We start from the raw sequence: 110,590 nt of genomic DNA, 5'->3' as shown, positions 1-110,590 counted from the left end.
GCCCGGCCCGCCCCCATGCGCCAGCGCATGGAGGACGGGCCGGCCGCAGCAGCCTCGCGACATCGCCCCGCGCCGCGCAACCGCAACGAGCGCACCGCATCTCCCCGTGCCCTCCGGCGCCACCCGGGCCGGATGCGGAGCGCGTCTTTTTCTATTGCCCCGCCCCTGCTTTTTCCAGATGTGTATTAATATAAACATCAACAATAATTGGACTTTTTATTGACGCGCCCCTTGCCGACGGCTAGAGGGAAAATGAAATCCCCACCGCAAACCGCGCCAGGCCCGGCGTGCGCCCGGGCATGCGCCCGAAGGCGCACCGGCCCCGGCGCGAGGCCATCAACCACAAGGAGGCTGTCATGGGTGTAACTCGTCGAGGGTTCCTGAAACTGACCGGAGCGGGCGCCGCAGGGCTGGCGCTCGCGCGCTTCGGCATCGCCCCCGCCCCTGTCGCCGCCTACGCGGCGCAGCTCAAGATCGAGGGCGCCAAGGAGTTCATCTCCATCTGTCCCTTCTGCTCCTGCGGCTGCAACGTGCTGGTGCACGTCCGCGACGGCAAGATCATCAGCGTGGAGGGCGACCCGGACTTCCCCATCAGCGGAGGCGGCCTGTGCGCCAAGGGTGCGTCGCTGCTGTCGCTGCACACCAGCCCCCAGCGGCTGACCAAGCCGCTCTACCGCGCCCCCGGCGCCACCGACTGGGAAGAGAAGGACTGGGACTGGATGATGGAGCGCGTCGCGCGGCGCATCAAGGACCAGCGCGACAAGGACTTCAAGGCCACCAATGCTGAAGGCAAGGTGGTCAACCGCGTGGAAAGCATGTTCCACCTGGGCTCCTCGCAGGTGTCCAACGAAGAGGCCGCCGTGCTGCACCAGATGGTGCGCGCCTTCGGCATCGTTCACTTCGACCACCAGGCCCGCATCTGCCACAGCCCGTCGGTTCCGGCCCTGGCCGAGTGCTTCGGGCGCGGCGCCATGACCAACCACTACAACGACATCGGCAACGCCGACGCCATCCTGATCATGGGCAGCAACTGCGCCGAGCACCATCCCATGACCTTCAAATGGGTCATCAAGGCCAAGGAGAAGGGCGCGGTGGTCATGCACGTGGACCCGAAGTTCTCGCGCACCTCGGCCCGCAGCCACTTCCACGTGCCCATCCGCTCGGGCACGGACATCGCCTTCCTGGGCGGCATGATCAAGTACATCCTTGAGAACAAGAAATACTTCGCCGAATACATGCTGGAGTACACCAACGCCTCGTTCATCGTCGGCGAGAAGTACACCTTCAAGGACGGCATGTTCTCCGGGTTCGACCCCAAGAAGAAGAAGTACGACAAGAGCCAGTGGGCCTTCGAGAAGGACTCCAAGGGCAGGGTCAAGCGCGACCGCAACCTCCAGCACCCGCGCTGCGTCTTCAACCTGCTCAAGGAGCACTACGACCGCTACGACCTGGACCGCGTGTCCCAGGTGACGGGCGTGTCCAAGGAAAACCTGCTGCGCGTCTACGAGGCCTACTGCGCCACGGGCCGCCCCGACAAGGCCGGAACGATCATCTACGCCCTGGGCTGGACCCAGCACTCCGTGGGCGTGCAGAACATCCGCCTCTCGGGCTTGGTGCAACAGCTTCTGGGCAACATCGGCATCGCGGGCGGCGGCATCAACGCCCTGCGCGGCGAGCCCAACGTCCAGGGCACCACGGACCACGCCCTGCTCTACGGCTACCTGCCCGGCTACCACAGCACCCCCACGGCGAACTACCAGACCCTGGGCGACTACCTGAAGGCCTACACCCCCGTGACCAACGACCCCATGAGCATCAACTGGTGGGGCAACCGGCCGAAGTACGTGGTCAGCCTGCTCAAGTCCTGGTACGGCGACAACGCCACCAAGGAAAACGACTTCTGCTACTCCCTGGTGCCCAAGATGGACCCGGGCGTGGACTACTCGCACCTGTACATCTTCGACCGCATGTACAAGGGCGAGATCAAGGGCGGCCTGTGCTTCGGGCACAACCCCTGCCAGAGCATCCCGAACATCCACAAGGTCCGCAAGGCGTGGGACGATCTGGACTGGGTGGTCATGGGCGAGGTCTTCCACAACGAGACCACCGACAACTGGCGCCGCCCCGGCATCGACCCCAAAACCGTGAAGACCGAGGTCTTCCTGCTGCCCTCGGCCTACCGCGCCGAAAAGGACGGCACCATCTCCAACTCCGGGCGCTGGCACATGTGGCACTACAAGGCCGCCGAGCCCCTGGGCATGAGCCGCAACATGGGCGAGATGTTCGTGGAGATCATGAACCGCGTGAAGGCCCTGTACGCCAAGGAGGGCGGCGCGTTCCCCGAGCCCATCCTCAAGGCCGACTATCCCGAGGCCTTCGACGCCGAGGCCGTGGCCCGGCGCATCAACGGCGTGTTCACCACCGAGGTGACCGTCGGCAAGAAGACCTACAAGCGCGGCCAGCTCGTGCCCGGCTTCCCGCACCTCAAGGACGACGGCAGCACCACCAGCATGAACTGGCTCTACTGCGGCGGCTACACCGAGGAGGAAGGCAACCTGGCCAAGCGCCGCGACCTGACCCAGACCCCCATGCAGGCCAGGATCGGCCTCTACCCCGGGTTCGCCTGGGCCTGGCCGATGAACCGCCGCGTGCTCTACAACCGCGCCTCGGTGGACAAGAACGGCAAGCCCTTCAACCCCGACAAGACGGTCATCGCCTGGCAGGACGGCAAGTGGATCGGCGATGTGCCCGACGGCGGCTACCCGCCCATGGCCCAGGAAGGCGGCAAGTACCCCTTCATCATGACCACCGAGGGCCACTCCCAGCTCTTCGGCCCCGGCCGCGAGGACGGGCCCTTCCCCGAGCACTACGAGCCCGCCGAAACGCCGCTGACCAAGAACCCCTTCTCGGGCCAGATGCACAACCCGTGCATGAAGGTCATCGAGAGCGATGTGGACAAGCTGGCCGCCCACGGCGATCCGCGCTTCCCCATCGTGCTGACCACCTACAGCCTCACCGAGCACTGGTGCTCCGGGTCGGAAACGCGCAACGCCCCGCCCCTGCTCGAGGCCGAGCCCCAGCAGTATGTGGAGATGAGCCACGAGCTGGCCAAGGAAAAGGGCATCCAGAACGGCGATGTGGTCATCGTCGAGAGCCTGCGCGGCAAGACCGAGGCCGTGGCCATGGTCACCGTGCGCATCCGGCCCTTCAACGTCATGGGCAAGACCACGCACCTGGTGGGCATGCCGTTCTGCTTCGGCTGGTCCAAGCCCAAGTGCGGCGACTCCACCAACCGCGTCACGGTGTCCATCGGCGACCCCAACACCACCATCCCCGAGTACAAGGCCTGCCTGGTCAACCTGTACAAGGCCGAGAAGGTGACGGAACTGTAGTGCCAACCCGGGCGGCATGCCGCCCGTGAAGCAAGCCAAGGAGAAGAAGCATGTCCAAGGCGTTTCTCATCGACACCACCCGCTGCACGGCCTGCCGGGGTTGCCAGGTGGCCTGCAAGGAATGGAAGAACCTGCCTCCCAACGCGACCAAACAGACCGGCACGCACCAGAATCCGCCGGATCTGAACCCCTTCAACTTCAAACTGGTGCGTTTCAGCGAGCACCTCGAAAACGACGTGGTCCAGTGGTACTTCTTCCCCGACCAGTGCCGCCACTGCGTGGCCCCGCCCTGCATGGGCTCGGCCGCCGACCCCGACGCCATCATCCAGGACGAGGCCACCGGCGCCGTCATCTTCACCGAGAAGACCTCCGCCGAGGACTACGCGTTCATCCGCGAGTCGTGCCCCTACGATATCCCGCGCCAGAACCCGCAAACCAAGCAACTCGTGAAATGCGACATGTGCATCGACCGCGTGCGCGCCAACATGCTGCCCATGTGCGTGAAGAGCTGCGCCATGGGAGCCATGAACTTCGGCGAACGCGAGGAAATGCTCCAACTGGCCGCCACCCGGCTGGCCGAGGTCAAAAAGGAGTTCCCCAAGGCCCGGCTTCTGGACCCGGACGACGTTTCGGTCATCTTCCTGGTGGCCGACGACCCGGCCAAATACCATGAGCACGCCGTGGCCCAGGCCCCCGGTCCGCTCTCGCGCCAGCAGTTCCTGGCCAAGACCCTGGCCCCCATCGCGGGCCTGACGCGGACCCTGCGCAGCTAAGACTCCTCCCTCACCATAAACAGTGCGGGCGCCCCGTGGGCGGGGCGCCCGCGCCACACGAACCCAAAGCCCGGGAGACCGACCATGCCCGCTTCCTGCCAGACCGCCGACTCCGCCGCGCAGCACCTCCTGGCCGACGCCGCCCGGCTCGGCGACGAGATCCCGCCCCTGCGCGATTCCTTCTCCCGCTTCGCGGCCCTGCTGGCCGGGCGCGCCCGCGTGCGCGAGGCCGCCCCGGGCTGGACGGGCGCCTTGCCCGTGGTCGACGAGGAACGCTTCTGCCAGGGCGTGCCCCTGCTGGCCGAAAGCGGATTCCAGGACGTTGCCGCCCAGATTCCCGCGGCCGCCGCGCTGCTGCTGCCGGTGATGGAAGAGGCCTTCCCGCCCCTGGCGGACGAATTGGCCGCCCTGCGCAGGGCCCTGGAGGACGGCACCCTGGCGCCCGCCCAGGTGCTCACGGCTTGCACCGCCCCCGCAGGAGCCCCCACAGGCGTGGCGGACGAAACCTTCGCCTTCGCCGCCCGGCAACTGGTGGCGCCCTGCATCGAAGCCCAGGCCCGCAGCCTGGCCCCGCTGCTGCGCGACCTGCCCTGGCGACGGCCGCAGTGCCCCGTGTGCGGCGGCGCGCCGCATTTCTCGCGGCTCATGCGCGACAACGAGCGCATCGATTTCATGGGCAGCCAGGCGGGCATCCGCCACCTGCGCTGCGCCACCTGCGCCACCGAGTGGCGCTACAAGCGCGTGTCCTGCCCGGTCTGCGGCAACGAGGACCCCGCGCACCTGGGCCGTCTGGCCGATCCCGACCGGCCCACGGAACGGGCCGATGTCTGCGAGAAGTGCAAGACGTACTGCCTGTGCCAGGACGCCACCGACCTCGTGACCCTGCCCGACCCGGAGCTTGCGGCCCTGGCCATGCTGCCCCTGGAGCTGCGTGTGCGCGAGGCGGGCTACACGCCCATCGCGCCCCAGCCCTGGCTGGACCTCTAGCGCCGCGCGGCCAGCCCCGCGCGGCCACGACAAAAAGGGTTGCGGCTCCCGCCGCAACCCTTTTTGCCTGCCCGGCCCACGGGCTTCACCCCGCCCTGCGCCCCGCTGCGCGCGGGCGCGGAAACCGGCGCAGTGCTTCACGCCGTGCCTCGTCCGACGCAAAAGACAAATCCGTCATTTCCCGGGCACCCGCCGGGCCCGATGTTTCATTTTTGCAAACACCTCGCCGCGGCCCGCAGTGGTCTCGAAGCTCTATACTCTGATATAATAAGGCTTTTTCTCTGGAACATTTCCTGCTAAAAGCCGCGCAAACCCCACGAGGCCGCGCGCATGCACATCGTCTACACTCCCATCGGCTATTTCCGGACCCCGCACACGCACATCAAAGGCATGCCCATCCAGCCCTCCGGGGCCCACGGATTCAAGGGCACCATCCACGTCCTGCCGGAATTCCGCGAAGGCCTGAAGGACATCGAGGGCTTTTCGCACCTGATCATCCTCTACCACCTGCACGAAATCTGCGGCCAGGAGCTGACGGTGCTGCCCTTCCTGGACAAGACGCCCCACGGCATCTTCGCCACCCGCTCGCCCAAGCGCCCCAACCCCCTGGGCCTGTCGGTCATGACCCTGTGCGAGGTCACGCCCGAGGCGCTGGTGCTGGACAACGTGGACGTGCTCGACGGCACTCCGGTCATCGACATCAAGCCCTATGTGCCCGACTTCGACATCTGGCCCGCCGACCGCGTGGGCTGGTTCGAGGGCAAGTCGGGCAACGCCGCGACCCACCGCAGCGACGAACGCTTCGCCGCCTGCCCCGAAAAGGGAACCAAGAAAGACCGCTGACCTCCAAGGCCGCACCGTTCCGGGAAGTAAATCAGAGGCACCCTGGCAGCCTCCGAAAGCCGTTGCCGCCCCGTTGCCGTCCCAAAACGAAAAAGGGTTACAGCTTTCACCGTAACCCTTTGATTTTCTTTGGCGTCCCCAAGGGGGTTTGAACCCCTGTTACCGGCGTGAGAGGCCGATGTCCTAGGCCACTAGACGATGGGGACGCTGTGGCGGACGTTGCCGTCCGGAGGGGTCTTATTGACCAAAGGGGGGCTTCTTGTCAAGGGCCGGGAGGAATATTCCGCAGCCAGGAGATATCCTGCCGAACAAACTGAATATATTCCCCCAAGAAATCCGACCGGACGCACAAAAACACCCGCTACCCGGCGACAAAACGCCCCGGGTCTGGATGGACCCGGGGCACTGAAAGTCTGGTGGTGGGCCGTGCTGGGATCGAACCAGCGACTCTCTGCTTAAAAGGCAGATACTCTGCCACCTGAGTTAACGGCCCACAGAGGGAATGAGTACGTAGCGGCGCATGAGCCGTCTGTCAAGGCCCGGGGATGCCCGGGCAAGCCACGGGGAACACCGCGAGAGGCATCAGGCCCCGGCGGGCTCCGGGCCGATGACTGTCAGCCCGCCCATGTAGGGCACCAGCGCCTCGGGCACGGCCACGCTGCCGTCGGCCCGCTGATAATTTTCCAGCACGGCCACCAGGGTCCGGCCCACGGCCAGGCCCGAGCCGTTCAAGGTATGCACCAGCTCGCTCTTGCCGCCCTCCTTGCGCCGGAAGCGGATATTGCCGCGCCGGGCCTGGAAATCGCCGCAATTGGAGCACGAGGAAATTTCGCGGAATTTGCCCTGCCCCGGAAGCCAGACCTCCAGGTCATAGGTCTTGGTGGCCCCGAAGCCGATGTCGCCCGAGCACAGGGTCACCACCCGGTAGTGCAGGCCCAGGCGCTGGAGCACGGCCTCGGCGTGCCCGCGCATCTGCTCCAGGGCGGCGTAGGAATCCTCGGGCCGCTCGAAGCGCACCATCTCGACCTTCTGGAACTGGTGCATGCGGATCAGGCCCCTGGTGTCCTTGCCGTAGGAGCCCGCCTCGGAGCGGAAGCAGCCGGTCCAGGCGGTGTATTTCAAGGGCAGGTCGGCCTCGTCCAGGGTTTCGTCGCGGTGCAGGTTGGTCACCGGCACCTCGGCGGTGGGAATCAGAAAATACTCGGAATTCTCCAGCTTGAAGAGATCGTCGGCGAACTTGGGCAACTGGCCGGTGGCGGTCAGGGTTTCGCGGTTGACGATCATCGGCGGCATGACCTCGAAATAGCCGTGCTCGGTGGTCTGCATGTCGAGCATGAAGGCCGCCAGGGCGCGCTCCAGGCGCGCGGCCCAGCCGCGGTAGACCACGAAACGGCTGCCCGTGAGCTTGGCGGCGCGCTCGAAGTCCAGCCCGCCCAGGGCGGCGCCCAGCTCCCAATGCTCCTTGGGCTCGAAGTCGAACTGCGGCGCCGCGCCCCAGCGCAGCAGCTCGGGGTTGTCGTTCTCGTCCGCGCCGTCGGGCACGCTCCCGTGGAGCATGTTGGGCACCGAGAACAGCCAGTCCTGCACCTCGGCGTCCACCTCGCGCAGCTCGGCGTCCAGGGCCTTGATGCGCTCGCCCACGTCGCCCATGCGGACCATGAGGTCGGCGGCGTCCTGACCTTCGCGCTTGCGCTGGCCCACTTCCTTGGACACGGCGTTGCGCTCGGCCTTGAGGGCTTCGGTTTCCTGGATGAGCGCCCGGCGGGTTTCGTCCAGGGCCGAGAAGGCGTCCAGGTCCACCTTGGCCCGGCGCCGGGTCAGGTTTTCGCGAACCGCGTCCATATTGGCGCGAATGAATTTGAGGTCGAGCATGGCAGTCCTTCCGGCGGGCCGACCGCCGCATGGGTGCGGAAAAACGGCGCGCCGCCCGCGCCGAGGGCCCAATCTATACTGGAAGCGCGCCCGGCCCGCAACCCCGCGCCCGGGCCGGGCCGGGGCCGACCAGAAAAGAAAAGAACCGCCCGGGCGCGCTGTGGGGACAGGATGCGGCGCGGGCGGAGAACCGCCCGGCCCGGCTTCAGCGCGCCAGGGCGCGCACCTGGGTCAGCAGGCGCAGCACGGCGGGCTGGCCCTCGTGCTCCGGGCCGAAACGCCGCGCGGCGGCCTCCAGCAGGCCCAGAGCCTTGCGCGGCTCGCCCAGGGCCATGGCCGCGCCCGCCGCGTGCAGGGCGTCCGCAGGCGCGGCGCCGGGCAGGGCCAAGCATTTGCCGAAGGCCCGCAGGGCCGCCTCGTGCTCTCCGCCCGCGGCGGCCAGCCGCCCCAGCTTGCGCCAGGGCAGGACGTGCCCCGGCGCCGCGTCGCGCCCGCCCTCGTAATGCGCCCGGGCCACGGCCACGTCTCCGGCGGCCTCGGCGGCCTCGCCCAGGGCCACGGCCAGTTGCATGCGCCCCCGGGCCCGGGCCCCGGCCAGGGCCGCGTCCAGGCTGCCGTCCTGCGGCAGGGGCAGGGGTTTGTCCAGAATGCGCAGTCGGTTTCGCACGTAGCGCACGGGGTCGCGCCGGGCCAGCCCCGTCAGGTGCGCCCCGGCGGGCGCCGGGGCCGCGGCCCCGGTCTCTCCGGCCTCTTCGGCGCGCACGAAATATTCGGCGGTCACGCGGGGCACGTGCACAGGCGTGGTCAACGCCGCCATGCGCCGCCACAGGTCCCAGTCCAGGAGCACGTCCAGGGCCTCGTCCATGCCCCCGGCCTCTTCGAAAAGGGCCCGGTCGTGGAGCACGGAAATGCCCGTGACGCAGTTGTATTCCAGCAATGCTTCCAGACTGGCGGGAACGCGGTGGACCAGGGCCCGGCCCGTTTCGCGCCAGCCGCCCAGGCCGTCGGGGGCCAGGTCCACGCGCTCGGCGTCGGAGTGGGCCATACGCGCCCCGGGTGCCCCGGCCAGGGCGGCCAGCAGCACGGCCAGATGCTCCGGATGCCAGGCGTCGTCGTCGTCCAGGTGGGCGATGAAGGCGCCCCGGCTGCGGGCAAAGGCCTGGTTGACGGCGTGGCCCTTGCCGCGCCGCTCGCGCAACTCCACCAGCCGGATGCGCGCGTCGCCCAACCCGGCGACCACCCCCGCGGGCGACGGCCCGCCGTCGTTGACCAGCAGCAGCTCCCAGCGCGGCTCGCTCTGGGCGACCACCGAGGCCAGGGCTCCGGACAACAGGTCGAGCCTGTCGCGGGTGGCCATAAGCACCGAAACCAGAGGACTGTCCTGCCGTATATGCAACGCCGGGCCTCCGAACAGTTATGGGGGCTGCGGGGGCGCGGGGCGCAACGCCCCGGGCCTGCCCGGGTTGTACCCTCGGCCGGGACCGTTTGACAACTCCGGCGCCCCCGCTTGCCTCCCGGCGCCTCTCGCGTGGACAGGGCCCCGGCCCGCGCGTATGCTGGCCCGGCACGGCAACACCGCATTCCACGACCCGAAAGCCATGACCCGACCCGACCCCCAGCCCGATCCGCAGCCCGCGCTCCGCCCCGTCCTGGCGCTGATCCCCGCCCGGGGCGGCTCCAAAGGCATTCCGCGCAAGAACGTGGCGCCCCTGGCGGGCCTGCCGCTCATCGCCTATTCGATCCTCGTTGCCCGTGCGGCCACGCTGGTGGACCGCGTGATCGTCTCCACCGACGATCCGGACATCGCGGCCCGGGCCCGGGAGTTCGGCGCCGAAACGCCCTTCCTGCGTCCGGCGGAGCTTTCGGGCGACCGCGTGACCCCCGGCACCTGCGTGCCTCACGCCCTGGCCGAACTCGGCCGCGAAGGCTACCACCCCGCCGTGGTCGCCGTGCTCTACCCCACGCACCCCTTCCGCACCCCGGCCCTGGTGGACCGCCTCGCGGCCAAAAACCTGGAAGGCTTCGAGACCGTTTTCACCGCCCGGCGCTTCACGCCCCACGGCGGCGGCCCGGCGCGCTACCGCTCCCTGGGCACCTACGACGGCGCGGCCATGGCCCGCACCGGGCGCGGGAACTACTGCCACGTGCTGGACGACCCGGCCATGCTCATCGACATCGACACCCCCGACGACCTGACCCTGGCCGGGCAGGTCATCGCGCGCGGGCTGTTCGACTTCGGCTGCGAGGGCCTGTGCGCGCGGTAGTCTGCGCCCTGGCGCTGCCGGGCGAGGCCCTGGCGGAGCCGACCCGGGGCAGGGCACGGGTCCGGGCGATGCTGGCCGCCCTGCGCGGGGCGGACGTGTTTTCCCGCGTGCTGCTGGCCGCATCTCCGCTCCTGGAACCGCACCGGGGCCTGGACGCGGCGGCCACGGGCACGGACCGGGCCGCGAACGTCCTGCCGCCCCTGCCCGAGGACCATGAAGCCATCCACGCCCGCCCCGTGCCCGAAGGCGCCCGCCGGGCGGCCCTGGCCCTGCTGGAGGCCGGAGCCGATCCCCTTGCCGGGCATCTGTTCGTGAACTACCGCTGGCTGGCCCCCGGGCCGCCCCTGGCGCTGGGCGCGGCCCTGGCCGACTTCGCCGCGCGGGCCCGGGCCTCGGGCCGGGCCCTGGCCGCCTCGGCCGCCACGCCTGCGGACCATCCCTGCCAACTGCGGCGCCTGTTCACCATCCGCGAGACCCTGACCCTGGGGCCCCACGCGACGGGCGGGGCCGACGCCGCCCCGGGGCTGGCGGAATTGCTGGCCGGGGCTCCCGGGCTCGCCGGGCCGCCCAGTCATGTGGCCCTGGCCGAAGGCCGCGCCATGGCCGCGCTGGTACCCGGCGGAGCCAGGGGCGCCCGCCTGCTGGTGGACGCCCGGATGCGCCCGGATGCGCTGGAACTGGCCTGGAGCACGGGCCGCGCACGGCCCGAGCCCCAGGACGACCCGGCCCCGGCGGGTGAAACCGCCCCGGTGCTGCGCTTCCTCGTCGAGGGATTGGATGGGTTGGAGGGCTCGCAGGCCCTGGAACTGCTGGTTCTGGACGCCGTGGAGCACGGCGGACCCTTCGACCTGAGCCGCTTCGACGCGCCCCCCGGTGCGCCATGGCGCCCGGCGCCCGACGGACGGGGCATGGTCCGCACCGACACCGGCCGCCGCATCCGGGGTCGGCAGGACTTCCCGCGCGTGCTTGTGCCCGACGCCGGGCTGCTCTACGCCGCCGACCTGCTGACCCTGGCCGCCGACCCGGCCTCGCCCCCGGCGCTGCTCGAAATGCCCGGCACCATGGTGGTGCGCACGGAAATCGACCTGCTGCGCGCCGAGCTGGCCGGGCTGCCCCTGCCCTAGCAGGCCGCCCCGAAAGGGACGCGGGAAAACCCGAACCGCGTGTGCCCGCGGGGTCCTCCGCGCGTCCCGGATTCTTCCGCGCCCTGCCGCTGACCGTTCCTGCCCGGCCTGCGGATGGTGCTTTTTCCAACAGGCAGCTAACCGCGCCCCGCGAAGGACCGGAACAGGGCGTCGTACGCCTCGACCATGGCCTCGATGGAAAACGCCCCGGCCATGCGCCGGGCCGCCGCGCAGCCCAGGCGCGCGGCCAGGGCCCGGTCCTCCAGCACGCTTTCCAGGGCCCCGGCCAGGGCCGGGATGTCCCCCGGGGGGACCAGCAGGCCGCTTGCGCCGTGCTCGACCAGTTCGCAATTGCCGTCCACGGCGCTGGCCACCACGGGCAGCCCGGCGGCCATGGCCTCCATCAGGCTGTTGGACATGCCCTCGAAGGCCGACGGCTGGGCATAGGCGTCCAGCCCGGCCAGCAGCGCGGGCACGTCGGCCACGTGCCCGGGCAGATGCACCCGTTCCCCCAGGCCCAGGCGCGCGGCCCGCGCCTCCAGCTCCGCGCGCAGGGGCCCCGCCCCGGCCAGCACCAGATGGGCTCGCCCCAGGGCGCCCCGGCCCAGGGCCAGGGCTTCCAGCAGGGCCGCATGATTCTTCTGGGCATACAGCCGCCCCACGCTGCCCACGACGGGCGCATCCCCGGGCACGCCCAGCGCGGCCAGGGCCGAGCGGTCGCGCGGCAGCGGCGCTCCGGCGCAGCCGTTGGGGATGTACACCACCTGCTCGGGGCGCACGCCCTCGCGGGCCCGGGCAAAGGGCACCACCTCGCGGCTGTTGAAGACCACCCTGCGCGCCAGGGGCGCCGTCAGGCGGCACAGGGGGAACCACCACCAGGGCCGGTCCACATTGCGCGCGCGCACGGAGGAGAGCACCACCCCGGCTCCGGCCAACCACGCCGCCGGGCGCCCGAGCACGTCGGCCCAGGGCAGCAGGGTCAGGGCCACGTCGGGCCGCGCGCGGCGCAAAAGCCCCACCAGCCGGACCAGCCCCGCGCCGCGGGCCACGGCGCCCTTGCCCAGCGTGAACACCCGCGCCCCGGCGGCTTCCAGCGGCCCGCGCACCAGGGGCGAATCCTCGTCGCCCAGGCCGACGACGGTCTGCTCCCAGCCGCGCCCGGCCAGCCCGCGCACGAGGTGCGTCAGGGCCCGCTGGGTGCCCCCGGGGCCCAGGCTGTCCAGCACGTAGGCCGCGCGCAGCCGGGGGGCGCTCACAGGCCCTCCCCGGCGGCAGGCCCGGGCCCGGCCAGATGCACCTCGTGGAACCAGCGCACGTAGCAGACGAGCGGCCACAGGAAATACTGGTGGTCCACTCGCCCGGCGCGATGGGCGCGCACCACGCGCTCCACCCCCGCCGGGTCCAGCCCCGCGCGCAGCAGGTTCTCCCGGGCCAGGGTCTCGCGGGTGAACGCGCCCAGCTCGGCGAAGAGCCAGCGGTCCAGGGGCACGCCGAAGCCCATCTTGGGCCGCTCGGTGAGCGCCGGGGGCACATACCGCGCCAGCACGCGGCGCAGCAGGTGCTTGCCGCGTCTCCCCTGCCAGGACAGGCGCGTGGGCATGGCCAGCGACAGGCGTAGCACCGCCTCGTCCAGCAGGGGCACCCGCGCTTCCAGGGAACAGACCATGGTCGCCCGGTCGGTCTTGGTCAGGCAGTCGTCCACCAGATAGCCGCCCAGGTCCGTAAGCATCATCCCGCGCAGGAAGTCGCCCCCGGCCAGGGCCCGGCCGCGCTCCCCGGCCCCGGCCAGGCCCGAGGCCCACAGCGCCTCGCGCGGGCCCGCGCCGCACAGCTCGGCCAGGGCCGCGAAGTCGTCGAGCACGAAGTGCTCATAGCGCCGGGCGGCGTCGGGAAAGGCCAGCAGCGCGCTTGCGGCGTGGGCCGCCCGGGAGCGCGGCGCCCGGCGCGTCAGGGCCCGCACCCCGGCCCGCAGCCAGCCCGGTGCGCGCTCCGTCCAGGCCCGGGCCCGGGCCAGCAGATGGTAGCGCGCGTAGCCGAAGAACTGCTCGTCGCCGCCGTCGCCGGTGAGCGCCACGGTCACCCGCTGGCGGGCGAAGCGGCTGAGGAGATACAGCGGCACCGCCGAGGCGTCGCCGAAGGGCTCGTCGAAGGCCCCGGGCATGGCCGTCAGCGCCCGGAGAACCTCCTCCGGGGTCACGGTCAGTTCATGGTGGCGGGTGCCCAGGTGCGCGGCCACGCGCCGGGCGTGGGCGGACTCGTCGTAGCGCGCGTCGGCCCAGCCCACGCAAAAGGTGTCCACCGCGCCGCCCGCCCGGGCGGCCAGGGCCGCCACCAGACTGGAATCCACCCCGCCGGAGAGCAGCACGCCCACGGGCACGTCCGCCACGAGCTGGCGCGCCACAGCGCCGGACAAGGCGGCGTCCAGGGCGTCGGCCCAATGCCCTTCGGGGGCGTCCGGCGCCAGGGGCGCGGCCCGCGGCGCCAGCCAGACCCCCGGCGACCACCACGCGCGCCGCACCGGGGCCACCGTGCCCGCGCCGAGGTCCAGCTCCACACAGCCGCCCGGAGGCACCTTTTCGATACCCGCGTAGATGGTCCTCGGCCCGGCGACGTACTTGGAGGTCAGCATCTCGAAGCGGGCCACAGGGTCGATGGCGTCCGCGCGCCCGCCCAGGGCGCGCAGGGGCGCCAGGGTGGAGGCGAAGCCCGCCAGGGCCGGGCCGTGGGCGAAATACAGCGGCTTCACGCCGATCCGGTCGCGCGCGGCCAGCAGGCGCCCGGCCTGCAAGTCCACGTGCACGAAGGCGAACATGCCCTCCAGGTCGTCCAGCCCGGCGGGGCCGTGGCGCATGAGCCAGCGCAGCAGGACTTCGGTGTCCGAACGCGTGCGCAGGCGCTCGCCCCGGCCTTCCAGGCGACGGCGCAGGTCGGCGTGGTTGTAGATTTCGCCGTTGAAGACCAACCAGTGCCGCCCCTGGCCCGCGCTCATGGGCTGGTCCGCCGCGTGGGAGAGGTCCAGCACGGCCAGACGCGTGTGGCCCAGGCTGACGCGCCCGCCAGCCAGCACCGCCGTGCCCGAGCCATCGGGCCCGCGCAGGGCCTGGGTGGCGCAGGCGGCTTCCAGGCGCGGCCCCGAGGGCGCCCCGCCGCCCGGAGCGAAGAAGGCCACGATGCCGCACATCTCAGCGCCCCCCCGACAACGGACTCAGGGCGTCCAGGGTCCGGTCCACCATGGCGGCCAGGGTAAAATGGCTTTCGATGCGCGCCCGGGCAGCCAGGGAAAGCCGGGCCCGCTCCAGGTCCGGCGCCTTGAGCAGCGCGGCCAGGGCCCCGGCCAGGGCCCGGTGGTCGCGCGGGGGCACGGCGCGGCCCGCCGGGCCCGCGACCTCCGCCGCGTCGCCCACGGTGGTCACCGCGCAGGGCACCCCGCAGGCCATGGCCTCGCCGACCACGTTGGGAAAGCCCTCGCCGTAGGCCGAGGCCAGGGCCAGGGCGTCCAGGGCGGAGTACACGGCGGGCATGTCCTCCCGGGCTCCGGGCAGGACGGCGCAGTCCGCCAGGCCCCAGCCCGCCACGGCTCCGGCCAGGGCCTGGGCCGTGCCGGGGCCCACACAGGCCACCCGCAACCCGGGGACCTCGCGGCGCAACAGAGTGCAGGCGCGCAGGAAATTCGGCCAGTCCTTCATGGGGTCCATGCGTCCGACCTGGGCCACCAGCGGCGCGTCCGGCGCCACGCCCCAGGCGGCGCGCACCCGGGCCCGGGCCGCAGGGTCCGGAGCGAAGCGCGCGGTGTCGATACCGTTGGGCACGACCACGGCGGCCCGGGGCCGGTAGCCCGCCCGGCGGGCCACCGCGAGCCCGGCGGCGGAGTTGGCCACCAGCACGTCCACCGCGCGGGACAGGGCCGCACCCAGGCGGAAGGCCGCCGCCTGCCCCAGGCTGTAGCGCCCCCAGGCCACGTCGGAAAAACGCAGGCCCCAGGCCGTGCGCGCGCCGCAGGCCCGGGCGGCGGCCAGGGCCAGCTCGTTGACCACGGGCTGAAAACCGTAGACCACCCGGGGCCGCAGCCGCCGGGCCAGGGCCGCCAGCCGCGCGGCGGCGGCGGGCAGGTCGCGCCTGCGCCAGCGCGGCGCCGGGCAGAGCACGGCCAGCCCCGGGCCCAGGCGGCGGCGGGCCTCCTCCTCCAGCCCTCCCCCGGCGTGCAGGGCGGCCAGGGTCACCTCCAGCCCGCGCACGGCCAGCCCGGCGGCCAGCTCCAGGGCCTGACGCTGGGCTCCCCCGGTGTCCAGATCGGCCACCACGAGCAGCAGACGCGTCATGACCGGGCCTCCCCGGCAGGGCGCAGGGCCTCGGGCAGGTCCTCGCGGCGTACGTAGCCGAACACGTCCAGGGCTTCATACACGTCCATGCGCGCCCGCGGCCCGCCCGTCAGGGCGTCCAGTCCGGCGGCGGCTCCGGGGTGCCACCACATGAGCCGCAGGGCCTTTTCAAAGCACTTGCGGGCCAGGGCCGCGTCGGCCGGGTTCACGGCGGCCAGCCCCCGGCCCAAGGCCGCCAGCGCACCGGGGGACAGCGGATCGGCCTGGGCCGCCCGGTGCAGCAGGGTCAGAGCCTGACGGGCGTTCCCTTGACCCAGGCGCAGCAGGCCCAGGGCCGCCAGGGCCCGGTCATGCTCCGGCTCGCGGGCCGTGAGCCCTTCCAGCAGGGCCGCCTGGGCCTCGGCGCGGCCTGCGGCCTCGTGGGCCCGGGCCAGGGCCAGGGCGGCGGCCCGTCCGCGCGGGCCGTCCACGTCGGCCCGCAGGACGGGGGCGGCCACACGCCGGGCCGCGCGGGCCCAGGCGGCCAGGGGCGCCTCCGGCGCCGCCCCGGCCTCCCGGTCCATGGCATCCCGAACCACGGCGTCGAGGATCGCCAGCCCCAGGGAGGCCTCCTCGTCCCCGGGGCGGACCCCGTCCGCGGTTTCGTAGCAGCGGCGGGCTTCCGCCCATTGCCCCAGGGCCTCATGGGCGGCGGCCCGCTCGGCGAGAATCTTGACATAGTGCGCATCGTCGCGGCGATAGAGCGGAAAGCTGTCCACCCCGCCCTCGGTGTTGCGCACCGGGGCTCCGGACGCGTCCCGCGGGCTGAAGGTGCATTCCGGCACGTAGCGCACGCCCACGCGGTCCTGGATGTAGTCCATGTCCCGGCCGTCGCGGTACTTCCAGGTGAAGAACTGAAACCAGCGCGGCGGGGCCTCGCGCAGGCTCCACAGCACCCAAACCTCCTCGCTCACGTCGGCGTGGTGCGAATACAGGAACAGGTACTGCGGGTCGAAGGCCATGCATCCGGAATACAGGTAGATGGTCGGCTGGTCGCCCCAGACGCAGAGCCGGTCGCCCCGCCCGGCGCGGGCGCCGATGCAGCGGCCGATGTCGCGCGCCGTGGCGAAAAGCACGCCCACGTAAGGGTGGACGATGCCGAAGGACAGGGCCGCCGCCCGGGAAAAGGCCGGGGCCAGCCGCCGCCCGAGGCGCACGACCTCCCACAGGGCCGCCGCGCCGAGCAGCGCGCCTGCCACGGGCCACTCCCGGCCCAGCTCCGCCAGCCGCCAGCCGCCCAGGGCCGCCAGCACGGCCAGGGGGGCCCAGACGGCGTTGAAATGCGGGGTGTAGTAGTTCTTCTGAAGCTGCTGCGCGGCCAGGGCCAGGGCCGCGAGCCCCGCCAGCAGCCAGGCCTGGGCCCAGGCTCCGGGGCCCGCCAGGGCCAGCCCGGCCACGGCCAGGGCGGGCACCGCGCGCAGGTCGTCCAGCGCGGGCAGCATATTGGCGCGAAATTTCTGCCAGCCGCTCATGGCCGTGGCGGCGTGCAGGCGGCCGACGTAGCCCCCGGGGGCCAGCCGGGCCAGCCCCGGCAGCCGCCCCAGGCCCGTCAGCGCCGCCAGGGCCAGCAGCCCGTCGCGCAGGGGTTCGAGCAGGGTGGTCAGCAGGTAGGGCCGGGCGCCCAGGCCGGTGCGCGGGATGAGCGCCAGGGGCAGGGCCAGCATCCCGGCCAGCCCCGCCGCGTACCACCCCGCCCCGGCCCAGGGCGCGGGCCCGGCCAGGGTCAGGGCGCCCAGGGCTCCGGCCAGCAGCAGGCCCGTGGGCTTGAAATGCACGCACAACCCGGCCAGGGCCCCGGCCACGGCGGCCAGGGCCGGGTCCGCTCCGCGCAGCACGGCCGTCAGCGCCACCACGGCCCCGTTGGCGGGCAGCACCGCGAAATGCTCGGCGTAGGTGAGCATGAACATGGCCTTCGGCGCGGCCTGGACAACGGCGTAAAGCAGCCCGGCGGCCAGGGCGACCCAGGGCCGGCCGAACAACGCCAGCGCCAGCCAGGACACCGACGCCGCGCACAGGGCGTACCAGCCGATCTTGAAATACTGAAACACTTCCGGGGAGTGCGCAACGGCGAAACGCCCGGCAAGGCGCCCCGCCCAACGATAAAAAAACGCCGCCAGCAGGGGGATGTTGAAATAGCCCTGGCAGTGGTAGTTGCCGTGCATGCGCAGCCCGCGCCCGGCGAAAAAGGCGAAGTAGTACCAGCGGCCTTCGTCCTCGGCCAGGGGCTTGCGGGCCAGGGGCAGCCCCAGGGCAACCGCCACGGCGCAGACCGCCAGGGAACACAGCGCCGCCGTCAGCACCCTGCGTCTCCCCGGCTCCGCCGACCCGTCCCTGTGGTCATGCCCTGGCTCCTTTGCGGCCGTCCCGCCGCGTCATCCCGCCGTGTCGCGCGGTTAGGCGTTTTCTTTCCGCCGCCGATGCGCTAGCATCGTTGCGTGCAAGCTCCGGGCCGTTCCGGGGCGGCCACGGCGCGCCCGGCGCGCCCAACAGCGCCCCGCGCCCACCGGCAAGGACCGATGCACGCCCCAGCCCCGAAAAAACCACGCGTGGCCCTGACCCTGCTGGGCTGCGACGCCTCGGGCCAGATCGGCGGGGCCGAGCAGTTCTTCGCCCGGCTGGCCGACGCCTACGCCCGGCGCCCCGAGGCGGACTTCGAGGTCCACTTCGCCACCATGGCCGACGCCGCGCGCGTTCTGCGCCGCCGGGGGCTGCTGCTGGCCGCGCCGCAGCGCGTGCATGCCGCGCCCAACCTCCCGGCCTGGAAATTCAAGGCCTTCGCCGATTCGGCCCTGCTCTGCCGCCTGCTGCTGCGCGAAGGCTTCGACCTGGCGCACGTGGTCATGCCCTCGGCCTTCCACGCCCCGGCCCTGGCCCTGCTGGCGCGGCTGCCCCGGCGCCCGGCCCTGGTGCTGAACATCACCGACTGCACCGTGGCCCACCACTGGAACGACCCCACCCTCCGGAGCGACCCGCAGCGCAAGGCCTATCGCACAACCCTGGGGCTGGTGCCCTTCGACGGGCTCTACTCCTGGTACACCCTGTTTCGCGACGCCGTAGGGGCCGGGACTATTCGCCCTGCGGGCCAACCCCTGGTCCGCGCCGCGCGCGCGGTGTTTACCGACCTGTCGCGCTTCGCCCCCGCGCCCGTCAAGGAGCGGACCATCGTCTTCGCCGCGCGGCTGGTGCCCATGAAGCGCCCGGAGCTGTTCGTCCGGGCCGTGGCCCTGCTGCTGCGCGACCGGCCCGGGCTGGCCGCCGGGTGGCGCTTCACGCTCATGGGCGACGGCCCCATGCGCGAGGCCCTGCTGCGCCTGCGGGCCGACGCCGGGCTGGGGCAGCAGGAGCTCGAATTCGCGCAAAGCGACGATCTGGCCCCGGTCTTCGCCCGCTCCCGGGCCTTCGTCTCCTGCCAGGACCACGAGAACTTCACCTCGCTGGCCATGCTCGAAGCCATGGCCTGCGCCAACGCCGTCATCGCCCGCAACGTGGGCCAGACCGGCGAGTACGTACGCCCCGGCGAAAACGGCGTGCTCGCCCCGGGGCACGACGCCCCGGCCATGGCCCGGGCCCTGGAAACCTTCCTGGAGGCCCCGCAGCACCACGAGGCCTGGGGCCGCGAAAGCCGCCGCCTGGCCACCGAGGTGCACACCGAGGACGCCTTCGTCCGGGACGTGGAAGCCTTCTGGACCGACGTGCTGGCCCGGCGCACCCGCCCTGACCGCCCTATCGCCCAGGACTAGCCCAGGGAATCCAGGTACAGCCCGAGTCCTTCCTCGAACGCCACGCGCGGCGGCCCGAGCACCCGGGCCATGGCCCCGGTGTCGCCCACGATGTCGCCCGCGCGCCCGCTGTCGCGCCGCTCGAAGACCGGGGCCCGGCCCAGCCTGCGGCCCATGGCCTCGGCCATGTCGCGGATGTGCAGCGCCTGCGGCCCGGCGAGGTTGAGCTTGTGGCTGGCGTCGAGCTTCATGCAGCCCGCCAGAGCCCGGGCCGCGTCGGCCACGTAGAGCGGATTCAGGCGGATGCCGCGTTCGCCGTCCAGGGCCACGGGCTCCCCGTTGGCCACGCAATGCGCCAGCCGGGGCACCAGGGCCCCGGGCCGCTGCCCCGGGCCGTAGACGAAAAAGAACCGCGCCAGGATGACGTGGAACAGCCCGTGGTAGCTCTCGGCCAGGATTTCCGAACAGAACTTGGTGCCCAGGTAGAAGCCGAGCTCCCCGGCGGGGCGGATCACGTCGTCCTCGGTGAAGGCCCGGCCCCCGCTGCCGTAGATGCCGCCCGAGGAGGCGAGCACGAAACGGGCCGCCCCGGCGCGGCGCGCGTAGTCCAGCAGCCGCGCCGTGCTGTCCACGTTGGTGGCGAAAATGTCCCGCGCCCGGGCGGGGAACTCGCGGTAATGCTCGCTCTGGGCCAGATGGACCACCGTATCCACCCGGGCGGGCAGGATCGAGGGGTCCCATGACGTGGTAAAATCGAGGGGAACATGCGTCACCCGCGCCGGGTGGCGCGCGGCGGCGGGCGCCGTGCGCCCCGCGCAGACGACCTCGTCGCCCGGGGCGAACAGCGCAAGCAGGTGCGAACCGATGAAACCCGAGGCCCCGGTCAGCACATACCGGCTCATGGCGTCTCCCCGCGCACCGCGCGCACGGCGATCCCGGCCTCCTCCTCGTGCAGCCATTCCACCGCCAGCCCGGCGGCGGCGCACATGTCGCGGGCCTCCTGGGCCGTGTGGCGCCGGGCCAGGGCGGGCCGGAACCAGTCGAAGTTCACGTGGTTCATCTCCTCGAAGCTCCAGTCTGCGCGGTAGAAGCACTTGAGCACGTGCCAGTAGAACAGGCGCTGCACGTCGTAGGTGCCGCCGGGAATGTCCAGCAGGGGCACGTCGGGCACCGTGACCTGGCAGTGCAACTCGCCCAGGGCGCGGCCCAGCTCGGTCAGGGGCCGCAGGGCCTCCCAGGCCTGTTCGTCGGTCAGGCCCGCCAGCCGCTCGCGCACGAGATCGTCGGTAAACTCGCGCACCGGGCCCTTGCGGCGGTAGACGTAGAACAAAAGCCGCCCGCCCGGGCGCAGCATCCGGGCCAGGGCGCGCACTCCGGCGGCGGTGTCCAGGGTATGGTGCAGCACGCCTTCGCAGAACACGAGGTCGAAGCCGGCCTCGGCCAGGGGCATGTCCAGCAGGTCGCCCTGCAGGAACAGCCCGGGCACGCCCCGGCTGCGGAAGGCGTCGCGCGCCCCGGCCACGGCGCCGGTCAGGTCCAGGCCCACGTAGGTATTGCGGTGCAGATGCTCCCCGAAAAAACGCAGGGCCACCTCGCCCAGGCCACACCCGGCCTCCAGGATGCGCCGTCCGCCGTCGCCCAGCCAGGTGTCCAGCAAGCCCGGGTCGCCGCCGCAGTATTTGGAAAACATCCAGTCGGTAAGAAACCGGCACGCCGCCTCGGAGCCGAAGGACTCCCGGCGGCTCCATTTGTGGGCGAAGCAATCCCTGGTCTGGTTGCGGGCGGCAAGGGCCGTCTCCCGGCCTACGCCTCGTCCGTCGCTCATGCAGTGCTCCTCGTTCCCGTTGCCGCCCGGGCCAGCGCCGCCACCTGCGGCAGCGCCCCGTCCGCCACGGCCCGCCAGCCGTGGACCCGGCGAATCCATTCCAGGGCCTCGCGGCCCCGGGCGTCCAGATCGATGCGCCCGTCCAGCACGGCGGCCAGCGCGGCGACGATGTCCTCTTCCGTTTTCGCCTGGAGCACCGGCGGCAGAGCGAAACCCTTGGCCGCGAACGCCCCGGCCGCAAGGTGCATGAGCACCGGCGCGCCGCAGGCCATGGCTTCCAGGGCCGCCGCCCCGTAGCCGCCGACCACGAACTGGTCCGCCACCATATCCGCGCCGGACAGGAGCCCGTAGAGCAGCGGCTTGGAAAGCACGAAGGGCAGCACCGTGACGTGCTCCGCCCCGCAGGCTTCGCCCAGGGCCTGCCTGTCGCGCCCCCAGCCCAGGGCCAGCACGTGCAGCCGCCCGCTCCCCGCCACGCGCGCCACGGCGCGCAGCAGCCTGTCGCTGCCCTTGACCCGCGCATCCAGCCGCGAGGGCACCACGCAAATCACATCGGCCTCGGGGCAGGGCACGCCCAGAGCGCCCAGGGCCGCCGCCAGGGCCGTGCGCCGGGCCGCCCGGCCCAGGGGCGGGTCCACCTCGGGCATGGGCAGCGGGAAATACAGCAGCCGCCGGGCCCCCGAGGCCGCGAAGGCATCGCCCCGCTCGCCCCCGGCGACCCACGGGTCGTGGGAGCCCACGCCCAGGGCCCGGGGGTAGGCCCGGCGCATCAGCCGCCGCCAGAAGCGGTTCTCCACCCTGGCCCGCAGGCAACCGCCCCCGGGCGGGTCGAAACCCGCCACAAGGCGGATGTCCGTGCCGAAAGGCCACAGCAGCACGGGCCGCCCCGAAAGCAGGCCCAGGGTCGTTCCTTCCAGCCCGTTGCAAATCACCATATCGCATTCGCGCAGCAGGTCCAAGCCGGCCGCCAGATGCGGCCGCCTGAGGAATACCGCTTTCAGGAAGGCCGCGTCCAGCCCCCGGACACCCGCGAATCCTCCGGCGCCCGGGGCGGCGGCGGGAGCCGCTTCCAGAGGATCGACCACCCAGTCCGGAGCCCGCCAGCCCGCGCGGGCCTCCAGGGCGCGCACGCGGTCGCGGTCCCACGGGCGGCCGTCGTCCAGTTCCCCGGCGTCCAGGCGCAGGGGCGCGTCCTGCCATACGGGGTGCCCGAAGGGGTGGAACATGCCCCAGTCGCGCACGAGGAGCACGTCCTGCCCGGCCCGGGCCAGGGCCTTGGCGATGAGATAGGTGGCATTGGCCTCACCGCCGTAAAGCCCGATACGCATCAGGGCCGCGCCTCGCGGACGGCCAGGGCCTCGACGATGGCCGTCATGCCGTAGAACCGGCCTTTGTACGCGGGGGGCACGTCCCGCTCCCCGGCGCCGGGCGCGCGCAAAGAGCCCTCGGGGCCCAGGGCCTCCACACGAAAGCCCGCGCCTTCGAGCACCGCGCGCAGCCGCCGGGGCGGCACCACCACCTGGCTGCCCCGCCCCAAAAGCGTGCGCCCCAAAGCCCGCAGAGACATGCGCACCACGTGCAGGTTGCGCGCCGCCAGGCCCAGGTCCAGCAGCAGGTGCGCGTGCCAGCCCCAGGTGTTGGCGTTGACGTACAGCCGCCCGCCCGGACGCAGCACGCGGGCCAGCTCCGCCCCGGCCCGGGCCATGTCGGTGAACATGAACGCGCCGTAGCAGAAGGCCGCATCAAAGGAGGCGTCGGCATAGGGCAGCCGCTCCAGGGGCGCGTAGCGGAAGTCGGTGTTGCCCAGGCCGTGGGCTCCGGCCAGGGCCCGGGCCACGCCGATGAGCTGCGGGTCCAGGTCCACCCCCCAGGCCTCGGCGTTGAGCCCGGCCAGGGCCACGGTCCACTGGCCCATGCCGCAGGCCGCGTCGAGCACGCGCCCATGGCCACACAGGCCCAGCCCTTCCAGGCGGCTGCGGTAATAGCCCAGGGTGCGCGGGGCGGTGAACTCGCCGCGCATGAAGAGCCGGTTGTAGTCCGACAAGCTGTCCCAGGTCTCCACGGGGATGGTCCAGCCCGCCTGACGGGCCAGTTCCAGGGTATCGTCGCTCATGTCCAGATGTCCTCGAGTTTGCGCAGCGGCACGCTCACGCTGCGGCGGCCCTGGGCGTCGGGCCCGTTGCGCGTCACGGGCAGGTCGCGGCCCCGGAAACGCAAGGCCGTCGTCATGTCGGCAACAAAAACGGTCAGCCCCTGCAAGGCGTCCGCCGGGTCGTCCCTGCCCGGAGCGGCGCCGGGGTGCGTCCCGAAGACCGGGTCGGAAGAAAAATCCACCTCAAGAACCCCGGGCTCCGCGCGGCGGACGGCGACCCGGGCGATCATGTCGAGGTAGTGCAGCAACCGCGCCGTGCCCGCCACCCACAGCCGCCCGGCGTCGGCCTCGCGGGCCAGCTCGCGCAGCGGCTCCAGGGGCCGGGGGTCGCGCGCCAGGGCCGCCACCCCGGCGCCGTGGCAGCGCCCGGCCCGGCGCAGGGCCACGCCCAGGTGCTGGTAGAGCACGGCCACGCCCCAGCCGGAGTACAGCCGCCCCAAGCCCACGCGCGCGAACTGGCGGCCCATGTTGCCCAGATTGGGCGCGTTCTCCCCGGTGCCCGCCACGCGGATGAACCCGGTCATGGGTCCGCCGTCCTGAAGCACCAGGGGCCGCAGCACCTCACGGGGCGTGCGCCGCGCCGGGTCCACGAGGCCGAGTGCGTCGCCGGCCAGGGTCCGCAGCCTATTTTCCAGGCCCCGGGGCGGCGTGCGGTCCACCTTGAGGGAATCGGTCCAGACGAAACGGCAGCCCGCCTCGCGCAGCAGGTCGGCATGCCAGGCCGGATCGCCGGGCACGTCGCCCCGGTGGTAGGCCGCGTCGGCGCCGATGTTCTGGGCGTTGTGCTCGGTGCCGTGGTTGGTGAACACGGCCAGGGCGACGCCCCGGCGGGCCAGGGCGTCCAGGGCCCGGGCCGCGTGGGCCCGGGTGCAGCCGCCGGTGAAGTCGAAGTCGCCGTAGGCGTGGTTGGTGTCGATCCACCCGGCCCGCAGGTATTCGTCCAGCCGCGCGGCGTGGGGCGCGGGCGGGGCGTCGGCCGCCGCGCCCTGGAAGTAGGACAGCGTGTACGGGTGCGCGCTGTAAAAAAACATGCTCGACGCCACCTCCAGCCCCAGGCCGGGGCCCAGGGGCGTCGTGCCGCGCGAGTTCATGAAAGCCATCACGGCCTCGAACCATTCCAGCGAGGTGAACTCGATGTCGTTGGAAAGGGCCACGGCGCCCAGGAAGGGATACGGCAGGGGCCGCACCAGCGGATCGCGCGGACGGGCGAACTGGTGCAGCCGGGGCCGCAGCCAGGCGGGCGGCCAGCGGCGGGCCGTGGCGCGCGCGGGCGGGCGGCTCACACGCCCTCCGGCGCCGCGCCCGGGGTCGTGTCCGGCGCATCGTCCAGGGCCAGAATATCGGCGGGCACCTCGCGGCGGCGCAGGGCGCGCGCCGGATTACCCAGCACCAGCGTGCCCGGGGGCACGTCGGCGCCGACCACGGCGCCCAGGCCCACCTGGGCCCCGGCGCCGATGCGCACGCCCTCGGCCACCAGCGCCCCGGCGCCCAGGTGCGCATACGGCCCGACGCGCACCCCCGAGGTCAGGTTCACCGCCGAGGCCAGCAGCGCGCCCTGGCCCAGGCGGCACTGCCCGCCGACCACGCACTGCGGGCTGACGACCACGAAATCCCCGATCACCGCCTCGTGGAAGACCACCACGTACGGATGGACCACGCAGCCCGCGCCCAGGCGCGCCCCCGCGTACAGCCGCGCCGATGGGTGGACCAGGGACACGAAACGCTCCGGCGCCAGGCCCAGCCCGTCCAGGATGGCCTTGCGGCGCAGCAGCGTGCGGTGGGAGCCGATGCCGAAAACGAAGCGGCGGTCCGGCAGCTTCCGGGCCAGGGCCAGGGGCCCCAGCACGGGCACGCCATGCACCGCGCCCCCGGCCAGGGCCGGGTCGTCGTCCAGGGCTCCGGCCAGCTCCAGCCCGGCCCCGGCGGCGTTCATGTCCGCCACCAGGGTCAGGTACTCCGCCAGCCCTCCGGCGCCGATGACCACGATGCGTTCCACCCGTCCCCCTACGCCGCAGCGCCGCAGCGCCCGGCCACCACCGCCACGGCGGCGTCCAGGCTGGTCATGGCCACCACGTCCTCGTCGTCCAGCAGCACGCCGAGGTCCTCTTCCAGGGCCATGACCAGATTCATGTGCCGGAAGGAATCCCACGCCGGGACGCTGTCGGGGCTTTCGGCCCCGGTGAGGCCCCCCGGCTCCAGGCCCATGACCCGGGCAAACGTCGCAAACACCTTGTCGCGCATCAAACCTCCCGCGCGCCGCCCGGGCGCGCCTGATCGTTTTCATCGCCCAGGCCCAGGGGCTCCTCGGGGTAGAGGTCGGCCTCGCCGAAGGCCGCGGCAAAGCTCCTGGGCCCGGCGCCCGGCTCCTGGCGGGTCATGAAGCGGGCCATGAACTCGCGGTCCTCCCCGGCCAGACAGCGCGGGCTGTGGTCGCGGAAGGCGCGCACCCGCCAGCCCCGGCGCAGGATGCCCTCCAGGGGCTCGTGCAGCACGTTGCCCAGGCTGATGTGGATGAACGGACACGGCAGCACCTCGCCGTTCTCCGTCACGTACACCAGCCCGTTGACCGTGCGGCAGCCCCATTGCACGCCGAACAGCGGCCACAGGTCGCGGTACACCCCGGGGTGCCGCCCGCGCATGGCTTCCAGATACCGGGCGTCGCCCGCAGTGATGCACATGTCCGTGCGCCCGGCCCAGGCCCCGGCGGAGGTCGCCGCCACCAGCAGCACGGTGAAGCCGTTGTCCTCGGCGAAGCGGACCAGATATTCCAGGCCCGGGCCGCGCACGTTCTGGTGGGTGACCACCGTGTTCAGGTTGGCCTGCATCCCCGCGTCGCGCGCCAGGAACAGCGCCCGGCGCGCGCGCTCCCACGAGCCCGGGCGGCGCCGGAAGGCGTCGTGCTCCCCGGGGTCGGCGCTGTCGATACTCACCGAAATCTTGTCCACCCCCAACGCCGCCAGCTCCGCCGCGCGCTCCGGGGTCATGAGCCAGCCGTTGGTGGTGATCATGATGTGAAAACGCTGCGGGCCGATGGCCGCCAGCACCCGGTCCAGGTCCGGCCAGGTCAGGGGCTCGCCGCCCTGCAGATGCCACTGCCACACGCCCAGGGCGTGGGCCTGATCCGCCAGCCGGGCCACGTCGTCCAGGGTCAGCCGGGGCGCGTCCGTGGCCAGATAGCGCGAAAAACAATGCTGGCAGTGGAAATTGCAGCGGTTGTCGTAGTTCAGTTCCAGCAGTTGCAGGCCGTAGCGCCCGGCCTCCACCCGGCGGCGGAAGGCCAGCATCTTGCGCATCACGACGGGCTTGGCCATCAGGGTCTTTCTGCCTTGGGTACTCATGGCGTCACTCCCCCGCCCGGCGCAGGGCGTACACCACGTTGTCGGCGTCCACGCGCAGCAGGCGGTAATCGTGGGGCACCACCATGCGTGCCTCCACGGTCAACCCCAGGCCCCGGGCCCGGGCCTCGAAGGCGGCGGGGTCGGTAAAATTCCACAGATGGTCGAACTGGGGCACGTTGCGCGCCGTGGTGGCCACCAGCAGCCCCCCCGGGGCCAGGGCCCCGGCCAGGGCCGCCAGCACCGCGTCGGGCCGGGCGAAATGTTCGAGCACTTCCACGGCCAGCACGCAGCCGAAGCGCCCTTCCAGATCCGGCGCCCCGGGGGCTCCGGGAGCCAGAATATCGTCGTCGCGCAGGGCCGCCTGCGGGAAGCGCCCGCGCACGAAGGGCGCAAGCTCCCGGTCCCAGGCGGTGACGGGCGCGCCGTCCGGCACGGGCAGCAGCAGCTCCAGCCCCGAGCCCGCGCCGAAGACCAGCCGCGCGCCCCCGGCACCGGCGCACAGCCGGGCCACCTCGGCCATGAGCCGGAAGCGGTGGCCCGTGGCCAGCACGCTGGCCAGCAGAAACACGTCGTAGACCGCGCGGTCGAAATCCGGAGCCGGAGCCCCGGCCTCGGCGGGATAGCGCCCCGTGGCCGCAAAGCGCCGCAGGTCGTCCTGATAGCGCGCGGCAAAGGCCATGTAGCCGCGGGCGGCCTCCGCGGGGCCCAGGCCGTGGGCCGCGCAGTACTCGCCGAGGTAGGCGTCCACCATGCCGTACAGCGCCGCGTCCCCGGGCTCCGGGGCGTCGGCCAGGGCGCGGGTCAGGCGCGTGTGCCCGAAGCGCAGGGCGGGCTCGTGTCCGGCCATGGCCGCGATCATGCGCCCTCCCCGGCCCCGCCGGGCAAGGCAGACGCGGCCGCCGGGCCGTCCACGGCGGAAAAATGCCCGGGCACGGCGGGCAGGGGGCCGCCCAGGTCGAGGACGAAGCGCAGGGGCCCGCCCTGCGGCGCCGCCCCGTCGGGCGCAAAGCCGTGGGCAGGGTAGAAATCGCGCACCTGGGCGTTCTTGGCCGTGGGCACGAACAGCCCCGTGGCCCGCGCCACGCCCCGGGCGCGCAGGGCGGCCAGGACCACGGCCAGCAGGGCCGTCTCCACCCCGCGCCCCAGGGCCCGGCAGGAGAGCAAAAAGGTGTCCAGCTCCGCCCCGCCGCGCCCGTCCGGGCAGGCAATGGCCGCGCCCACGATGCCCATGGCCCCGAAGCGGTCCTCCAGGGCCACCCAGGCCACCAGATGCCCGGGCGAGGCCGCCAGGGCGCGCACGTCGTCCCCGGTGCGCCGCCGGGCGGTCAGGTTGAACTGGTTGGTCTTCTGCGTGAGCTGGGCCACACGGGCCAGGGCGGTCGCCTCGGCTTCGCCCGCGTCCGGGTTCGCGTCCGAGCCCGCATCCGGGCCCGCATCCGGGCCCACGACCACGCGCACGTCCAGGCGCATGTTCAGGGACCGCAAATAGGCGTCCAGGTCGGGCACTTCGGCGCGCAGGCGCCTGCGCCGGGCCTCGCCGCGATACATGGCCCCGCGCAGGCCGTCCTCGACGGAGCGCGCCAGGGTGTCGAACAGGCCGCACCCGGCCAGGGCGTCGGCATTGCCCGCCGCCCCCCCGGCGGGCAGGTGCAGCACGGTCACCTCAGGCAGCCGTGCGCGCACCAGACCGGCCTCGAAAGCCGAATCGTCCACGAAAACCATGGCGTCCAACCCCAGGTTCAGTTCCCGGGCCAGGGCTTCGACGTTGGCGGCCTTGTCGTTCCAGTCGATGCGCCAGGCCGCGATGTCTTCCTCGCGCAGGACCATGGCCGGGTGGTTACGGAAGACCTCCCACACGTCGGCTTCGTTGTTCTTGCTGCACAGGGCCAGCACCACCCCGCGCGCGGCCAGGGACTTCACGGCGCGCTGGAAGTCCACATACGCCGCGCCGGGGTGCCCGGGGCCGAGGTGGATGCCCTGCGGCCCGTCCTCGCCGACCACGCCGCCCCAGAGCACACCGTCGCAGTCGAGCACGAGGCACTTGCGGGCCCGGCCGCGCAGGGCGCGCGCCAGGGCAGCTACCTCGCGGGCCACGGCGGCCAGCCCCTCGCGGGCATAGGGCGCCCGGGCGCGATACCACCAGCGGCGGTCGAAGAACCGTTCGGCGCCCACCCGCGCCAGGCACAGGTCCATGTCCACGAAAAACGCATTGGGCACCCCGGCCAGCAGGGCGCGCAGCCCCGCGTTCAGCCCGCGCACGGCGCCCGACTGTCCCCCGGGCCCCTGGGCGTCGAGCACGCCCAGGGCCGGATGCACGGGCGTCTCGTAGCCGCACCACAGCACCGGGGCCTGGGTCCGCCCGCGCAGGGCCGCGAGCACGGCCCGGGCGTGGGCCAGCACCGCGTCGCACCGCGCCCGCACGGCGTCCGGCTCCAGGGCCGCGAACCCGCGCACAAGCTCCGGGTCCAGCAACTCCAGCGCCTCGGCCACCAGCACGCAGTCCGTGTCCGGCCCCACGGGGCCGCCCGGACCGAGGGCCTCCTGAAGCACCGTGTCGTACCGGCCGAACGCCAGCTCGGCGCGCAGGCCGTCCTGGCGCAGCAGGTAGCGCAGCAGGGGCTCCATGGGTTCCAGGACCACGTTGCGCAGCACGGCCATGCGCAGCGGCGCGCAGCCCGTCCAGTCCGTGGCGTCCAGGGCGGCGTGGATTTCCGAGTAGCTCCTGCCGTCGAACATCCCCGCCCCCTAGCCCAGGAACCGCCGCAGCCACCACTCGAAATTGAGCAGCGACCAGACCAGCAGCCGCCGGTTGCGCTTGCCTTCCAGATGCTCCATGAGCAGCCGGAAGACCGCCCGGCGGTCCAGATATTCGTAGATGCGCGCGTTGCCGGTGATGAGCTGGCGGCGCACGTAGGCCAGGCTCTCGCCCTTGAACCACGAGGCGTCGGGCGCGGAAAAGCCCTGCTTGGCCCCCGAGAGCACCTCGTCGGGCAGGATGCCCGCCAGGGCCCGGCGCAGGGCGAGCTTGCCGTCGCGGGTCTGCTGGAAATAGCGCTGGGTCTTGGGGCCGGGGTCGTTTTCGTTGATGCGCGCGGCTCCCGCTCCGGGCCCGGCCAGCTTCATGCCCACGGGCAGACGCATGGCGAAATCCACCAGATCGTTGTCCAGGAAAGGCACCCGCGTTTCCAGGCCATGGGCCATGGACAGCTTGTCCTCGACCACCAGAAGCCCGTGCAGGAACGTCTTGGCCTCGAAATACAGCGAGGCGTTCACGGCCTCGGCCTCGCCGCACACGTTGCGCCGCGCGCCCTGGGGGAACACGTCGCGGAAGATGTCGCGCGTCCAGACGTGGCCCACCCGGTCCCACACCGGGGCGAAGACGCTTTTGATCTCGCTGTTGGGGATCAGCCGCTGCCAGTAGGCGTAGTAGCTGTCGATGTAGTTCTCGAAGCCGTCGCAGCCCTGGGCGCGGTAGTAGCGCCAGGGGTAGCCGCCGAAGAGTTCGTCCCCGCCCGTGCCCGAAAGCACGACCTTCACGAACTTGGAGGCCAGTTGCGCGGTGTAGAAGTTGGGGTAGCTCTGGCCCACCCGGGGTTCCTCCAGGTGCCAGGCGAAGCGCGGCAGCACGCGCTCCATGTCTCCGGCCTTGAGGACCATCTCGTACTGCTCGGTGCGCAGCAGGTAGGACAGGTATTCCGCGCCGCTGCGTTCGTCGAAGCCCAGCTCCAGGCCCGAGGCCGAGTGCAGGTCGAAGCCGCAGGTGAAGGTCTTGATGAGCGGCAGTTCGGCGGCGGCCACGGCGGTCACGCCGCCGGAATCGATGCCCCCCGAGAGATAGGCGCCAAGCTCCACGTCGCTCACGAGCTGGCGCTGCACGGCCTGGCGGAACAGCCGGGCCAGCTCCTGCTCGCATTCGCGCGGGTCCACCGGTGCGTCGGGCTCGCGGAAGTCGAAGTCCCAGTACCGCTCCACGGGCGGCGTGGCGGGCACCCCGCCGCTCCAGGGGATCACCGCGCGGCACCCGGCGGGAAACATGCGCACACCCTCAAGCAGGGTCCGGTCGGTAAAAAAATTCTGGAAGGTGAAATATTCCAGCAGGCCTTCATGGTCCAGGCGGCGGACGAAGCCGGGATGTTCCAGCAGGGCCTTGGCCTCGGAGGCGAACAGCAGCGTCCGGCCGACCACGGCCCAATACAGCGGCTTGATGCCGTAGCGGTCGCGGGCCAGGAAAAGCGTGCGCGCCTTACGGTCCCACACGGCGAAGGCGAACATGCCGTTGAGCCGCTCCACGCAGCGCGGGCCCCACTGGCGCCAGGCCGCAAGGACGACCTCGGTGTCCGTGCGGGTGTGGAACAGGTGGCCCAGGCCCTGCAACTCGGCACGCAACTGCTGGAAGTTGTAGACCTCGCCGTTGTAGACCAGCACGTAGCGCCCCTCGGGGCACAGGAAGGGCTGGTTGCCCGCCGGGGTGGGGTCGAGGATGGCCAGACGGCGGTGGGCGAAGCCCGCGCCGGAGTCGGTGAACACGCCCTCGCCGTCGGGCCCGCGGTGGGCCATGGCCTGGGCCATGCGGCGCATGAGCACCGGGGAGACCGGCGCGCCGTCGTAGTTCACCACCCCCGCGATGCCGCACATGGCTAGGCCTCCCCCACCGCGTGCAGGCAGGCCGCCACGTAGTCCTGATCCTCGGCGCTCATGCGGTTGTGCAGGGGAATGGCCATGCTCGTGCGGTGGCATTCCAGGGCCCCGGGAAAGTCCCCCGGGGCGAAGCCGAAGCGCTCGCGGTAGCAGTCGAGCACATGCACGGCGTGGGTGCCCGGCCGGGTGGCCACGCCCATGGCCTGCAAACGCTCCATGAGCACGTCGCGCGGGGCCGGGGCGCGGTCCTCCAGCACGCGGCAGACGAAGGACTGCCAGCCATGGCCGGGCACGAGCGGCGGCAGGGCCAGCCAGTCCAGGTCGGCCAGGGCCGCGTGGTAGGCGCGGGCCATGGCCTCGCGCCCGGCGACCAGCCCGGGCAGCCTGGCCGCCTGCACCGCGCCCACGGCGCCTTGCAGGTCGGTCATGCGGTAGTTGAAACCCGGGGCGGTGAAGGCGGGCAGCAGGTACGGGCGCGGGCCCAGGTGGCGCTGCTCCTCGCTGACCCCGGCCCCGTGGTTCACCAGCATGCGCACCCGCGCGGCCAGGGCCGCGTCGTTGGTGGTCACCATGCCGCCCTCGCCGGTGGTGATGACCTTGCGCGGGTGGAAGGAAAAAGCCGCCGCAAGGCCCAAGGTTCCCGCCGGGGCCGGGCCGCCCAGGCCCGTGCCCGCCGCGCAGGCCGCGTCGCACAGCAGGGGCAGCCCGGGGGCTGCGCGGCCCAGGGCGTCCATGTCCGCCGCCAGGCCGAAGAGATGCACGGGCATCACCGCGCGGGTGCGCGGGCCCACGCAGGCCGCCAGCCGGTCGGGGTCGATGTTGAAGGTCGCGGGGTCCACGTCGCACAGCACCGGGGTCGCCCCGGTGTGCAACACGACGTTGGCCGTGGCCACCCAGGTGAATGCCGGGACCACGACCTCGTCGCCGGGGCCCACGCCCAGGGCCGCCAGGAGCACGGCCAGGGCCGTGGTGCAACTGGTGGTGGCGATGGCGTGCTCCACGCCGTGCAGGGCGGCGAAGGCGCGCTCGAACTCGGCCACGCGCGGCCCCTGGGTCACCCAGCCGGAGAGCACCGGCCCGCGCAGGGCCTGCCACTCCTCCTCGCCCAGAGACGGCAGGGCGATGGGCACCTCGCGGCGCTCCCGGCCTCGGGGCGCGTTGCCTTGGGTTTCCGGGGTTTCCGGAGCGCGATCAGTCTTCATCGGGCAGCCCGGCTTCCCTGCGCCGCTCGCGCACGAGGCGCATGTGCGCCTTGCGCCAGGCGATAAGCTCCGCCAGCCCCTCGCGCAGGCCCTTGTCCGCCGTGAAGCCGATCTCGCCCGTGGCCCGCCCGGGGTCGCCGATGCGGTTCTTGACGAAGGTCAGCCCGGCGGGTTCGTAGTGGATCCGCTGGTCCGAGCCCGTGAGTTCGAGCACCAGCTCCGCCAGCTCCTTGATGGTGGTCTTGACCCCGGTGCCCACGTTGTAGCAGGCGTCGGTGGCCTCGGCCTCCATGGCCCGCACGTTGGCCAGGGCGCAGTCGCCCACGTAGACGAAATCGTAGGCCTGGCTGCCGTCGCCGTAGACCACCGGCGGCAAGCCCCGGTCCAGGCGGTCGAGCATCTTCATGATCACGGCGATGTACGCACCCCGGTAGTCCTGGCGCGGACCGTAGACGTTCATGTAGCGCAGGCCGCAGTAGTCGAAGTGCTTGTCCGTGCCCTTGTAGCGATGGTGCAGGGCGCGGCACATATGCTCCCCGGCGATCTTGGTGGCGCCGTAGAAGTTGGTGTTGTTGTACGGATGGTCCTCGCCCATGGGCTCATGCACGGCGTCGCCGTACACCGAGGCCGAGGAGGAATAGACCAGCCGCCGCACCCCGGCGTCCAGCATGGCTTCGAGCACGTTGAACGTGCCGCCGATGTTCACCTCGAAGGCCGAGCGCGGGTAGTCCCAGCAGTGCAGCAGCCACAGGGCCGCCAGATGGAACACGCCGTCCACGCCCTGCATGGCCGCGCGCAGGATGTCGCGGTGCAGGATATCTCCGCCGTGGGGGAAAATGGTCACGCGCGGGTCGGCCAGGGAGTCGGCAAGATTCTCCTCGCGGCCCCGGCTGAAGTTGTCGAAGACGCGGATTTCGGCCACGTCCCTGCGGCACAGTTCGTCCACAAGATGCGAGCCGATGAAGCCCGCGCCGCCGATGACCAGAAAACGTTTGCCGTGCAAATCCATCTGCCCAGACCCTCCACAGGCTGTTGCCGTCCTTGGCTTTTTGCCCGGCGCGCGGGCGCGCCCGGACCACTCGGGGGTGTACCATCGCCGCGTCGGCTTATCAACGGCGCGGCAAGGCGACGGGCAAGTCCCGCGCCGTATTCCAAAAAAATTGCAAGTTACATTCCACCGTCAACGCCCCGACGCCGACGCCAGCAGGGTCGCATAGCGCCGGGCCGTGCGGGCCCAGGAGCCGTGGGCCTCCGCCAGTTCCCGGCCCCGGCGGCCCATGGCCGCCGCCTGCCCGGGCCGGGCCAGCAGCGCGCCCAGGGCCCCGGCCAGGGCCCCGGCGTCGCCGGGCGGCACCAGGGCCCCGCTCTCCCCGGGGCGCACCAGCTCGGCGCAGCCCGGAATATCCGAAGCCACCACGGCCAGCCCCGAGGCCATGGCCTCCAGCACGGTGTTGGACTGGCCCTCGAAATGCGACGGATGCACCAGCACATCGGCCCGGCGGTACACCCCGGGCATGGCCTCGCGGGGCACGAAGCCCAGAAACCGCGTGCGCTCCGCCAGCCCGGCGGCTTCCAGGGCCGCGCGCAGCCAGCCCATGCGCGGCCCGTCTCCGGCCACGGTGAGGGTCCAGCCCGGAGCCGGGCCCGCCGCCAGGGCCGCGAGAGCGGGCACCAGGGTTTCCAGGCCCTTGCCTTCGGCCAGCCGCCCGCACAGCAGCAGGCGCAAGGGGCCCGGCCCTTCTTCCGGCACCTCCCCCGGCCCCGGCGCGGGCCCGGGGGAAAAGCGTTCCAGGTCCACCCCGTTGGGCACCAGTTCCACGGCCAGCCCGGGCTCGAAGGCCCGGGCCCGGGCCACCAGCCCGGGGCCGTTGGCCGTCACGGCGTCGGCCGCGCGCCAGACCGCGCGCAGGGCCGGGGCCGCCAGCCGGTGCCATAGGGCCAGTTCGCCGGGCTGCTGCCCGGGCACGTCGCCCCCGCGCAGGGCCAGCACATAGGGCAGCCCGCAGCGGCGGCGCAGCCGCAGGGCCACGGCCCCGCCGGGCAACCCGAAAAAAGCGAGCACCGCCTGGGCCCCCCGGGCCCGGGCCAGGGCCGGGCCACGCAGGCCCGCACCCAGGGCAAAGGCCGCGAAATGGCCCAACCCGCCCCGGTCGGCCCGGCGGCGGGCGGCGGGCACGCGCAGCACCAGCGCCCCGTCCGTTTCCTGACGCGCGGGCTGCCCGGCCAGGGCCGAGGTCAACACCGTGACCTCGTGGCCCAGGGCGGCCAATTCACGGGCCAGGTTGGCCGCCGCCCCCGCGCCGCCCCCCGCCAGGGGCGGAAATTCGTGGCTGACCAGCAGCAGCCGCAGGCCCGTCACCGCAGGGCCCCCAACACCCGCGCCCGGCCCAGCAGGGCTTCGGCCATGCCCGGAGCCAGAGCCAGGGCCCGTTCGTACTGCTCCAAGGCCAGACGCGGGGCACCCGCGCGCTCCTGGGCCAGGGCCAGGGCCAAGTGCACCCAGGGCTGCCCGGGCATGCGACCGGGCAGGTCCGCCAGGGCTGCGGCGGCCTGGGCCGGGCCCTGGGCCGCCAGCAGGCACGAGGCCGCGTGCAGCTCCGCGCGCAGGGCCAGGCGCTCCAGCAGCGGCCCGGGGCTCAGGTAGCCGGGGATTTCCAGCCCGCCGGGGTTCCACAGCTCGGGGGCACCCTCGTAGAGCAGGTGCTCCCAGACGGTTCCGGCCAGGGCCTGGCGCACGGCGTCGAAATTGGCGATGCTGCGCCGCAGGTCCGAGGGGTTGGTCTTGACCAGATCGGTCCGGGGCGCGGTCGGGGGCGCGGGAACGCCGAGAAAGGCGCACAGCCAGCCCAGCACCCGCGCGTTGATGCCGTATTCCGAATCGCGCCCCGCCACGCAGTCCTCGTAGACCACTTCCATGGTCTCCAGCCCCGTGCGCAGCTCCTCGCGGTGCCGCTCGATGACGCGCACCCGCTCGGCCAGCGCCTCGGCCAGCCGCCCGGGGTCCAGGTCGATGGCCACGGCGGGCACCCGCTCCGTGCCGTGGGAGCGGCGGCCCAGCTCCTCCTGGCGGTCGTTCAGTTCGGTGGACACATGCGTCTTGAGCACGTTGCCCCGCAAGAGATGCAGCACGCGCACCTTTCGGCGGCGCAGGGCGGGCAGGAGATCGCGCTCCTCGGCCAACTGGTTGTATTTGATGTCGAAGCCCTGGGCAGCCAGCTCCGGCTGCGCGGCCCACACCGCGTCCAGGAAGCTTTCGACCATCTCCCGCCTGCGCGGCGGCAGGATGGCCCCGGGGTCTGCCGCCACGCGCTCGCGCCAGTGGCCGTAGAAGAACCCCGGCTTGAGGCCGCCCTCGCTGGCGATGAACAACTCGTCGGCGCAAAAAACGCCCGGCACCCGCGAAAGCACCGTCCCCAGATAGGTGCTCCCGGAACGCTGCACGGTGACCAGGACGAAAGGGGTCGGCACGGGAGGCTCGGCAGGGTCCATGAATTTCTCCAAGACGTTAGCCGAGCCCCTGCCCGGCGAGCCAGTGTTGCAGGCACAAAAGCGTCCACAGTTCCTTGCGGTTGTCGCGCTCGCCGCGCAGGTGCGCCGTGAGCAGCCCACGCACGGCCCGGGGCTCCAGCAGCCCGCCCCGGCGCAGGCGGTCCTCGGCCAGCAGTTCCTCGGCCATCCCGCGCAGCCCGCCCTTGAGCCATTTGGCCAGGGGGATGCCGAAGCCCTTCTTGCCCCGGGCCAGCACCGGCGCGGGCAGCCGCCCGCGCAGCATGCGCCGCGGCAGCCATTTGCGCGTGAGCCCGCGCAGCTTCATACGCGAGGGCAGCGAGCAGGCGAACTCGGCCAGGGCCGTGTCCAGAAACGGGGCGCGCACTTCCAGGGAGTGGGCCATGCCCGCCGCGTCCACCTTGGGCAGGATGTGCCCGGCCATGTAATAGCGCAGGTAGAAGGCGACGGTACGCTGCACGTCGTCGCCCTGCGGCCCCTGGGCCCCGGCTTCGGCCACCTCGTCCAGGGGATCGAAGCCGCCCAGGCGCGCCAGGACATCGGGATGCAGCACGGCGCGCTGCCCGGGCAGGTCGAAGGCGCCCAGCCAGAGCTGGTTGCGCTCCATGACCGGACGGCCCACCCCGCGCAGGAACTGGCGCACGCGAAAGCCGGGGCTCATGTTGCCCTCGCTGGCGCGGCCCAGAGCCGCCGCCCGCCCGGCCAGGGCCAGCAGCGGGCGCGGGGCCCACGCCGCCAGCCGCGCCGGGCCCAGGGCCAGGAAGGGATCGTAGCCCGCGAACAGTTCGTCCCCGCCGTCGCCGCCCAGGGCCACGGTGACCTCCTGGCGGGCGAAGCGCGCCAGGAGCCAGGTGGGCACGAGGCTCGAATCGGCCATGGGCTCGGGCAGGCAGCCCAGGGCCTGGGGCACCACGTCGATGAGGTCCGCCTCGCGCAGGGTCTGCTCGTGGTGCTCGGTGCCCAGGGCGCGGGCCACGGCCCGGGCGTGGGCCGACTCGTCGAACCCGGCCTCGGCGAAGCCGATGCAGAAAGTGCGGATGCTCCGCGCGGGAACGTGCCCGGCCATGAAGGCCGTCACGGCGCTGGAGTCCAGCCCGCCGGAGAGGAACACGCCCAGGGGCACGTCGCTGACCAGCCTGCGCCGCACCGCGCGGGAGAACAGGCGCTCCAGTTCGGCCTCGGCCTCGGCGTCCGAAATGCCCTCGTTGCCGCCGAAGGCCATGGTCCAATACGGGGCCACCCGCGCGGTGCCCGCCGCCCCGGAGGCTCCGGGGGTCCAGCTCAGGGCGTGCCCGGCGGGCAGCTTGCGCACGCCTTCCAACAGGCAGTGCGGCGCGGGCACGTACTCGTGCAGCAGGTAGCGCGACAGGCTTTGGGGGTCCACCGCGCGGGGCACGGCCGGGTGGCGCAGCAGGGCGGGCAGTTCCGAGGCGAAGGCCAGCAGCCCGCCCGCATGATGATAGAACAGGGGCTTCTTGCCGAAGCGGTCGCGGGCCAGAAGCAACCGCCCGGCCCGGGCGTCCCACGCGGCCAGGGCGAACATGCCGTCCAGCCGGGCCAGGGCCGCCTCGCCCCACCGGGCCAGGGCGTGGACGACGACCTCGGTGTCCGTGGCCGAGCGGAAGCGGTGGCCCAGGGCCTCCAGCTCGGCGCGCAGCTCCCGGAAATTGTAGATCTCGCCGTTGAAGACCACCCACAGGGCCCCGCCGCCGTCGTCCATGGGCTGGCGGCCCAGGGCCGACAGGTCGAGGATGGACAGCCGCCGGTGGCCAAGGCCCACCGAAGGCCCGGTCCCGCCCTCCAGCACCAGCACGCCCCGGTCGTCGGGCCCGCGGTGGCGCATGGCGTCGGTCATGGCCTCCAGGGCCTCGCGGTCCACAGGCCGCCCGTCGGCGTGGACGATTCCGGCGATGCCGCACATGGCCTACCCGCCCAGGACCCGTTTGACCACATAGTGGTCCTTGTCCTGGCCCTCGAAGTAGGAGCGGATGAGCAGTTCGCCAGTAAGGCCGAGGATGACGACCTGGAGCCCGGAGATGAGCACCAGCGCCAGCAGGATGAACAGCGTGTCGTAGGACACGGACAGACCGCCCAGGTCCTTGGCGGCCCACAGGGCCGCGATGCCCGCCAGCCCCAGGCCCGTGGCCTTGCGGGCGATCTTGCCGAAGAACTGGATGGGCCGGGTCATGTAGTCGGAGAAGAAGCGGACCACGATGAGGTCGAAGATGACCCGCCAGATGCGCGAGAGCCCGTACTTGGCCGAGCCGTGGACGCGGGGACGGTGGTTCACGGGGATCTCGGCCACGCGCACGCCCAGCCAGGCCGCGAACACGGGGATAAACCGGTGCATCTCGCCGTAGATATGGATATTCTTGACGATGCCGCGCTTGTAGGCCTTGAGGGTGCAGCCGAAGTCGCGCAGTTGCACGCCCGTGCCCTCGATGAGCTTGTTGATCAGCCGGTTGGCGGCCCAGGAGGGCAGCCGCCGCGACAGGGCCTTGTCCTTGCGGTCCTTGCGCCAGCCGTTGACCAGGTCGTAGCCCTCGGCCATTTTGTCCAGCAGGGCCGGGATGTCGCGGGGGTCGTTTTGCAGGTCGCCGTCCAGGGTGACCACGATTTCGCCCCGGGAGAACTTGAACCCGGCGGACAGGGCGGCGGTCTGCCCGTAGTTGCGGCGGAACTGGACCACCCGCAGCCGGGGCTCCCCGGCGGACAGGGCCTCCAGGGCCTCGCCCGTGCCGTCGGTGCTGCCGTCGTCGACCACGATGATCTCGGCGCGCACGTCCAGCCCGTCGAGCACCCCGGTCAGTTCGGCCAGGAGCACGGGCACGTTGCCGACCTCGTTGTACACCGGAACGACCACCGACAGGGACGGCGCCTCGCCGCCGGTGCCCTCGCCGAAATTCTTGACCATGCACATGGGGTCGATGCGCCCCAGGGCGCCGGAAAGGCCCAGGGCCGGACCGAGGGCCGGGCTCAGAGCCGGGGCCGGAGCCTCGGCGTGAAATGTGCCCGGAGCTCCCGGAGCCTCGGGCACGGGGGCTTCGCCCCGCAGGGCCCGGCCCAGGGCCACGACCCCGGGCGCGGCCGCCCCGGCGGGCCCGGCCAGGCGCAACGCCGCATCCAGGGCCGCGCCCGCGCCCGGCGCATCGCCGCGCGCCAGCAGCGCATAGCCCAGGTTGACCTGGGCCTGGACGCTCCGGGGCGCCGCCAGCACCGCCCGGTGCAACACGGCCTCGGCCTCGGCCAACTCGCCGGAAAAGAACAGCACCACGCCCAGGTCGTTCAGCGCCTCGGGGTCGCCGGGGCGCAGCTCCAGGGCCCGGCGCAGGAGCCGGACCGCGCCCTCGTGGTCGCCCGTGGCCGACAAATGCTGGCCGTACTGAACCACGGCGTCGAAATCGCCCGGGGCCAGTTCCAGGGCCCGGGCCAGGCTGGCCCCGCTCTCGTGCAGGCGGCCCATGGCGCGCAGCAGCACCCCCGCGAAGAGATGCACCTCCATGGCCTCGGGCCGCAGGGCCGTGGCCTCGCGCAGGCTCTCCAGGGCCCGGCCCGCCTCGCCGCGCTCGTGGTGCACCAGGGCCAGGGCCACGTGCAGGCCATAGGCGTCCGGGGCGGCCTTGAGCCGGGCCAGAAGGCCGTGCAGGGTATCGTTGGACTGGGCGGTCATGCCACGCTCCGGTGACGGGTTTCAGACGCTTCCTGCGTCGATTGGTCCTCGAAAAGAATTTTGTGCAATAACCGTACCCCGGAGTCTACTCCCGTGCGGACCCAGTGCCCTCGCCATCCGGCGCGCACAGGGCAACGATATCCGAGCCGTGGCCGATCGTGTCGAAAAATGCCGCCAGGGGCGCGAAATCCCTGACCCGGGACGGATTTTCCGGCGAAAGGAACGCTTCGGCCTGCCCGCGCACGGCCTGGGGAGCCCCGGCGAGCAGCCGCCGGGCGTGGCTCAGGAAATGGGCATAGACGTTGAACGGATGCGGCGTTTCCGTGCGCAGTTCCAACACCTCGAGGCCTGCCGCCGTCAGGAACCGCTCCAGGGTCAGCGGGGTGAAGGCGAACAGGTGGTAGGGCACGTCCTCGGCCCGGCGGAACGCCTGGCGGACCACCCCCGCATGGTTGGGCACGGCGATCACCAGCAGCCCGCCGGGCCGCAGCACCCGTCGGGCCTCGGCCAGAGCCCTTCCGGGGTCGTGCAGGTGCTCCAGGACGTGGTTGAAGCGCACCACGTCGAATCCGGCGTCGGGGAACCCGGCGTCCCAGAGCTGCCCGCAGGCCACGTCCAGCCCGAGCTCCCGGGCCCGGGCGCAGGCCTCGGCGCTGGGTTCCACCCCGCGGCACGCGAACCCCCAGCGGCGCATGGCCGCAAGCCACGCCCCGCGCCCGCAACCCACGTCCAGAATGGCCCCGATGCGCGTGATGCGCTCCATGCGGTGGGTGGCCAGAATGCGCCGCCACGTGCGCTCCCAGGGCCAGGCCAGGCGCCGCACCCACCTGCGCGCCGGGCCGCCGCCCTCGTAACGCAGGCGCAGCAGCGCCCGCAGCAGGGCATACACCGGCTGCCGCCAGGCCGGGTCGCGGTAGACGGAATGCCGGGCATTGTAGGCCAGATCGTACCACGCCGGCATGTCCGCCTCCCGGGGCCTGCGCGACAGGTAGGCCAGCCCGCAGGCCGCGCATTCCACCAGCGGGAAGGTCTCTCCGGCCACGACGTACTCCTCGAAAGGCGTCCGCTCCCGGCAGCCGCACAGGGCGCAGGCCGCGACCTCCTCCATGACCCCCGGGGGCCGGAGCGCCGCGCCGGGGCTCACCGTTTCCTCGCCAGCACGTGGTAGCCGTAGCACAGCAGCTCCTCCGAGCCCGCGTCGGCCCGCGACAGGCGCCCGAGCATGGCCAGCACTACGCGCACGGCGGCGGACTCCCACTTGCGCGGCCGGGCCGAGGCGTAGCGCGCGGCCACGCGGTGCACGCGGCGCAGTTCCTGGGCCAGGTACTCGAAAAAGTTGCCGTTGGCCGCCAGTTCCTCGATGTCCAGGCCCAGGGCGGGCAGGTGGTGCTCGTAGAAATAGCGGTTGAAGCCGCTGGCGTGATGGAAGGGCGCGTAGTGGGTCAGGCTGCAAAACGGCGCCGTGAGCACCAGGACCCCGCCCGGGCGCAGCAGGCGCGCCAGCTCGGCCAGGGCCGCCAGGGGGTCGGGCAGGTGCTCCAGCACCTCGGTGCACAGCACGGCGTCGAACCCGGCGTCCGGTTCGGGAATGGCCGTGATGTCGCAGACGAGGTGCAGGCCGCCGTGGTCGCGCGCGCCGGTGTGCAGGCCCCGGCCGTCGCCCGTGCCCTCGTAGCGCCCGAAATCCTGGGCCACGTAGTCGAAGCGCGCGCACAGCGGAGCGTAGCGCCCGCTGCCCGCGCCCGCGTCCAGCAGCCGGATGCCGTCGGGCAGAGCCGCCAGCACCCGGGTCACCCAGGCATGGCGCACGGCCTCGTTGGTGGTTCCCGCCGCGCTCATGGGCCGCCCTCCCCGCCCGGGTTCCCGGGCCCCTCGGGTTTCACGAAGCAGAAGCAGCCGCAGCCGTACTCCTGGGCGTCGGCCTGGGCAAAGGACGCGCCGGGCAGCAGGCCGCCGTCCTGCGGGTCGTCGGGCACCAGGGCGAACTCCGCCAGGGTCAGCCCCGGGAACAAGGCCAGCACCTGGGCGCAGGCGTAGACGCGGTGCAGGTTGAACTCCACCCGCGCCCGGCCCACGGGCACCGCCACCAGCAGCGTGCCTCCCGGAGCCAGCACCCGTGCAAGCTCCGCCGCCGCCCGGCGGTCGCCCCCGGGGTCCAGGGCGTCGCCGTAGCGCCCCAGGCCGACGTGCTCGATGACGTGCAGGCACGACAGGCTGGGCACGGACGCGTCGGGAAACGGCAGGGCCGCAAGGTCCGCCCGGGCGCAATCCAGGCCCGGCAGGGCCAGGTCCGGCGGGCGGTAGTCGTAGAACGCCACGGGCACGAAGGCCGACACCTGAGCCACGAAATACAGGGACGAGGCGATGTCCACATGGCGCGCGGGGGCCAGCCGGGCCACCTGACGCGCGGCCCAGGCCGTATGCAGCACGTAGTGGCGGTCGAAGCCCTGCTCGGTCTCCTCGGTGCGCACCCCGGCTCCGGCCCACTGCGGGGGCAGGCCCCGGCCCTCGTTGCCGGGCAGGGCGCAGAAGCGCGCGAACTGACGGGCCACGGCGGCCCGGGCCCGGCGCCGGGCCAGGGCCGCGCCCAGGCGGGCGCCGATGCGCGAGAGCATGCCGCTCATGGCACGGCTCGCGTTGTTTGCAGCAATTCCAGCAGCCGCCGGGCAAAGGCCTCGGCCCGGTGGGTCCAGGTATGCCGCGCGAAGACCTCGGCCTGGGCCGCCAGGGCCCGGCGGACGGCCTCTTCGGGGTCGGCCAGGGCCCGGCGGAAAACCTGTGCATACTCCTGCGGACTCCGGGCCGTGAACAGGCCGTCCAGGGGCAGGCGCAGGGGCAGGAGCCCCGGCAGGTCCACCACCTGGGGCACGCCGCAGGCCGCGAGCTGATAGGTGCGCTCGTTGAGGTCCGCCGTGCGCGCGGCCTGCACGTCCAGGTGCAGGTTGAGCCCCGTGCGCGCCCGGGCGTAGACGTAGCGCTGGGCCGCCCGGGGCGCGTCGCACAGCAGGCAGCGCCCCGCCCAGGGCCAGCCCGGCCCGTCGATGAACCCCGGGCCCGAGGCCGCCACGGGCCCCAGCCAGTCGCGGTAGCGGCCCCACTTGCTGCGGTTCACCGAGCCCAGGAACACGTGGTCCAGGTCGCGGGGCACGCCGGGCACGGGGTAATACTCCAGCACGTCGGCCCCGAACTCCAGGGAGACGATGGGCCCCCCGGCGGCGCGCAGGGCCGCGAACCCCGGGTCGTCGCGGTAATACTCCGGGCAGCCGAAGCCGTAGTGAAAGCCCGCGCCCAGGGCCCGGGCCCGACGGATGCGCCCGGGCAGGGGCGTATTGCCGTCGGCCTCGCCCGACGCCGTGAGCCCCAGCAGCAGCGGCCCGGCCTCGCGGCGCCAGGCGGCCACGGCCTGCCAGTCGATGCGCTCCAGGTAGGGGTCGTTGTCGCTGGTCAGGAGCACCGTGGGCCGGAAGGCGGCCAGCGCTTCGGCCACGGGCTCGTCCCAGCCCAGGGCCCGCGCGGCCACGCCGATGAAGTCCAGATTGCGCACCAGATTGGAAAAGAGGGAATACCCCCCGGGCGAAAGGCCCGCCGGCGGCACGTGTACCAGCACCCGCAGCCGTTCCTCGCGGCGCAGCAGGCCCCGGAAGCGACCCAGCACGTCGCCGCGCAGGGCGTGGCCCTGGCGCACCAGCGGATCAGGCGAGGCCGCGTAGGCCGCGTCGGTTTCCAGCTCCGCCGCGCGGTCGGCCATGGCCACGGCCCAGTCGAACACGGCGTCGTGCCCGGCGCGTGTGCCGGGATGAACCCGGGCCAGGAAGCGCCGGAAATCCCACCCCGGGTCGGGCCGCCCCAGGGCGCGCTTGGCCACGTGCCGGGCCAGGGCCAGCGGGGCGAAGCTCACCGGCCCGCCCCCCGGGCCAGCCCGCGCAGCCGCCCCCAGGCCCGCCCGGCGAAATAGCGGGCCAGCACCAGCGGCGGGAAGCGCAGGGCCGTGCGCGCGGGGTCGGCGTGTTCCAGATGCACGGCGCCGCCCCGGCCCGCATCCGCGCCCCAGCGCTCCAGGTAGGCCGCCCAATCGCCCTGCTGCACCGCCAGATTGCTGCTGCGCACCGCCGAGGCCACGTGCGGAAAATGCTCCACAAAGGCCCGGGGGCAGTCGGCCACCTCCCAGCCGCGCTCCCACATGCGCAGGCACAGGTCGCCGTCGGCGTGGTAGAACGCGTAGCGCCGCTCGTCGGCGAAGCCCACGTCCTCCAGGGCCGCGCGCAGGTAGAGCCCGTGGTTCACGAAAAGCCTGCCGCCCAGGGTCGTGCCCACCCAGTAGCGCTTGTGCAGAAAGGTATCGCGCCAGTAGAAGGCCATGGCCCCCACCCGGCGCCCGGCGGCCTCCAGGGCCGCGAAATGCTCCAGCGCGGCGGCCAGGGAACCGGGAACCAGCAGACAGTCGTCGGACACCATGCACACGAAGCGGCCCCGGGCGGCGCGAAAGCCCAAATTCATGAACGCGCCCCAACTGCGCCGCTCCAGCGGCCGCCCGCGCCAGGTGCCCCGGTTGTGCTGCACGATGGTCACGATGTCCTTCTGACGCACGAGCCAGCGCACGGCGCCGTCGGTGGACCCGCCGTCCACGACGATGATCTCGTGGTCCAGCTCGCGGCCCTCGGCGCGCAGGGAGGCGATGGTCGAGCGCAGCAGGGCCCGGCGGTTGTAGGAGCCGAGCACGAAGGACACCACGGGCGCGCTCATGGCAGCAGGCCCTCCAGGCGGTCGCAAAAGGCGGCCATGGGGCCGCGCGGGTCCAGCCGCTCGGCGTAGAAACGCCGGGCCCCGGCGGAGTAGGCCTCGCGGTCGGCGGCCATGCGTGCGAGCAGTCCCCCGGTCTGCTCCAGGCGGGTGTAGACCTCGCCGCAGCGGTAGGCGGCGAACTCGCGGCGGAAGACTTCGAGGTCCGAAGCCAGGATGGGCAGGCCGCACAGGGCGGCGTGGGCCACCTTGCCCGAAGACAGGCCCAGGTGCGCGATGTTGGCGCAGCTCGTCCAGTCGTCGGGCACGGGCATGTAAGGCGCCAGCAGAAAATCCGCCGAGGCGTACAGCGCGCCCAGTTCCCCGGCGGGCAGCGGGTCGGGCGAGATCTCCACCCGCCCCGTGGCGCGCAGGCCCTCCAGCCAGGAGCGCATCCTCGGGCCGCTGGCCGCGCGGCTGTGCAGCACGAGAACGAACTCCCCGGGCCAGTGGCCGACCATCTCGCGCAGCAGGTGCAGCGAGGCCCAGCCCGCCAGGGAGCCGGTGTAGAGCACGATGCGCCGCTCCGGGGCGATACCCAGGCGGCGGCGCAACAGGTCCGACGGCGGCACGGGCTGGGCCTCGGGCCCGGGCGCCGGGGCGTTGGGCACCAGGGCCATGGCCGCGCGCGGCAGGCCCGTGGCCCCGGCCAGGGCGGCGGCGCGCTCCTCGTCCTGCACCAGGGTCAGGGCCACGTCGGCGCAGGCCGCCAGTTCGGCGGCCTTGAGCCCGGCCTCGGCGGGGCCGACCTCCTCGCGGAAAAGAATCTCGAAGGACAGGTAGACCAGGGGCAACCGGGCCCGGGCGCCGAGCTTCCGGGCCAGGGCCAGGCCCTGGGGGTCCGCCCCCAGAAGCACCCCCGGGCGCCGCGACCGGGCCAGCAGCGCCGGGCCCGCGGCGCGGCGCAGGCGGTCGGCCAGTCGCGCCCCCGGCCCGGCTCCGCCGCGCGGCAGGGGGTTCAGCAGACCGGGCCGTCCGGCGGGCCCCAGGCCCGACCCCGGGGCGCCCAGGCCGCGCACGTCGGCCCCGGCGCACAGCAGCTCCACGTCCCAGCCCCGGCGGCCCAGCTCGGCGGCCAGATTGGCCAGGGTCGGGTTGCTGTCTGGGTGCGGGTAGGGGTAGACCACGCGGGCGCAAGGCTTCATGGCAGCTTCCGCCCGACGTAAAAGACGCTGAAGGTGCCCGGCCCGGGCGCCGCCCCGGTCATCCACTGGCCCGAGGCCGCAAGCTCCATGCCCCCGTGGGCCAACAGGGCCCGCACTTCGTCCTCGAACAGATAGCGCATGGGGTGGCGCTCGCGGAAGGTGTCGATGGCTCCGCTGGCGCGGGCCTGCACGAAGAATTCGTAGTTCACGGTAACCACCCGGGCGGCGCGGTCCCACTGCGGCTCGCAGATGCGCGTGACGCGGACGGCGTCGTCTTCGGCGCGCTTGATGCGTACCTCGGGCGGCTCGGCCTCCACGCACGGGCCGTGCCAGCAGTCGAAGACGAACACCCCGCCGGGGGCCAGCCGCGCCCCGGCCCGGGCAAAGGCCGCGCGCAGGTCGGCCTCGGCGGTCTGGTAGCCGACCACGTGGAACAGGGCCGCCACGGCGTCGTAGAGGCCGCCCGGGCCGGGGCCCGGGGCATCCACCCCCGGCAGATCGCCCAGATCGCGCAAATCGCCCCGGGCCCAGGCCAGCCGCCCGGCCACGGCCGGAGGCAGCGTCGCGGCGTGAGCCCTGGCGCGCGCAAGCATGGCCTCGCTGCGGTCCACCCCGGTGACGGCCAGCCCGGCGGCGGCGAACAGCGCGGCGTGGCGCCCCCCGCCGCAGCCCAGCTCCAGCAGGGTCCGCGCGCCCGGGGCGTGGGTCGCCAGCAGGTCCAGCACGAAGCGGGCCTCGGCGGCGTAGTCCTTGTCGGCATACAGCAGCGCGTAGATGCGGGCGTATTCGCCGAACACGGCGGCCTCAGGCATGGGCCAGCACCTCGCGCAGGGCGGCGGCGGCGCGCTCCTGCTGGGCCTCGGTCAGGGCCAGCCCGCCGGGAATGTAGAATCCGCGCCGGGCCAGCCGCTCGGCCACGGGGCAGCGCACCCCGGCGAACAGGCCCATGTCGCGCAGCACGGGCTGCTCGTGCATGGGCCAGAAGAAGGGCCGCGTGCCCACGCCCAGGGCCCCCAGGCGACGCATGGCCTCGTCCGCGTCCAGGGGCACGGCGTCGTCCAGCACCACCCCGTAGACCCAATAGAGATTCTCGGCGTAGTCCGTGGCCGGCAGGGGCAATTCCAGCCCGGGCGCGTCGGCCAGCAGCTCCGTATAACGCCTGCCCATGGCCCGCTTGCGCGCCACGGCGTCGTCCAGGCGCTCCGCCTGGGCCAGGCCCACGGCGGCCTGGAGGTTGGACATGCGGTAGTTCCAGCCCAGCTCGCGGTGCACGAAGCGCCGGGGCGGCTCGAAGCACAGGTTGGCCAGGGAGCGCACCCGCGCGGCCAGGGCCGCGTCGCCGGTGAGCACCATGCCGCCCTCGCCGCTGGTCACCAGCTTGTTGGGGTAGAAGCTGAACACGGACACCGTGCCCATGCCGCCGCAGGGGCGGCCCTTGTAGGTCAGCCCGTGGGCCTCGGCGGCGTCTTCGATGACGGCCAGCCCGTGGGCTTCGGCCAGTTCCAGCAGGGGGTCCATGTCCACGGGCAGGCCGTAGATGTGCACGGCCATGACGGCCCGGGTGCGCGGGGTCAGCGCGGCCCGCACGGCTTCCACGTCCATGCACCATGTGCGCGGGTCGCTGTCGACCACCACGGGCACGGCCCCGGCGCGGACCACCGCCGCCGCGCAGGAGATGATGGTGAACGAGGGCAGGATGACCTCGTCGCCGGGGGCGAGGCCCAGAGCGGCCACGGCCAGCTCCAGGGCGGCGGTGCCGTTGGCCACGGCCACGGCGTGGGCCCGGCCCGTGCGCGCGGCAAAGGCCTCCTCGAACCGCCCCACGAAGGGCCCCTCGGAGGACACCCAGCCCGTGTCCACGCACTGGGCCAGATAGCGGCCCTCGTTGCCGCACAGCAGCGGCTCGTTGACGGGGATGAACTTGCTCATGCTGCCTTCCCGGCGGACGGGGCTCATCGCGCGCCGCCCTTGATGCAGGCCCGGCAGGCGTCGATGCCCGCGAAGCGGGTCTTGTCCTCCTGGCCGGTGTAGGGCCCCTGTTTGACCTCGATGATCTCGGTGTCTTCGAGCATCTCGAAGCCGTGGCCGCCCGTGGCCAGCAGGATCACGTCGCCGGTTTCGAGGATGCGGCTTTCCAGATAGTCCCTGTTTTGCCCGTAAAAGTCCACCCGCAGCCGCCCCCGGCGGATGAAGAGCACCTCGCGGGTGTGCAGCACCTCGCGCGGCACGGGGTTGTGCTCGTGGGCCTCGATGACGTGGCCCGCCGGGCGGTGCATGTAGGCCAGTTGCTGCGAAAAATGGTCCGGGGTGAAGAACTCGATGCCGTCCTTGCGGAACTCCGCGCGGATGACGATGCCCAGGGTCTCGCCCCCGTGTTCGATGCACTCCACGTGCGCGCTCATGGCCGCGCCTCCCCGCCCGGGGCTGCCGGGCCGTCGTCCATCCAGTTCCCGCGCCGCACCAGGGCGCGCAGGCGCGCGTCCCACGTCAGGCGCAGCACGTAGCCCAGCCGCGCCAGGGTCGCGGCGGCGGCCATCTGCGTTTCCAGCGCGCCGGGGTCGGTGCGCCCGCGCAGCGCCCGGGCCAGGGCCCAGGTGCGCCCGTGGCGCAGGGCCAGGCCCAGGGCATGGCGCAACAGCCGCGCCCGGCCCGGCATGGCCCGGTGAAAGTCGGTATACACGTCCGCCGCGCCCTGGTTGGCCATGCGCCTGCAAAAATAGGCCGGGGTCATGCGCTCCGGCGGGATGTGATGACGCACCACGGCCCCGCACAGGTAGGCCAGCCCGTGCCCGGCCCCGGCCAGCCTGCGCAAAAAGCCCGTTTCGCCGTCGCCCAGCCACACGGCCCCGAAGCTGTCGGGCGGGAACCCGCCCAGGGCCACGGCGACCTCGCGGCGCACGGCCATGTTGACCCCGTAGATGGGCACCCCGGGGCCTTTGGTGTCGGCGTCGAAGGCCTCCATGACGCTCAGGATGGGAAACTCCCGCCGCCCGGCCATGTATTGCGTGAGCCACTGCGGCGGCGGCGCGTCGAAGGCGGGCAGCACCGGCCCTCCGGCGGCGCCCAGGCCCGGGTCCGCCGCGAAGGCCTGCCGGTGGGCGGCCAGCCAGCCGGGCTCGAAGGTCGCGTCGTCGTCGGTGAAGGCCAGCACCTCGGCCCGGGCCGTACGCAGGGCCAGGTTGCGCGCGCTGTGCAGCCCCGGCACGGGCTGGGCCGCGTAATGCACGGGCATGGGCGCCGTGGCCGCGAAGGCCAGCACCCCGGCGCGCACCCGCTCCTGCACGGCGTTGTCGACCACGAGCACCGAAAAATCCTTCAGGGTCTGGCGACGCAGGCTCTCCAGGGCGCGCATGAGGCTGTCCGCCCGGCGGAAGGTCGGGATGACCACCGTGATGCGCGGGGCCGCGGCGTTCCGGGCGCTCATGCCCGCCTCCCGCCCGGACGCGGGGCCAGGGCCTGCCAGGGCAAGTGCCAGGGGTAGCCCGCCCGGGCCATGTCGCGCCGCGCCGCGCGCCAGATGCGCAGCATGTCCAGGCGCCCCAGTTCCTCGCGCCAGCCCCCGGCCCGGGCCCGGCGCACGAAGCCCTCGGGCTCGCCGGGCCGTGCGCCCTGGCGCGCCCACTGGCCGCCCACGGGCAGGGCGGCCCCGCCGCCCTCTCCGGCCCGGCAGGCCGCCACGGCCCGGGCCGCCGCGGCGGCGTCCAGGGGCAGATTCAGAAAATCCCCGGCCAGGGCGCGCAGCCCGGCCTCGGGCGCGGCCAGCAGGGCTTCGTAACGCACCTCGCAGAACCGCGCGCCGAACAGGTCGCGGCCCTGGGCCGCGGCGCGCACGTGGCCCGTCCACATGACGGCGGCGGCCCGGGCCGTGGGCGGGGCCCAGCCCGCGCCCCAGCCGCGCGCGGCCGCCAGCAGCGAGGCCACCGTGTCGCGGCAGTCGCGCAGCACGTGGATCACCCGGCAGCGCGGCAGCAGCTCGGCGATCTCGGGCAGATAGAGCGCGTGGGAGGGCGTCTTTTCCACGAACAGCTCCCCCGGCCCCAGCCCGGCGCGCATGGGCGCCAGCAGGCCGAGCATGAACCCGCGCAGGACGGCCAGGAACCGTTCCTCGGTATGGTGACAGCCCATGCCCACGGGCCGCCCGGGGCTGGCCAGATCGCGCCGCCAGTGGCGCAGGGCCGGGCCCACGTATTCGTCGAAAAGGTCCGACTCCTGCCCGGTACGCACCCCGGGGCAGGCCGCCAGCAGCCGCTGGACCCAGGTCGTGCCGCTGCGCGGGCAGCCGACCACGAAGACCATATCCTGGCCCGCGTAGCCGTCCTGGGCGGCGAGATCGTTGGGGCACGCGCAGTCGTTCGGCTTGGTCATGATTCCTCCCCGGCGGCGCCCCCCGCCCGGCCCGACAGCTCCGCCGACGCGAAGCGGCACGAGGTTTCCAGGCGCGCCGTCCAGTCCGCAAAACCCGGAGCGCGCGCTCCGGGGTCCGCCGCGAGGTCGAGCACCGCCCCGGCCAGCCGCTCCGCCGCCCCGCCGTCCAGGCCGTGGAGCATGGCCTCGTAATAGGGCCGGGCCAGGGCGCGCACGGCGGCGGCGGCCATGGGTGCGGCCACGGCGGCATGCACGGCCGCCGTCAGGGCCGCGTCGGTATCGGCCACGGCCAGGGCCGCGAAGCCTTCGTAGGACGGCAACCGGTCGCCATGCACGCAGTTGAAGACCACGCGCACCCCGCAGGCCAGGGCCTCGGTAATGGCCGAACAGTTCTGGGAAACCACCACGTCCGCCGCGCGGACCACATCGGTGAACAGCGGGTCCGGGGAAATCTGAAAGTGCAGGTCCGCCCGGCCCAGGCCGCGCAGGTGGGCGCCCAGGGCGGCATAGTCCGCCCCGTGGTGCACGCGGTAGACCAGTTGCAGCCCGGGCACGGCGTCCATCAGGGCCAGGGCCTGGCGCACCACGGCCCGCGAGCAGTGGCGCCGGATGCTCGTCTTGGTGGTCCAGCCGCTCATGTCGCAGAAGATGCACACCGGGCGGTCGGGGTCCAGCCCATGACGCAGGCGCGCCGCGCACACGTCCCCGCCGGGGCCCTGGGCCTCCAGGCGCAGTTCGCCCACGGCGCGGACCACCCCCGGCCCGAGGGCATGCACGCGCTCCATGGTCCGCCGGAAGCGCTCGCCGACCACGGTGCAGCGCGCCGTGGCGAAGGTGTTGCGCACGGCGCCCATCTCGGCGGGGTTGCCGTGGGCGATGTTCAGCGTCGCCACGCCGCGTTGGCGCGCGGGCAGCACGTCGGCCAGCCCCAGGGGCTGGAGGGCGAAGTGCGACACCAGCACGTCGGGGGCGAAGGCGTCGAGCACGGCCTCGGCCCGGGCCAGATCGCGCACGGTTTCGGGCAGGGTGGTCACCAGTTCGCGGCCCAGGGCCAGTTCCAGCGGGCCGTCCAGCCCGCAGCCCTGGCCCTCGAAAAAGGCGCGCGCCGCCGTGCTGCCGCGCAGGGCGTCCATGGCCTCGGCCCCCAGGGCGGCGAAGCGGACCATGAGTTCGGCCTCGCCGGGCACGCTCCAGGACGGCTTGTTGAAGCTGGCCACCCCCGCCGCGCGCAGGGCCGCACGCTGGCCCGGGGCGAAACCGCCGCCCAGCAGGCCCACGGCCAGCCGGGCCCCGGCCGCGCGCAGGTGCTCCAGCACGGGCAGAATCTGTTGCAGGTAGTAGCCGCCCCAGGTGAGCACCAGTACCCCCGGGCCGGACCCGCCGGGCAGGAAGGCCCGGTCGTCGGGGGGCTCGGGGCGTGTCAGGCCCAAATGGCGGCCCAAATGATGCCCCAGACGACGGCGCAGGCCCGAGGCCGTGCGGCGCAGGGCGCGCAGCCCCCGGCGGGGCGCCCGCCCCATGGCCGCCCCCAGGGCGGCCATGGCTCCGGGAGCGTCCGCCGCGCGGTCGGCGGGCTCCACCAGTTCCACGGGCACCCCGCGCAGGCGGCACAGGGCCCGGGCGGCCTCGGGCTCCAGCCCGCCGTCGCCCGTAAGCGCCTGAAGCCAATAGGCCCCGAAAGGATTTTCCCGCGCGGCCAGCACCACCCGCTGCGGCGCCTCGGCGTCGAGCACGGCGCTCATGAAGGCCCGGGCTTCCAGCACCTCCTTGAGGGACAGCAGCAGCCAGCTCTGGTGCATGGCCAGCAGCGGATAGCCGCGCCAGGAACTCACCCGGGCCACCCCGGGCAGGGCCGCGACCCCCGGCGCCTGGAACCACTCCCAGGCCAGCCGCCGGGCGCGGTCGAACAGGGCGTGTTTGTCCAGGCTCCAGGCCAGGACCTCGTGGGCCCGGTGGGGCACGCCCAGGGCCTCCAGGGCCAGCCGGGCGTCCAGGGTCGGGGCGAAGACCACGGCGCGCCCCCCGCCCGTCCGCCAGCGCTCGGCGGCCCAGGCGGCGTCGGCCCCGGTCATGGCCAGCAGCAGTTCCTTCACCGCGCCTCCTCCCCGGCCAGGGCCGCGCGCACCAGGGCCGCCTCGGCCAGGACCATGGCCCGCCCCGCCTCCCCGGGCGGCACCACGCCCTCGATGGTCGTCAGCGGCGGCGCGGCGGCGCGCAGGAAGGCCCGGGCCCGGGCCGCACCGGCCCCGGAGGCCAGGTGGACCATGCTGTGGCGGGTGGTGAACTCCGGGCCCACAAGCTCCCGGGGGTACAAGTCCCCCGACCAGGAAAAATGCACCTGCCCCAGGGCCGCCCCGGCCAGCCGGGCCAGGGCCTCGGGGCCTTCGGCGCCGCGTTCTTCGGTTTCCAGGGCGTGGGCGTAGTCGAGCACGAGGCCCCAGCGCGGGTGGGCGGCCAGGGCCGCCCGGCACTGGCCGGGCCCGTTGCCCCGGGCCGCGTCGCGGTCGGTGTTCTCGAACAGCAGGGGCAGCCCCTCCGGGGCCGCCGCCGCCACGGCGTCGAAATGCGCGTCCATGTCCAGGTGCAGGCTCAGGTGGCGCAGCAGCCCGGCCTGGAACAGTTCCCCGGCCAGGGCCGCGCAGGCCTTCAGGTCCGCCGGGGCCGGGGGGCCGCCGCGCCGCGCCGCCACGTGCAGGGTGTTGGCCGGAAAGGCCGCCAGGGCCGCGCGCACGTCCGCGCGCTCCAGGGCCGGGCGGTGGCGCGCCACCTGATCGGTGAAAAAGCCGATCTCGAAGCCGTCCAGCAGCCCCGCGTAAACCCGCGCGGCGTAAAGTACCCGCGCCCCGTATTCGGCCAGGGCCGGGTCGATGATCCCCTGCAGGGACAGGCTCACGGCCCGGCGCCCTGCCACGGTGCTACAGCCCATGGCGAAAACCGCCGTCCCAGGCGAAGGGAGCGAAACGCAGACCCCGGCGGCGCAGGAAGTTGCGCAACTCGTGGACCAGCCTGTCCTGCGGGCCGGAGAACTCCCGGGCCGCAAGATCGAAAACGGAATACCCCGTACCCGCCCCGGGCAACGGGCCGAAAGCCAGCACCACGCTGCCCGGAGCGGGCGCCGCCTGCGCCCCGTGGCCCCCCCGGGCCTCATGGGGCAGAAAAACAACGGTCCGGCGCGTGCCGTCCGCGAGGCCGACCTCCAGGGAGTCGCCCCGGGCGCGCACGGTGCAGCCCTTGAAGGCCAGATGTCCGGCAAACTCACGCAGGATGTCCCGTACGATTCCGTCCTTGTCGGCGGCGACCAGTTCCCGGCGCAGGCCACGGCGCACCACCACGGCCGGCACCCCCGCGGCCATGCACTCCGGCGGCACGGGCCCCGCGACGGTGGAATTGGACATGACCACGGCCCCGGCGCCCACCACGACACCCGGCAGCACCTGGCAGCCCGAGCCGACCCAGGCATCGGCGCACAGCCGCACCCCGGCGAAGGCCACGGTGTAGCCGTCGAGCACGCTCTGCCAGAAGCGGTGGGTGAACACATACGCCCCCGGGCTCAGGGCCGATTCGTCCTCGAGCACCACCTCGCGGCAGGTGTTGACGAAACAGCGCGGCGACACGAGGCCCGCCCGGCCCACCAGCAGGCGCGACTCGGCGCTGCGCCCGCCGCCCAGGTCCACGTCCACGCCCTCGCCGATGTAGGCTCCGTCGGCGGCCACCAGCTCCCCGGTGACGACGCCGGTCCGCGCCCCGACCTTGGCCTGGGGGCCCAGGTACACGGCGTCGGCCTCGATCCGCGTGCCCTCGCCGACCACGGCGCCCTCGGCCAGCACCACCCGGCGGGCGACAATGCGCGCCCCCGGCGCGATGGCGGCCCCCGGCGCCACGGACCAGCCCGGCCCGCACCCGGCACTCCCGGGGCCCAGCTCCACCGGAGCGGCGCCCTCGGGCAGGGGGTCCAGGGCGGCCAGCGCCGCCCGCGCCCGGAGCACGAAGTCCAGCTCGGCGCTGGGTACGGGGTCCGGCGTCCAGGCCGGGGCGCAGGGGGCGGCCTCCCGCGCCGCGCCGCGCCCGCGCGGTGCGCGCGCCAGCAGGCGCTCCTTGGCCGTCGTGCGCGGAGCTGGTGGCGCCTCGGGCCCGGGCCCTCCCTCAACGGTCGGCTCCCACTGCCCCAGAGGCTCGGCGGCGGCATCGGAAAGCACCAGGGCCACGGCGCCCACGCGGGCCGTCCGCCCGGCCGCCGCCAGCACCAGGCGCACATGGCCGGAGACCTCGGCCTCCACGGACACGGCGGCCTTGGCCGTCTCCAGTACGAGCACCTCCTGCCCGGCGGACACGAAGTCCCCGACTCCGGGCAGGATCTCCGCCACCAGAACCTCGTCCTCGTTGGCATTGAGCCTGGGTATGGTCACGACGTGCAGCATGATGCTCCGTTTTCTCCTTGCCGCAAGGTCACGACGGCCCCGGCGCGGGCACGCAAGGGGCTACAGGAAATCCTCGTCCACGGTGCGCACGGCGGCGGCCACGATGTCGTCCACCTGGGGCAGCACCCGGGCCTCGCAGTCGCGCCGCGCGGGGATGGCCTCCAAAGTCGCGCCCACGCGCCGGGCCGGGGATTCCAGCTCCAGAGCCGCCAGCAGCGCCAGCACCTCGGCGCCCCAGCCCCAGGCGCACACGCCCTCCTCGGCCACCACCACCCGACGGGTGCGCGCCGCGCTGCCCAGGATGGGCCCTGGGTCCAGCGGGCAGATGCGCTGCGGCACCACAAGCTCGCAGACCAGCCCTTCCTCGCGCAGCAGCGTCCCGGCGGCCTCCAGGGCCAGCGGCACCATGCCCCCGTAGGCGACCAGGGTCACGTCGGGGCGACCCGGGTGGGCCAGCACCGCCGTGCCCGGGGCGGCTCCGGCCAGGGTCAGCTCCAACCCGTGGCGCTCCCGCAGGGTTCCGGCATCCAGAACCTCTTCAAGATACAGCAGTTTGTTTTCCACGAAAAGCACGGGGCAGGCCGTGCCGAGCACGGTGCCGCGCAGCAGGGCCCCGGGGTCGCAGACATGGGTCGCGGCCACCACCTCCAGCCCCGGAACGCCGAAAAAGAGCTTCTCCAGCGTCTGGCTGTGGGTCGGGCCGTAGCCCCGCCGCCCGCCCATGGGCGCGCGCACCACCAGCGGCACGGAGACGGCCTCGCCGTACATGGTCCGGAACTTGGCGGCCTGATTGACCAGTTGGTCGGCCGCCAGGGTCACGAAATCGCCGAACATGATCTCCACCACGGGCCGCCGACCGGACAGAGCCAGGCCCGTGCCCAGCCCGACGATGCCCGCCTCGCTGATGGGCGTGCCCAGAACGCGCCCCGGAAAGGCCGAGGACAGGCCCGCCGTGACCTTGAACGCGCCGCCGTAGGGGTCGCGCACATCCTCGCCCAGCACGAGCACGTCCGGGTCGTCGCGCAGCAGGCCGAACAGGGCCCGGTTCAACGCTTCGCAGACTCTCATGGGCCGCCCTCCACAAGCCCGGGGGCCACGGCCGCCAGGGCCGCGTCGATGCGCGCCCCGGCCCAGGCCTCGGCGGCTTCCCGCTCGGCCCGCGCCAGCCGCGCGCCATGCACGGTCAAAGGATCATGGGCGCACAGGGCGGCCACGGCCTCGGGGGGCCGGGTGTCGTCGCCCTTGCTGTGGGCGCACAGGCGGTGCGTGTGCACCACGGCGAACAGCGGCCGCCCCGAGCCGCGCACGGCCCCGACGACCTCGCGCCCGAAATCGCGCAGGGCCAGCACGTCCGTGGAGTCGATCTCGGCGGTGCGGATGCCGAAGGCCGCACCGCGCGCGACCATGGACCCGGCCACGGCGTCGGCCGTCGGGGTGGTCTGGGCGTAGCCGTTGTCCTCGACCAGGAACAGCACTGGCAGGTCCCACAGGGCGGCCATGTTCAGGGCCTCGTAAAGCACGCCCTGGCCCAGGGTTCCGTCGCCCAGGCACAGGGCGGTCACCCCGCCCTCGCGGCCCGCAAGCCGCGCACCCAGGGCCAGGCCGCAGGCCACCGGCGCTCCGCCGCCCTGGATGCCGTTGGACAAAAAGCCCCCGGCCCGCAGGTGCTGGCTGCCCCCGCGCCCGCCGCACACGCCGCCGTCCAGGCCCAGAACCTCGCCCAGCAGCCCGGCCAGGGAGCCGCCGAAGGCCAGGTAGTGCCCGTGGCAGCGGTGGTTGCTGATCACATGGTCCCGCCCGGGGTCCAACAGGCCGATGATGCCCACGGCATTGGCCTCCTGGCCGATACAGGCGTGGGTGGTGCCGCTGACGAGCCCCCGGTTGAACAGCGCCAGCAGGCGCTCCTCGGTGCGCCGGACGAGCAGCATGGCGCTGTAGAGCCGCGCGTTGTCGGGCAACTCCGGCGCCAGCCCGGCGAAAAGCGCGTCGCTCACGGCGCCTCCTCCCCGGCCAGAGCCAGCACGGCCCGGGCCACGCGTCCGCCACCGGCGCCGTCCACGGCCCGGCGCCCGGCCCGGCTCATGGCCGCAAGCCGCGCGCGGTCGGGCAGCACCTCGGCGCACACGGCGGCCACGGCGCCGGGCAGGGCGTCGCGGTCGCGCCCCAGGTCCAGGCACGAGCCGCACGCGGCGAAGAAACGGGCCGTCACCTGCTGGCGCTCGCGGGTGGAGACGGCGGCGCAGGGCACGCCCAGGGCCGCCAGATCGAACAGCGTGTTGCCCGAGGTGGAAAAAACGAAGTCGGCCGCACCCAGGATTTCCGCCAGATCCGGCGCCCCCCGGTGGACGCGGGCCGCGCGGGCGGCGTATTCGCGCTCGCGCTGCGCGGCCTCGGGCGTGGCCGCGCCGAGCACGACCTCGACCTCGACCTCCTGCCCCGAGGCCGCGATGCCGTCCAGAATGGGGCCGGTGAAGCCCCGGTGGTCATTGCCGCCGCAAAAGACCGCCACGCGCGGCGCGGTGCGCGTGAAGGCCTTGTCCCGCGCAGCCGGGGCCGCGAAGCTCGGCGCCAGGATGTAGCCCTCGGGCCCCAGCAGCACGCGCGCGGCACCGGCGGAGTACCACTCGCGGCGCTGGGCCGGGCAGGTGTTCACCAGCAGCCCGGCCGGGAAATCCATGGGCCCGCAACGGTCGGAAAAGACGCACAGCGGCAGCCCGGCGCCGCGCGCGGCCTCCAGTTCGTCGGCCAAATCCGCCGGGACGTATTGCGGGTTGTCCCACAGGTCGTCGTCGCCGGGGTCGGGTTCCAGCAGATCGACCACCGCTCCCGCATAGCGCCCCGAGGCGTAGGCCGCGCGCAGCAATTCCGGGTCGGCCCGCCAGGGGTCGTCCGGGCCGGACACGGGCACGGCCCGCAGCCCCCGGGCGGCCAGGAAGTCCGTCACGGGCGGCGCCAGGGTCGCGGCCAGGGCCAGCACCTCGGCCCCGGCCCCGGCGGCCCGCAGGTGCTCGGCCAGGAACATGGCACGGAACACGTGGCCCATGCCGATGTGCCGGTTGCCGTCGACGCGCAGGGCAAAGGTCGGCACGGTTCCTCCTAGCTCCCGCTCCGGGCCAGCACGCCGTCCAGGGTGAAGGGCGCGTCCATGGCCATGTCCGCGGCCAGGGCCCGGCCCAGGAGCTGGGGCAGCAGTTCGGGCTCCAGGCCGTGTTCGCTGCACTTGCAGGCCACGTCGGCGCGTTCCAGCACCGTGCCCGCCGCAAGGGGCCGCGCGGCCACCAGCCGACGGCGATGCAGGCGGCGCATCTCGTGCTCGGCGGCCACCGGGCGCTTGACCGGCGAGCCCAGGGCGGCTTCCACGCAACGGATTTCGCGGGCCATGGCCGCGAAGTCGTCGGGAACCAGGGACAGACGCTGGTCCGGCCCGGGCAGGGCGCGGTCGAGGGTGAAATGGCGCTCGATGACGCAGGCCCCCAGGGCGGCGGCGGCGATGCTCACGCCGATGCCCGGGGTGTGGTCCGAGTAACCCACGGGCACGCCGAAGCAGCGGGCCATGGTCCGCATGGCCGCGAGGTTCACGTCCTCGTAGCGCGGCGGATAGTTGGAGGTGCAGTGCAGCAGGATCACGTCGCGCACGCCGTGGCGCTCCAGCACGCCCAGGGCCTTTTCCACCTCGCCCAGGTAGCACATGCCCGTGGAGAGGATCACCGGCCGCCCCGTGGCGGCCACGGCCTCCACCAGGTCCAGGTAGGGCACGTCCAGGGAGGCGATCTTGAACACCGGAACCTTCAGGGCGTCCAGCAGGGCGACCATGGAATGGTCCTCGGGAGTGGAGAAGAAATCCACCCCCCGGGCCAGGGCATGGTCGCGCAGCAGGGCGTGGTTCTCGGGGCGCAGCTCCACCTCCTCGGTGGACTCGTAGGCCGACTTGGCCCCGCCGGAGGTCTCGCGGATGTGCGTCGCGCTGGGCAGCTCGCGGATGAGCAACTCGCGGGCGGTGAAGGACTGGAACTTCACGGCGTCGGCCCCGGCCTGGGCGGCGGCGTCGATCATCCGCCGGGCGAGGTCCATGTCCGCGTTGTGGTTGCGCCCGATCTCGGCGATGAGGTAGGCGGGGCAGCCCTCGCCCACCAGCCGCGAACCGATGGAAAACGTCTTGTTGAAAGCCATGGAATCACTCCTCTGCCCGCAGGCGGTCGTAAGCGTCGATGAGTTCGGCCAGCCCGGCGCCCAGGCGGGCCTCCGGGTCGGGGTTCAGGCGCGCGGCCAGGGCCCGGGCGCGTTCCAGGTCCCGGGCGGTGTCCACGGTCAGGCGCGCGTCCGGGCGCTCGCAGCCCGGCGGCGGGTCCACGCAACCGATGCGCAGGCCCAGGTGGTTGTCCAGAAACCAGGTGTTGATGTGCTCGCGGTGGCGCGGGTCCGCCGTGTGGCGGTGCAGCCCGGCCAGCAACTCCCCGGGAAAGGCGTCGGCCCCCGCGCCGTAGGGGATGCGCGCGGCGTAGCAATAGTCCAGCCCGGCGGCCAGGAAACGGCGAACCACGCGCTCCACCGAGGCCGGGTCCGTGAAGGGATTGTCCGCCGTGATGCGCACCACGCAGCGCGCGGGGTGCGCGGCCAGCACGGCGGCAAAGCGCGCCAGCACGTTGTCGGCCTCGCCGCGCACCACGGGCAGGCCCAGGGCCCGGCCCAGGGCGGCCACGGGGTCGTCCTCGGGGCCGGTGGTCGTGGCCAGGACCACGCGGTCCAGCGCCCGGCAGGCCTGGGCCCGGCGCAGCGCCCATTCCAGCACCGGCCGACCGTCCAGATCGGCCAGGGCCTTGCCCGGCAGCCGCGTGGAGGCCATGCGGCACTGGACCACGCCCAGGGCGGCGAGTCCGCTCATGCCTCCCCCCCGACCCGGGCCAGGGCCGCCGGGGCCAGGGCCCGGGCGAAGTCCATGTCCTCGGGGGTGTTGATGTCCCAGGCGGCGAAATGATCCATGACCACGCCCCGGCTGGCCGGGCCGTAGAAATGCCCCTGGCGCAGGAAGGCCTCGGGCCGCCCGGCGAAGATGCCCCCCGCCGGGTGGAACAGGGCGGGCACGTCCTGGGTGCGGGTCACGCGGGTCAGGGCGCCCTCGTGGACGGGCCGCAGGCCCGGGCCGCCTTCACTCCCCGCGCCCTCCCCGCCCAGGGCCAGGGCGAAGAACGGCGGCGAGGCGAAGGGCGCCACGCCCACGGCGAAATCCAGCCCCGGCTCGTCCAGGGCGGCCACGACCCGGCGGATGTCCGCCGCGCCCCGGAAGGGGCTGGTCGGTTGCAGCAGGCAGAAAACGGCGGCGGGGCCGAAGCGTTCGGCCAGCCGGGGCAGGGCCCAGGCCAGCACGTCCAGGGCCGTGGCCGTCGCGCTGCACAGGGCCTCGGGCCGGGCTTCGGCCAGCACGCCCGGCATCCCGGCGCACTGCTCCAGGATCAGCGGGTCATCGGTGCTGACCAGCAACGGATCAAACAGGCCCGTGGCCAGAGCCGCGTCCACGGTCCAGCGGTACAGGGGCCTGCCGTACAGGTCCTGGCGATTCTTGCCCGCCAGCCGCGAGGAGCCCTTGCGGGCGACCACGATGCCAAAGCGCCTCACCGCCCGCCCCCCAGGGCCCGCACCCCGCCGGGGAACGCGCGCTCCAGTTCCAGCGCCCGGCGGGCAAGGCCGATGTATTTCTGAAAATCCTTTTCGTAGTAGCCGTTTCCGGCCTCGCGCTCACGCAGCACGAAGGCCAGCTTGGCCAGCACGTCCCAGGCCAGGGCCGCCAGCCCCGCCGCGTCCTCCACGGGGGCCGGGGGCGCCAGGGCTCCATAGACGGCCATGAACCGGCCCATGCCCGCCGCGTCGCCGCCCGACAGGCGCAGGGCCGCGAACAGCGCGTCGGCCACCCGGGGCCCGCTGGCGAAGGAGTCGTAGTCGAGCACCAGCGCCCCTTGCGGCCCGAGCAGGAAATTGCCCTGGTGCAGGTCGCGGTGGACCAGTTGCCCGGGCAGGGCCTGGGCGGCGGCGGCCACAGGCGCCACGGCCCGGGCCAGTTCGTCCAGCCCGGCGCGGGCCAGCAGCCCGGCGGCGGCCTGCGGAGCCACGGCCCGGGGGCAGGCCGCCCGGCCCGGCACCCGGGCCAGGGCCAGGTGCAGCCGGGCCACGGCCCGGGCCGCGCGGCCAAGCCCCTGCCCGGCCTCGGGTACCTCGCCCGGGGCCTGCTCCATGAGCCCGTACCAGCCGTCCGCCCCGGCCAGGACCAGGGCCCCGCCGCGCGCGGGCAGCATGACCGGGGCGACCCCGGCGGCCCGGGCCGCGCCGAGCACGGCCTCCAGCAGCGGGGCCCGCTCCGGGGTCAGCATGCGGTGGCGCTTGGCCAGCAGGGTCCGCCCGCCGTGCTCCGCCGCCAGCAGGTCCGGCCCCAGGGGCCGCCAGGGCCCGATGGACCCGGGCAGCCCGAAGGCTGCGGCCAGGGCCGCCAGCCCCTCGGCACCCGCGAAGCCTGCACCGGCGGCGCAGGGGCCGCCCTGAGCAGAGAGCGGGGAGGAGGACGCGGCGCAGGCGGCGGGCATCACAAATCCTCGAAGCGGATGAAGGCCCCCGCGCGCACGGCGCGGCCCAGGGGGCGGCCCTCCAGTTCGTCCCAAAGCTCCACGCCGATGCCCAGGCGCGGCTTGCCGAAGGTCACGTTGTCCCAGGTAATGGGTTCGCCGGGGGCCAGGTCGCGCCGGGCCACCAGGGCCACCCGGTGGGGCGACGCGGGCCGCAGGCCCGGGCCCATGGGCCGCTCGGGCCGGCCAAGGGCCTCCCAGGCCCGGCCCAGGGAAGCCACGAAGGCGGGCAGGTCGTCACGGCTCACGGCCCAAAGGTGTTCGCACTCGTCGATGAAGCGGTCTTCGGACACGGGCTTCTCCACGACGTGGGCCCCGGCCACCACGGCGGCGAAGGCCATGTCGTAGCCGTCGCAATGGTCCGACAGGCCCACGGGGCAGCCCAGAAGCTCCTGATAGCGGGCGATGGCGCGCAAATTGTGCCCGGTGGCGGGTGCGGGGTGCCCGTCGGGGTTGTGGTTGACCACAAGCTGGCGGCAGCCCGCGTCGCGCGCGGCCTTCACGGCCATTTCCACCTCGTGCCGCCAGGCGCCGCCCGTGTCCAGAAACAGCGCCAGCCCCGAGGCCGCCGCGTAGCGGATGAGCGGATAGTGCACGATGTCCGGCGAGGCGATCTTCACCGCACAGGCGCCGATGGCCACCAGAAAATCCACGCGCTCGCGGGTATGCGCCGTGGCCATGAAGGGCAGGCCCAGTTCGTCGGCCAGCAGCTTGACCTTGTGGTGTTCCTCCAGGGTGAGCTGGTAGCGGCGCATGTGCTCCAGCAGGGGCACCTCGTGGCGGCCCGAGCGGGTGGTGAAGGTCTTGGTGGCCGACGGGTCGCGGACTTCGGACTCGTGGAACAGCTCGGTCTTGATGCATCCGGCCCCGGCCTCGGCGGCGGCGCGGGCGTTGTCCAGCGCCACGTCCAGCCGCCCCCGGTGGCAGATGCCCAGCTCGGCCACGAACAGCGGCGGCTGCCCGGGGCCGATTTCGCGTTCACCCATCCTGACGGTCCGCATCGGCCTCTCCCCGGGCCGCGCGGCCCTGTACGTCGTCTTGTTCCAGGAAACGGATCACCGACACCGTGCGCCCGCCGACCTTGAGGGTGTCGCCGACGAACTGCCCGCCGTCGGGGCACAGGCGGCAGGCCTCGTAGTCCAGCCGCCGCCGCGCGCGCATGGCCGCGCGGAACTCGCGGAACCGCGCGCTGTTCCAGATGGCCGCCAGGCTCCGTTCCTCCACGTTGCCCATGCGGTTGTGCAGGAAATAGTCGCCATGGCAGGGCACCACGTCGCCGTTCCAGGTCACGAACACGCGCTGGAAGGGCGAGGCGCACACGTAGTCCGGGTCGTGGCGGATGAGGCCGGGGTCTTCGCGGTGCTGCTCGGCGATGACCGAAATGCGGTCCACCCAGGGCTCCCAGAAGCCGAAATACTCCGGGTTGCGCCCGATGCAGCCGGAAATGGTCTGGATGCGCACCAGGGGTTTGACCCGGCCCTCGCGGCGCTTCAGGTCGTGCAGGCCCTTCACCACGCCCTCGATCCAGGCAAAGGTGATGGGTTTGCGGATGCGCTCGTAGTCCTGCCCCAGGCCGTCGATGGAAAAGGAAATCCAGTCCAGCCCGGCGTCCACCAGGGCCCGGGTCAGCTCGGGGGTCATCAGCCCGCCGTTGGTCAGAAAGGCCACGTCGGGGATGCCCCGGGCCTTGGCGTAGCGCACCATGTCGGGCAGGCGGGGGTTCAGGGTCGGCTCGCCGCGCCAGGAGAGCTTGAGGGAGAACACCCCGTTGGCCGCGCACTCGTCGACCACCTTGCGGAACAGGTCGAAGTCCATGTTCCCGCCCGCCGCGAACACGTCGGATTGGGCCCGGGTGCACATGGGGCACTGGAGCTGGCAGGACAGGGAGGCCTCCAGGTCCACAGTGAGCGGAAAGCGCGGCACCACGCCCAGCCGGGGGAACCAGTACCACTTGAAGCGGTCCCACAGCAGGCGGGCGGTGTGGCCCCGGCGCAGGAAATAGCGCAGGTTGTCCAGGGGTTTGGAAACCACGAAATAGTTGAAGTTGATGCGCATCATGGCCGCGCGGCCTCCTTGGCGGCCAGGGTGGCCAGGAAGTCCTCATACCAGCGGGCGGCCCCGGGGCGCCCCGCCTCGTGGCAGGCGCCCGCCACGGCCTCCAGGCACGGGCCCAGGCGCTCGAGCAGCGGGCCGTATTCCTCGGGGTGGCGCCGGGCCATGGCCGTCATCATGGCCACGTCGCCGCCGCCGCCGAAGGCGTTGTAAAGCTGCTTGCGCTCAATACCCAGAATGAACGCGCGGAACACGGACTTGGCCACATGCAGCAGCGATTCCAGGCGCCGCACGGGGTCGGCCTCGGCCCGGGCCCCGGCCAGGCGGCGGTCCAGGTCGTCCAGATCCGGGCTGACCATGGCGATGAGGTCCAGGGTGCGCATGCCGGGATGCACGCGGGGAATGTCCGCCAGGGGGAAGGTGGACAGGTCCGCGCTGAAGGTGGACTTGAAGAGCACCTCGTCCACACCCAGGTCCAGCGCCATGCGCTGGATGGTTTCCAGCTCGCGCGGGCTGTCGTTGTGGGCGAAGAGGATGTATTGCCAGATGATGCGCGGGGAGGTCGCGCCCGTGGCCGCCCGGCGGGCGGCGATGCCCCGGGTCAGGGCCAGGAGGTTGTCCAGCCGCCCGCCACGCCGGTAGTGCGCGTAGGCCTGCTGGTCCACCCCGTCGATGGCGATCTTGATCTTGTCCAGCCCGCTGTCCACGATGGCGTCGTCGTAGCGCGCGTTGCCGTTGGTGTTGACCAGGAAATCCGTACCCAGGCGCTTTTTGGCCAGGGCGACCATCTCCCACAGCCGGGGGTGCAGGGTGGGCTCGCCGCGCCCGCTGAAATACATCCAGCGCACGCTCATGCCCGCGCGGGCGATGGAGTCCAGCACCGACGCGTAGACCCCGAAAGGCAGAAAATGCGGCGGGGTGCGGAAGGTGGCCCGCTCGGCCCGGGGGATGCAGAAGCGGCAGTCCAGGTTGCAGTTGGAGGTCGCCTCCAGGTGCATCCATTCGATCTCGCTGTCCAGGGCCTCCAGGCGCGGAGGCAGCAGCGGCTCGAAGTAGATGCACTTCAGGCACACGCCGGGGTGCGGCGGCAACCCCGAGGCCATGGCCTCGCGCACGCGGGCGTGCCCCGCGTTGCGGTAGAAGTCGGGTACGAAATCGAAGGCCCGCCCGTCCACGGGCATCCGGCCCAGAACGACTTCCTCGCCGGGGCCGCAGTAGCAGGCCAGCTCGCCGTTGGCCCGCATGTACACGCCGCGGTTCATTCTGCAATACATCGGCTTGCCTCCGCTACAGCCCCTGCACTCCGGGCAGGCGCAACTGGTTCATGTCGTAGCAGGTCCGGCACAGGGGCAGCTTGTCGTGGCCCATTTCGGCCAGTATCGCACGGTAGGCCTCCAGGCGCCGCCCGGTCCAGACGACCGCCAGCTCCTCGCGCAGCAGGTCGCCGACGATCATGAACTCGTCGTAGTCGCGGCAGCAGGCGCTGATCTTGCCGTCCCAGTTCACGGACAGCACGTCGAAAACCTGGGGGCACACGGCGTGGACCTTGACCACGCTCTCGGCGGCCTTGAGGCGGCGCAGGGTCTCGCGGCCGGCCTCGTCCAGGGCGACCTTGCCGGGGTCGATATGCTCCAGCACCGTACGGCCGACCTGATGCGAATCGCTCACGGGCCGCACGCGCCCGCGGAAGGCCGCGATGGCCTCGGCGCCCTCGGCGGTGACGGTGGTGGAGACATGGATGTACGGCCCCGGGGCCTCGCCGCGCAAGGCGTGCAGCCGGGCCACGCGGCCCAGCAGGTCCTCGAAGAAATTACGCCCGCGCATCTCGCGGTATCCGGCCTCGTCCACGCCCTGGAAGGAAAACTTGATGCTGTCCAGGCCCATATCCACCAGATCGCGCAGGGCGTCCTCGTCCAGGCGGCTGCCGTTGGTGGTCAGGTGGACGAGCAGCCCGGCCTCCTTGGCCCGGCGCAGGTATTCCCGCCAGCGCGGGTGCAGGGTCGGCTCGCCCCAGCGGATGAAGCGCAGGGGCATGGCATGGCGCGCGGCCTGCTCCAGCAGCCGGGCGAAAACCTCTTCGGACATGAAGCCCCGGGCCCGGCGCTGCTGGCCGGTGCCCGTGGGACAGAAAAAGCAGGAGAAGTTGCAGTGGTTGGTCAGCTCCACGTCCATGTAGCGCGGCACGGGCGGCAGCTCGCGGCGCTTGGCCTGCGCGTCCTGGCGGTTGCACAGGTCGTAGGCGTCCTGAAAGGGATTGCGGCGGGTCGGCATGGCTTTAGGCGCCCCAGGGCAGCAGGCAGCGCACGGGCTCGAAGCATTCGGCGTAGGCCACGCCCACCCGGCGCCCGTCGTTGGCGTTCTGGTTGGTGAAATACCCGATCCAGCGCTCGCCCACGCGGCCCATCTCGGACTCGTGGGCCAGGATGGCCTGGCGCTTGATCTCGAACACGTCGGAAATGTCGCGGTAGACCGTGCCGTGGAACGGTCGGCCCGTGTCGTACCAGTTGCTGCGGAAGGTCAGATGGCGCGGCACATGACGCCCGGCCATGAGCGTGGCCCGGGCCGTGCGGCGGTGGTCGCGGTGCAGGTCGTGCTCCCAATGGCCGTAGAGGGTGTCGATGCCCCGGGCTTCCACCTCGCGCAGGATGGCGGCGCACAGGGTGTCGTCCTCGGCCAGGGCCAGGGCGGGCAGGCCGAGGCAGACCAGTTCGGCGCCGATGACGGCGGCGGCGGCCCGGCCCTCGGCCAGGGCCGTGGCCGCGTCGCGCACGGGGCGGCCCTGGGGGTCGGCGAAGGCCGAATCCGTGGCCACGAGCATGGTCACCCGGTCCCCGGCCAGGACATGGCGGGCCAGGGTGCCCCCGCAGCCCAGTTCCAGGTCGTCGAAATGCGCGCCCACGGCGAGCACGTTCATGGCAATTCCTCCCCGGCGCCCGGAGCCAGCAGCCCCCGGCCTTCCAGCACACGGGCCAACCCGGGGCGCAGGCCGGTTTCGGCGCGCCAGCCGAACAGGGCGGCGGCGGTGCGCACGTCGGCCACGCTCTCGGGGATGACCTCGGGCCGCCCCTGGTCGTGAACCGGCAGGTCCAGCCCCAGCAGGTCGAGCATGGTGTCCACCACCTCGCCCACGCTGTGGCCCCGGCCCGTGCCCGCGTTGACCACGGCCACCCCCGGCGCCGGGGCCAGGGCCGCGCGCACGATCAGTTCGGCCAGATCGTCCACGAAAATGAAGTCGCGCACCGCCGCGCGGTTGTAGACCGCCACCGCTCCCGCGCGGATCTTGTCCACCAGGTCGGCGACCAGGAAGCCCGCGGGCTGGCTGGGGCCGTAGGGATTGAAGATGCGCAGCACCGTGGCCGAGGCCAGCCCGAAGTGGCGCGTCCAGGCGCCGATGGCCTGTTCGCAGACGGACTTGGACAGGGCGTAGGGGTTGGCCGCCGTGGTCGGCTCGCTCTCGGGGATGGGAATGACCCGGGCCCGGCCGTAATTGCACGACCCGGCGAAGACGAAATGCGCGCCGTGGCGCCGGGCGTGGTCCAGGGCGTGCAGGGTGCCGGTGACGTTGACATCCATGAGCCGCCGCTGGGCCTCGTAGCTGCCGTCGGTGCGCGTCAGCCCGGCCAGATGGATCAGGGCGTCGCAGGCCGGGGCGTTCAGAAAGTCCCCCCGGTCGCGCACGTCGCCCTCGAAGACGGCGTGGTCCAGCCCCCGGGCGCGCAACACACGCAGCACGGCCCGGCCGATGAAGCCCGTGGCGCCGGTGACGAGAATGCTCATAGCCGCACCTCCGGGGCCAGGGCCACGGTGCTCCAGGGCAGCAGCGGACGCAGGGGCGCGCCGCGGCGGCTCTGGTCCGTGGAGCCGGTGATGGAGTGCCCGGGGAAATGCACGTCGAAGGACAGGGCCCGGCGGTACACGTCGTGCTGCACGGTGAAGCGTTGCAGATTCACGGTGACGAAAAAGCGGCGCTCGGCGAACAGGTCGGGCGGCAAGGTCATGACGGACTCGTAGTCCCCGGGCTCGAGGACCGGGGCGGCGGCCGGGTCGTCCAGGCGCTCGGCGCGCAACAGCGTCTCGCCGCCCTCGTCGGAGAGCAGCACGACCACGTTGGCCCCCGGGGTACGCGCCAGCACGCGGAAACGCACGCGCACCCGCACCGGCTCGGCGGAGGAAAAGGCCCTGCGCGGGGCGCCGTCGGCACCCAGCACGGCAAGTTCCAGACACTGCATGGTGATCTCCCTGTCCACCCCGCGATGCAACCGCCGGGCCAGTTCCTCGCCCGAGAGCGCGGCGGCCTCGCTGGGGTTGTGCTCCAGGTAGATGCCCACGCCCTGGTCCACGGGGCCGTCGAAGGCCACGCGCCCCGCGCGCAGCACCACGACCCGGTCGCACAGTTTGCGCACAGCGGCCATGTTGTGGCTCACGAACAGGATGGTCCGCCCGCTGCGGGCCACCCCGCCCATGCGGTCCAGACACTTGCGCTGGAAGTCCGCGTCGCCCACGGCCAGCACCTCGTCCACGAGCAGGATTTCCGGTTCCAGGTGCGCGGCCACGGCAAAGGCCAGACGCACGTACATGCCCGAGGAGTAGCGCTTGACCGGCGTGTCCACGAAACGCTCCAGCTCGGCGAAGGCCACGATGGCCTCGAAGCGCTGGGCCACCTCGCGGCGGGTCATGCCCAGGATGGCGCCATTCAGGAAGATGTTCTCGCGGCCGGTGAGGTCGGGGTGGAAGCCCGTGCCGACCTCGAGCATGCTGGCCACGCGCCCGCGCAGCAGGGCCCGGCCCTCGGTGGGCGTGGTGATGCGCGTCAAAATCTTGAGCAGGGTGGACTTGCCCGAGCCGTTCTTGCCGATGATGCCCACGATCTGCCCGGCGGGCACCTGGAAGCCCACGTCGCGCAGGGCCCAGAAATGGTCCTCGGCGGTGCGCGTGCCGTCGGGCAAGATGGTTTCGGGCCGCGCGCCCCGGGCCAGCCAGGGCCAGCGCCGCCCCAGGCCGCGCCACAGGCGCGCCGGGCCGATGCCGCCCAGTTCGTAGCGCTTGGAAATCCCGCGCACGTCGATGGCCGTTGCGCCGAGGTCCATGCCCGCCCCTACACCGTGTCCATGAAGTTCTTCTCCACCCGTGAAAACACCGCGAGGCCCAGCAGCAAAACGCCCAGGCAGGCGGCACCGGCCACGGCCAGGGCCGGGCCCGGGGCCAGCCCCTGGCCCAGGAACCCGTAGCGCAGGGCCTCGAGGATGGCGGCCATGGGGTTGGCCAGGGCCAGGGCGCGGTACGCCTCGGGCACCAGGGACAGGGGATAGATCACCGGGCTGGCGAACAGCAGCAACTGCACGCCGAAGCCGACCACGAAGCCCAGGTCGCGGTAGCGCACCGTGAGCGCGGCCACCAGCAGCCCCAGGCCCAGGGCCAGGGCGGCCATGAGCGCCAGCAGCACCGGGGTCAGCAGCGCCCAGAGATTCGGCGCCGCCGGGGCGCCCGCCCACAGGAACCAGCCCAGCAGGGCCAGGAAGATGGCGAACTGCACGGCGAAGGTCACCGCGCCGGTAAGCACCACGGCCAGGGGCACGGCCAGTCGCGGAAAGTAGACCTTGCCGAAAAGGTTGGCGTTGGCCCGCAGGCACGAGGACACCGAGGTCAGGCCGTCGGCGAAGAAGCGCCAGGCCACGACCCCGCACAGGTAGAACAGCACCTGGGGCAGCCCGTCGGTGGGCAGCCGGGCCACCTGCCCGAAAACCACGGTGAAGACCAGGGTGGTCAGCAACGGCTGGAGCACGAACCACAGCGGCCCCAGGGCGGTCTGCTTGTACTGCGCAAGGACGTTGCGGCGCACGAAAAGCGCCACGAGATCGCGCGCGGCCCACAGCTCGCGCAGGTCGAGGTCCAGCCAGCCCGAGCGGGGCTCGATGACGCGGGTGGGGTATGCGCTTCCGGGTCCGTCCATTCCTCGCCGTGTCCTTCCTGGATGTCCCGCCCGGGGCGGGCCGACGGCCGTCCTGGCCGCCTGGGGCATGATAGCAGGTGCCGCAGGTGCCCGGAATACAAAATTTCGGCACCCCGGTGCCCCCCGGGGGCAGGAGGAAAACTCCGCCCCCCCGGAGGGCACGGTGGCTTCAAGCAAGAACCATGCCCCCCTGCCAGGCAGTGTTCGCCCCTATGGCGGCCCGCGGCGCCAGGACAAACCTCCCGGCCCCGCTCCCGCGCCCGGGCCCGCCGGGCAACAAAAAACCCGGCCGAAGCCGGGTTTCCTGTCGCCGCGCCGTCCGGGCCTAGGCCCGGATGATGGTCTGTCTGCGGTCGGGCCCCACGGAAACCAGGGAGCAGCGCACGCCGAGCACGGCCTCGATGCGCCGCACGTAGCGGCGGCAGTTTTCCGGCAGGTCGGCGAAGGTGCGGCAGGCGCTGATGTCCTCGCTCCAGCCGGGCACGGTCTCGTAGACCGGCTCCACCAGGGCCATGGAGTTCTCCTCCAGGGGCGGATAGTCGCGCAGTTCGCCCTTGTAGCGGTAGGCCGTGCAGAGCTTGAGCTCATCCAGGCCGCCCAGCACGTCGAGCTTGGTCAGGGCGATGTCCGTGGGGCCGTTCAGGCGCACGGACTCGCGCAGCAGGGTCAGGTCCAGCCAGCCGCAACGGCGCTTGCGCCCGGTTGTGGCGCCGAACTCGGCGCCCACGCGCTGCATGTGCTGCCCGGCGGCGTCGTCCAGCTCGGTGGGGAAGGGCCCGGAGCCCACGCGGGTGGTGTAGGCCTTGACCACGGCCACCACGCGGGTCAGGGCGCCGGGGCCGCAGCCGCTGCCCGCCGCCGCGTTGCCCGACACGGTGTTGGAGGAGGTCACGAAGGGGTAGGTGCCGTGGTCGATGTCCAGGTGCGTGCCCTGGGCGCCCTCGAAAAGCACGTTGCGCCCGGCGGCCGTGGCTTCGCCGATGATCCCGGCCACGTCGCCCACATACGGCGCCATGCGCCCGGCCACGGGCAGCACCTCGCGGAACACGGCCTCGGCGTCCAGGGCGGGCTGGCCGTAGAGCCCGGCCAGCAGGGCGTTCTTCTCCACCAGGGCCCGGGCGATCTTGGCCCGCAGCAGCTCCGGGTCGGCCAGGTCCGCGGCGCGGATGCCGATGCGGGCCATCTTGTCCTCGTAGCAGGGGCCGATGCCGCGCCCGGTGGTGCCGATCTTGTCGCCGCTGGCCTTGTAGGTCTCGCGGGCCGTGTCCAGCAGGCGGTGGTAGGGCATGATGACGTGGGTCTTGGCGCTGACGACAAGCCGCCCCGGGCTCACGTCCACGCCCCGGGCCGCCAGCTTGTCCACCTCCTGAAGGAAGACCGCCGGATCCAGAACCACGCCGTTGCCCACCAGGCAGCGCTTGGAGCCGTGCAGGATGCCCGAGGGGATCAGGTGCAGGATGACCTGCTCACCGTCCACGACGAGGGTATGCCCGGCGTTGTTCCCGCCCTGGAAACGGACAATGATCTCGGCCTCTTCGGTGAGAAGATCCACGATCTTGCCCTTGCCCTCGTCGCCCCACTGGGCGCCCATGACCACGGTGTTTGACATTTCGCTCTCCTTCTGTCAGAACCTCTTTCCCCGTTTGCCGCCGCCCGCGCAGAGCGCGGCAAAAGGCATCCTTGTCTAAATAACGCTTCCGGCAAAGTCAACAGTCTTTCATCACTGTCAAAAGACCGTGCCGGACCCGAGTGGCAAGCATCTTGCTTCGCCGCCGTCCAAGACGATCATGCAAGTCAATATACCAACACGCCCCCGGGCCGGAGAGCTGGTGCTCCTGGCCATGGCGCTGCTGCTGCTGATGGAGCTGGTCTACGCCATGCATTGGAGCGAGACCGGCTACCGGCCGCACGCGGTGCTGCGCGTGGCCGTACCCGGCCACGAATGGATGCAGGGCGCCCCCGCCCACCTGGGCCGGGGCTTCGAGCAGGAGCTGCTCGACGCCTACTGCCGCGAAAACGGCCTGGCCTGGAAGCGCCTGACCCCCAAATCCTGGAACGAGGCCTGGGCCATGCTGGAGCGCGGCGAGGCCGACGTGGTCATCGCCCTGGGTTCCACCCCGCCCAAGGCCCTGGCGGCCAGCGTGGCCGCCGGCCCGGCCTACGCCAGCTTCAAGCCCGTCATCGTGCACAACGACCGCCGCTTCGGCGTGCGCACCGACTGCGAGCTGTGCGAGCAGCCCATCCTGGTCAGCGCCAACGCCGACCTGCGCGCGGCCCTGCGCGACCAGGGCAAGGCCCTGGACTGCGCGCCCAGCGCCGTGGTCGGCGACGGGCTGGACATCGTGCCCCTGCTGGACACCCTGGACGGCAACGAGGCCCGCTTCGCCCTGGTGGACGAAGGCCGCTTCCGGATGTGGCAGCCCTTCTACCACCGCATCCGTACCTCGCGGACCCTGCCCGCGTCCATCGCCTACCGCTGGTACTGGGACGCCCGGGAGCGGCCCGTGGCCGAGTCGCTGGCGGCCTTCTGGGAGCGCATGGACAAGAGCCCGGCCCTGGCCGACCTCTACGACAAGTATTTCGGCTTTTTGCCCGAAGAGGCCGACCCCTTCGAGCTGGCGCACCTGCTGCGCACCGTGGGCACCCGCCTGCCGCGCTACGGCGCGACCATCGCCCGGGCCGCCGCCGAAAACGGCATCGACCCCCTGCTGCTGGTGGCCGTGCTCTACCAGGAGTCGCGCTTCGACCCCGGAGCGGTGTCCAAAACCGGGGTGCGCGGGATGATGCAGCTCACCGCCGACACCGCCCGGCTGCTGGGCGTGGACCGCAACGACCCGCGCCAGAGCATCCTGGGCGGCGCGCGCTACCTGCGCATGCTCCACGACGCCCAGGACGACCCCGGCCTGGACGACGACACCCGTTGGCTCTTCGCCCTGGCGGCCTACAACCAGGGCCCCGGGCACCTGAACGACGCCGTGGCCCTGGCCCGGCGCCTGGGCGGCGCGGGCACCTCGTGGCGCGAGCTCAAGGACGCCTTCCCCAAGCTGGCCTGGGAGCGCTGGTACAAGGACGCCAGGCACGGCTACACGCGCGGCTTCGAGGCCGTGGCCTTCGTGGAGAACATCCGCTACTACCACTACATCCTGCACGGCCTGCGCGAGCTGGACCGCCCCGAGGCCCAGATGCTCGCGGCGGTGTACGACGGCCCCGAGGGCGAAACGGCCAGGGCCCGGCTGGCGGCGGCTCCCGCGGCCGCTCCCGGCCCCGCCGGGCCGGACGTGGCCACCGTCCGGTAGCCCCGCGCCCCGCCGCAAAACGCCGACGGCCCCTTTTCCTTGCGGGAAGGGGCCGTCGGCGTTTTGCGGCATGGCCGCCGGGGCTAGTCGTCGTTTTCCGGGGCTCCCGGGTCCCGGAAGGGCAGGATGCGCGCCGTCCTGGCGGGCGGCGGCTCCTTGCGCGGCATGGGCGGGCGCGAGACCAGCTCCGGGCCGTGCGGGGAAAGCCCCGGGGCGCCCAGGCCCTCGGACGACTGCTTCCAGTGGAAATTGAACAACTGGTTCTTCCAGCGCATGGCCTGGATCATGCCGAAGACCAGGGCCGCCTCCTCCCACCTGCGGGTGGGTTCGAAATGCTCCACCCGGGCCGCGTACTTCTCCCACAGCGAGGCCAGCGACGCCTCGTCGTAGCCCATGAGCTGGCGGGCCAGTTTCTCCAGAGCCTTTTCCACGTGGATCTCCTTGTTGCGGACCGGGGCGGCGCGACGGCGACCGGCCCGCGCGCCGGGCCCTTCATTGCCCAGCGGGCCCCGCTATGCTATCAGCACTTCCTCAGCACGTAAATCGAGGAGAACAGCCATGAGCGACCTGAAGGCCATGTACCGCACCATCCAGGGCGACCCCTTTCCCGACGACCTGACCCTGCGCCTGGGCGACCAGGAACTGGTCCTGCGCAAGCGGGGCTGGACCATCGACGGCGAGCGGCGCGGCCTGCGCTACGGCGAGAACCCCGACCAGCCCGCCGCGCTCTTCGAGCTGGTGGGCGGCGGCCTGACCCTGGACGGCGTGACCTTCCGCGGCCCGGGGCAGGGGCTCGTCAGCGCCCTGACCGAGGAGCACATGCTCCAGGCGGGCAAGCACCCCGGCAAGATCAACCTCACCGACGTGGATAACGGGCTGAACATCCTGCAATACCTGACGGCCAAGCCCGCCGCCGTGATCCTCAAGCACAACAACCCCAGCGGCGCCGCCTGGACCGACGAGGGCCTGGCCACGGCCCTGGAGCGCGCCTTCCTTGCCGACCGCATCGCGGCCTTCGGCGGCACGGTGGTGGTCAACCGGCCCCTGGACGAGGCCGCCGCCGCCCTGATCAACAGCTCCTATTTCGAGGTCGTCGCCGCGCCGGACTTCAGCGAGGCGGCGCTCACCCTGCTGCGCCAGCGCAAGAACCTGCGCATCCTGCGCATCCCGGGGCTGGCGGACCTGGGCACCCTGGCGGGCCAGCCCTTCCTGGACATCAAGAGCCTCGCCGACGGCGGGCTGGTGCTGCAATTCTCCTTCCGCAACCGTATCCTGTCCGCCGCCGACTTTCTGCCCGCCAGCGCGGAAAAGGACGGCTCGGTCTACACCGCCCGCAAGCCCACCGCCCAGGAGGCCGACGACCTGCTCTTCGCCTGGGCCGTGGAGGCCGGGGTGACCTCCAACTCCGTGATCTTCGTCCGCGACGGCGCCACCGTGGCCATCGGCACCGGCGAGCAGGACCGCGTGGGCTGCGTGGAACTGACCATCCACAAGGCCTACACCAAATACGCCGACCTGCTGGCCTCCCAAGAGCAAGGCATGAGCCTGTACGAGCTGAAGCTCAAGGCCGGAAGCGACCCGGCCCTGGCCGCCAAGCTGGAGGACATCCAGGCGCGCACCCGTGCGGCGCGCGGCGGGCTGCCCGGCAGCGTGCTGGTTTCCGACGGTTTCTTCCCCTTCCGCGACGGGGTGGACGTGGCCCTGGAGCAGGGCGTCACGGCCATCGCCCAGCCCGGCGGCTCCATCCGCGACTGGGAGATCATCCAGGCCGTGAACCAGGCCGCGCCCCAGGTGGCCATGGTCTTCACGGGCCAGCGTTCGTTCAGGCACTAGGCGGCGCGCGCCGCCCCCGCCGGGCGGCGCCAGCGGCCACAACCCGGCAGGAGCGGCCATGACCCCTGGCCCCCCCGGCCCGGCGGGCGAGCCCGCCCCGGGCCCGCGCTTCGAGTTCGGCGCCAACTGGCGCTCCTTCTCCCGCCAGAGCCTGGACCCCCGGGCCCTGGAGGCGGCGCGTCTGTCCCTCGCGGCCCTGCTGGGCCCCGGGCGCATCCGGGGCGCGCGCTTCGTGGACGTGGGCTGCGGATCGGGGCTGTTTTCCCTGGCCGCCGCCGGGCTGGGCGCCGCCGAAGTGCTGGGCTTCGACCTCGACCCCGAAGCCGTGCGCACCAGCCGGGACAACCTGGAACGCCTGCTGCCCGGGCACGCCGGGCGCGTGCGCTTCGTGCGCGGCTCCATCCTCGACCCGGCCTTCACCGCCGCGCTCGCTCCCGCCGGGGTGGTCTACGCCTGGGGCTCGCTGCACCACACCGGGGCCATGTGGCGCGCGGTGGAGGCCGCGGCGGGCCTGACGGCGCCGGGCGGCGTGCTGGCCCTGGCCCTGTATGCCCGGCACTGGACCAGCCCGCTGTGGCAGGGCGTCAAACGGCTGTACAACGCCCTGCCCGGCCCGGGGCGCCGGGCCATGGAATGGACCCTGACCCCGCCGCTGCTGCTGGGCGCCTGGGCGACCACGGGCCGCTGGCCTCTGGCCCGGGCCAACCGCGACCGGGGCATGGATTTCCGGCACGATCTGATTGACTGGATCGGGGGCTACCCCTACGAATACGCCTCCCCGGAGGAGGTGGCGGCCCGGGCCGCGCGCCTGGGCCTGCGGCCCCTGGCCCAACGGCCCCAGCGCGGCTGGACGGGCTGCGCCGAATACGTTTTCCTGCGCCCCGGCCCCTGAGCCGGGCAGTGCGCCAGCAAGGCCCCGCGCGGGGCCATTGGAGCGGATACAGACGATGAGTTCCCTTGTGCGCTATCCCGGCCCCGGCTGCGTGGTCGAATTCCTGCACGGCAACAGGACCAACGTGGCCTGGGTGCTGGCAGAGCAGTCCGGGCGCTACCGCCTGCTGCTGGCCAACCGCCGCGAGACCAAGCTGCCCGCCGCGCGCGTCCTGCCCTGGGCCGGGCCGGTCTACTCCGGCGAGCACAGCCGCGAGGAGATCGTGGACATCCTGACCCGCCACGACCAGGAGCGCGAGGCCCTGGCCGCGGGCGTGGACCCCGCCGAGCTGTGGGAGCTGGCCCAGGGCGACGTGCCCCGGGCCTCGGCCCAGTGGTTCGCCTCCCTGCTGTGGGACGACCCCGGGCCGGACCGCGTGGCCGCCGTGGGCCGCCGGATGCTGGAGCAGAAATCGCATTTCAAGTTCCAGCCGCCGGATTTCGACATCCACCCCCGCGACAAGGTCGAGGCGCGCACCGCCGAACTGGAGGCCCAGCAGCGCCGCGAGCGCGTGGTCGGCGCCGGGCAGAGCCTGTTCCGCGAATTGTGGGACTGCCACGTCAAGGGCCGCCCGGCCCCCGTGTTCCCCGACGGGCCCGACGCAACGGGAGCCCCGGGCGCGCAAGACCAAAACGACCCGGAAAGCGAAGACGGCGACACGGCCCAGGCCCTGCGTGCGGTGCTCCTGGCGGCCATGGCCGAGGAGACCGGCACCCCCGAGGCCGCCATCTGGGCCACCCTCAAGAAGGGCCTGCCCGAGGACCCGCACCTGCCCCTGCTGCTGGCCCAGACCTGGGGCGTGGTGCCCGAGCATTTCAACGCCCAGCTCCTGGCCGAAGGCTACGCCTGGGGCGACGCCTGGAGCGACGCCTTCGCCGACGACATCGCCGCCGCGCGCCAGCGGCTGGCGGCCCTGGCCCGCGAGCCCGAGCCCGAGCCCTACGTCAGCGTGGACTCGGCGACCACCCGCGACATCGACGACGCCTTTTTCGTCACCCGCACCCCGGGCGGGGGCTACCGCCTGCGTCTGGCCCTGGCCTGCCCGGCCCTGACCTGGGACTTCGGCTCGCCCCTGGACCGCGCCGTGCGCGAGCGCGCAAGCTCCCTCTACCTGCCCGAGGGTACGAGCCACATGCTGCCCGAGGCCTACGGCCTGGGGCTCTACAGCCTGGACCGGGGCCAGCCGCGCCCGGCCCTGGTCATGGACTGCGCCCTGGACGCCGAGGGCGCCCTCACGGCCATGCAGCCGCGCCTGACCTGGGTCCGCGTGGCCGAGAACACGACCTACGAGGCTCTGGAGGCCGCCCTGGCCGACGCCGGGCCCGACTCCCAGCCCGCCCTGGCCGTGGAGCTGGGCCTCAAGCTGCGCGCCCGGCGCATCCTGGGCGGCGCCGTGGTGGTGGACCGGCCCGACCCGAGCATCACCCTCACGGGCCAGGGCGCCCAGACGCGGGTGGACATCGGCCTGCGCCCGGCCTGCCCCGGGGCCCAGACCGCCGTCAGCGAATTCATGATCCTGGCCAACTCCGCCGCCGGGGACTGGGGCCGCGAGCACGGCGTGGCGCTCATCCACCGCACCCAGGACATCACCCTGCCCGGCGACGCCGCCGGAGTCTGGACCAGCCCCGAGGACGCCCACCGCGTGGTGCGGCTCATGGCGCCCACCTGCCAGGAGCTGACCCCGCGCCGCCACGCGACCATCGGCGCCGAGGCCTACGCGCCCCTGACCTCGCCCCTGCGCCGCTATGCGGACCTGGCGAACATGGCCCAGATGATCCACGTGCTCGAACACGGCGCCCCGCTGTGGGAGGCCGAGGAACTGGGGCGCATGCTGCCGCACCTCACGGCGCGCACCGAGGCCGCCGGGCGCATCCAGCGCTTCCGCCCGCGCTACTGGAAGCTCGTGTACTTCCGCCAGAACCGCAAGGAACAGTTCGAGGCCGTGGCCGTGGAGGACGGGCAGCTCGTGACCCTGGCCCTGCCGCGCGAGCAGATGTACGTGCGCGTCCCGCGCCAGATGCTCGGCGACAAGATTTACCCCGGCCAGCGCTTCCTCATCCGCCTGCACAAGGTCAACCCGCTGACCAACGAACTGCGCGTGGCCGAGGCCTGGGAGCAGTAGCCCGGGCGGGCGGGCTGCCGGGGAAACCCTTTTCCCGGGCCGCGCAAAACGGTGGAGCCACGGCGCAAAAACATCCGGGCCCGGCGCGTCAGTTTCGCTGCGCGTCGGGCCCGGATATCTTGAACACCTTCGGCGGGCCGTCATCCCGGGCGGCCAGCTAAAGGGAAACGGCGTCGCCCGGCTCGGGCAAAAAAGCCTCCACATCCGCCGCATCGCGCAGCAGGGCTTCCAACTCGCGGCGCCGCTCGCGGCGCACGTCGCGGTTCACGTGCACCAGCCACAGCCGCCGGGCCCGGGCGCGGCGGGTGAAGTCGATGGCTCCCGCCACAGTGCCGTGGCCGGGGGTTTCGGCGTCCAGGGCATAGGCCTCGTGGGCCACCAGATCCGCCTCGCGGGCCAGGGCCAGGGTGCCCGCCGTGGGCTTGCCGTCGCCGGAGTAGAACACCGCCGCCCCCTCGGCCTGAACGCGCACGGCCAGGCACGGCGCGCCGTGGTCCGCCAGGGCGCAGGCCCAGGCGAACCCGGCGGCCTCCACCGTCCGGCCCTCCTCCATCTCGTGGACCTCCAGCCCGAAGCGCAGCCGGGCCCGGAACCCGGGGTAGGCCATGTCCATGGCCCGCACGGCCAGCTCGCCCACGCCCCGAGGCCCCAGCAGGGCCAGCGGCGCCGTGCGGCCCTGCTCCCAAAAGCGCAGCAGCAACAGCGGCAGGCCCAGAAAATGGTCGCCGTGGAAGTGCGAGATCCACACCGCGTCCAGCCGCAGGGGCGCGCCCGCGCAGGCCCAGAAGGCATGGGCGGCGGTGAAGCCGCAGTCCAGGAGCGCCGAGCGCTCCCCGGCCTCCAGCAGCAGGCAGGTGTTGGGCAGGGTTTCGTCGAAGGCCTCGCCAACGCCCGGAAAGGTCACGCGCATGGCCGCCCCTAGTCGAAGATGACTGTCTTGTTGCCGTTCAGCAGGATGCGGTCCTCCAGGTGCCAGCGCACGGCCCGGGCCAGAATCTGGCGTTCCAGGTCGCGGCCCAGGTCCTTGAGGGCCCCGATGTCGTGGCGGTGGGTCACGCGGGCCACGTCCTGCTCGATGATCGGCCCGGCGTCCAGTTCCTCGATGACGTAGTGCGCCGTGGCGCCGATGAGCTTCACGCCCTTGTCGTAGGCCTTCTGGTAGGGGTTGGCGCCCACGAAGGCGGGCAGGAAGGAATGATGGATGTTGATGATGCGCAGGGGAAAGCGGGACACGAAGGCCCCGGAAAGAATCTGCATGTAGCGCGCAAGGACGACGAGGTCCACGCCCTCGGTCAGTTCCAGCAGGCGCTCCTCGGCCCGGGCCTTGCCCTCGGGACCCGGCGCCACGGGCACGTGGTGGAAGGGAATGCCGAAGCCCTCGACCACCGGGCGCAGCTCGTCGTGGTTGCTGGCCACCAGGGCGATGTCCGTGGGCAGCTTGCCGCGCCGCCACAGCCACAAGAGCTCCAGCAGGCAGTGGTCCAGCCGCGAGACGAGAATGGCCGTGCGCTTGACCCGGGCGGCGTAGCTGATGTGCCAGCGCATGTCGAACCGCGCGGCCACGGTTTCGGCGAAGGCCTTTTCCAGCGCCGGGCCGGACACGTCCATGTGCGGGGTGTGAAACTCCAGGCGCGAGAGGAACGTGCCGCCCTCGGGGTCGGTGGAATACTGGTCCAGGGTGGTGATGTTCACCGCGTGGGAGTAGAGAAAGTTGCTCACCGCCGCGACGATGCCGGGGCGGTCCGGGCAGGAGATGAGCAGCCGGGCGATGCTGTCGGTGTTGGGCATGGGCGTCCTTGCTGGCCGCGCGGGGCGGCGGGTTGCGATGCCGCAGGAATGTAGGCAAATCCCGGGGCGGGGGCAAGGCCCGGGCGCCCCCCCCCGGACGCGACGGCACCGCTGCGCGCGCATCGGGCTTGCGCAAGGGCGCCGCCGGAGCTACACAATGCGGACGCCCCGCGCGGGGCGCCCCTTCCCCAGCATGTTTCGGAGACGCGCGCGAATGCATTCCCCTTCGGCCTTGCGGCGGATATTCCCGTTCCTCCTGACGGCCCTGGCGGCCGTGGCCCTGGCCGGAGCCGCCCGGGCCGCGGCCCGGCCCGGGGTCGTGGCCCTGACCCCGATGGAGCAGGCCTTTCTGGCGGCCCACGGCCCGGTGCGCATGTGCGTGGACCCGGACTGGGAGCCCTACGAACGCATCACGCCCGAGGGCGACTACCGGGGCATCGGCGCGGACCTCGTGGCCCTGGTGGCGAAACGCGCCGGAGTAAATCTGGAGCTGGTGCCCACCCGCGACTGGGACGAGAGCATCGCCGCATCCCGGGACGGACGCTGCGACATCCTGCCCTTCCTGAACCAGACCGCCGGGCGCGACGCCTGGCTCCTGTTCACGCGCCCGGTCTTCAACGACCCAAACGTGTTCATCACCCGCGAGGAGCACGAATTCATCTCCGACCTGTCCTCCCTGGCGGGTGCGACCGTGGCCCTGCCCTCGGGCACCATGGTCGAGGAGCGCCTGCTCGCCCGGCACCCCGGGGTGCGCGTGATCCATACGGCCTCGGAGGCCGAAGCCCTGCGGCTGGTTTCCGAGCGCAAGGCGGACATGACCCTGCGCTCGCTGACCATGGCCGCCTGGACCATCCGCAAGGGCGGCTGGTTCAACCTGAAGATTGCCGGGCAGTTCCCGGAATACGCCAACAATCTGCGCATCGGTGTGCGCCGCGAGCTGCCCCTGCTGCGCACCATCCTGGACAAGGGCGCGGCCACCATCAGCCCCGAGGAGGTCCGCGCAATCGTCAACCACCACGTGGCCATCGAGGTGGTCGGACCGGTGAACTACCGCCGCCTGCTGCTGGTGCTCGTGGGTCTCGCGGCCCTGGCCCTGGTGGTCGGCGCCTGGGCCTGGCAGACGCGACGCATGAACCGCAGGCTCGGGGCGCAGCACGCCGAACTCCTGAGCCTGAGCCGGGCCCTGGGCGAAAGCGAGGCCCGCTTCCGCACTCTGGCCGACACCACTTCCGTGGGCATCTACATCCTGCGCAACGACGAACTGGTGGTGGTCAATCCCGGAATGACCGCGATCAGTGGCCGCCCGGAGCAGGCCCTGCTGGGCCGCGATTTTTTTTCGCTCATCCACCCCGACGACCGCGAAATGGTCCGCAAGCGCAGCCAAGCCCGCCAGCAGGGCGAGAACCTGCCCACGCGCTACCAGTTCCGCATCGTCACCGACGGCGACCGCCTGCGCTGGGTGGAACTGACGGCGGGCAACGTGCTCTATCAAGGCCTCCCCGCCGTCATCGGCACGGTCTACGACATCACCGAGCAGCACCGCAGCCGGGAGCGCATCGAACACAAGGCCATGCACGACCCGCTGACGGGCCTGCCCAACCGGGCCACGCTCATGGAGCGCCTGGAACGGGCCCTGGCCCGGACGCTTGAGGGCGACGGGCCGCCCCTGGCCCTGCTGTTCCTGGACCTGGACGGCTTCAAGACCGTGAACGACACCCACGGCCACGACGCGGGCGACCGGCTGCTCATGGCCGCGGCCCGGCGCATCCGCCGCTGCGTGCGCGCGGCGGACACCGTGGCGCGCATCGGCGGCGACGAATTCGTGCTGCTGCTGCCCGGTGTGGACTCGCGGGATCAGGCCCTGGCCGTGGCCGAAAAGGTCCGCACCGCCCTGGCCCGGCCCTTCGAGCAGGACGGGCTCGTGCTGCACGTGTCGTCGAGCATCGGCGTGGCCCTGGCCCCGGAGCACGGCCGCACCGCGCGCGAGCTGTGCGCCTGCGCCGACCAAGCCATGTACCGCGCCAAGCACGACGGGCGCAACGCCGTGCGCCTTTGCGCAACGCCCGACGGCGCCTGCCCGCCCGACGCGGACTCCGCCGCCCTGCAGGAGGTGCCGTGACTCTGCCGCCCGCCGCCCCGGGCTTCGACCTCGCCGGGCTGCGCCTGGGCGCCGGGGCCGCCGCGCCCGTGGCCCTGGGCGTGGCCATCTACGGCCTGGTCTACGGCATGCTCACCGGGCAGGCGGGCATGACCCTGGCCGAGGCCGGATGCATGAGCGCCCTGGTCTTCGCCGGGGCCTCGCAGTTCGTCGCGCTGGAGATGTGGAGCCCGGACGTGCTGGTCCAGCCCCTGCCCGTGGCCGCCCTGGCGCTCATGGCCCTGGTGGTCAACCTGCGCCACGTGCTCATGGGCGCGGCCCTGGGGCCGCACCTGGCCGGGGCCGGGCCCCTGCGGGCCTACGGCAGCATGTTCTTCCTGGTGGACGAAGGCTTCGCCCTGGCGGCGGCCTACCACGCCCGGGGCGGCCGCAGGACCTCGTTCCTGCTGGGCACGGGCCTTGTGCTCTACGCCGCCTGGCTGGGCGCCACCCTGGCCGGGCACGCCGCCGGAGCCCTGGTGCCCGACCCGGCGCGCTACGGGCTGGACTTCGCCTTCACGGCGGCCTTCCTGGCCTTGCTGGCCGGGCTGTGGCGCGGGCGGGGCGACGCGGCCATCTGGCTGGCGGCCGCCGGGGCGGCCGTGGCCGGGCAGCACCTTCTGCCCGGCAAGTGGTACATCCTGCTCGGCGGGCTGGCCGGAGGGCTGACCGGGCTGGCCCGGCGGACGCAGCGGACCGCACGGGGAAGCCATGAGCGTTAGCGCCCAGGCCCTGACGGCCATCCTGGCCATGGCCGTGGTCACCTACGCCACGCGCGCCGCAGGGCTGTTCCTGGTCGGGCGCATGCGCCTGGGGCCGCGCGCCGAGGCCTTCCTCTCGGCCATTCCCGGGGCGGTGGTCGTCTCCCTGGTGGCCCCGGCGGTGCTGACCCAGGGCCCGGCCGAGGCCCTGGCCGGGCTGGCCGCCCTGGGCACGGCCCTGGCCACGCGCAGCCTGCCCCTGGCCATGGCCGCCGGCGTGGGCGCGGTCTGGGCCCTGCGGCTGCTGTTCTAGATTCCCGCCTCTTTTGTACGGGTTTTTCTTCCCCTGCGCCTCCGGGCTGTGCTAGGGTTGCCAAAACCCTCACGCCTCCTGGAGGTTCCCCATGAAACGTCCGCTCCCGCGCCGTGTCGGCGCCGTCTGCTCCGCCCTGCTGCTGACCCTGCTGCTGGCCCTGCCCGCCCTGGCCGGGCCGCCCGCGCGGATCATGACCAGCGTGACCACCGCCGACGTGAACCGCGCGGCCATGGCCATCCAGTTCACGCACGCGGCCATGAAATCCAAGGGCCTGCCCGCCACGCTGTTCTTCAACGTCGACGGCGTACGCTTGGTGCACAAGGGCATCCCGTCGCCCGTCTACCCTTCGGGCCAGTCCATCCGCGAGATGATCGCGGCCTTCATGCACGACGGCGGCACGGTGCTGGCCTGCCCCATGTGCATGAAGCACGTGGGCGGCATGACCGAGGCCGACCTCATGGACGGCGTGGCGGCCAGGGCCGGGGCCGGGGTGGACGCCGCCACGCAGCCGGACACCCTGGTGCTGACCTATTGATCCCGGGCGGACGGCGCGGGCCCCCGGCCGCTGCCGCGCGCCGTCCGCCGCAACAGACCGGGCCGCCGGGCCGCCCGGCACGACGTGCGACCATGACCGTCATCGAGGAATACCACTTCGGGTTCATCCGCATCGACGGCGAAACCTACCGCAACGACGTGAAGATCGTCGCGGGCCGGGTGGTGCCCAAATGGTGGCGCAGGCGCGGGCACGTCTTCGACGTGCGCGACATGCGCGACATCCTGGCCCTCCGGCCCCGGGCCCTGGTTTGCGGCACGGGCTCCTCGGGCATGGCCCGGCTCTCCGAGGCCCTGATCCGGGCCCTGGAGGCCGAGGCCATCGCCCTCCACGCCCTGCCCACGGCCCAGGCCGTGGAGCTTTTCAACCACCTGGCCGCCGAGGGCGTGGCCGTGGCCGGCGCCTTCCACCTGACCTGCTGAAGCCGGCGCCGGGGCAGCGCCGAAGCCTGCCGAAAAAATCCATCATCGGTTTCGCTTCGCCCGCAAGCCGCGCCCCACGCGGCCTCCCGCCCGCCGCACACCGGGCGGACACCACCTCCAACGGGCCGGAAAAACGGCATGTTTCCCCCTCTCCCGGATTTTTTTCTTGACACCGCGCCGCACGGAGCGCTACTTCCCTCGCATGCAGACCACGACCCCCTTCCCGCCCAGCCCCTGTACCGCCGCCTCCAGCTTCGGCTGGATGTATTTTTGGTACTTTATGCCGGCCTGCGGTCAGGGACGGGGTGCCGTGTAGAATCGAGAACACGCACCAGACCTCCAGGGCCGCGGGCAAAATGTCCGCGGCCCTTTTCGTTCCCTGGGCCGTGGGCCCCCGGCGCCGGAGCGCAAACCGGAGGAACAGGACAATGAATACGAACATGGGCAAGGTCGTGCGCCTGGAGCGCCTTTTCGACCGCAACACCGGGCGCATCATCGTCGTGCCCCTGGACCACGGCGTCACCGTCGGGCCCATCTACGGCATCGTGGACCTGCGCGACACCGTGAACCAGATCGCCGAGGGCGGCGCCAACGCCGTGCTCATGCACAAGGGCATGCCGCGCTGCTCCCACCGCGGCTCCGGCAAGGACGTGGGCCTCATCATCCATCTCTCGGGCAGCACGTCCCTGTCGCCCTTCCCCAACGCCAAGACGCTGGTCGGCAGCGTGGAGGACGCCCTGCGCCTGGGCGCCGACGGCGTGTCGGTGCACATCAACCTGGGCGACGAAACCGAGCGCGACATGCTCCACGCCCTGGGCGAGGTGACCAGCAAGGCCGACTCCTGGGGCATGCCCGTGCTGGCCATGATGTACGCCCGGGGCCCGCGCATCAAAGACGAGTTCGGCCTCGACGTGGTGCGCCACTGCGCCCGCGTGGGCCAGGAGCTGGGCGCCGACGTGGTCAAGGTGCCCTACACCGGCGACATCGACAGCTTCGCGCGCGTGGTGGAATCGTGCTGCATCCCGGTGGTCATCGCCGGGGGGCCCAAGCTGGAGTCCACCACCGACCTGCTGGCCATGGTCCACGACTCGGTGCAGGCCGGTGGCGCGGGCCTGTCCGTGGGCCGCAACGTGTTCCAGCACAAGAACGTCTCGCGGCTGCTCAAGGCCCTGAACGGCATCGTCCATGCCGACTGGGATTTGGATCAGGCCGTGGAATTCATGGGCGAAGACCTCTAGCCAAGCCCGGAGAAACCCATGAAAACCGTTTTTTTCCAGGCCATTCCCTTCGACAAGACCCAGGTCACCCTGGCCCTTGAGTCCGGAGTGGACGGCGTGATCACCACCCCCGAGGCCGCCGACGCCGTGCGCGCCCTGGCCAAGATCGAGGTGCTGACTCCCGGCGACTTCACCCGCGTGGCCCTGGGCTCCAAGGCCGACGAGGAAACCGCCGCCAAGGCCCTGGCCGCCGGAGCCCGCGTCATCCTGGCCCACGGCTGGGAGATCATCCCCGTGGAGAACCTGCTGGCTCAGGGCTCGGGCCTGGGCTGCGAGGTCACGAGCCTGGACGAGGCCCGGCTGGCCGCGGGCATCCTGGAGCGCGGGGTGGACTTCGTGGTCCTGCTGCCCGAGGCGGCCGGAGCCATGAAGGCCGTGGTGGCCGACCTCAAGCTGAACCAGGGCACCCTGGCCCTGGAGGCCGCCACGGTCACCGCCGTGCGCCCCGCCGGGCTCGGGCACCGCGTCTGCGTGGACACCATGAGCATGCTGCGCACCGGCCAGGGCATGCTTGTGGGCAATTCCAGCGCCTTCACCTTCCTGGTGCATGCCGAAACCGAGTCCAACCCCTACGTGGCGGCCCGGCCCTTCCGCATCAACGCGGGCGCAGTGCATGCCTACGCCGCCATGCCCGGCGACCGCACGCGCTACCTCGAAGAGCTGGCCTCGGGCGACGAGGTGCTCATCGTCGGCGCCGACGGCGCCACCAGCCTGGCCACCGTGGGCCGGGTCAAGGTCGAGGTGCGGCCCATGCTGCGCGTCACGGCGCGTACGGACTCCGGGCGCGAGGGCGCGGTGTTTCTGCAGAACGCCGAGACCATCCGCGTGGTCCGCGAAGACGGCTCGCCGGTGTCCGTGGTCAGCCTGACCGAGGGCGACCGCATCCTGGTCCGCACCGACGAGGCCGGGCGCCATTTCGGCATGCGCATCGCCGAGGACATCAAGGAAGGATAAGCCCATGGCCGACAAAAACGCCGCCACGCGCATGGACGCCCTGCGCACCGAGATCGACGCCCTGGACCTGGAGCTGCTGGCGCTGCTCAACCGCCGCGCGGCCTGCTCCCAGGAAGTCGGGCGCATCAAGGCCGCCGAGCGCGACCTGATCTTCAAACCCTTCCGCGAAAAGGAAGTTCTGGCCGGGCTGGCGGCGGCCAACGCGGGCCCGCTGCCCGAGGAGCACCTGCGGGCCATCTACCGCGAAATCTTCTCCTCCAGCCGCAGGCTCCAACGCCCGCAGCAGGTGGCCTACCTGGGCCCCGAGGGCACGTTCTCCTATTTCGCGGGGGTGGAGTTCCTGGGCCACAGCGCCGACTTCGTGCCCAAGGCCGGGCTGGAGGGCGTGTTCCGCGCCGTGTCCCAGGGCGAAACCGAGCTGGGCATCCTGCCCCTGGAGAACTCCCTGCACGGCACGGTGGGCCAGAGCCTGGACCTGTTCCTGCGCTTCGAGGTGCACATCCTCTCCGAGCTGTTCTGCAAGATCAGCCACACCCTGCTCTCCCCGGCCGCGCGGCTGGCGGACATCAAAACCGTGTACTCCCACCCCCAGCCCCTGGCCCAGTGCGACGCCTGGCTGCGCACCAACCTGCCCGGGGCCACCCTCGTGCCCGTGGAGAGCACCGCCGCCGCCGCCGCGCGCGTGGCCGAAACCCCCGACGCGGCGGCCATCGGCCACAAGGCCCTGGCGGCCATGTTCGGCCTGAACGTGCTGGCCCGGGGCATCGAGGACCTGCCCGACAACTGGACGCGCTTCGTGGTCGTCGGGCCGCGCCCGGCCGCTGGCGGCGCGCGCGACAAGACCTCCCTGCTCTTCACCGTGCCCGACAAGCCCGGCGCCCTGGTGGGCGTGCTGGCCACCCTGTCGGCCCACGGCATCAACATGAAGAAGCTCGAATCGCGGCCCATGCGCGGCGAAAAATGGAAATACGTGTTTTTCGTGGACCTGGAATGCGACCTGGGCAGCGAGCAATACGCCCGCGCGCTGGACGAACTGGGCACCAACTGCCATACCATGCGCATCCTGGGCAGCTATCCCCAGGGCCCGTCCCTGGACGTGTCCGCCGGGCTGGACTAGAACGCGCGAAACAATTCCGCGACCCGCGCCGCCGGGTCGCCAGACGAAGGACGAACCGCAATGCAACTGTGTTACGACTCCGAAAACGACGTGCTGACCATCGTGCTCTCCTCCACCCCGGTGCGCACGCTGGACACGGAAAAGCCCGGCGTGGTCCTGGGCTACGGCGGCGACGGCTCGCTGGTCAATTTCGAGATCAAGAACGCCTCGCGGCGCATCGACAACCACCGCTCGGTGGACCTGTGCGTCAACGGGCGCAACGTCCAGGGCATGAAGCTCCTGTAAGGCCGCCGACATGACCGCTCCCGCCGTTCCCGTCCTGGCCCCGCCGAGCAAATCGCTCTCGCACCGCATGGTCATCGCCGCCGCCCTGGCCGACGGGGTCAGCGAAGTCCGCCGCGTGCTGCAAAGCGACGACCTGGAGCGGACCATGGGCTGCCTGACGGCCTGCGGCGCGCGCTTCGAGGCCGACGGCGACGCGCTGCGCGTGACCGGCGTGGCCGGGCGGCCCCGGGGCGGGCAGGCCGAGCCCGTGAGCCTGAACGTCCACGAATCGGGCACCACCTGCCGGCTGATGACCGCCGTGGCCGCCGCCGGGCAGGGGCTGTTCCGCGTCCACGGCGCCCCGCGCATGCACGAGCGGCCCATGGGCTCCCTGGCCCGGGCGCTGGCCGCCCAGGGCGCGCGCTTCCAGTGGGAGGGCCGCGAGGACTATCCGCCCTTCGTCCTGGCCGCCTCGGGCCTGCCCGGCGGCGAAATCGCCGTGGACCTGGACGAATCCAGCCAATACCTTTCGGGCCTGCTGCTGGCCGCCCCCTCCGCCGCGCGGCATATGGTCATCGCCGTGGGCGGAACCAAGGTCGTGTCCTGGCCCTATGTGGCCCTGACCCTGGCCGTGCAGGAGCTGTTCGGCGTGCGCGCCGGGGCCCAGCTCCACGACGGCGAGTCCTGGGTTGCGACCGACTGGCGGACCCTGCGCCGGGTGGACCCGGGCCGGGTGCGCTTCGTGGTCCGCCCCGGGGGCTACCGCGCCGGGAGCTACGTGGTCGAGGGCGACTGGAGCAACGCCTCGTACTTCCTGGCCGCCGGGGCCGTGGGGCCGCGCCCGGTGCGCGTGGCGGGCCTGCGCGAGGATTCGCTCCAGGGCGACCGCGCCATCCTGGGCATCCTGCGCCAGATGGGCGCGCGGGTCATGTGGCACGACGACGCCGTGACCGTGGGCCCGCCCGAGGCAGGACCCCTCGCGGGCGTCGTCGTGGACATGGCCGCCTGCCCGGACATCGTGCCCACCGTGGCCGCCGCCGCCTGCTTCGCGGCCACGCCCACGGAAATCCACGGCGCCGCGCACCTGCGCATCAAGGAATGCGACCGCCTGGAAGCCACGGCCACGGAGCTTTCGCGCGCCGGGGCCCGGGTCAGCGTGCTGCCCGACGGGCTGCGCATCGAGCCCGCGCCCCTGGCCGCCGGGAGCGCCGTGCCCATCAGCACCCACGGCGACCACCGCATCGCCATGAGCATGTCCCTGCTGCAACTGGCGGGCGTGCGCCCCGAGCTGGACACCCCGGGCTGCGTGGGCAAGTCCTTCCCGGGTTTCTTTGCCGAATGGAACAAGGTCGTTTCACAACTTGGATTGTGATTACATATGGTTACGCAAGTTATGAACATAAGTGACATCCTGCTCGTCGGCGCCGGAGGGCGCATGGGCCGCCTGCTGGCCGGGCGCGCCCGGGCCGCCGGGCTCGCCGTGCGCGGGCTGGATGCGCCGCTGTCCCCCGAGGCCCTGGCCCGGGACGCCCGGGGGGCGGACCTGGTGCTCCTGGCCGTGCCCGCCGCGGCCATGGCCGAGGTGGCCGGGCTGTGCGCGGCGGCCATGGGTCCGGGGCAGATCCTGGCCGACATCTGCTCGGTGAAGGTCCGGCCCCTGGCCGAAATGCTGGCGGCCCACCCCGGCCCGGTGGTCGGCACGCACCCGCTCTTCGGCCCGGAGCCCGCCCCCGACGCCACCCGGGTGGCCGTCGTGACCGGGCGCGACGCGGCCGCCGCCAGGGCCGTGGCCGACCTCATGGCCCGCCTGGGCTTCATGCCCTTTTCCACCACCGCCGAGGCGCACGACGAGGCCATGGCCAACATCCAGGGCCTGAATTTCATCACCAGCGTGGCCTACCTGGCCACCCTGGCCCACCGGCCCGAGCTGGCCGACTTCGCCACCCCGAGCTTCACCCGCCGCCTCGACGCCGCGCGCAAGATGCTCACCGAAGACAGCGCGCTGTTCTCCGGGCTCATGGACGCCAACCCCTACACCCAGGACGCCGTGCGCGCCTACCGCTCCCTCCTCAACATCGCCGCGGGCGGCGACATCGAGCTGCTCTGCGAGCGGGCCAACTGGTGGTGGCGACAGGGAACCAGCGGGGGAGGCTGACGCACGCAGAAACGATAGATAGTCGATGACGCGCCGCATCTCCCCCGGGGGATGCGGCGTTTTTTTACACCTCGCGCGGGCGGCACGGCCCGGGCGCCAACGGACACAGGAGGCGACATGGAACCCTTGGAATTGAGGCAATACGGGCAATGGCTGCCCGCGGACATCCAGACCCCGGTCAGCCTGTTCCTCGGGCTGGTGGGGCACAAGCAGGGCCTGCTGCTGGAAAGCGCCGAGGTGGACGGCCGCTTCGGGCGCTACAGCATCGTGGCCTACAACTACGCCATGCGCCTGTCCTGCACCCGGGGCAGGCTGGACGTGGGCGTGCGCGACGAGCGCCTGCAAGGCATGAAAGCCTTCGGCGGCATGCCCTTCCTGGACGGCGTGCGCCAGGTCATGGCCCACCTGCGCATCCTGCCCGCCGAGGGCTTCGAGGACCTGCCGCCCATCACGCGCTCGCTTGCGGGCTACTTCGGCTACGGCACGGCGGGCATGTTCGAGCCCAAGCTCATGCCGCTGCTGCCCCCCGAGGAGGCCGAGGCCTGCCTCGTGCTGCCCGGCAACGTGGTGCTCTTCGACCACCTCTACCACCGGCTGTGCTTCCTGACCCTGACCAAGGGCGTGCGGCCCCAGGCCGACCTGCGCAACGTGACGCGCACCCCGGTGGCGCCCGGCGTGGGCGAGGTCCGCGCCGATCCGGGCGAGGGCTCGTACAAAAAGGGCGTGGCCGACGCCATCGAGCTGATCCGCCAGGGCGAATGCATCCAGACCGTGCTGTCCACGCGCTTCTCGGCCTCCTTCGAGGGCGACAGCTTCGTGCTCTACCGGCGGCTGCGCCAGGTGAACCCCTCGCCGTACATGTTCTACATGCGCCTGCCCAAGGTCGAGCTGTTCGGCTCGTCGCCGGAAATGCTCGTGCGCTGCCGGGGTGGCGAACTGACCACCTGCCCCATCGCGGGCACCCGCCCGCGCGGCGAAAGCCCCGCCGAAGACGAAGCCATGGCCGCCGAACTGCTGACCGACCCCAAGGAGCGCGCCGAGCACGTCATGCTCGTGGACCTGGGCCGCAACGACCTGGGGCGCATCGCCACCCCCGGCTCGGTGCGCGTAGACAGGTTCATGCAGGTCGAACGCTTCTCCCACGTCATGCACCTGACCTCCTACGTCGGCGCGCAGCTCAAGGACGGACTGGACGCCCTGGACGTGCTGGCCAGCACGTTTCCGGCGGGCACGGTGTCCGGCGCGCCCAAGGTCCGGGCCATGCAGATCATCGCCGACCTCGAGCGCCAGGGGCGCGGGCCCTACGCGGGGGCCATCGGCTGGCTGGGGCTCGACAAGGGCCGTGTGGACCTGGACACCGGCATCACCATCCGCAGCATGTGGGTGCGCGGGGGGGTGCTGTCCTGGCAGGCGGGCGCGGGCATCGTCTACGACTCGGACCCCGCCCGCGAATGGCAGGAATGCAACAACAAGGCCCGCGTCATCCGTGAAATCCTGACCGGCAAGGGAGGCCTCGATGTTCTTGCTGATTGATAACTACGACTCCTTCACCTTCAATCTGGTCCAGGCCTTCCAGCGCCAGGGCCGCGACCCGCTGGTGAAGAAGAACGACGACCCCGCCGTGCTGGACCTGGCCACGGACCCGGCCCTGGAAATGGTCTGCCTGTCCCCCGGGCCCAGCCGCCCGGAGAACGCGGGGCTGTGCCTGGAGTTCCTGGCCCGGCTGCCGCATGCGGTGCCCGTGCTGGGCGTCTGCCTGGGCCACCAGACCCTGGGCCTGTTCGCGGGCGCCCCCGTGGTGGTCAACTCGCGCATCATGCACGGCAAGACCTCGGAGGTGGACCACGACGCCACGGGCCTGTTCACAGGCCTGCCCCGGCCCGTGACCGTCGGGCGCTACCATTCCCTGGTGGTGGATGTCGCCGCCGCCCCGGCCGAGGCCCAGGCCCTGCTGCGCGTCACCGCGCGCACGGACCGGGGCGAGGTCATGGCCCTGGAATACACCGACCGCCCCTGGGCGGGCGTGCAGTTCCATCCCGAATCGGTGCTGACTCCGGACGGCGAGCGCCTGCTCGCCAATTTCCCCCAGGCCCTGCTGCCCTGACCGCTTGTTGAAAAATCAAAATCCGCAGGTCGTTCCAACATGGTGACATGCAAAAAGACGAAAAACCCCGGAGCGCGCAGTGCGTCGCATACGCGCAGCGGCCCGGGTTTTCCCGTCGACGCAGCGGAGCACCGTTTGGGAGCGGCCCGCCAAGGAGGCGCGCAATGACCATGCACATGGCCGACGTTCTGGAACTTCTGGCCTACCACAAGAACCTGCCCCCGGAGATGGCCGACGAGGCCTTCGCCCGGCTCATGGACGGCACCATGACCCCGGCCCAGGCCGGGTCGTTCCTCATGGGCCTGAAAACCAAGGGCGAAACCGCCGACGAGCTGGCCGCCGCCGTGCGCGCGGCCCTGCGCCACGCCCGGGCCGTGCCCGGCCTGTCCGGCCCGCGCATCGACACCTGCGGCACCGGCGGCGACGGCACGTGCAGCTTCAACTGCTCCACGGCCACGGCCCTGGTCCTGGCCGGGCTGGGGCACAACGTGGTCAAGCACGGCAACCGCTCGGTGACCAGCACCTGCGGTAGCGCCGACGCCCTGGAAGCCCTGGGCCTGCCCCTGACCACCGAGCCCGAGGCCGTGGCCGGAGAGCTGGCCGCGCGGCATTTCGCCTTCCTCTTCGCCCCGGGCTACCACCCGGCCTTCAAGCATATCATGCCCGTGCGCCGCGAAATCGGCTGCCGCACGCTGTTCAACCTGCTGGGCCCGCTGCTCAACCCGGCCCGGCCGACCCACCAGCTCCTGGGCGTGGGCATCCCGGGCTTCGCCCCGCGCATGGCCAAGGCCCTGGCGCTGACGGGCGTGTCGCGGGCCTGCGTGGTCCACGGCGCGGGCGGATTCGACGAACTGACGCCCTTCGGGGTAAACTCCGTGGTCTGGGTCCACGACGGCTGGTTGCGCGAAGAGGAACTGGACCCGCAGGCCCTGGGCCTTGCGCGCCACAACCCCGAAGACGTGACCGTGACCGGCAAGGAGGCCGCCGTGGCCGTGCTGCGCGAACTGCTGGAAGGCGGCGGCCCCCAGGCCATGCGCGACATGCTCGTGCTCAACGTGGCCGTGTGCCTCTTCCTGCTGGACGCCGCGCCCGGCGCCCCGGGGACCATGGCCGAAGCAGTGGAACAGGCCCGGGCCGCCGTGGCCGCCGGGGCCGGGAGGGCGCTGCTCCATGCTTGAACGCTTCGCCCAGGCCAAACGCCGCGAAATCATGGACCTCATGGCCCTGGATGCCGGGGGGCGGATGCCCGCGCCCCGGCCCGGCCCGCGCCCGTCCTTCACGGCGGCCCTGCGCGCGGCGGGGGCCGGAGCCGTGGTGGCCGAATACAAACGCGCCTCGCCCAGTCGGGGCGACATCAACCTGGCCCTGGGGCCGCTGGACGTGGCCCGGGCCTACGCGCGCGGCGGGGCCGCCGCCATGAGCGTGCTCACCGAGGGCGACCACTTCCGGGGCGAACTGGCCTTCCTGGACGCCTGCGTTCCGGCGGGGCTGCCGCTGCTGCGCAAGGACTTCGTGCTCCATCCGCTCCAGGTGCGCCATACGGCGGCCACCCCGGCCAGCGCCGTGCTGCTCATCGCGCGCATGGTCGAGCCCCGCGAACTGGAACAGATGATCGCCCTGGCCCGGGAGCTGGGCCTGGAACCCGTGACCGAGGTCTTCGACGGCGAGGACCTGGCCCGGGCGCGCGGCGCCGGGGCGACCCTCATCCAGGTCAACAACCGCGACCTGGACACCCTGGAAATCTCCCTGGACGTGTCGCGCAGGCTGGCCGCCGCGAAGATGCCCGGGGAAACCTGGATCTCGGCCAGCGGCATCACGCGCGGGGCCCAGGTGGCCGAACTGGCCGCCCTGGGCTACGACGCCGTGCTCGTGGGCACCTTCCTCATGGAGGGCGCCGACCCCGGCGCGGCCCTGGCCCGGCTCGTCGAGGAGGCGAAACCATGACCGCTCCCCAGCCGCCCAGGCCGACCAACCCTCTGGTCAAGGTTTGCGGCATCACCCGCCAGGCGGACGCCGACGCCTGCCTGGAAGCGGGAGTGGACATGCTCGGGTTCATCTTCCACGCCCCGAGCCCGCGCTGCGTGACCCCGACCCTGGCCGCCGCCCTGCACACCCCGGGCGCCCTGCGCGTGGGCGTGTTCGTGCGCCAGCCCCAGGCCGAGGTGCTGCGCATCATGGCCGAGGCCCGGCTGGACCTGGCCCAGCTCTGCGGCGACAACGACCCGGCCTTCTGCCGCGCCGTGGGCCCCGGGCGGGTGCTGCGCGTGTTCTGGCCCGAGCGCTACCCCGCGCGCGCGGCCCTGGAGGACGACCTGCACCGCCTGGGCCCGGCCATGGCCTACGCCCTGTTGGACGCCGGAACCTCCGGCGGCGGCCATGGCCGCACCCAGGACGCAGAGCGCCTGCGCGGGCTGACCTGCCCCGTACCCTGGCTGCTGGCCGGAGGGCTCTCGCCCGAAACCCTGCCCGCGGCCATGGCCGCCTGCACCCCGGCGGGCTACGACCTGAACTCCGGCCTGGAATCGGCCCCCGGCATCAAGGACCATGCGCGCATCCGCGCGGCCCTGGCTCTCATCCGCCCCCCGGCCCAGCCCGGGAGCTGACCCGGGGCGCCGCCGCCAAACATCAAACCCGGGCCGGGCCTCCACCCGCCCGACAAGGACGACACACCATGAAGAAAGGATACTTCGGCGACTTCGGCGGGCAGTTCGTGCCCGAACTGCTCATGCCGCCGCTCAAGGAACTGGACGACGCCTACCGCACCATCGCCCGCTCCAAGCCCTTCCTCACGGAATTCGGGCAGATCCTGGCCGAATACGTGGGCCGCTCCACGCCGCTCTACCGCTGCCCCAACCTCTCGGCGGAGCTGGGCTTCAACCTCTACCTCAAGCGCGAAGACCTGGCCCACACCGGCGCCCACAAGATCAACAACACCATCGGTCAGGCCCTGCTGACCCGGCACATGGGCAAGCGCGTGCTGCTGGCCGAAACCGGCGCGGGCCAGCACGGCGTGGCCTCGGCCACGGCGGCGGCCATGCTCGGCCTGTCGTGCATCGTCTACATGGGCGCCACCGACGTGGAGCGCCAGGCCCACAACGTGCAGCGCATGCGCCTGCTCGGCGCCGAGGTCCGGCCCGTGCAGTCCGGCACAAAAACCCTCAAGGACGCCATCAACGCCGCCCTGCGCCACTGGATCGCCGAGCAGGCCGACACGCACTACTGCATCGGCTCCGTGGTCGGCCCCGCGCCCTTCCCCGAGCTGGTGCGCGACTTCCAGTCCGTCATCGGCCACGAATGCCGCCAGCAGTGCGTGGAGCGCTTCGGCACCCTGCCCGATCTCGTGGTCGCCTGCGTGGGCGGCGGGTCCAACGCCATGGGCATCTTCCATCCCTTCGTGGAAGACCGCGAGGTGCGCCTCGTGGGCGTGGAGGCGGCGGGCACGGGCCAGCCGGGCTGCTACCACTCGGCCTCCGTGACCCAGGGCACCCCCGGCGTGCTCCACGGCACGCGCACCCGCCTGCTCCAGACCGCCGACGGCCAGATCCTGCCCTCGCACTCCGTGGCCCCGGGCCTGGACTACCCCGGTGTCGGCCCCGAACACTCCTGGCTCGATGCCTCGGGCCGCGCCGAATACGTCACCGTCAACGACGCGCAGGCCCTGAGCGCCTTCCACGCCCTGTGCCGCAAGGAGGGCATCATCCCGGCCCTGGAGTCCTCCCACGCCCTGGCCTACGTGCTGGAAAACCGCGACACCATCGAGCCCGGCTCCAACGTGGTGGTCAACCTCTCGGGGCGCGGCGACAAGGACCTGGGCATCGTGGCCGAAACCTTCGGGATGTAACCCCGGCCCGCCAACGCACCAAACCGCGCGGCCACCCCGCGCACGGAGAAACGCATATGCCTTCCAAACTCACCCAACGCATCCGCGAGGCCCAGGCCGCCGGGCGCAAGGCGCTCATCCCCTACCTGCCCGCCGGGTTCCCCGGCCTGGAAGAATTCTGGACCGCCGTGGCCGACCTCGACCGCGCGGGCGCCGACATCATCGAAATCGGCGTGCCCTTCTCGGACCCCGTGGCCGACGGCCCCACCGTCGAGCAGGCGGCCCTGGAAAGCCTGGAACGCGGCGTGACCCTCAAATGGATTCTTGAGGAACTGGAAAAACGCGCCGGGCAGTTCCACGCGGGCATCGTGCTCATGGGCTACCTGAACCCCTTCCTGCAATACGGCATGGAAGCCTTCGCCCAGGACGCCGCCCGGGCCGGGGTCAACGGGGTCATCATCCCCGACCTGCCCCACGAGGAGGCCGCGGACATTCGCGCCACCCTCGCCGCCCGGGGCCTGGATCTCATCCCCCTGGTCGGCCTGAACACCAGCCCCGCGCGCCTGGCCCTCTACGCCGACGGCGCCACCGGCTTCGCCTACTTCGTGTCCGTGCTGGGCGTCACCGGCGAGCGCGCCACCCTGCCCCAGGCCGTGGGCGCCAAGCTGGCCGAAGCCAAGAATACCTTCGCCATCCCCCTGGCCCTGGGCTTCGGCATCAAAACCCCCGACCAGCTCGCCGCGCTGGGCGAAGGGCCCGACGCCGTGGTCTTCGGCTCGGCCCTGATCACCCACCTGCGAGCCGGAGGCACCCCGGCCCAGTTCCTGGCGGCCTGGCGCTGACGTGGCGAGGGGAGGAAACCCGGGAACGGTGCTTATTCCCGGGATGGATGAGTCTCCGGCGGCTTAAGGGCTGTCGCCCTTAAGGATTCCATTCGGGGTGGGCGTGGCGGCGCGCCGCCACGCCCACCCAATGCGGGATTCTCAAGGGGCATGCCCCTTGAACCGCCGGAGGCTGATCAACCCGGAGGAGACGCGCACCGTCCCCGGGCTTCCCTCTCCGCCCCGGCGCCGATGTGGGAAAAAATCCTTGCATCGGCTGGCGAGTTTGGCTAATACCCATTGCTCGCCGGTTGCCACGGTAGCTCAGTTGGTAGAGCAGGGGACTGAAAATCCCCGTGTCCGCAGTTCGACTCTGTGCCGTGGCACCACGAATTTCAAAGGCCCCCGGGACCATCGTCCCAGGGGCCTTTTCCGTTCGGCAGCGCCGCCAGGATGCGCCGTCCACCGCCAGGCCGCCGCCTCGGGGGACTTTCCCGCATCGCAAAATACGGGTTTTCCCCCATAGGCAAACCGAATGGGCATGCGTAAGAAAGTATCAGCGCAGGTGTCGAGGGGGGGAGTGGACTCCGGCAGGTCCGCTCCACAAAAGAAGACGCCTCGCAGTCCCTTGGAGAGGGTTGTTTGCGGCCACCCCCTGCGAACCCGGTGCAGCGGGGGCAGGCCGCAGGGCCCACCAAGGGCAGCGCGCCCGATGGAAGTTCCATCGGGCGCTCTTTTTGGGCCGTTGCGGGCCGTTGCGGGCAGGCCGGGCTCGCGAGGCCGAGGCCGTCCCGCGCGGGACTACAGCGGCAGGCGGAGGATGAAACGCGTGCCCTGGCCGGGGCGCGAATCCACGGTGAACTCGCCGCCATGGTTGGTGGTCACGATGAAATAGGACACCGACAGGCCGAGCCCCGTGCCCTGGCCGACCTCTTTGGTGGTGAAAAACGGCTCGAACACGCGGCGGCGGGTGGTTTCGTCCATGCCCGGGCCGTTGTCGGCCACCTCCAGCACGGCGAAGCGACCCTCGGCGCGGGTGGTGAACACCAGGCGCGGCTCGGGGATCCGGGCCTCGGCCATGGCCTGCGCGGCGTTCTTGATCAGGTTGAAGACCACCTGTTCGATCTCGGTGCGGCTCATGAGCACGGCGGGCAGGCCCGGGGCGAAGTTCCGTTCCACGGTCAGCCGCCGGAAGCCTGCCTGACGGTCCAGCCCGAAGTCCCGCGCGGCCAGGTTCAGGGCCTCCGCCACCACGCTCTCCAGGGTGCAGGGCGTGTGGCAGGCGTTGCCGCCCCGGCTGAACTCCAGCATGTGGCGGACGATGTCCGCCGCGCGGCTGCCGGACTGGCGGATGCCGTCGAGAAAGCGCAGGATGCCCCGGCTGCGGGCGTAGTCGAGGATGGCGTCCAGGGAACAGCCGGCCTCGCGCGCGGCCCGTTCGTTCTCGGGGCGGCCGGGCTCCAGGCGGCGCTGGATGTTCTGCGCGCCCTGAAGGATACCGCCCAGGGGATTGTTGATTTCGTGGGCCATGCCCGCCGCCAGCCCGCCCAGGGAAACCATTTTTTCGGTCTGCACGATGAGCCGGTCCAGGCGCACGCGCTCGGTCACGTCGTCCAGGCGGACCACGGCGCTGCGCCCGGCCTCGATGGGGGCGACCATGATGTCGAAATAGCGGGGCCCGCTGCCGCCGCAGGCGGTGTCGGCTTCGGCCTCGGCGGCGCGCCGCTCCAGGGGCTGCCCCTGGGCCACGGCCCTGGCGGCTCCGGCCAGGTAGCCCCGCAGGCCGGGAAAGGCGTCGCCCATCAGGCGGCCTTCCAGCCCGGCGCGCGGCAGCCCGGACAAGGCCGCGGCCGCGCGGTTGGCGCGGGTCACGCGCAACTGGCCGTCCACGCCCAGGATGGCCGAGGGCATGGCGTCGAGCACGCTGGACAGATAGTCGTGCATGCTGTCCAGCTCGTCCAGGCGGCGGCGCAACTCGGGGTAATAGCTCTTGCGGATGGAGCCCGCGCCCAGGCCGATGAGCCGGTCGCGCACTTCCTGCGCCGGATTGTCGCCGTCACTGCTTTCTCTGCCTTTGCCCATACCCATACCATACAGGAAATCGCCGGAATTTCCATCTCCATTTGTCCACGGGGCCGGCATTCCCTACTTCAACGGGGCTAGAATCGGCAAAAAATGTGCTTCAGCGCATGCATGGTATTGATTGTTCGCACAATCAAAAGATACGGGAATAAAAAATGTATTCCCATGGGCCATACATCGTACCGTGAATCGCGCGCACTGCCCGGGAGCGGCGGCAGGGCATTTCTTCTTCTCAATCAGCGTGATGGATTCTCTTTTCTCCCCGCCCCCGACCCGAGAGATGGCACGCCCCGCGCCCCCGGCCCGCCCCGGCGCGCGCCGGTGGGCAGAAGACGGGGCAAGACGCCCCATCCGGTTGACCTGACGGGGTTTCTTTCCTACACAGGCCCAATTCCGGCAAGGGCGGGAATCCTTGCGGGGCCCGGCGCTTTGGCGCCGGGGGCGTCTGTGTTGTTTGATGGCACTCTTTGCGAAGGGGTTACCATGTCCAGTCAGATCATACTGCTTGTCCTGTTGCCATTCGCGGCCGGGCTCGCGTGCTACCTGCTGCGCGCGGGCTTCATCCGGGCGCTGGTCGTCATGGCGACTGCCGTGATCCTGGCCGCCGCCTCGGTGGTCCTCATGGCGGCGGGACCCATTTCCTACTCCCCGGGTCCCATCCTGGGCCTGAGTTGGGACATCGTCGTCTCGGTGCTGGATTTCGCCCTGCTCGGCGTGATCCTGTTCTACGGCTTCAAACACGACAACCTGCTCATCAAGATATTCTGCGTCCTGCAGATGTTCGGGCTGCTGATCCTCGAACTCTTCTGGGTGGACCACTCCGCCCACGTGCCCGCGTTCCACGTGGACCAGCTTGCGGCCGTGATGGTGCTGATCATCTCCATCGTCGGCTCGCTCATCTGCGTGTTCGCCCTGCCGTACATGAAGGAGCACGAGGAGCACCTGCACCTGGAAACCTCGCGCCAGCCGCGGTTCTTCCTGTTCCTGGTGCTCTTTCTGGGCGCCATGAACGGGCTGGTCATGGCCAACAACATCCTGTGGCTCTACTTCTTCTTTGAAGTCACCACCCTGTGCTCGTTCATGCTCATCGGCCACGACGGCACCGAAATCGCCGTGAAAAACGCCGTGCGCGCCTTGTGGATGAACTCCGCGGGCGGGCTGGCCTTCGTGCTGGGCATGATGTTCACCTACGCCAGCGTCGGCACCCTGGACATCCAGGCCATCCTGGCCTCGGGCGGCGCGGGCGCCGGGCTGCTGGTGGGCATGGGGCTCATCTGCTTCGCGGGCTTCACCAAGGCCGCCCAGGTGCCCTTCCAGAGCTGGCTGCTGGGCGCCATGGTCGCGCCGACCCCGGTTTCGGCCCTGCTGCACTCCAGCACCATGGTCAAGGCGGGGGTCTACGTCGTGCTGCGCATGGCCCCGGCCTACGCGGGCAGCTTCGTGTCCGACGGCGTGGCCCTGTGCGGCGCGTTCACCTTCCTGGCCTGCGCGGCCCTGGCCATCGGCCAGTCCAACGGCAAGAAGATCCTGGCCTACTCGACCATCTCCAACCTGGGGCTGATCATCGCCTGCGCGGGCATCAACACCCCGGCGGCCACGGCGGCGGCCATCTTCCTGATCATCTTCCACGCCGTGTCCAAGGCCCTGCTCTTCCTCTGCGTGGGCACCATCGAGCAGCGCATCGGCTCGCGCGACATCGAGGACATGCGCGGCCTTGCCGCCCGCATGCCCCAGACCGCCTGGATCACCATCACCGGCATCCTGACCATGCTCCTGCCGCCCTTCGGCGTGCTCATGGCCAAGTGGCTGGCCATCGAGTCGGCCTCGGGGCAACTCGTGGTGGTGACCATGATGGCCCTGGGCAGCGCGCTGACGGTGGTCTACTGGGCGCGCTGGGCGGGCACCCTGCTGGCCGCCCCCGGCGGCGAGCGCCCCGCGCCCGAGGCCCTGCCCGCGCTGATCCGCCTGCCGCTGCTGGCCCTGGTGGCCGGGGCGGTGCTGCTGTCCGTGGCCGCGCCCCAGGTGTACGACCTGGCCATCGCGCCCATGCTGCCCGGCATGCCCAGCCCCATCGAGGCCTTCTACCTCTACCCGCTCTTCGCGGTGCTCGGCGTGGGCCTGCTGCTGGCCCTGCGCGCGGCCCGGCGCTCGCGCGCCACGGCCTACAGCGCGCCCTACATGGCGGGGTCGAACCTCGGCATGGCCGCCGACGGCACCTGGAACGGCCCCATGAACCAGCCGGTCAAGGTCGAGGCGGGCAACTACTATCTGCCCGGCCTGTTCGGTGAAGAACGGCTGACGACCTTCGTCAACGTGGCCGCGGCGGCGCTCATCGTGCTCATGATCGGAGGTGCCCTGTAATGATCACCACCATCCTTCTGATTCTCGTGGGGCTCTTCCTGGCGCCGCTGGCGGGCGGCCTGCTGGCGGGCATCGACCGCAGGCTCACGGCCTGGTTCCAGTCGCGCCAGGGCCCGCCGGTCACCCAGGCCTTCTACGACGTGGCCAAACTCTTCGGCAAGGCGCCCATGGCCTCCAACCCCTGGCAGGTGCTCTGCGCCTGGGTCTACTTCGTGGCCGCCGCCCTGTCGTGCGTGCTGTTCTTCCTCCAGGCCGACCTGCTGCTCATCTTCTTCGTGCAGGCCATCGGCGCGGTGTTCCTGGTCATGGGCGCCATGAGCGTGCCCTCGCCCTACAGCCAGGTGGGCGCCCAGCGCGAACTGATCCAGGTGCTGACCTACGAGCCCCTGCTCATCCTGGTTTTCGTCAGCTTCTATCTGGCCACGGGCAGCTTCCAGGTCAGCGACATCCTGGCCCACGAAACGCCGCTGCTCTTCCAGCTTCCGCTCATGTTCATCGTGCTCGGCTACGCGCTGACCATCAAGCTGCGCAAGTCGCCCTTCGACTTCTCCACCTCGCACCACGGGCACCAGGAGCTGGTCAAGGGCGTGCTCACGGAGTACTCCGGGCCCTACCTCGGCCTCATCGAAATCGCCCACTGGTACGAAACGGTGCTGGTGCTCGGCGTGTGCGCCCTGTTCTGGTCCACCAACGTCTTCATGATGATCGCGCTGCTGGTTGTGACCTACATGGCCGAGATCATCATCGACAACACCATGGCCCGCATGACCTGGCGCTGGATGCTCAAGTACGTCTGGTGCATCGGCCTGGGCCTCTCCGTCGTGAACCTCATCTGGCTGTACGCCAAGATATAGCGCCATGATAAAGTCATTCATCAAGAAATCGCGCGTCAAGTCGCCCTGGATCATGCACTTCGACTGCGGGAGCTGCAACGGCTGCGACATCGAGGTTCTGGCCTGCCTGACCCCCATGTACGACGTGGAGCGCTTCGGCATCGTCAACGTCGGCAACCCCAAGCACGCCGACATCCTGCTCGTCACCGGCACCGTCAACCACCGCAACAAGAAGGTGCTCAAAAACCTCTACGACCAGATGCCCGAGCCCAAGGCCGTCATCGCCATCGGCGCCTGCGGCACCTCGGGCGGCGTGTTCCGCGAGGCCTACAACGTGGTCGGCGGCGTGGACAAGGTCATCCCCGTGGACGTGTACGTGCCCGGCTGCCCGGCCAAGCCCGAGGCCATCATCGACGGCGTGGTCCTGGGCTTGCAGAAGTTCGCCGAAAAGGTCGAAGCCGCCGAGCAGGGCGCATAGGGAGAGACGCACATGATCGACAACATCACCGAAGTCACCCAGGCCACCGTGGCCAGCGAGGTGCTGCGCCTGAAAAACGCGGGCTACCGGCTGGTGACCATGACCTGCACCGAAATCGACGAAAGCGACCTGGACATCCTCTACCACTTCGACAAGGACCTGGAGCTGGCCCACCTGCGCATGCGCCAGCCCAAGAACCGGCCCGTGCCCAGCATCTCCGGCATCCTCTTCGCCGCCCTGCTGGTGGAAAACGAGATCCGCGACCAGTTCGGCGTCTCGTTCGACGGCCTGATCCTGGACTTCAACCGCACCCTGTACCTGGACGCGGAAGTCACCGAAGTCCCCCTCGTCTCCAACGTCAAGATCACCAAGCAGTAAGGATACGCCATGGCCAGAACCATAATTCCCTTCGGCCCCCAGCACCCGGTGCTCCCCGAGCCGGTGCACCTGAAGCTTGTGGTCGAGGACGAAATCGTCAAGGAAGCCGTCCCCGCCCTGGGCTACGTTCACCGGGGCCTGGAAAAGCTCGTCCAGATCCGCGACTACCACCAGATGATCCAGATCGTGGAGCGCGTGTGCGGCATCTGCTCGTGCATCCACGCCAAGGCCTACTGCCAGGGCATCGAGACCCTCATGGGCATCGAGGTGCCCGACCGGGGCCGCTTCCTGCGCGTCATCTGGGGCGAGCTGCACCGCGTGCACAGCCACCTGCTCTGGCTCGGCCTGTTCGCCGACGCCTTCGGCTTCGAGAGCGTCTTCCAGCAGTTCTGGAAGGTCCGCGAGAAGATCATGGACATGATGGAGGCCACGGCGGGCAACCGCGTGATCATTTCCGTCAACGTCGTGGGCGGCACCCGCTACGACCTCTCCCCCGAGCAATTGCGCTGGATTCTCGAAGGCCTGGACGAGGTGGAACAGGGCGTCAAGGCGCTGCAGAAAACCATGCTCGAAGACTACACCGTCAAGGCGCGCACCGTGGGCGTGGGCATGCTCACCCGCGAGCAGGCCCTCGACCTCGGCGCCGCCGGGCCGACCCTGCGCGGCTCCGGCGTCGCCCAGGACATGCGCCAGCTCGGCTACGCCGCCTACAAGGACCTCGACTTCGAGCCCGTGGTCGAAACCGGCTGCGACTCCTACGCCCGCAGCACCGTGCGCTTCCGCGAAGTGCTGCAATCCATCGACCTCGTGCGCCAGGCCATCGCGCGCCTGCCCGAAGGCGACACCCGCGTTCCCGTCAAGGGCAACCCCGAGGGCGAGACCATCGTGCGCGTGGAGCAGCCGCGCGGCGAACTGCTGTACTACATCAAGGCCAACGGCACCAAGTTCCTCGACCGCTGCCGCATCCGCACGCCCACCTTCGCCAACGTGCCCCCGCTGCTGGCCATGGTCGGCGGCCTGGAACTGGCCGACGTGCCCGTCGTGGTCCTGTCCATCGACCCGTGCATCTCCTGCACGGAACGCTAAGGGAGGCCGCCATGCTGTTCATGACCCAGAACATCCTCAAGAACTTCGTGAAGCCCAAGGCCACCCGGGGCTACCCCTTCGTCGTGCGCGAACCCTTCGCCAACTTCCGGGGCGAACTCGTCAACGACATGGACAAGTGCATCTTCTGCAACATGTGCGCGAAGAAGTGCCCGTCCCAGTGCATCACCGTGGACCGCACCGCCGGAACATGGTTCTGCGACCCCTACGCCTGCGTCTATTGCTCCGTGTGCGTGGACAACTGCCCGGTCAACAGCCTGAGCATGAAGAACGACCACCGCAAGCCCGCAGCCACAAAGGAACCCCTGCTGCTCAAGGGCACCCCGCCCCAGCCCAAGAAAAAAGCCAAGGCCGCCACGCCCGACCCCGCGCCCGAGGCCGCCGCCGACGACGCCCCCCAAGGCGAATGACCCGACCCCAAAGGCCCTCCCCCGAGGGCCTTTTTCGTGCCCGCGCGTCGGGCGGAAGCCTGGGGACGGTGCGCGTAGCCTTCGGGTTGATGAGCCTCCGGCGGCTTAAGGGCTGCCGCCCTTAAGAATCCCATTCGGGGAGGGCCTGGCGGCGCGCCGCCAGGCCCTCCCAATGCGGGATTCTCAAGGGCCCGTGGCCCTTGAGCCGCCGGAGGCTCATCCGTCCCCGGGAGCACGCACCGTCCCCAGGCTTCCGCCCGACGCGCGGCGGTCACCTTGCCGCCATGGTGCCGTTGCAGTACATTGGGGGCAGACTCGCGCGAGGGGTGGAGTGCGGCCCGGGCCGGGGGATTGGCCGGGGAGCGCTTCGCGCGCGGGGAGGGGGCCTCATGGGCGCGCTTTTCGCTTTTGCCGCCGTGCTGCTGGCCATCGGCCTGGGTGCGGCCCTGATCCACGGGCGGCTGGCCGCCTTGCGGTTGCGGTATCTGGCGGCCCTGAAGCGTCTGGAGACGACTTTGCGTCGCCGCTACGATTTTGTAATGACCCTGACGGAGACCGCCTGGCGGCATTTGGCGCAGGACCAGCAGATCGGCGAAGCGCTGACGGAGCTGGCCCTGGCCCGCGAAGCCGCATCTTTGGCGACCCAGGGGGCGGCCCAGGGGGACGCCCTGACCCTGCGCGAACTGGCGCGGGCCGAGGAGCGCCTGGACATCCTGCTGGCCCGCCTGCGGGCGCTGGTCCAGCCTGCTCCCGGGCAAGCACCCCCGGCGAACCTGGGCGGCCTGTTCCTGGAGCTGGACGACGCCGCACACCATGTCGCCCTGGCCCGTCTGGCTTACAACGAGGCCGCGCGCGATTACAACGCCTACCGCGACAGCTTCCCCGCCCTGCTGCTTGCCGGTGCCTTCGGCTACGGGGAAGCGCCGCCCCTGGACTTCGGCGGCGCCCTTTTCCGCGCGCCCTCCGTTCCGGACTGCCCGACCTGCCGCCGCCGTTGAGGGCCCGGGTAGGCGCCCCGCCGCCGGGAGGAAATGGTCGGTCGACGGCGCGGTGCAAGGCGGGCGGGCAGGACTCGGGCCTGCCCGCCGCACGCCACCTGCTCGCGCTGCCGGGGCCTGCCGCTACGGGACCGCCCGATCCCAGACGTTCGAATCCTCGTAATTTTACTTTTTTGTCACCAAAGCCGACAAGGCCCCATTTTTCAGGGTGGCATATCACGCCAGATTAACAAATCTGACAAACATGACCACCTTCGTATGTTCCGTTTTTGTTAATTTTTGTGATATCTCGCAAGCCCCTCTGGCGTGAAAACTATTTAAATAATATAAATCAGCGTGTTGCAATCCTGGCCCGCTCCTTGCTCTTCGGGTGGTGCGCCTTGGCGCCAGACTCACCACAACCGTTGTTGCCTAGGAGGTTTCAGGAATGCTCACCCCCCGCTCCCTTTTGAAAAGGCCGCTCTCCGGGCTGTACTTCGCCCTGGGAGCCCTCGCCGTGGTCGCCTCGTCTCCCGTGTGCGCCCTGGCGCAGGACGCCCCCGAACTGCTGACCCAGGATAACGCCAACATCCTGTGGACCCTCGTGGCCGCCATCCTGGTCATGTTCATGCAGGCCGGGTTCGCCATGGTCGAGGCAGGCTTCACCCGCGCCAAGAACGCGGGCAACATCCTGATGAAGAACTTCGTGGACTTCGCCGCGGGTTCCATCGTCTATTTCCTCATCGGCTTCGGCTTCATGTTCGGCGACTCCATCGGCGGCTTCATCGGCGGCTCGGGCTTCGCCCTGGGCAGCGCCGACGCCACCACCGCCGACGGCATGTGGACCCTGACCTTCTGGTTCTTCCAGAGCGTCTTCGCCGCCACCGCCGCGACCATCGTTTCCGGCGGCATGGCCGAGCGCACCAAGTTCAGCACCTACATCCTGGCCAGCGTCCTGGTCACCGCCTGCATCTACCCCGTTTCCGGGCACTGGGCCTGGGGCGGCCTGTGGGGCAACGAGGGCGGCTGGCTCGAAGCCATGGGCTTCATCGACTTCGCCGGTTCCACCGTGGTCCACTCCGTGGGCGGCTGGGTGGCCCTGGCGGGCGCCATCGTCCTCGGCCCGCGCATCGGCAAGTACACCGCCGACGGCAAGGCCAACGCCATCCCCGGGCACAACATTCCCATCGCGGCCCTGGGCGTCTTCATCCTGTGGTTCGGCTGGTTCGGCTTCAACCCCGGCTCCACCACCGTGGCCGACGGCACCATCGGCTACATTGCGGTGAACACCTCCCTGGCCGCCTGCGCGGGCTTCCTGGGCGCCATGTTCACGAGCTGGATCAAGTACGGCAAGCCCGACGCCTCCATGGCCATGAACGGCGCCCTGGCGGGCCTGGTGGCCATCACCGCCGGCTGCTACGAATTGTCCCCCATCGGCTCCATCATCACCGGCCTGGGCGCAGGCGTCATCGTGGTCGTCTCCGTGGTCTTCATCGACCAGGTGCTCAAGATCGACGACCCGGTCGGCGCGGTTTCCGTTCACGGCGTGTGCGGGGCCTACGGCACCATCATGGCCGGTCTGCTGGCCTCCCCCGGCTACGGCGGCTCAACCGGCCTGCTCTACGGCGGCGACTTCTCCGTGCTGACCACCCAGCTCATCGGCGTGGGCGCCGTGTTCGTCTGGGCCTTCGGCATGGGCTGGATCATGTTCTCCGTCCTCAAGGCCGTCATGGGCATCCGCGTCAGCGAGGAAGAGGAGCTCAAGGGTCTGGACATTACCGAGCACGGCATGGAGGCCTATTCCGGCTTCCAGATCTTCTCCAACGAGTAGGGCGCGTCCCCGCCACTTAACCAAGCTTCATTCGGAGGAGCCATGAAACTCATCATCGCATACATCCGGCCCGAGAGGCTGACCGCGGTCAAGCAGGCCCTCTACGCCAAGGAAATATTCAGCATGACCGTGACCAACGTGCTCGGCTCGGGCCGCCAGAAGGGCTTCACCGAGACCTACCGCGGCGTGGTCATGGAGGTGAACCTGCTCAAGAAGATTCGCCTGGAGATCGGCGTCAACGATTCCTTCCTCGAAGCCGCCCTCAAGGCCGTCGAGTCCGGCGCCCGCACGGGCAAGGAAGGTGACGGCGTGGTCTTCGTGCTCGACATTGCGCGCTCCCTGCGCATCCGCACCGGGGAGTCGGACATCGCCGCCGTGGCGGCGACCCGTACCGCTCCCTAGGCCCCCACACACGTGCCCCGGGCCGGACCCCCCCATCCTCCGGCCCGGGGCGCACTCCTTCTCCGCCACGGGACGCGCCGCCGCTCATGCTGCCCCTCGAACTCGACTACCAGACCCTGGCCCGCGAAGACCGCATCCTGACGCTCTTCCAGCCCATGGTCTCCATCAAGGGCAAATGCGTGGTGGCCGTGGAGGCCCTCTCCCGGGGCGTCCTGCCCGACACGCGCGTCAGCGTTCCGCCCGATGTGCTCTTCCACGTCGCCACCACCTCCGCCCGGCGCCTGAACCTGGACCGCCTCTGCCGCCAGCTCGCCATGCGCCGCTTCGCCCCGGTCCACGCCCGGCGCAAGGACCTGCTCCTGTCCGTGAACCTGGACATGTCCCTGGTCAACAAGAACATCCTGGGCTCGGGCAAATTCCTGGAGGCCACCCGTCTGGCGGGCCTCAACCCGGGCAACGTGGTCATCGAGATCATCGAATCCAAGGTCCAGGACACCGACATCCTGACCCGCTTCATCGAAATCTACCGCGGCCACGGCTTCCTCATCGCCCTGGACGACATCGGCACCGGGCACTCCAACCTCGACCGCGTCTCGCAGATCAAGCCCGACATCATCAAGATCGACAAGGGCCTGATCCGCGACATCCACCGCGAATACCACCGCCTGGAAATCACCAAGGCCCTGGTGCGCCTGTCGCGCAACATCGGGGCCATGGTCGTGGCCGAGGGCGTAGAGCAGGAGGCCGAGGTCCTGGAGCTGATGGGCCTGGGCGTGGACATTTTCCAGGGTTTCTACTTCGCCCGCCCCGCGCCGTTGAACGACGAGCCCCCGCCCACCCCGCGCCGGGTGCCCTCCGTGGCCCGCAGCTTCCGACGCATGGTCATCGAAGCCATCAACGAAAAGAAGGCCCTGCACGAGACCTACGACCGCGCCCTGCGCGACATCATCGAGGTCCTGGGGTCGCGGGTGCCGCGCCAGTTCGATCCCGCCCTGGCCGAACTCGTGCATTCCCACGAGGACATCGAGTGCATGTACGTGCTCAACATGACCGGGCGCCAGATCAGCTCCACCATCTGCAACCCCTACGCCGTGAGCGAAGCCCGGCGCTTCATCTACCACCCCGCCCCGCGCGGGACGGACCACTCCCTCAAGGAATATTTCCTGCCGTTGTCCGCCGGGCTCGAAAAGTACACCACCGAGCCCTACATCTCCCTGGCCAGCGGCAACCTGTGCTCGACCATCTCGGTGCGCTTCGGCGACCGGGCGGGCCGGGCCTTCATCCTGTGCGTCGACATCAGCGTAAAACGGTGAGTCGATAGGCCGGGCCCGGGCCCGGGCGGTGCCGCGGGGGCGCCGTCCGGGTCCGCCCCGGCCGACCAAAACCAAGGCGCCCTCCGGCTCTGCTGCCGGAGGGCGCCTTGGCGCATGGCGCGCAGGCCTCAGCCCACGTAGTTCGGCAGGTTCAGGAACAGTTCGCGGGTGTAAGTGATCATCTTGTCCATGATCCACGGGAAGGCCGCGAGCAGAGCCACGAAAATGGCCAGGATCTTGGGGATGAAGGTCAGGGTCATCTCCTGAATCTGGGTGGCGGCCTGCAGGATGCTGATGGTCAGACCGACCACCAGCCCCACCCCGAGCATGGGCAGGGAAATGAGCAGGGTCATCTCAATGGCCTGACGGGCGAAGCCGACGACGAATTCCGGGGTCATGGGGCGTCTCCTGGCGCGGTCTTACGCCGCGAAGCTGTTGACCAGCGAGCCGGTCAGAAGGTTCCAGCCGTCAACCATCACGAAGAGCAGCAGCTTGAACGGCAGCGAGATCATCACCGGCGGCAGCATCATCATGCCCATGGCCAGCAGGATGGAGGAGACCACCATGTCCAGAATCAGGAAGGGGATGTAGATGAGAAAGCCGATCTGGAAGGCGGTCTTCAGCTCGCTGATGACGTAGGAGGCCACCAGCAGCGGGGTGGGCACCTCGTCCTTGCTCTGGGGCCGGTCGAGGCGCGCGATGGAGTAGAAAATGGACAGGTCCTTCTCGCGGGTGTGCTTGAACAGGAACTCGCGCAGGGGCACCTCGGCCTTGTGCAGGGCGTCCTGGAAGCCGATGTCCTCGTTCAGGTAGGGTTGCAGGGCCTCGTCGTTGATGCGCGTGCCCGTGGGCATCATGATCAGGATGGTCATGAAGATGGCCAGGGAGGCCAACACCTGGTTGGGCGGCACCTGGTTGGTGCCCATGGCCTGGCGCAGAAACGAGAAGACGATGATGATGCGCGTGAACGAGGTGGCCGTCAGCACGATGGACGGCGCCACGGAGAGCACCGTCAGCAGGAAGAGAATCTCCAGGGTGGTGGCGACCTTTTCCGGCTCGGTCTGCCCCGCGGCCAGGTTCAGTTGCAGGCTGGGCACGGTGGCGTCCTGGGCCAGGGCCGCCGCCAGGGGCAGCAGCGCGAAAAGCAGGAGGCTACAAGCCGCCGTCCTTGGCGCGAGCGTCCTCCAGGGCCTTGTCGAAATCCTTTCGATCAGTGTCATCGCCGGTGTCCATTTCGGTCAGCAGATTGATGGAGGCGTCGGTGACGCCAAGCACCATCCGCTTATTCAAGAAGCGGACCACGACGATGTTCTTCTTGGGCCCAAGGCTCATGGTGCCCTCGATGCGCAGGGCGCCGGTGCCGAAAACCCCAAGCCCCATGCGCTTGCCGAAGCGCTTGAGCACCCAGAAGCCGACGAAGATGAGCGCCAGAAGCAGGCACAGCACCCCAGCCACCTGGAACAGGGCCCCGGTCATGTCGCCGGCCTGGGGCAGGGTTTTGACACCCTCCCCGGCGTCGGGCAGGGCCCCGGAAAGGGCCCCGGCGGCGCCGGAGGCGCCGTCGGCGGCCTGCCCGGCCAGGTCCAGCGCCCGGGCCGTGGCGTTGGCCGTGGCATTGGCGGCGAGGGCCGTGGCGTTGGCCGCCTGTTCGGCGGCCCGGGCCAGGGGTGCCCACAAGGCTCCGGCGGCCGCGGCCAGGGCGGCAAGGCGCAGGTACGACATGGTTCTCCCGCTCAGGCGAGCTGCTTCACGCGCTCGATGGGGCTGATGATGTCCGTCAGGCGCACGCCGAACTTCTCGTTGATGACCACCGCCTCGCCGCGCGCCACGAGCTTGCCGTTGACGTAAATCTCCAGGGGCTCGCCCGCCAGCTTGTTCAGCTCGATGACCGAGCCCTGGCCCAGTTGCAGCAGCTCGTTGATGAGCAGCTTGGTACGCCCCAGTTCGGCGGACACGTCCAGGGGAATGTCCAGGATGAAGTCCAGGTCGCGCTTGGTGCCGTCGGGCCTGGGAGCCTTGGCCTCCTCGGTCAGGTCCTTGAAGCGCGCGTCGGTGCTCTGGGCGGCCAGCCCGGCCTGGCGCGACTCCTTGTCCATCTTGGCCTCTTCCTCGCTGGCCAGGGCCGCGGCCCATTCGGCGGCCAGGGCGTCATCGTCCTGCCCGCCCTCCGGGGATTTCATGGCCTTGGCGTCGGCGGCGGCGCCCAGGTCGCCGCTTTCTTCCAGGGCGGCAGCCCATTCGTCGGCCAGGGCGTCTTGATCGAGATCCTTTTCCATGCCGTCACCCCTTGGTGGTTGGGGTCGCTCCAGGTGCTTACTGGATGACCATCTCGGTGAAATAGACCCGAAGGACCGTGGAGCCGCCCACGATCTGGTTCAACCGGCTGACGATCTCGTCCTTGAGGGCCAGCTTGCTTTCCATGCTCGACAGGTCGGCGAAGGTCTTGCTCGACAAAAGCAGGTTCATGGCATCGCGGACCTTGGGTTCGTTCTTCTTGATCTTTTCCGCCGCGTCCTTGTCGCGCAGTTCCACGTCCATGGACAGCTTCAGGTAGCGTCGGCCCAGCGGATCGGCCAGGTTGACCAGGAAGGTCGGCAGGGTCACGAGCTCCGTGTTCTGCGGGTCGGCCTCGGCCTGGGCCTGGTCGGCGCTCTGGCCGTCGGCGGCCTGCTCGGCGGGTTTGGGGCCCATGCCGATCAGGCCCATGATCTGCTCGCGGAAAAAGAACCCCGCGCCGCCCAAAAGGGCCAGGATGACCACGGCGATGATGATCCACTTGAGCTTGCCGCCCTTCTTGCCGCCCTTGGGGGCTTCGAGTTGTTCGTC

Annotated in this window: 101 protein-coding genes and 3 tRNA genes (1 of these 104 running past the window's edge); 40 read left to right on the top strand and 64 right to left on the bottom strand. The window is 71.8% G+C overall.

Going from position 1 to position 110,590, the window contains the following annotated elements; translation table 11 throughout:
* Positions 1 to 356: 356 nt before the first annotated feature.
* The 4 genes from fdnG (at position 357) to tsaA (ending at position 5,995) form a co-directional block, all read left to right on the top strand.
* The gene (fdnG, locus tag ACZ5KV_RS09075; protein WP_464238983.1) at positions 357 to 3,392 is read left to right on the top strand and encodes a formate dehydrogenase-N subunit alpha; all 3,036 of its coding nucleotides are present in this window, start codon (positions 357 to 359) and stop codon (positions 3,390 to 3,392) included.
* Positions 3,393 to 3,442: 50 nt separating this feature from the next.
* Positions 3,443 to 4,165, top strand: a complete 723-nt coding sequence (locus tag ACZ5KV_RS09070) for a 4Fe-4S dicluster domain-containing protein (protein WP_464238982.1) — start codon at positions 3,443 to 3,445, stop codon at positions 4,163 to 4,165.
* An 84-nt stretch (positions 4,166 to 4,249) separates the two neighbouring features.
* On the top strand, positions 4,250 to 5,152 hold the full coding sequence (locus ACZ5KV_RS09065; protein WP_464238981.1) for a formate dehydrogenase accessory protein FdhE: 903 nt from the start codon (positions 4,250 to 4,252) through the stop codon (positions 5,150 to 5,152).
* Positions 5,153 to 5,482: 330 nt separating this feature from the next.
* On the top strand, positions 5,483 to 5,995 hold the full coding sequence (gene tsaA, locus ACZ5KV_RS09060) for a tRNA (N6-threonylcarbamoyladenosine(37)-N6)-methyltransferase TrmO (protein WP_464238980.1): 513 nt from the start codon (positions 5,483 to 5,485) through the stop codon (positions 5,993 to 5,995).
* Between the two features lie 130 nt (positions 5,996 to 6,125).
* Here the strand turns inward: tsaA and ACZ5KV_RS09055 are convergent.
* From ACZ5KV_RS09055 to ACZ5KV_RS09040, 4 genes are all read right to left on the bottom strand, one after another.
* Positions 6,126 to 6,201, bottom strand: a tRNA-Glu gene (locus ACZ5KV_RS09055).
* 211 nt (positions 6,202 to 6,412) lie between these two features.
* A tRNA-Lys gene (locus tag ACZ5KV_RS09050) sits at positions 6,413 to 6,488 on the bottom strand.
* An 89-nt stretch (positions 6,489 to 6,577) separates the two neighbouring features.
* Positions 6,578 to 7,837 (bottom strand): serine--tRNA ligase, encoded by a 1,260-nt coding sequence (gene serS / locus ACZ5KV_RS09045; RefSeq protein ID WP_464241826.1) that lies wholly within the window; start codon positions 7,835 to 7,837, stop codon positions 6,578 to 6,580.
* Positions 7,838 to 8,072: 235 nt separating this feature from the next.
* A complete protein-coding gene (locus ACZ5KV_RS09040; RefSeq protein WP_464238979.1) occupies positions 8,073 to 9,263 on the bottom strand; it encodes a glycosyltransferase family 2 protein in 1,191 nt (396 codons plus the stop codon).
* 202 nt (positions 9,264 to 9,465) lie between these two features.
* On the opposite strand from ACZ5KV_RS09040, the gene ACZ5KV_RS09035 reads away from it, so the two are divergent.
* Together ACZ5KV_RS09035 and ACZ5KV_RS09030 are read left to right on the top strand one after the other, a co-directional pair.
* The gene (locus ACZ5KV_RS09035; RefSeq protein WP_464238978.1) at positions 9,466 to 10,131 is read left to right on the top strand and encodes an acylneuraminate cytidylyltransferase family protein; all 666 of its coding nucleotides are present in this window, start codon (positions 9,466 to 9,468) and stop codon (positions 10,129 to 10,131) included.
* A complete protein-coding gene (locus ACZ5KV_RS09030) occupies positions 10,119 to 11,255 on the top strand; it encodes a hypothetical protein (protein WP_464238977.1) in 1,137 nt (378 codons plus the stop codon). Before ACZ5KV_RS09035 ends, ACZ5KV_RS09030 begins: the two co-directional genes overlap by 13 nt.
* A gap of 137 nt (positions 11,256 to 11,392) precedes the next feature.
* Here ACZ5KV_RS09030 and ACZ5KV_RS09025 read toward each other — a convergent pair whose 3' ends face one another.
* From ACZ5KV_RS09025 to ACZ5KV_RS09010, 4 genes are read right to left on the bottom strand one after another with little or no spacing between them, the layout of a single operon-like run.
* Positions 11,393 to 12,511, bottom strand: coding sequence for a glycosyltransferase (locus ACZ5KV_RS09025; RefSeq protein WP_464238976.1), 1,119 nt, complete (start codon positions 12,509 to 12,511; stop codon positions 11,393 to 11,395).
* Positions 12,508 to 14,436 carry an asparagine synthase (glutamine-hydrolyzing) gene (gene asnB / locus ACZ5KV_RS09020; protein ID WP_464238975.1) on the bottom strand — a complete coding sequence of 643 codons (1,929 nt, stop codon included), beginning with the start codon at positions 14,434 to 14,436 and terminating at the stop codon, positions 12,508 to 12,510. The genes ACZ5KV_RS09025 and asnB (ACZ5KV_RS09020) overlap by 4 nt, the downstream gene beginning before the upstream one ends.
* Position 14,437: 1 nt before the next feature.
* Positions 14,438 to 15,574: a glycosyltransferase gene (locus ACZ5KV_RS09015; RefSeq protein ID WP_464238974.1), complete on the bottom strand. Its 1,137-nt coding sequence runs from the start codon at positions 15,572 to 15,574 to the stop codon at positions 14,438 to 14,440.
* Positions 15,571 to 17,913 (bottom strand): tetratricopeptide repeat protein, encoded by a 2,343-nt coding sequence (locus ACZ5KV_RS09010; RefSeq protein WP_464238973.1) that lies wholly within the window; start codon positions 17,911 to 17,913, stop codon positions 15,571 to 15,573. Before ACZ5KV_RS09010 ends, ACZ5KV_RS09015 begins: the two co-directional genes overlap by 4 nt.
* A gap of 246 nt (positions 17,914 to 18,159) precedes the next feature.
* Between ACZ5KV_RS09010 and ACZ5KV_RS09005 the strand changes: the two genes are divergently transcribed.
* On the top strand, positions 18,160 to 19,353 hold the full coding sequence (locus ACZ5KV_RS09005; RefSeq protein WP_464238972.1) for a glycosyltransferase family 4 protein: 1,194 nt from the start codon (positions 18,160 to 18,162) through the stop codon (positions 19,351 to 19,353).
* On the opposite strand, the gene ACZ5KV_RS09000 is transcribed toward ACZ5KV_RS09005, so the two are convergent.
* From ACZ5KV_RS09000 to ACZ5KV_RS08770, 47 genes are all read right to left on the bottom strand, one after another.
* A complete protein-coding gene (locus ACZ5KV_RS09000) occupies positions 19,350 to 20,234 on the bottom strand; it encodes an NAD-dependent epimerase/dehydratase family protein (RefSeq protein ID WP_464238971.1) in 885 nt (294 codons plus the stop codon). The genes ACZ5KV_RS09005 and ACZ5KV_RS09000 overlap by 4 nt on opposite strands.
* Positions 20,231 to 21,157, bottom strand: a complete 927-nt coding sequence (locus ACZ5KV_RS08995) for a class I SAM-dependent methyltransferase (protein WP_464238970.1) — start codon at positions 21,155 to 21,157, stop codon at positions 20,231 to 20,233. The genes ACZ5KV_RS09000 and ACZ5KV_RS08995 overlap by 4 nt, the downstream gene beginning before the upstream one ends.
* Positions 21,154 to 22,485 (bottom strand): glycosyltransferase, encoded by a 1,332-nt coding sequence (locus ACZ5KV_RS08990; RefSeq protein WP_464238969.1) that lies wholly within the window; start codon positions 22,483 to 22,485, stop codon positions 21,154 to 21,156. Before ACZ5KV_RS08990 ends, ACZ5KV_RS08995 begins: the two co-directional genes overlap by 4 nt.
* Positions 22,485 to 23,270, bottom strand: coding sequence for a class I SAM-dependent methyltransferase (locus tag ACZ5KV_RS08985; RefSeq protein WP_464238968.1), 786 nt, complete (start codon positions 23,268 to 23,270; stop codon positions 22,485 to 22,487). The genes ACZ5KV_RS08990 and ACZ5KV_RS08985 overlap by 1 nt, the downstream gene beginning before the upstream one ends.
* On the bottom strand, positions 23,267 to 24,592 hold the full coding sequence (locus ACZ5KV_RS08980; RefSeq protein ID WP_464238967.1) for a hypothetical protein: 1,326 nt from the start codon (positions 24,590 to 24,592) through the stop codon (positions 23,267 to 23,269). Before ACZ5KV_RS08980 ends, ACZ5KV_RS08985 begins: the two co-directional genes overlap by 4 nt.
* Positions 24,589 to 25,305, bottom strand: coding sequence for an acetyltransferase (locus ACZ5KV_RS08975; protein WP_464238966.1), 717 nt, complete (start codon positions 25,303 to 25,305; stop codon positions 24,589 to 24,591). Before ACZ5KV_RS08975 ends, ACZ5KV_RS08980 begins: the two co-directional genes overlap by 4 nt.
* An 8-nt stretch (positions 25,306 to 25,313) precedes the next feature.
* A complete protein-coding gene (locus ACZ5KV_RS08970) occupies positions 25,314 to 25,550 on the bottom strand; it encodes an acyl carrier protein (protein WP_464238965.1) in 237 nt (78 codons plus the stop codon).
* Positions 25,550 to 26,647 carry a radical SAM/SPASM domain-containing protein gene (locus tag ACZ5KV_RS08965; protein WP_464238964.1) on the bottom strand — a complete coding sequence of 366 codons (1,098 nt, stop codon included), beginning with the start codon at positions 26,645 to 26,647 and terminating at the stop codon, positions 25,550 to 25,552. Before ACZ5KV_RS08965 ends, ACZ5KV_RS08970 begins: the two co-directional genes overlap by 1 nt.
* Positions 26,648 to 26,651: 4 nt before the next feature.
* The gene (locus ACZ5KV_RS08960; protein ID WP_464238963.1) at positions 26,652 to 27,506 is read right to left on the bottom strand and encodes a methyltransferase domain-containing protein; all 855 of its coding nucleotides are present in this window, start codon (positions 27,504 to 27,506) and stop codon (positions 26,652 to 26,654) included.
* Positions 27,503 to 29,383 (bottom strand): HAD-IIIC family phosphatase, encoded by a 1,881-nt coding sequence (locus tag ACZ5KV_RS08955; RefSeq protein WP_464238962.1) that lies wholly within the window; start codon positions 29,381 to 29,383, stop codon positions 27,503 to 27,505. Before ACZ5KV_RS08955 ends, ACZ5KV_RS08960 begins: the two co-directional genes overlap by 4 nt.
* A 9-nt stretch (positions 29,384 to 29,392) precedes the next feature.
* Positions 29,393 to 31,282, bottom strand: coding sequence for an asparagine synthase (glutamine-hydrolyzing) (gene asnB / locus ACZ5KV_RS08950; protein WP_464238961.1), 1,890 nt, complete (start codon positions 31,280 to 31,282; stop codon positions 29,393 to 29,395).
* Between the two features lie 2 nt (positions 31,283 to 31,284).
* Positions 31,285 to 32,487, bottom strand: coding sequence for a DegT/DnrJ/EryC1/StrS family aminotransferase (locus ACZ5KV_RS08945; RefSeq protein WP_464238960.1), 1,203 nt, complete (start codon positions 32,485 to 32,487; stop codon positions 31,285 to 31,287).
* A complete protein-coding gene (locus tag ACZ5KV_RS08940) occupies positions 32,477 to 33,496 on the bottom strand; it encodes an NAD-dependent epimerase/dehydratase family protein (protein ID WP_464238959.1) in 1,020 nt (339 codons plus the stop codon). The genes ACZ5KV_RS08945 and ACZ5KV_RS08940 overlap by 11 nt, the downstream gene beginning before the upstream one ends.
* Positions 33,497 to 33,667: 171 nt before the next feature.
* Positions 33,668 to 34,846 (bottom strand): glycosyltransferase family 4 protein, encoded by a 1,179-nt coding sequence (locus ACZ5KV_RS08935; RefSeq protein ID WP_464238958.1) that lies wholly within the window; start codon positions 34,844 to 34,846, stop codon positions 33,668 to 33,670.
* Complete coding sequence (locus tag ACZ5KV_RS08930; protein ID WP_464238957.1) at positions 34,843 to 35,976, bottom strand: hypothetical protein; 1,134 nt, start codon at positions 35,974 to 35,976, stop codon at positions 34,843 to 34,845. The genes ACZ5KV_RS08935 and ACZ5KV_RS08930 overlap by 4 nt, the downstream gene beginning before the upstream one ends.
* A 16-nt stretch (positions 35,977 to 35,992) precedes the next feature.
* Complete coding sequence (asnB, locus tag ACZ5KV_RS08925) at positions 35,993 to 37,915, bottom strand: asparagine synthase (glutamine-hydrolyzing) (protein ID WP_464238956.1); 1,923 nt, start codon at positions 37,913 to 37,915, stop codon at positions 35,993 to 35,995.
* A gap of 3 nt (positions 37,916 to 37,918) precedes the next feature.
* Positions 37,919 to 39,664, bottom strand: a complete 1,746-nt coding sequence (locus ACZ5KV_RS08920) for a glycosyltransferase (RefSeq protein ID WP_464238955.1) — start codon at positions 39,662 to 39,664, stop codon at positions 37,919 to 37,921.
* Positions 39,665 to 39,749: 85 nt separating this feature from the next.
* Positions 39,750 to 40,808 (bottom strand): class I SAM-dependent methyltransferase, encoded by a 1,059-nt coding sequence (locus tag ACZ5KV_RS08915; RefSeq protein ID WP_464238954.1) that lies wholly within the window; start codon positions 40,806 to 40,808, stop codon positions 39,750 to 39,752.
* Positions 40,805 to 41,503 (bottom strand): class I SAM-dependent methyltransferase, encoded by a 699-nt coding sequence (locus tag ACZ5KV_RS08910; protein WP_464238953.1) that lies wholly within the window; start codon positions 41,501 to 41,503, stop codon positions 40,805 to 40,807. Before ACZ5KV_RS08910 ends, ACZ5KV_RS08915 begins: the two co-directional genes overlap by 4 nt.
* Positions 41,500 to 42,288 (bottom strand): DUF268 domain-containing protein, encoded by a 789-nt coding sequence (locus ACZ5KV_RS08905; RefSeq protein WP_464238952.1) that lies wholly within the window; start codon positions 42,286 to 42,288, stop codon positions 41,500 to 41,502. Before ACZ5KV_RS08905 ends, ACZ5KV_RS08910 begins: the two co-directional genes overlap by 4 nt.
* Positions 42,285 to 43,562, bottom strand: coding sequence for a glycosyltransferase family protein (locus ACZ5KV_RS08900; protein ID WP_464238951.1), 1,278 nt, complete (start codon positions 43,560 to 43,562; stop codon positions 42,285 to 42,287). Before ACZ5KV_RS08900 ends, ACZ5KV_RS08905 begins: the two co-directional genes overlap by 4 nt.
* Positions 43,559 to 44,407: a glycosyltransferase gene (locus ACZ5KV_RS08895; RefSeq protein ID WP_464238950.1), complete on the bottom strand. Its 849-nt coding sequence runs from the start codon at positions 44,405 to 44,407 to the stop codon at positions 43,559 to 43,561. Before ACZ5KV_RS08895 ends, ACZ5KV_RS08900 begins: the two co-directional genes overlap by 4 nt.
* On the bottom strand, positions 44,404 to 45,588 hold the full coding sequence (locus tag ACZ5KV_RS08890; protein ID WP_464238949.1) for a glycosyltransferase: 1,185 nt from the start codon (positions 45,586 to 45,588) through the stop codon (positions 44,404 to 44,406). The genes ACZ5KV_RS08895 and ACZ5KV_RS08890 overlap by 4 nt, the downstream gene beginning before the upstream one ends.
* A complete protein-coding gene (locus ACZ5KV_RS08885; protein ID WP_464238948.1) occupies positions 45,585 to 46,400 on the bottom strand; it encodes a class I SAM-dependent DNA methyltransferase in 816 nt (271 codons plus the stop codon). The genes ACZ5KV_RS08890 and ACZ5KV_RS08885 overlap by 4 nt, the downstream gene beginning before the upstream one ends.
* Positions 46,393 to 47,517, bottom strand: coding sequence for a DegT/DnrJ/EryC1/StrS family aminotransferase (locus ACZ5KV_RS08880; protein WP_464238947.1), 1,125 nt, complete (start codon positions 47,515 to 47,517; stop codon positions 46,393 to 46,395). Before ACZ5KV_RS08880 ends, ACZ5KV_RS08885 begins: the two co-directional genes overlap by 8 nt.
* A 23-nt stretch (positions 47,518 to 47,540) precedes the next feature.
* On the bottom strand, positions 47,541 to 47,990 hold the full coding sequence (locus ACZ5KV_RS08875; protein ID WP_464238946.1) for a cupin domain-containing protein: 450 nt from the start codon (positions 47,988 to 47,990) through the stop codon (positions 47,541 to 47,543).
* The gene (locus ACZ5KV_RS08870; RefSeq protein ID WP_464238945.1) at positions 47,987 to 49,012 is read right to left on the bottom strand and encodes a glycosyltransferase family 2 protein; all 1,026 of its coding nucleotides are present in this window, start codon (positions 49,010 to 49,012) and stop codon (positions 47,987 to 47,989) included. The genes ACZ5KV_RS08875 and ACZ5KV_RS08870 overlap by 4 nt, the downstream gene beginning before the upstream one ends.
* Positions 49,009 to 49,953: a sulfotransferase family protein gene (locus ACZ5KV_RS08865; RefSeq protein ID WP_464238944.1), complete on the bottom strand. Its 945-nt coding sequence runs from the start codon at positions 49,951 to 49,953 to the stop codon at positions 49,009 to 49,011. The genes ACZ5KV_RS08870 and ACZ5KV_RS08865 overlap by 4 nt, the downstream gene beginning before the upstream one ends.
* Complete coding sequence (locus tag ACZ5KV_RS08860) at positions 49,950 to 52,046, bottom strand: hypothetical protein (RefSeq protein WP_464238943.1); 2,097 nt, start codon at positions 52,044 to 52,046, stop codon at positions 49,950 to 49,952. The genes ACZ5KV_RS08865 and ACZ5KV_RS08860 overlap by 4 nt, the downstream gene beginning before the upstream one ends.
* Entirely contained in the window at positions 52,043 to 52,879 is an 837-nt protein-coding gene (locus ACZ5KV_RS08855) for a hypothetical protein (RefSeq protein ID WP_464238942.1), read from the bottom strand. Before ACZ5KV_RS08855 ends, ACZ5KV_RS08860 begins: the two co-directional genes overlap by 4 nt.
* Complete coding sequence (locus ACZ5KV_RS08850) at positions 52,869 to 54,371, bottom strand: biotin/lipoyl-containing protein (RefSeq protein WP_464238941.1); 1,503 nt, start codon at positions 54,369 to 54,371, stop codon at positions 52,869 to 52,871. The genes ACZ5KV_RS08855 and ACZ5KV_RS08850 overlap by 11 nt, the downstream gene beginning before the upstream one ends.
* A 60-nt stretch (positions 54,372 to 54,431) precedes the next feature.
* Positions 54,432 to 55,439, bottom strand: a complete 1,008-nt coding sequence (locus ACZ5KV_RS08845; protein WP_464238940.1) for an alpha-ketoacid dehydrogenase subunit beta — start codon at positions 55,437 to 55,439, stop codon at positions 54,432 to 54,434.
* Positions 55,436 to 56,365, bottom strand: a complete 930-nt coding sequence (locus ACZ5KV_RS08840) for a thiamine pyrophosphate-dependent dehydrogenase E1 component subunit alpha (protein ID WP_464238939.1) — start codon at positions 56,363 to 56,365, stop codon at positions 55,436 to 55,438. The genes ACZ5KV_RS08845 and ACZ5KV_RS08840 overlap by 4 nt, the downstream gene beginning before the upstream one ends.
* On the bottom strand, positions 56,362 to 57,459 hold the full coding sequence (locus ACZ5KV_RS08835) for a PseG/SpsG family protein (protein ID WP_464238938.1): 1,098 nt from the start codon (positions 57,457 to 57,459) through the stop codon (positions 56,362 to 56,364). The genes ACZ5KV_RS08840 and ACZ5KV_RS08835 overlap by 4 nt, the downstream gene beginning before the upstream one ends.
* A gap of 8 nt (positions 57,460 to 57,467) precedes the next feature.
* A complete protein-coding gene (locus ACZ5KV_RS08830; RefSeq protein ID WP_464238937.1) occupies positions 57,468 to 58,541 on the bottom strand; it encodes an N-acetylneuraminate synthase family protein in 1,074 nt (357 codons plus the stop codon).
* 4 nt (positions 58,542 to 58,545) lie between these two features.
* Positions 58,546 to 59,253: a cytidylyltransferase domain-containing protein gene (locus ACZ5KV_RS08825; protein WP_464238936.1), complete on the bottom strand. Its 708-nt coding sequence runs from the start codon at positions 59,251 to 59,253 to the stop codon at positions 58,546 to 58,548.
* Positions 59,250 to 59,984: an acylneuraminate cytidylyltransferase family protein gene (locus ACZ5KV_RS08820; RefSeq protein WP_464238935.1), complete on the bottom strand. Its 735-nt coding sequence runs from the start codon at positions 59,982 to 59,984 to the stop codon at positions 59,250 to 59,252. The genes ACZ5KV_RS08825 and ACZ5KV_RS08820 overlap by 4 nt, the downstream gene beginning before the upstream one ends.
* Positions 59,981 to 60,943, bottom strand: a complete 963-nt coding sequence (locus ACZ5KV_RS08815) for a phosphotransferase (RefSeq protein WP_464238934.1) — start codon at positions 60,941 to 60,943, stop codon at positions 59,981 to 59,983. The genes ACZ5KV_RS08820 and ACZ5KV_RS08815 overlap by 4 nt, the downstream gene beginning before the upstream one ends.
* Positions 60,943 to 61,968, bottom strand: coding sequence for an N-acetylneuraminate synthase family protein (locus ACZ5KV_RS08810; RefSeq protein WP_464238933.1), 1,026 nt, complete (start codon positions 61,966 to 61,968; stop codon positions 60,943 to 60,945). Before ACZ5KV_RS08810 ends, ACZ5KV_RS08815 begins: the two co-directional genes overlap by 1 nt.
* On the bottom strand, positions 61,961 to 63,040 hold the full coding sequence (locus ACZ5KV_RS08805; protein WP_464238932.1) for a radical SAM/SPASM domain-containing protein: 1,080 nt from the start codon (positions 63,038 to 63,040) through the stop codon (positions 61,961 to 61,963). Before ACZ5KV_RS08805 ends, ACZ5KV_RS08810 begins: the two co-directional genes overlap by 8 nt.
* Positions 63,037 to 64,308 carry a radical SAM protein gene (locus ACZ5KV_RS08800; protein ID WP_464238931.1) on the bottom strand — a complete coding sequence of 424 codons (1,272 nt, stop codon included), beginning with the start codon at positions 64,306 to 64,308 and terminating at the stop codon, positions 63,037 to 63,039. Before ACZ5KV_RS08800 ends, ACZ5KV_RS08805 begins: the two co-directional genes overlap by 4 nt.
* A gap of 13 nt (positions 64,309 to 64,321) precedes the next feature.
* Positions 64,322 to 65,305, bottom strand: a complete 984-nt coding sequence (locus tag ACZ5KV_RS08795; protein WP_464238930.1) for a radical SAM/SPASM domain-containing protein — start codon at positions 65,303 to 65,305, stop codon at positions 64,322 to 64,324.
* A gap of 4 nt (positions 65,306 to 65,309) precedes the next feature.
* Positions 65,310 to 65,948 (bottom strand): PIG-L deacetylase family protein, encoded by a 639-nt coding sequence (locus ACZ5KV_RS08790; protein WP_464238929.1) that lies wholly within the window; start codon positions 65,946 to 65,948, stop codon positions 65,310 to 65,312.
* Positions 65,945 to 66,811, bottom strand: coding sequence for an NAD-dependent epimerase/dehydratase family protein (locus tag ACZ5KV_RS08785; RefSeq protein WP_464238928.1), 867 nt, complete (start codon positions 66,809 to 66,811; stop codon positions 65,945 to 65,947). Before ACZ5KV_RS08785 ends, ACZ5KV_RS08790 begins: the two co-directional genes overlap by 4 nt.
* Positions 66,808 to 68,121 carry an ABC transporter ATP-binding protein gene (locus ACZ5KV_RS08780; protein WP_464238927.1) on the bottom strand — a complete coding sequence of 438 codons (1,314 nt, stop codon included), beginning with the start codon at positions 68,119 to 68,121 and terminating at the stop codon, positions 66,808 to 66,810. Before ACZ5KV_RS08780 ends, ACZ5KV_RS08785 begins: the two co-directional genes overlap by 4 nt.
* 8 nt (positions 68,122 to 68,129) lie before the next feature.
* Complete coding sequence (locus ACZ5KV_RS08775) at positions 68,130 to 68,984, bottom strand: ABC transporter permease (protein ID WP_464238926.1); 855 nt, start codon at positions 68,982 to 68,984, stop codon at positions 68,130 to 68,132.
* A gap of 325 nt (positions 68,985 to 69,309) precedes the next feature.
* The gene (locus ACZ5KV_RS08770) at positions 69,310 to 70,593 is read right to left on the bottom strand and encodes an adenylosuccinate synthase (RefSeq protein WP_464238925.1); all 1,284 of its coding nucleotides are present in this window, start codon (positions 70,591 to 70,593) and stop codon (positions 69,310 to 69,312) included.
* A 178-nt stretch (positions 70,594 to 70,771) separates the two neighbouring features.
* Here ACZ5KV_RS08770 and ACZ5KV_RS08765 point away from each other — a divergent pair, with 178 nt between their 5' ends.
* The gene (locus ACZ5KV_RS08765; RefSeq protein WP_464238924.1) at positions 70,772 to 72,280 is read left to right on the top strand and encodes an MltF family protein; all 1,509 of its coding nucleotides are present in this window, start codon (positions 70,772 to 70,774) and stop codon (positions 72,278 to 72,280) included.
* Positions 72,281 to 72,363: 83 nt separating this feature from the next.
* On the opposite strand, the gene ACZ5KV_RS08760 is transcribed toward ACZ5KV_RS08765, so the two are convergent.
* Positions 72,364 to 72,711, bottom strand: coding sequence for a hypothetical protein (locus ACZ5KV_RS08760; RefSeq protein WP_464238923.1), 348 nt, complete (start codon positions 72,709 to 72,711; stop codon positions 72,364 to 72,366).
* Between the two features lie 127 nt (positions 72,712 to 72,838).
* Here ACZ5KV_RS08760 and ACZ5KV_RS08755 point away from each other — a divergent pair, with 127 nt between their 5' ends.
* From ACZ5KV_RS08755 to ACZ5KV_RS08745, 3 genes are read left to right on the top strand one after another with little or no spacing between them, the layout of a single operon-like run.
* The gene (locus ACZ5KV_RS08755) at positions 72,839 to 74,113 is read left to right on the top strand and encodes an IMP cyclohydrolase (protein WP_464238922.1); all 1,275 of its coding nucleotides are present in this window, start codon (positions 72,839 to 72,841) and stop codon (positions 74,111 to 74,113) included.
* A 58-nt stretch (positions 74,114 to 74,171) separates the two neighbouring features.
* Positions 74,172 to 75,005, top strand: a complete 834-nt coding sequence (locus ACZ5KV_RS08750) for a class I SAM-dependent methyltransferase (RefSeq protein WP_464238921.1) — start codon at positions 74,172 to 74,174, stop codon at positions 75,003 to 75,005.
* A gap of 55 nt (positions 75,006 to 75,060) precedes the next feature.
* A complete protein-coding gene (locus ACZ5KV_RS08745) occupies positions 75,061 to 77,166 on the top strand; it encodes a ribonuclease catalytic domain-containing protein (protein WP_464238920.1) in 2,106 nt (701 codons plus the stop codon).
* Between the two features lie 157 nt (positions 77,167 to 77,323).
* On the opposite strand, the gene ACZ5KV_RS08740 is transcribed toward ACZ5KV_RS08745, so the two are convergent.
* Complete coding sequence (locus ACZ5KV_RS08740) at positions 77,324 to 78,076, bottom strand: MBL fold metallo-hydrolase (RefSeq protein ID WP_464238919.1); 753 nt, start codon at positions 78,074 to 78,076, stop codon at positions 77,324 to 77,326.
* A gap of 8 nt (positions 78,077 to 78,084) precedes the next feature.
* Positions 78,085 to 78,954, bottom strand: a complete 870-nt coding sequence (purU, locus tag ACZ5KV_RS08735) for a formyltetrahydrofolate deformylase (protein ID WP_464238918.1) — start codon at positions 78,952 to 78,954, stop codon at positions 78,085 to 78,087.
* A gap of 214 nt (positions 78,955 to 79,168) precedes the next feature.
* Between purU and ACZ5KV_RS08730 the strand changes: the two genes are divergently transcribed.
* The 19 genes from ACZ5KV_RS08730 (at position 79,169) to ACZ5KV_RS08640 (ending at position 95,984) form a co-directional block, all read left to right on the top strand.
* Positions 79,169 to 81,073: a diguanylate cyclase domain-containing protein gene (locus ACZ5KV_RS08730; RefSeq protein WP_464238917.1), complete on the top strand. Its 1,905-nt coding sequence runs from the start codon at positions 79,169 to 79,171 to the stop codon at positions 81,071 to 81,073.
* Entirely contained in the window at positions 81,070 to 81,813 is a 744-nt protein-coding gene (locus tag ACZ5KV_RS08725) for an AzlC family ABC transporter permease (RefSeq protein ID WP_464238916.1), read from the top strand. Before ACZ5KV_RS08730 ends, ACZ5KV_RS08725 begins: the two co-directional genes overlap by 4 nt.
* Entirely contained in the window at positions 81,803 to 82,105 is a 303-nt protein-coding gene (locus ACZ5KV_RS08720) for an AzlD family protein (protein ID WP_464238915.1), read from the top strand. The genes ACZ5KV_RS08725 and ACZ5KV_RS08720 overlap by 11 nt, the downstream gene beginning before the upstream one ends.
* A 91-nt stretch (positions 82,106 to 82,196) precedes the next feature.
* Entirely contained in the window at positions 82,197 to 82,643 is a 447-nt protein-coding gene (locus ACZ5KV_RS08715; protein WP_464238914.1) for a DsrE family protein, read from the top strand.
* A 92-nt stretch (positions 82,644 to 82,735) separates the two neighbouring features.
* Positions 82,736 to 83,083 carry an MTH938/NDUFAF3 family protein gene (locus ACZ5KV_RS08710; RefSeq protein WP_464238913.1) on the top strand — a complete coding sequence of 116 codons (348 nt, stop codon included), beginning with the start codon at positions 82,736 to 82,738 and terminating at the stop codon, positions 83,081 to 83,083.
* 428 nt (positions 83,084 to 83,511) lie between these two features.
* Positions 83,512 to 84,321: a 2-amino-3,7-dideoxy-D-threo-hept-6-ulosonate synthase gene (locus tag ACZ5KV_RS08705; RefSeq protein ID WP_464238912.1), complete on the top strand. Its 810-nt coding sequence runs from the start codon at positions 83,512 to 83,514 to the stop codon at positions 84,319 to 84,321.
* A gap of 18 nt (positions 84,322 to 84,339) precedes the next feature.
* Entirely contained in the window at positions 84,340 to 85,314 is a 975-nt protein-coding gene (locus ACZ5KV_RS08700) for a 3-dehydroquinate synthase II family protein (RefSeq protein ID WP_464238911.1), read from the top strand.
* A gap of 4 nt (positions 85,315 to 85,318) precedes the next feature.
* A complete protein-coding gene (gene pheA, locus ACZ5KV_RS08695) occupies positions 85,319 to 86,431 on the top strand; it encodes a prephenate dehydratase (protein WP_464238910.1) in 1,113 nt (370 codons plus the stop codon).
* 60 nt (positions 86,432 to 86,491) lie between these two features.
* Positions 86,492 to 86,716: a DUF2283 domain-containing protein gene (locus ACZ5KV_RS08690; protein WP_464238909.1), complete on the top strand. Its 225-nt coding sequence runs from the start codon at positions 86,492 to 86,494 to the stop codon at positions 86,714 to 86,716.
* Positions 86,717 to 86,726: 10 nt separating this feature from the next.
* On the top strand, positions 86,727 to 88,067 hold the full coding sequence (gene aroA / locus ACZ5KV_RS08685) for a 3-phosphoshikimate 1-carboxyvinyltransferase (RefSeq protein ID WP_464238908.1): 1,341 nt from the start codon (positions 86,727 to 86,729) through the stop codon (positions 88,065 to 88,067).
* A gap of 21 nt (positions 88,068 to 88,088) precedes the next feature.
* Positions 88,089 to 88,850, top strand: a complete 762-nt coding sequence (locus ACZ5KV_RS08680; RefSeq protein ID WP_464238907.1) for a prephenate dehydrogenase/arogenate dehydrogenase family protein — start codon at positions 88,089 to 88,091, stop codon at positions 88,848 to 88,850.
* Positions 88,851 to 88,967: 117 nt separating this feature from the next.
* Complete coding sequence (locus tag ACZ5KV_RS08675; RefSeq protein ID WP_464238906.1) at positions 88,968 to 90,383, top strand: anthranilate synthase component I family protein; 1,416 nt, start codon at positions 88,968 to 88,970, stop codon at positions 90,381 to 90,383.
* Positions 90,367 to 90,954 carry an anthranilate synthase component II gene (locus ACZ5KV_RS08670; RefSeq protein ID WP_464238905.1) on the top strand — a complete coding sequence of 196 codons (588 nt, stop codon included), beginning with the start codon at positions 90,367 to 90,369 and terminating at the stop codon, positions 90,952 to 90,954. Before ACZ5KV_RS08675 ends, ACZ5KV_RS08670 begins: the two co-directional genes overlap by 17 nt.
* Positions 90,955 to 91,118: 164 nt before the next feature.
* The gene (gene trpD, locus ACZ5KV_RS08665; RefSeq protein WP_464238904.1) at positions 91,119 to 92,132 is read left to right on the top strand and encodes an anthranilate phosphoribosyltransferase; all 1,014 of its coding nucleotides are present in this window, start codon (positions 91,119 to 91,121) and stop codon (positions 92,130 to 92,132) included.
* Positions 92,125 to 92,898, top strand: coding sequence for an indole-3-glycerol-phosphate synthase (locus ACZ5KV_RS08660; RefSeq protein ID WP_464238903.1), 774 nt, complete (start codon positions 92,125 to 92,127; stop codon positions 92,896 to 92,898). The genes trpD and ACZ5KV_RS08660 overlap by 8 nt, the downstream gene beginning before the upstream one ends.
* On the top strand, positions 92,895 to 93,557 hold the full coding sequence (locus ACZ5KV_RS08655) for a phosphoribosylanthranilate isomerase (protein WP_464238902.1): 663 nt from the start codon (positions 92,895 to 92,897) through the stop codon (positions 93,555 to 93,557). Before ACZ5KV_RS08660 ends, ACZ5KV_RS08655 begins: the two co-directional genes overlap by 4 nt.
* A gap of 68 nt (positions 93,558 to 93,625) precedes the next feature.
* Entirely contained in the window at positions 93,626 to 94,795 is a 1,170-nt protein-coding gene (gene trpB, locus ACZ5KV_RS08650) for a tryptophan synthase subunit beta (RefSeq protein WP_464238901.1), read from the top strand.
* 56 nt (positions 94,796 to 94,851) lie between these two features.
* A complete protein-coding gene (gene trpA / locus ACZ5KV_RS08645; protein ID WP_464238900.1) occupies positions 94,852 to 95,616 on the top strand; it encodes a tryptophan synthase subunit alpha in 765 nt (254 codons plus the stop codon).
* Positions 95,617 to 95,908: 292 nt separating this feature from the next.
* Positions 95,909 to 95,984: transfer RNA gene (locus ACZ5KV_RS08640), tRNA-Phe, on the top strand.
* A 412-nt stretch (positions 95,985 to 96,396) separates the two neighbouring features.
* On the opposite strand, the gene ACZ5KV_RS08635 is transcribed toward ACZ5KV_RS08640, so the two are convergent.
* Complete coding sequence (locus ACZ5KV_RS08635) at positions 96,397 to 97,677, bottom strand: two-component system sensor histidine kinase NtrB (protein ID WP_464238899.1); 1,281 nt, start codon at positions 97,675 to 97,677, stop codon at positions 96,397 to 96,399.
* 483 nt (positions 97,678 to 98,160) lie between these two features.
* Between ACZ5KV_RS08635 and ACZ5KV_RS08630 the strand changes: the two genes are divergently transcribed.
* From ACZ5KV_RS08630 to ACZ5KV_RS08585, 10 genes are all read left to right on the top strand, one after another.
* Positions 98,161 to 100,038, top strand: coding sequence for an NADH-quinone oxidoreductase subunit 5 family protein (locus ACZ5KV_RS08630; protein WP_464238898.1), 1,878 nt, complete (start codon positions 98,161 to 98,163; stop codon positions 100,036 to 100,038).
* Positions 100,038 to 100,892 carry a respiratory chain complex I subunit 1 family protein gene (locus ACZ5KV_RS08625; protein WP_464238897.1) on the top strand — a complete coding sequence of 285 codons (855 nt, stop codon included), beginning with the start codon at positions 100,038 to 100,040 and terminating at the stop codon, positions 100,890 to 100,892. Before ACZ5KV_RS08630 ends, ACZ5KV_RS08625 begins: the two co-directional genes overlap by 1 nt.
* A gap of 4 nt (positions 100,893 to 100,896) precedes the next feature.
* Positions 100,897 to 101,349 (top strand): NADH-quinone oxidoreductase subunit B family protein, encoded by a 453-nt coding sequence (locus ACZ5KV_RS08620; RefSeq protein ID WP_028587761.1) that lies wholly within the window; start codon positions 100,897 to 100,899, stop codon positions 101,347 to 101,349.
* Positions 101,350 to 101,361: 12 nt separating this feature from the next.
* Positions 101,362 to 101,727 carry an NADH-quinone oxidoreductase subunit C gene (locus ACZ5KV_RS08615; RefSeq protein ID WP_464238896.1) on the top strand — a complete coding sequence of 122 codons (366 nt, stop codon included), beginning with the start codon at positions 101,362 to 101,364 and terminating at the stop codon, positions 101,725 to 101,727.
* Between the two features lie 9 nt (positions 101,728 to 101,736).
* Positions 101,737 to 102,813: a hydrogenase large subunit gene (locus ACZ5KV_RS08610; protein WP_464238895.1), complete on the top strand. Its 1,077-nt coding sequence runs from the start codon at positions 101,737 to 101,739 to the stop codon at positions 102,811 to 102,813.
* An 11-nt stretch (positions 102,814 to 102,824) separates the two neighbouring features.
* Positions 102,825 to 103,241, top strand: coding sequence for a 4Fe-4S binding protein (locus ACZ5KV_RS08605; protein WP_464238894.1), 417 nt, complete (start codon positions 102,825 to 102,827; stop codon positions 103,239 to 103,241).
* A gap of 389 nt (positions 103,242 to 103,630) precedes the next feature.
* Complete coding sequence (locus ACZ5KV_RS08600) at positions 103,631 to 104,239, top strand: LemA family protein (RefSeq protein WP_464238893.1); 609 nt, start codon at positions 103,631 to 103,633, stop codon at positions 104,237 to 104,239.
* A gap of 427 nt (positions 104,240 to 104,666) precedes the next feature.
* Positions 104,667 to 106,049, top strand: coding sequence for an ammonium transporter (locus ACZ5KV_RS08595; protein WP_464238892.1), 1,383 nt, complete (start codon positions 104,667 to 104,669; stop codon positions 106,047 to 106,049).
* 42 nt (positions 106,050 to 106,091) lie between these two features.
* Positions 106,092 to 106,451 carry a P-II family nitrogen regulator gene (locus ACZ5KV_RS08590; protein ID WP_464238891.1) on the top strand — a complete coding sequence of 120 codons (360 nt, stop codon included), beginning with the start codon at positions 106,092 to 106,094 and terminating at the stop codon, positions 106,449 to 106,451.
* Positions 106,452 to 106,537: 86 nt separating this feature from the next.
* Complete coding sequence (locus tag ACZ5KV_RS08585) at positions 106,538 to 107,764, top strand: EAL domain-containing protein (RefSeq protein WP_464238890.1); 1,227 nt, start codon at positions 106,538 to 106,540, stop codon at positions 107,762 to 107,764.
* 128 nt (positions 107,765 to 107,892) lie between these two features.
* Here the strand turns inward: ACZ5KV_RS08585 and fliQ are convergent, their stop codons facing one another.
* The 5 genes in view from fliQ to ACZ5KV_RS08560 are tightly spaced (at most 37 nt apart) and all read right to left on the bottom strand, a layout consistent with a single transcriptional unit that may run on beyond the window.
* Complete coding sequence (gene fliQ, locus ACZ5KV_RS08580; protein ID WP_464238889.1) at positions 107,893 to 108,162, bottom strand: flagellar biosynthesis protein FliQ; 270 nt, start codon at positions 108,160 to 108,162, stop codon at positions 107,893 to 107,895.
* Positions 108,163 to 108,183: 21 nt separating this feature from the next.
* Positions 108,184 to 108,984, bottom strand: a complete 801-nt coding sequence (fliP, locus tag ACZ5KV_RS08575) for a flagellar type III secretion system pore protein FliP (protein WP_464238888.1) — start codon at positions 108,982 to 108,984, stop codon at positions 108,184 to 108,186.
* Positions 108,917 to 109,486 carry a flagellar biosynthetic protein FliO gene (fliO, locus tag ACZ5KV_RS08570; RefSeq protein WP_464238887.1) on the bottom strand — a complete coding sequence of 190 codons (570 nt, stop codon included), beginning with the start codon at positions 109,484 to 109,486 and terminating at the stop codon, positions 108,917 to 108,919. The genes fliP and fliO overlap by 68 nt, the downstream gene beginning before the upstream one ends.
* An 11-nt stretch (positions 109,487 to 109,497) precedes the next feature.
* Complete coding sequence (gene fliN, locus ACZ5KV_RS08565; protein WP_464238886.1) at positions 109,498 to 110,040, bottom strand: flagellar motor switch protein FliN; 543 nt, start codon at positions 110,038 to 110,040, stop codon at positions 109,498 to 109,500.
* 37 nt (positions 110,041 to 110,077) lie between these two features.
* Positions 110,078 to 110,590: the 3' portion of a flagellar basal body-associated FliL family protein gene (locus ACZ5KV_RS08560; RefSeq protein ID WP_464238885.1), read on the bottom strand. The gene runs 6 nt beyond the window's last position; the window shows 513 of its 519 coding nt (coding positions 7-519); its start codon lies beyond the right edge, outside the window — the gene reads right to left on this strand; the stop codon is at positions 110,078 to 110,080.

This window comes from Desulfocurvus thunnarius, assembly GCF_055390965.1.
Note: the sequence above shows the minus strand (reverse complement) of the source record. Positions and strands in the feature narration are given on the sequence as shown.

Excerpts from the sequence above, each read along its gene's own strand:
- fdnG (WP_464238983.1), top strand. The coding sequence starts at position 357 with ATGGGTGTAACTCGTCGAGGGTTCCTGAAACTGACCGGAGCGGGCGCC.
- ACZ5KV_RS09070 (WP_464238982.1), top strand. The coding sequence starts at position 3,443 with ATGTCCAAGGCGTTTCTCATCGACACCACCCGCTGCACGGCCTGCCGG.
- ACZ5KV_RS09065 (WP_464238981.1), top strand. The coding sequence starts at position 4,250 with ATGCCCGCTTCCTGCCAGACCGCCGACTCCGCCGCGCAGCACCTCCTG.
- tsaA (WP_464238980.1), top strand. The coding sequence starts at position 5,483 with ATGCACATCGTCTACACTCCCATCGGCTATTTCCGGACCCCGCACACG.
- serS (WP_464241826.1), bottom strand. The coding sequence starts at position 7,837 with ATGGACGCGGTTCGCGAAAACCTGACCCGGCGCCGGGCCAAGGTGGAC.
- ACZ5KV_RS09035 (WP_464238978.1), top strand. The coding sequence starts at position 9,466 with ATGACCCGACCCGACCCCCAGCCCGATCCGCAGCCCGCGCTCCGCCCC.
- asnB (WP_464238975.1), bottom strand. The coding sequence starts at position 14,436 with ATGTGCGGCATCGTGGCCTTCTTCGCTCCGGGCGGCGGGGCGCCCTCG.
- ACZ5KV_RS09015 (WP_464238974.1), bottom strand. The coding sequence starts at position 15,574 with ATGACGCGTCTGCTGCTCGTGGTGGCCGATCTGGACACCGGGGGAGCC.
- ACZ5KV_RS09000 (WP_464238971.1), bottom strand. The coding sequence starts at position 20,234 with ATGAGCCGGTATGTGCTGACCGGGGCCTCGGGTTTCATCGGTTCGCAC.
- ACZ5KV_RS08995 (WP_464238970.1), bottom strand. The coding sequence starts at position 21,157 with ATGAGCGACGGACGAGGCGTAGGCCGGGAGACGGCCCTTGCCGCCCGC.
- ACZ5KV_RS08990 (WP_464238969.1), bottom strand. The coding sequence starts at position 22,485 with ATGCGTATCGGGCTTTACGGCGGTGAGGCCAATGCCACCTATCTCATC.
- ACZ5KV_RS08985 (WP_464238968.1), bottom strand. The coding sequence starts at position 23,270 with ATGAGCGACGATACCCTGGAACTGGCCCGTCAGGCGGGCTGGACCATC.
- ACZ5KV_RS08970 (WP_464238965.1), bottom strand. The coding sequence starts at position 25,550 with ATGCGCGACAAGGTGTTTGCGACGTTTGCCCGGGTCATGGGCCTGGAG.
- ACZ5KV_RS08965 (WP_464238964.1), bottom strand. The coding sequence starts at position 26,647 with ATGAGTACCCAAGGCAGAAAGACCCTGATGGCCAAGCCCGTCGTGATG.
- ACZ5KV_RS08960 (WP_464238963.1), bottom strand. The coding sequence starts at position 27,506 with ATGATCGCGGCCATGGCCGGACACGAGCCCGCCCTGCGCTTCGGGCAC.
- ACZ5KV_RS08955 (WP_464238962.1), bottom strand. The coding sequence starts at position 29,383 with ATGTTCGACGGCAGGAGCTACTCGGAAATCCACGCCGCCCTGGACGCC.
- asnB (WP_464238961.1), bottom strand. The coding sequence starts at position 31,282 with ATGTGCGGCATCGCGGGGGTGGTGAACTACGACGGCGCGCCGGTCTCC.
- ACZ5KV_RS08945 (WP_464238960.1), bottom strand. The coding sequence starts at position 32,487 with ATGAAGACTGATCGCGCTCCGGAAACCCCGGAAACCCAAGGCAACGCG.
- ACZ5KV_RS08940 (WP_464238959.1), bottom strand. The coding sequence starts at position 33,496 with ATGGATTTGCACGGCAAACGTTTTCTGGTCATCGGCGGCGCGGGCTTC.
- ACZ5KV_RS08930 (WP_464238957.1), bottom strand. The coding sequence starts at position 35,976 with ATGGACCCTGCCGAGCCTCCCGTGCCGACCCCTTTCGTCCTGGTCACC.
- asnB (WP_464238956.1), bottom strand. The coding sequence starts at position 37,915 with ATGTGCGGCATCGCCGGAATCGTCCACGCCGACGGGCGGCCTGTGGAC.
- ACZ5KV_RS08920 (WP_464238955.1), bottom strand. The coding sequence starts at position 39,664 with ATGACCGCCCAGTCCAACGATACCCTGCACGGCCTTCTGGCCCGGCTC.
- ACZ5KV_RS08910 (WP_464238953.1), bottom strand. The coding sequence starts at position 41,503 with ATGAGCGCGGCGGGAACCACCAACGAGGCCGTGCGCCATGCCTGGGTG.
- ACZ5KV_RS08905 (WP_464238952.1), bottom strand. The coding sequence starts at position 42,288 with ATGAGCGGCATGCTCTCGCGCATCGGCGCCCGCCTGGGCGCGGCCCTG.
- ACZ5KV_RS08895 (WP_464238950.1), bottom strand. The coding sequence starts at position 44,407 with ATGAGCGCGCCCGTGGTGTCCTTCGTGCTCGGCTCCTACAACCGCCGG.
- ACZ5KV_RS08890 (WP_464238949.1), bottom strand. The coding sequence starts at position 45,588 with ATGAAGCCTTGCGCCCGCGTGGTCTACCCCTACCCGCACCCAGACAGC.
- ACZ5KV_RS08885 (WP_464238948.1), bottom strand. The coding sequence starts at position 46,400 with ATGCCTGAGGCCGCCGTGTTCGGCGAATACGCCCGCATCTACGCGCTG.
- ACZ5KV_RS08880 (WP_464238947.1), bottom strand. The coding sequence starts at position 47,517 with ATGAGCAAGTTCATCCCCGTCAACGAGCCGCTGCTGTGCGGCAACGAG.
- ACZ5KV_RS08875 (WP_464238946.1), bottom strand. The coding sequence starts at position 47,990 with ATGAGCGCGCACGTGGAGTGCATCGAACACGGGGGCGAGACCCTGGGC.
- ACZ5KV_RS08870 (WP_464238945.1), bottom strand. The coding sequence starts at position 49,012 with ATGAGCGCCCGGAACGCCGCGGCCCCGCGCATCACGGTGGTCATCCCG.
- ACZ5KV_RS08865 (WP_464238944.1), bottom strand. The coding sequence starts at position 49,953 with ATGACCAAGCCGAACGACTGCGCGTGCCCCAACGATCTCGCCGCCCAG.
- ACZ5KV_RS08855 (WP_464238942.1), bottom strand. The coding sequence starts at position 52,879 with ATGGGCTGTAGCACCGTGGCAGGGCGCCGGGCCGTGAGCCTGTCCCTG.
- ACZ5KV_RS08850 (WP_464238941.1), bottom strand. The coding sequence starts at position 54,371 with ATGCTGCACGTCGTGACCATACCCAGGCTCAATGCCAACGAGGACGAG.
- ACZ5KV_RS08845 (WP_464238940.1), bottom strand. The coding sequence starts at position 55,439 with ATGAGAGTCTGCGAAGCGTTGAACCGGGCCCTGTTCGGCCTGCTGCGC.
- ACZ5KV_RS08830 (WP_464238937.1), bottom strand. The coding sequence starts at position 58,541 with ATGGCTTTCAACAAGACGTTTTCCATCGGTTCGCGGCTGGTGGGCGAG.
- ACZ5KV_RS08825 (WP_464238936.1), bottom strand. The coding sequence starts at position 59,253 with ATGAGCGGACTCGCCGCCCTGGGCGTGGTCCAGTGCCGCATGGCCTCC.
- ACZ5KV_RS08815 (WP_464238934.1), bottom strand. The coding sequence starts at position 60,943 with ATGCCCGCCGCCTGCGCCGCGTCCTCCTCCCCGCTCTCTGCTCAGGGC.
- ACZ5KV_RS08810 (WP_464238933.1), bottom strand. The coding sequence starts at position 61,968 with ATGGGTGAACGCGAAATCGGCCCCGGGCAGCCGCCGCTGTTCGTGGCC.
- ACZ5KV_RS08805 (WP_464238932.1), bottom strand. The coding sequence starts at position 63,040 with ATGATGCGCATCAACTTCAACTATTTCGTGGTTTCCAAACCCCTGGAC.
- ACZ5KV_RS08800 (WP_464238931.1), bottom strand. The coding sequence starts at position 64,308 with ATGTATTGCAGAATGAACCGCGGCGTGTACATGCGGGCCAACGGCGAG.
- ACZ5KV_RS08795 (WP_464238930.1), bottom strand. The coding sequence starts at position 65,305 with ATGCCGACCCGCCGCAATCCCTTTCAGGACGCCTACGACCTGTGCAAC.
- ACZ5KV_RS08790 (WP_464238929.1), bottom strand. The coding sequence starts at position 65,948 with ATGAACGTGCTCGCCGTGGGCGCGCATTTCGACGACCTGGAACTGGGC.
- ACZ5KV_RS08785 (WP_464238928.1), bottom strand. The coding sequence starts at position 66,811 with ATGAGCATTCTCGTCACCGGCGCCACGGGCTTCATCGGCCGGGCCGTG.
- ACZ5KV_RS08780 (WP_464238927.1), bottom strand. The coding sequence starts at position 68,121 with ATGGACCTCGGCGCAACGGCCATCGACGTGCGCGGGATTTCCAAGCGC.
- ACZ5KV_RS08775 (WP_464238926.1), bottom strand. The coding sequence starts at position 68,984 with ATGGACGGACCCGGAAGCGCATACCCCACCCGCGTCATCGAGCCCCGC.
- ACZ5KV_RS08770 (WP_464238925.1), bottom strand. The coding sequence starts at position 70,593 with ATGTCAAACACCGTGGTCATGGGCGCCCAGTGGGGCGACGAGGGCAAG.
- ACZ5KV_RS08765 (WP_464238924.1), top strand. The coding sequence starts at position 70,772 with ATGCAAGTCAATATACCAACACGCCCCCGGGCCGGAGAGCTGGTGCTC.
- ACZ5KV_RS08755 (WP_464238922.1), top strand. The coding sequence starts at position 72,839 with ATGAGCGACCTGAAGGCCATGTACCGCACCATCCAGGGCGACCCCTTT.
- ACZ5KV_RS08750 (WP_464238921.1), top strand. The coding sequence starts at position 74,172 with ATGACCCCTGGCCCCCCCGGCCCGGCGGGCGAGCCCGCCCCGGGCCCG.
- ACZ5KV_RS08745 (WP_464238920.1), top strand. The coding sequence starts at position 75,061 with ATGAGTTCCCTTGTGCGCTATCCCGGCCCCGGCTGCGTGGTCGAATTC.
- ACZ5KV_RS08740 (WP_464238919.1), bottom strand. The coding sequence starts at position 78,076 with ATGCGCGTGACCTTTCCGGGCGTTGGCGAGGCCTTCGACGAAACCCTG.
- purU (WP_464238918.1), bottom strand. The coding sequence starts at position 78,954 with ATGCCCAACACCGACAGCATCGCCCGGCTGCTCATCTCCTGCCCGGAC.
- ACZ5KV_RS08730 (WP_464238917.1), top strand. The coding sequence starts at position 79,169 with ATGCATTCCCCTTCGGCCTTGCGGCGGATATTCCCGTTCCTCCTGACG.
- ACZ5KV_RS08720 (WP_464238915.1), top strand. The coding sequence starts at position 81,803 with ATGAGCGTTAGCGCCCAGGCCCTGACGGCCATCCTGGCCATGGCCGTG.
- ACZ5KV_RS08715 (WP_464238914.1), top strand. The coding sequence starts at position 82,197 with ATGAAACGTCCGCTCCCGCGCCGTGTCGGCGCCGTCTGCTCCGCCCTG.
- ACZ5KV_RS08710 (WP_464238913.1), top strand. The coding sequence starts at position 82,736 with ATGACCGTCATCGAGGAATACCACTTCGGGTTCATCCGCATCGACGGC.
- ACZ5KV_RS08705 (WP_464238912.1), top strand. The coding sequence starts at position 83,512 with ATGAATACGAACATGGGCAAGGTCGTGCGCCTGGAGCGCCTTTTCGAC.
- ACZ5KV_RS08700 (WP_464238911.1), top strand. The coding sequence starts at position 84,340 with ATGAAAACCGTTTTTTTCCAGGCCATTCCCTTCGACAAGACCCAGGTC.
- pheA (WP_464238910.1), top strand. The coding sequence starts at position 85,319 with ATGGCCGACAAAAACGCCGCCACGCGCATGGACGCCCTGCGCACCGAG.
- ACZ5KV_RS08690 (WP_464238909.1), top strand. The coding sequence starts at position 86,492 with ATGCAACTGTGTTACGACTCCGAAAACGACGTGCTGACCATCGTGCTC.
- aroA (WP_464238908.1), top strand. The coding sequence starts at position 86,727 with ATGACCGCTCCCGCCGTTCCCGTCCTGGCCCCGCCGAGCAAATCGCTC.
- ACZ5KV_RS08680 (WP_464238907.1), top strand. The coding sequence starts at position 88,089 with ATGAACATAAGTGACATCCTGCTCGTCGGCGCCGGAGGGCGCATGGGC.
- ACZ5KV_RS08675 (WP_464238906.1), top strand. The coding sequence starts at position 88,968 with ATGGAACCCTTGGAATTGAGGCAATACGGGCAATGGCTGCCCGCGGAC.
- ACZ5KV_RS08670 (WP_464238905.1), top strand. The coding sequence starts at position 90,367 with ATGTTCTTGCTGATTGATAACTACGACTCCTTCACCTTCAATCTGGTC.
- trpD (WP_464238904.1), top strand. The coding sequence starts at position 91,119 with ATGACCATGCACATGGCCGACGTTCTGGAACTTCTGGCCTACCACAAG.
- ACZ5KV_RS08660 (WP_464238903.1), top strand. The coding sequence starts at position 92,125 with ATGCTTGAACGCTTCGCCCAGGCCAAACGCCGCGAAATCATGGACCTC.
- ACZ5KV_RS08655 (WP_464238902.1), top strand. The coding sequence starts at position 92,895 with ATGACCGCTCCCCAGCCGCCCAGGCCGACCAACCCTCTGGTCAAGGTT.
- trpB (WP_464238901.1), top strand. The coding sequence starts at position 93,626 with ATGAAGAAAGGATACTTCGGCGACTTCGGCGGGCAGTTCGTGCCCGAA.
- trpA (WP_464238900.1), top strand. The coding sequence starts at position 94,852 with ATGCCTTCCAAACTCACCCAACGCATCCGCGAGGCCCAGGCCGCCGGG.
- ACZ5KV_RS08635 (WP_464238899.1), bottom strand. The coding sequence starts at position 97,677 with ATGGGCAAAGGCAGAGAAAGCAGTGACGGCGACAATCCGGCGCAGGAA.
- ACZ5KV_RS08630 (WP_464238898.1), top strand. The coding sequence starts at position 98,161 with ATGTCCAGTCAGATCATACTGCTTGTCCTGTTGCCATTCGCGGCCGGG.
- ACZ5KV_RS08625 (WP_464238897.1), top strand. The coding sequence starts at position 100,038 with ATGATCACCACCATCCTTCTGATTCTCGTGGGGCTCTTCCTGGCGCCG.
- ACZ5KV_RS08620 (WP_028587761.1), top strand. The coding sequence starts at position 100,897 with ATGATAAAGTCATTCATCAAGAAATCGCGCGTCAAGTCGCCCTGGATC.
- ACZ5KV_RS08615 (WP_464238896.1), top strand. The coding sequence starts at position 101,362 with ATGATCGACAACATCACCGAAGTCACCCAGGCCACCGTGGCCAGCGAG.
- ACZ5KV_RS08610 (WP_464238895.1), top strand. The coding sequence starts at position 101,737 with ATGGCCAGAACCATAATTCCCTTCGGCCCCCAGCACCCGGTGCTCCCC.
- ACZ5KV_RS08605 (WP_464238894.1), top strand. The coding sequence starts at position 102,825 with ATGCTGTTCATGACCCAGAACATCCTCAAGAACTTCGTGAAGCCCAAG.
- ACZ5KV_RS08600 (WP_464238893.1), top strand. The coding sequence starts at position 103,631 with ATGGGCGCGCTTTTCGCTTTTGCCGCCGTGCTGCTGGCCATCGGCCTG.
- ACZ5KV_RS08595 (WP_464238892.1), top strand. The coding sequence starts at position 104,667 with ATGCTCACCCCCCGCTCCCTTTTGAAAAGGCCGCTCTCCGGGCTGTAC.
- ACZ5KV_RS08590 (WP_464238891.1), top strand. The coding sequence starts at position 106,092 with ATGAAACTCATCATCGCATACATCCGGCCCGAGAGGCTGACCGCGGTC.
- ACZ5KV_RS08585 (WP_464238890.1), top strand. The coding sequence starts at position 106,538 with ATGCTGCCCCTCGAACTCGACTACCAGACCCTGGCCCGCGAAGACCGC.
- fliQ (WP_464238889.1), bottom strand. The coding sequence starts at position 108,162 with ATGACCCCGGAATTCGTCGTCGGCTTCGCCCGTCAGGCCATTGAGATG.
- fliP (WP_464238888.1), bottom strand. The coding sequence starts at position 108,984 with ATGACACTGATCGAAAGGATTTCGACAAGGCCCTGGAGGACGCTCGCG.
- fliO (WP_464238887.1), bottom strand. The coding sequence starts at position 109,486 with ATGTCGTACCTGCGCCTTGCCGCCCTGGCCGCGGCCGCCGGAGCCTTG.
- fliN (WP_464238886.1), bottom strand. The coding sequence starts at position 110,040 with ATGGAAAAGGATCTCGATCAAGACGCCCTGGCCGACGAATGGGCTGCC.